85 protein-coding genes and 2 tRNA genes (1 of these 87 running past the window's edge) are annotated in these 111,301 nt (G+C 71.7%); 57 read left to right on the top strand and 30 right to left on the bottom strand.

Annotated features, from left to right (window positions below; genetic code table 11):
- Positions 1-381 precede the first annotated feature (381 nt).
- The 7 genes from WME79_RS14595 to WME79_RS14565 all read right to left on the bottom strand — a co-directional run bounded on the left by WME79_RS14595 (position 382) and on the right by WME79_RS14565 (position 6,698).
- Complete coding sequence (locus tag WME79_RS14595) at positions 382-1,035, bottom strand: roadblock/LC7 domain-containing protein (protein WP_437535462.1); 654 nt, start codon at positions 1,033-1,035, stop codon at positions 382-384.
- Complete coding sequence (locus WME79_RS14590; protein ID WP_437535460.1) at positions 1,032-1,907, bottom strand: peptidylprolyl isomerase; 876 nt, start codon at positions 1,905-1,907, stop codon at positions 1,032-1,034. Before WME79_RS14590 ends, WME79_RS14595 begins: the two co-directional genes overlap by 4 nt.
- 104 nt (positions 1,908-2,011) lie before the next feature.
- Complete coding sequence (locus tag WME79_RS14585) at positions 2,012-2,194, bottom strand: hypothetical protein (RefSeq protein ID WP_157906650.1); 183 nt, start codon at positions 2,192-2,194, stop codon at positions 2,012-2,014.
- 94 nt (positions 2,195-2,288) lie between these two features.
- Positions 2,289-2,909 carry a hypothetical protein gene (locus WME79_RS14580; protein ID WP_437535458.1) on the bottom strand — a complete coding sequence of 207 codons (621 nt, stop codon included), beginning with the start codon at positions 2,907-2,909 and terminating at the stop codon, positions 2,289-2,291.
- A gap of 231 nt (positions 2,910-3,140) precedes the next feature.
- Positions 3,141-3,992: a tRNA 2-thiocytidine(32) synthetase TtcA gene (gene ttcA / locus WME79_RS14575; RefSeq protein WP_437535456.1), complete on the bottom strand. Its 852-nt coding sequence runs from the start codon at positions 3,990-3,992 to the stop codon at positions 3,141-3,143.
- 3 nt (positions 3,993-3,995) lie between these two features.
- Positions 3,996-5,480, bottom strand: coding sequence for a leucyl aminopeptidase (locus tag WME79_RS14570; protein ID WP_437535454.1), 1,485 nt, complete (start codon positions 5,478-5,480; stop codon positions 3,996-3,998).
- A 291-nt stretch (positions 5,481-5,771) separates the two neighbouring features.
- Positions 5,772-6,698: a class I fructose-bisphosphate aldolase gene (locus WME79_RS14565; protein WP_437535453.1), complete on the bottom strand. Its 927-nt coding sequence runs from the start codon at positions 6,696-6,698 to the stop codon at positions 5,772-5,774.
- A gap of 303 nt (positions 6,699-7,001) precedes the next feature.
- Between WME79_RS14565 and fbp the strand changes: the two genes are divergently transcribed.
- Positions 7,002-8,045: a class 1 fructose-bisphosphatase gene (gene fbp, locus WME79_RS14560; RefSeq protein ID WP_437535451.1), complete on the top strand. Its 1,044-nt coding sequence runs from the start codon at positions 7,002-7,004 to the stop codon at positions 8,043-8,045.
- A 66-nt stretch (positions 8,046-8,111) separates the two neighbouring features.
- On the opposite strand, the gene WME79_RS14555 is transcribed toward fbp, so the two are convergent.
- From WME79_RS14555 to nadC, 3 genes are all read right to left on the bottom strand, one after another.
- Positions 8,112-8,765: a radical SAM protein gene (locus tag WME79_RS14555; RefSeq protein ID WP_437535449.1), complete on the bottom strand. Its 654-nt coding sequence runs from the start codon at positions 8,763-8,765 to the stop codon at positions 8,112-8,114.
- A 117-nt stretch (positions 8,766-8,882) separates the two neighbouring features.
- On the bottom strand, positions 8,883-9,704 hold the full coding sequence (locus WME79_RS14550; protein ID WP_437535447.1) for a biotin--[acetyl-CoA-carboxylase] ligase: 822 nt from the start codon (positions 9,702-9,704) through the stop codon (positions 8,883-8,885).
- Positions 9,701-10,552 (bottom strand): carboxylating nicotinate-nucleotide diphosphorylase, encoded by an 852-nt coding sequence (nadC, locus tag WME79_RS14545; protein WP_437539850.1) that lies wholly within the window; start codon positions 10,550-10,552, stop codon positions 9,701-9,703. The genes WME79_RS14550 and nadC overlap by 4 nt, the downstream gene beginning before the upstream one ends.
- Before the next feature lie 326 nt (positions 10,553-10,878).
- Here nadC and WME79_RS14540 point away from each other — a divergent pair, with 326 nt between their 5' ends.
- The 3 genes from WME79_RS14540 to WME79_RS14530 all read left to right on the top strand — a co-directional run bounded on the left by WME79_RS14540 (position 10,879) and on the right by WME79_RS14530 (position 14,268).
- A complete protein-coding gene (locus WME79_RS14540) occupies positions 10,879-12,960 on the top strand; it encodes a protein kinase domain-containing protein (protein ID WP_437535445.1) in 2,082 nt (693 codons plus the stop codon).
- Positions 12,961-12,997: 37 nt separating this feature from the next.
- Positions 12,998-13,957, top strand: coding sequence for a hypothetical protein (locus WME79_RS14535; RefSeq protein ID WP_437535444.1), 960 nt, complete (start codon positions 12,998-13,000; stop codon positions 13,955-13,957).
- A 107-nt stretch (positions 13,958-14,064) separates the two neighbouring features.
- On the top strand, positions 14,065-14,268 hold the full coding sequence (locus WME79_RS14530; RefSeq protein ID WP_012235204.1) for a hypothetical protein: 204 nt from the start codon (positions 14,065-14,067) through the stop codon (positions 14,266-14,268).
- Positions 14,269-14,313: 45 nt separating this feature from the next.
- On the opposite strand, the gene uvrA is transcribed toward WME79_RS14530, so the two are convergent.
- The 3 genes from uvrA to WME79_RS14515 all read right to left on the bottom strand — a co-directional run bounded on the left by uvrA (position 14,314) and on the right by WME79_RS14515 (position 22,071).
- A complete protein-coding gene (uvrA, locus tag WME79_RS14525; RefSeq protein WP_437535441.1) occupies positions 14,314-19,662 on the bottom strand; it encodes an excinuclease ABC subunit UvrA in 5,349 nt (1,782 codons plus the stop codon).
- Between the two features lie 248 nt (positions 19,663-19,910).
- The gene (locus WME79_RS14520) at positions 19,911-21,635 is read right to left on the bottom strand and encodes a collagen-like protein (RefSeq protein WP_437535440.1); all 1,725 of its coding nucleotides are present in this window, start codon (positions 21,633-21,635) and stop codon (positions 19,911-19,913) included.
- A gap of 40 nt (positions 21,636-21,675) precedes the next feature.
- Positions 21,676-22,071 (bottom strand): hypothetical protein, encoded by a 396-nt coding sequence (locus WME79_RS14515; protein ID WP_437535438.1) that lies wholly within the window; start codon positions 22,069-22,071, stop codon positions 21,676-21,678.
- A gap of 188 nt (positions 22,072-22,259) precedes the next feature.
- On the opposite strand from WME79_RS14515, the gene smpB reads away from it, so the two are divergent.
- From smpB to WME79_RS14500, 3 genes are all read left to right on the top strand, one after another.
- Positions 22,260-22,784, top strand: a complete 525-nt coding sequence (smpB, locus tag WME79_RS14510; RefSeq protein WP_437535436.1) for an SsrA-binding protein SmpB — start codon at positions 22,260-22,262, stop codon at positions 22,782-22,784.
- Entirely contained in the window at positions 22,781-23,083 is a 303-nt protein-coding gene (locus tag WME79_RS14505; RefSeq protein WP_437535434.1) for a hypothetical protein, read from the top strand. The genes smpB and WME79_RS14505 overlap by 4 nt, the downstream gene beginning before the upstream one ends.
- 170 nt (positions 23,084-23,253) lie before the next feature.
- Complete coding sequence (locus tag WME79_RS14500; RefSeq protein WP_437535432.1) at positions 23,254-24,729, top strand: DUF362 domain-containing protein; 1,476 nt, start codon at positions 23,254-23,256, stop codon at positions 24,727-24,729.
- Here the strand turns inward: WME79_RS14500 and WME79_RS14495 are convergent.
- The 7 genes from WME79_RS14495 to WME79_RS14465 form a co-directional block, all read right to left on the bottom strand.
- Positions 24,707-25,249, bottom strand: coding sequence for a hypothetical protein (locus tag WME79_RS14495; RefSeq protein ID WP_437535430.1), 543 nt, complete (start codon positions 25,247-25,249; stop codon positions 24,707-24,709). The genes WME79_RS14500 and WME79_RS14495 overlap by 23 nt on opposite strands.
- Before the next feature lie 41 nt (positions 25,250-25,290).
- Positions 25,291-25,710 carry a hypothetical protein gene (locus WME79_RS14490; RefSeq protein ID WP_157906649.1) on the bottom strand — a complete coding sequence of 140 codons (420 nt, stop codon included), beginning with the start codon at positions 25,708-25,710 and terminating at the stop codon, positions 25,291-25,293.
- 125 nt (positions 25,711-25,835) lie between these two features.
- Complete coding sequence (locus WME79_RS14485; RefSeq protein ID WP_437535428.1) at positions 25,836-26,600, bottom strand: hypothetical protein; 765 nt, start codon at positions 26,598-26,600, stop codon at positions 25,836-25,838.
- On the bottom strand, positions 26,590-27,879 hold the full coding sequence (locus WME79_RS14480; RefSeq protein ID WP_437535426.1) for an ABC transporter ATP-binding protein: 1,290 nt from the start codon (positions 27,877-27,879) through the stop codon (positions 26,590-26,592). Before WME79_RS14480 ends, WME79_RS14485 begins: the two co-directional genes overlap by 11 nt.
- Entirely contained in the window at positions 27,876-28,616 is a 741-nt protein-coding gene (locus WME79_RS14475) for a hypothetical protein (RefSeq protein ID WP_437535424.1), read from the bottom strand. Before WME79_RS14475 ends, WME79_RS14480 begins: the two co-directional genes overlap by 4 nt.
- A gap of 201 nt (positions 28,617-28,817) precedes the next feature.
- Positions 28,818-30,110, bottom strand: a complete 1,293-nt coding sequence (locus tag WME79_RS14470) for a formylglycine-generating enzyme family protein (RefSeq protein WP_437535422.1) — start codon at positions 30,108-30,110, stop codon at positions 28,818-28,820.
- A 4-nt stretch (positions 30,111-30,114) separates the two neighbouring features.
- Positions 30,115-31,560 carry a sigma-54-dependent transcriptional regulator gene (locus tag WME79_RS14465; RefSeq protein ID WP_437539848.1) on the bottom strand — a complete coding sequence of 482 codons (1,446 nt, stop codon included), beginning with the start codon at positions 31,558-31,560 and terminating at the stop codon, positions 30,115-30,117.
- A 393-nt stretch (positions 31,561-31,953) separates the two neighbouring features.
- Between WME79_RS14465 and WME79_RS14460 the strand changes: the two genes are divergently transcribed.
- The 12 genes from WME79_RS14460 to cyaY all read left to right on the top strand — a co-directional run bounded on the left by WME79_RS14460 (position 31,954) and on the right by cyaY (position 43,016).
- Positions 31,954-32,733: a tetratricopeptide repeat protein gene (locus tag WME79_RS14460; RefSeq protein ID WP_437535420.1), complete on the top strand. Its 780-nt coding sequence runs from the start codon at positions 31,954-31,956 to the stop codon at positions 32,731-32,733.
- Positions 32,734-32,887: 154 nt separating this feature from the next.
- Positions 32,888-34,111, top strand: a complete 1,224-nt coding sequence (locus WME79_RS14455; protein ID WP_437535418.1) for a hypothetical protein — start codon at positions 32,888-32,890, stop codon at positions 34,109-34,111.
- Positions 34,108-35,370: a hypothetical protein gene (locus tag WME79_RS14450; protein WP_437535416.1), complete on the top strand. Its 1,263-nt coding sequence runs from the start codon at positions 34,108-34,110 to the stop codon at positions 35,368-35,370. Before WME79_RS14455 ends, WME79_RS14450 begins: the two co-directional genes overlap by 4 nt.
- 11 nt (positions 35,371-35,381) lie before the next feature.
- Positions 35,382-35,966, top strand: a complete 585-nt coding sequence (locus WME79_RS14445) for a hypothetical protein (protein WP_437535414.1) — start codon at positions 35,382-35,384, stop codon at positions 35,964-35,966.
- 135 nt (positions 35,967-36,101) lie between these two features.
- The gene (locus WME79_RS14440; protein WP_437535412.1) at positions 36,102-36,803 is read left to right on the top strand and encodes a winged helix-turn-helix domain-containing protein; all 702 of its coding nucleotides are present in this window, start codon (positions 36,102-36,104) and stop codon (positions 36,801-36,803) included.
- Between the two features lie 3 nt (positions 36,804-36,806).
- Positions 36,807-38,183 (top strand): histidine kinase dimerization/phospho-acceptor domain-containing protein, encoded by a 1,377-nt coding sequence (locus WME79_RS14435; protein ID WP_437535410.1) that lies wholly within the window; start codon positions 36,807-36,809, stop codon positions 38,181-38,183.
- A gap of 292 nt (positions 38,184-38,475) precedes the next feature.
- The gene (uppS, locus tag WME79_RS14430) at positions 38,476-39,216 is read left to right on the top strand and encodes a polyprenyl diphosphate synthase (protein WP_437535408.1); all 741 of its coding nucleotides are present in this window, start codon (positions 38,476-38,478) and stop codon (positions 39,214-39,216) included.
- A gap of 112 nt (positions 39,217-39,328) precedes the next feature.
- Positions 39,329-39,402 (top strand) — tRNA-Arg (locus tag WME79_RS14425).
- A gap of 22 nt (positions 39,403-39,424) precedes the next feature.
- On the top strand, positions 39,425-39,748 hold the full coding sequence (locus tag WME79_RS14420; protein WP_437535406.1) for a hypothetical protein: 324 nt from the start codon (positions 39,425-39,427) through the stop codon (positions 39,746-39,748).
- A gap of 100 nt (positions 39,749-39,848) precedes the next feature.
- Positions 39,849-41,135 carry a phosphonoacetate hydrolase gene (phnA, locus tag WME79_RS14415; RefSeq protein ID WP_437535405.1) on the top strand — a complete coding sequence of 429 codons (1,287 nt, stop codon included), beginning with the start codon at positions 39,849-39,851 and terminating at the stop codon, positions 41,133-41,135.
- A 36-nt stretch (positions 41,136-41,171) separates the two neighbouring features.
- Positions 41,172-42,620 (top strand): phosphonoacetaldehyde dehydrogenase, encoded by a 1,449-nt coding sequence (phnY, locus tag WME79_RS14410; RefSeq protein ID WP_437535404.1) that lies wholly within the window; start codon positions 41,172-41,174, stop codon positions 42,618-42,620.
- Positions 42,621-42,677: 57 nt separating this feature from the next.
- Positions 42,678-43,016, top strand: a complete 339-nt coding sequence (cyaY, locus tag WME79_RS14405) for an iron donor protein CyaY (RefSeq protein WP_437535403.1) — start codon at positions 42,678-42,680, stop codon at positions 43,014-43,016.
- A gap of 24 nt (positions 43,017-43,040) precedes the next feature.
- On the opposite strand, the gene WME79_RS14400 is transcribed toward cyaY, so the two are convergent.
- A complete protein-coding gene (locus tag WME79_RS14400; protein WP_437535402.1) occupies positions 43,041-44,654 on the bottom strand; it encodes a hypothetical protein in 1,614 nt (537 codons plus the stop codon).
- A 430-nt stretch (positions 44,655-45,084) separates the two neighbouring features.
- Between WME79_RS14400 and WME79_RS14395 the strand changes: the two genes are divergently transcribed.
- The 8 genes from WME79_RS14395 (at position 45,085) to WME79_RS14360 (ending at position 59,082) form a co-directional block, all read left to right on the top strand.
- Positions 45,085-47,292 (top strand): pseudouridine synthase, encoded by a 2,208-nt coding sequence (locus WME79_RS14395; protein WP_437535401.1) that lies wholly within the window; start codon positions 45,085-45,087, stop codon positions 47,290-47,292.
- A 111-nt stretch (positions 47,293-47,403) separates the two neighbouring features.
- Entirely contained in the window at positions 47,404-48,891 is a 1,488-nt protein-coding gene (locus WME79_RS14390) for an HD domain-containing phosphohydrolase (RefSeq protein WP_437535400.1), read from the top strand.
- Positions 48,892-48,895: 4 nt separating this feature from the next.
- Complete coding sequence (gene lipB / locus WME79_RS14385; protein WP_437535399.1) at positions 48,896-49,744, top strand: lipoyl(octanoyl) transferase LipB; 849 nt, start codon at positions 48,896-48,898, stop codon at positions 49,742-49,744.
- A gap of 142 nt (positions 49,745-49,886) precedes the next feature.
- On the top strand, positions 49,887-52,148 hold the full coding sequence (locus WME79_RS14380) for a hypothetical protein (RefSeq protein ID WP_437535398.1): 2,262 nt from the start codon (positions 49,887-49,889) through the stop codon (positions 52,146-52,148).
- Positions 52,149-52,323: 175 nt separating this feature from the next.
- On the top strand, positions 52,324-53,022 hold the full coding sequence (locus tag WME79_RS14375) for a hypothetical protein (protein WP_437535397.1): 699 nt from the start codon (positions 52,324-52,326) through the stop codon (positions 53,020-53,022).
- 126 nt (positions 53,023-53,148) lie between these two features.
- Positions 53,149-53,700, top strand: a complete 552-nt coding sequence (locus tag WME79_RS14370) for a hypothetical protein (RefSeq protein WP_437535396.1) — start codon at positions 53,149-53,151, stop codon at positions 53,698-53,700.
- A gap of 161 nt (positions 53,701-53,861) precedes the next feature.
- Positions 53,862-56,897, top strand: a complete 3,036-nt coding sequence (locus WME79_RS14365) for a hypothetical protein (RefSeq protein ID WP_437535395.1) — start codon at positions 53,862-53,864, stop codon at positions 56,895-56,897.
- Positions 56,898-56,988: 91 nt separating this feature from the next.
- Entirely contained in the window at positions 56,989-59,082 is a 2,094-nt protein-coding gene (locus tag WME79_RS14360) for a S9 family peptidase (RefSeq protein ID WP_437535394.1), read from the top strand.
- Between the two features lie 313 nt (positions 59,083-59,395).
- On the opposite strand, the gene WME79_RS14355 is transcribed toward WME79_RS14360, so the two are convergent.
- Positions 59,396-60,121, bottom strand: coding sequence for a hypothetical protein (locus tag WME79_RS14355; RefSeq protein ID WP_437535393.1), 726 nt, complete (start codon positions 60,119-60,121; stop codon positions 59,396-59,398).
- Between the two features lie 119 nt (positions 60,122-60,240).
- On the opposite strand from WME79_RS14355, the gene WME79_RS14350 reads away from it, so the two are divergent.
- Positions 60,241-61,269: a hypothetical protein gene (locus WME79_RS14350; RefSeq protein WP_437535392.1), complete on the top strand. Its 1,029-nt coding sequence runs from the start codon at positions 60,241-60,243 to the stop codon at positions 61,267-61,269.
- 41 nt (positions 61,270-61,310) lie between these two features.
- Positions 61,311-63,554, top strand: coding sequence for a type VI secretion system Vgr family protein (locus WME79_RS14345; RefSeq protein WP_437535391.1), 2,244 nt, complete (start codon positions 61,311-61,313; stop codon positions 63,552-63,554).
- A 115-nt stretch (positions 63,555-63,669) separates the two neighbouring features.
- Here WME79_RS14345 and WME79_RS14340 read toward each other — a convergent pair whose 3' ends face one another.
- The 5 genes from WME79_RS14340 to WME79_RS14320 all read right to left on the bottom strand — a co-directional run bounded on the left by WME79_RS14340 (position 63,670) and on the right by WME79_RS14320 (position 70,356).
- Positions 63,670-64,770, bottom strand: a complete 1,101-nt coding sequence (locus WME79_RS14340) for a hypothetical protein (protein ID WP_437535390.1) — start codon at positions 64,768-64,770, stop codon at positions 63,670-63,672.
- 330 nt (positions 64,771-65,100) lie between these two features.
- The gene (locus WME79_RS14335) at positions 65,101-66,396 is read right to left on the bottom strand and encodes a hypothetical protein (protein ID WP_437535389.1); all 1,296 of its coding nucleotides are present in this window, start codon (positions 66,394-66,396) and stop codon (positions 65,101-65,103) included.
- Positions 66,393-67,058, bottom strand: a complete 666-nt coding sequence (locus WME79_RS14330; RefSeq protein WP_437535388.1) for an RNA polymerase sigma factor — start codon at positions 67,056-67,058, stop codon at positions 66,393-66,395. Before WME79_RS14330 ends, WME79_RS14335 begins: the two co-directional genes overlap by 4 nt.
- 807 nt (positions 67,059-67,865) lie before the next feature.
- Positions 67,866-68,894 (bottom strand): alpha/beta hydrolase family esterase, encoded by a 1,029-nt coding sequence (locus WME79_RS14325; RefSeq protein ID WP_437535387.1) that lies wholly within the window; start codon positions 68,892-68,894, stop codon positions 67,866-67,868.
- 145 nt (positions 68,895-69,039) lie between these two features.
- A complete protein-coding gene (locus WME79_RS14320) occupies positions 69,040-70,356 on the bottom strand; it encodes a hypothetical protein (RefSeq protein WP_437535386.1) in 1,317 nt (438 codons plus the stop codon).
- Positions 70,357-70,701: 345 nt separating this feature from the next.
- On the opposite strand from WME79_RS14320, the gene WME79_RS14315 reads away from it, so the two are divergent.
- From WME79_RS14315 to WME79_RS14290, 6 genes are all read left to right on the top strand, one after another.
- A tRNA-Arg gene (locus WME79_RS14315) sits at positions 70,702-70,839 on the top strand.
- A gap of 166 nt (positions 70,840-71,005) precedes the next feature.
- Positions 71,006-72,637 carry a TROVE domain-containing protein gene (locus WME79_RS14310; protein WP_437535385.1) on the top strand — a complete coding sequence of 544 codons (1,632 nt, stop codon included), beginning with the start codon at positions 71,006-71,008 and terminating at the stop codon, positions 72,635-72,637.
- Positions 72,638-72,957: 320 nt separating this feature from the next.
- A complete protein-coding gene (locus WME79_RS14305; RefSeq protein WP_437535384.1) occupies positions 72,958-75,624 on the top strand; it encodes a DUF2169 family type VI secretion system accessory protein in 2,667 nt (888 codons plus the stop codon).
- Complete coding sequence (locus tag WME79_RS14300; RefSeq protein WP_437535383.1) at positions 75,611-76,675, top strand: pentapeptide repeat-containing protein; 1,065 nt, start codon at positions 75,611-75,613, stop codon at positions 76,673-76,675. The genes WME79_RS14305 and WME79_RS14300 overlap by 14 nt, the downstream gene beginning before the upstream one ends.
- An 18-nt stretch (positions 76,676-76,693) precedes the next feature.
- Positions 76,694-77,353: a DUF3540 domain-containing protein gene (locus WME79_RS14295; RefSeq protein WP_437535382.1), complete on the top strand. Its 660-nt coding sequence runs from the start codon at positions 76,694-76,696 to the stop codon at positions 77,351-77,353.
- Between the two features lie 40 nt (positions 77,354-77,393).
- Positions 77,394-77,786 (top strand): DUF4150 domain-containing protein, encoded by a 393-nt coding sequence (locus WME79_RS14290; protein WP_437535381.1) that lies wholly within the window; start codon positions 77,394-77,396, stop codon positions 77,784-77,786.
- A 30-nt stretch (positions 77,787-77,816) separates the two neighbouring features.
- Here the strand turns inward: WME79_RS14290 and WME79_RS14285 are convergent, their stop codons facing one another.
- On the bottom strand, positions 77,817-78,983 hold the full coding sequence (locus WME79_RS14285) for a hypothetical protein (protein ID WP_437535380.1): 1,167 nt from the start codon (positions 78,981-78,983) through the stop codon (positions 77,817-77,819).
- Positions 78,984-79,125: 142 nt separating this feature from the next.
- Complete coding sequence (locus tag WME79_RS14280) at positions 79,126-80,373, bottom strand: aspartate kinase (protein WP_437535379.1); 1,248 nt, start codon at positions 80,371-80,373, stop codon at positions 79,126-79,128.
- A gap of 377 nt (positions 80,374-80,750) precedes the next feature.
- Between WME79_RS14280 and WME79_RS14275 the strand changes: the two genes are divergently transcribed.
- The 10 genes from WME79_RS14275 (at position 80,751) to WME79_RS14230 (ending at position 93,636) form a co-directional block, all read left to right on the top strand.
- Positions 80,751-81,944: an ATP-binding cassette domain-containing protein gene (locus tag WME79_RS14275; RefSeq protein WP_437535378.1), complete on the top strand. Its 1,194-nt coding sequence runs from the start codon at positions 80,751-80,753 to the stop codon at positions 81,942-81,944.
- A 5-nt stretch (positions 81,945-81,949) separates the two neighbouring features.
- Entirely contained in the window at positions 81,950-82,684 is a 735-nt protein-coding gene (locus WME79_RS14270) for an ABC transporter permease (RefSeq protein WP_437535377.1), read from the top strand.
- Between the two features lie 9 nt (positions 82,685-82,693).
- On the top strand, positions 82,694-84,535 hold the full coding sequence (locus tag WME79_RS14265; protein ID WP_437535376.1) for a GldG family protein: 1,842 nt from the start codon (positions 82,694-82,696) through the stop codon (positions 84,533-84,535).
- 27 nt (positions 84,536-84,562) lie between these two features.
- The gene (locus WME79_RS14260) at positions 84,563-85,639 is read left to right on the top strand and encodes a DUF4340 domain-containing protein (RefSeq protein ID WP_437535375.1); all 1,077 of its coding nucleotides are present in this window, start codon (positions 84,563-84,565) and stop codon (positions 85,637-85,639) included.
- A 648-nt stretch (positions 85,640-86,287) separates the two neighbouring features.
- A complete protein-coding gene (locus WME79_RS14255; RefSeq protein WP_437535374.1) occupies positions 86,288-88,075 on the top strand; it encodes a fatty acyl-AMP ligase in 1,788 nt (595 codons plus the stop codon).
- On the top strand, positions 88,062-88,946 hold the full coding sequence (locus WME79_RS14250) for a class I SAM-dependent methyltransferase (RefSeq protein ID WP_437535373.1): 885 nt from the start codon (positions 88,062-88,064) through the stop codon (positions 88,944-88,946). Before WME79_RS14255 ends, WME79_RS14250 begins: the two co-directional genes overlap by 14 nt.
- A 3-nt stretch (positions 88,947-88,949) precedes the next feature.
- Positions 88,950-89,201, top strand: a complete 252-nt coding sequence (locus WME79_RS14245; RefSeq protein ID WP_437535372.1) for an acyl carrier protein — start codon at positions 88,950-88,952, stop codon at positions 89,199-89,201.
- A complete protein-coding gene (locus WME79_RS14240; RefSeq protein WP_437535371.1) occupies positions 89,198-90,073 on the top strand; it encodes an acyl-ACP desaturase in 876 nt (291 codons plus the stop codon). Before WME79_RS14245 ends, WME79_RS14240 begins: the two co-directional genes overlap by 4 nt.
- A gap of 33 nt (positions 90,074-90,106) precedes the next feature.
- Positions 90,107-91,420, top strand: coding sequence for a beta-ketoacyl-[acyl-carrier-protein] synthase family protein (locus WME79_RS14235; protein ID WP_437535370.1), 1,314 nt, complete (start codon positions 90,107-90,109; stop codon positions 91,418-91,420).
- 59 nt (positions 91,421-91,479) lie between these two features.
- On the top strand, positions 91,480-93,636 hold the full coding sequence (locus WME79_RS14230; protein WP_437535369.1) for a thioredoxin domain-containing protein: 2,157 nt from the start codon (positions 91,480-91,482) through the stop codon (positions 93,634-93,636).
- A 278-nt stretch (positions 93,637-93,914) separates the two neighbouring features.
- Here WME79_RS14230 and WME79_RS14225 read toward each other — a convergent pair whose 3' ends face one another.
- Entirely contained in the window at positions 93,915-95,600 is a 1,686-nt protein-coding gene (locus WME79_RS14225; protein WP_437535368.1) for an OmpA family protein, read from the bottom strand.
- Positions 95,601-95,931: 331 nt separating this feature from the next.
- Here WME79_RS14225 and rpmH point away from each other — a divergent pair, with 331 nt between their 5' ends.
- From rpmH to WME79_RS14165, 12 genes are all read left to right on the top strand, one after another.
- On the top strand, positions 95,932-96,081 hold the full coding sequence (gene rpmH, locus WME79_RS14220) for a 50S ribosomal protein L34 (RefSeq protein ID WP_012235155.1): 150 nt from the start codon (positions 95,932-95,934) through the stop codon (positions 96,079-96,081).
- 10 nt (positions 96,082-96,091) lie between these two features.
- Positions 96,092-96,637 carry a ribonuclease P protein component gene (gene rnpA, locus WME79_RS14215; RefSeq protein ID WP_437535367.1) on the top strand — a complete coding sequence of 182 codons (546 nt, stop codon included), beginning with the start codon at positions 96,092-96,094 and terminating at the stop codon, positions 96,635-96,637.
- Positions 96,638-96,708: 71 nt separating this feature from the next.
- On the top strand, positions 96,709-97,092 hold the full coding sequence (yidD, locus tag WME79_RS14210) for a membrane protein insertion efficiency factor YidD (protein WP_437535366.1): 384 nt from the start codon (positions 96,709-96,711) through the stop codon (positions 97,090-97,092).
- Positions 97,093-97,250: 158 nt separating this feature from the next.
- Positions 97,251-99,035: a membrane protein insertase YidC gene (gene yidC / locus WME79_RS14205; protein ID WP_437535365.1), complete on the top strand. Its 1,785-nt coding sequence runs from the start codon at positions 97,251-97,253 to the stop codon at positions 99,033-99,035.
- Positions 99,028-99,591, top strand: coding sequence for a protein jag (locus tag WME79_RS14200; protein WP_231864816.1), 564 nt, complete (start codon positions 99,028-99,030; stop codon positions 99,589-99,591). Before yidC ends, WME79_RS14200 begins: the two co-directional genes overlap by 8 nt.
- A 303-nt stretch (positions 99,592-99,894) precedes the next feature.
- On the top strand, positions 99,895-100,248 hold the full coding sequence (gene rplS, locus WME79_RS14195; protein ID WP_012235149.1) for a 50S ribosomal protein L19: 354 nt from the start codon (positions 99,895-99,897) through the stop codon (positions 100,246-100,248).
- Between the two features lie 279 nt (positions 100,249-100,527).
- Positions 100,528-101,742, top strand: a complete 1,215-nt coding sequence (locus tag WME79_RS14190; RefSeq protein WP_437535364.1) for an FHA domain-containing protein — start codon at positions 100,528-100,530, stop codon at positions 101,740-101,742.
- A gap of 228 nt (positions 101,743-101,970) precedes the next feature.
- Positions 101,971-104,112 carry an FHA domain-containing protein gene (locus WME79_RS14185; protein ID WP_437535363.1) on the top strand — a complete coding sequence of 714 codons (2,142 nt, stop codon included), beginning with the start codon at positions 101,971-101,973 and terminating at the stop codon, positions 104,110-104,112.
- 42 nt (positions 104,113-104,154) lie between these two features.
- Positions 104,155-106,272 carry a protein phosphatase 2C domain-containing protein gene (locus tag WME79_RS14180; protein WP_437535362.1) on the top strand — a complete coding sequence of 706 codons (2,118 nt, stop codon included), beginning with the start codon at positions 104,155-104,157 and terminating at the stop codon, positions 106,270-106,272.
- Between the two features lie 192 nt (positions 106,273-106,464).
- A complete protein-coding gene (locus tag WME79_RS14175; RefSeq protein WP_437535361.1) occupies positions 106,465-106,599 on the top strand; it encodes a hypothetical protein in 135 nt (44 codons plus the stop codon).
- Positions 106,600-106,820: 221 nt separating this feature from the next.
- Positions 106,821-109,922, top strand: a complete 3,102-nt coding sequence (locus tag WME79_RS14170; protein ID WP_437535360.1) for an FHA domain-containing protein — start codon at positions 106,821-106,823, stop codon at positions 109,920-109,922.
- A 4-nt stretch (positions 109,923-109,926) separates the two neighbouring features.
- Positions 109,927-111,301 carry the beginning of a TonB-dependent receptor domain-containing protein gene (locus tag WME79_RS14165; RefSeq protein WP_437535359.1) on the top strand. It continues 1,451 nt past the right edge of the window, so the window shows 1,375 of its 2,826 coding nt (coding positions 1-1,375); its start codon is at positions 109,927-109,929; its stop codon lies off the right edge, out of view.

The raw sequence follows: 111,301 nt of genomic DNA, 5'->3' as shown, positions 1-111,301 counted from the left end.
CACCGTTTTCGCGGCGCGTTATCAGCTTACACTACCGGCATAGCCCACTTCGTTCTGAACGCTGCTACCCGAGCGAGTTCATCCGTGTTGGGACACGGAACTGCGCAGGTCGCGAACATTCAGATCGGCCGCTTGCCGCCAGCGACGGAGGCCCAGACATGCCGGGCACACGCTGTACGGCTTGCTGCGGTTGCCTGCCGCATCGGCATCGTGGCAACCAGGGAGCGCGGAGGATACTCAGGAGACCGGCCAGGTCAACAGTATTTTTCCGACCTGTTCTCTCCGGCGGAGTCTGCCTTGGTCCTCGGGACGCTCACTACCCGGGCGCGCTTCTCGGTCCGTCGCCAGCGCCCCTGCGCGTCGCCTCGCTCGTGCTGACGTTCAGGTCTCCGGGTGCTCGTCTGCGAACCAGCGGCCCATGCGCTCGCGGATGAGCAGCATCTCCGCGCCGCTCGGCAGCCGGATCCGGAAGCCTTTCTCGCGCGGCCCGAGGCCCACCATCGAGCCCATCACCTCGATGGGCTGCCAGCCACCTGCGCCGCGGAGGCGAGCGGGGCGCCCACGATCCGAGGCCTCGGTCTCGACGTCGACGCAGTACCACCGCGCGGTGCGCGACGTGCTCCAGCCGGCCTCGGCGCACAGCCGCGCCTCGGCCTCCTGCAACGCGCGGTGGGACGCGGCAAAGGCAGCCCGCGGGTGCAGCACCAGGACCAGGGCGTACTCCGGTTGCAGCTGGCGCACGATGTAGCTCTTGCGGTGCGCGCGCACCGTGATCTGGCGCGACACCCCCAGACGTGTGTCTGCGACCTCGGCCAGCACGATCTGCCAGTGGGCCGCGGTCACCTTCACATCGAAGGGGTCGAGCCCGCCGGCGTAGTCGATGGTCTCCCCCTCGGAATCCACGAGCGCGGCGGCGTGTGCGCCCGGGATCGCGCACAGGAGATCCTCGAGGATCGACGTGAAGGAGGACGGCGCCTGGTCACGTGGAAGCCGGCGTCGGGTCCGGTTGCGAGCTCCGTTGCGCGAGGTGGTCATGGCTCGATCCGCACGAGCTCGAGCAACGCGTCGACGGCCCCCGCGATCTTCGGCTCGCGCCGTGCCACCTCGAGGAACCTCGACTGGGCGGCGCGCGCGCGGTCCGCCACGACCTCATCGCGCACCAAGCCGCGTCGCTCCTCGACAGGCACCACCTGCGCCGGGATGCGTTCGAGGAGCATGATGACGTGCACGCCGAAGGCCGATGTGACCGGTGCGGTGAGATCTCCGCGCGCGACGAGGGACGCCGCCGCGCGGGAGAAAGCGGGGTCAAACTGCTGCGGCTCCGGCGTGAGAACGCGTCCCGCCTCCGTCACCGGCGCGAGCGCCTGCACCACGACCTCGAAGCCCTCGGCAGGGACGCCCTTCGCGGCGCTGATGAACGCCTCTGCAGCCGGATCGGGGGGCGGTTGCGGCGTCCCCGCGGCGCGGGGCGGCTCGGTGCGCTGAGCGACCTCGCGCGAAGACAACACGGCCGTCCGGATGGCGTCGGCGATCGCCTTCGCCTTGTCACGGTTAGCCTCGCTAGCGTCCTCCGAGAGCTTCACGATGGCGTGCACGGTGCGGTACCCCTCGGGACGATCGAGATCGAGCCAGTGGCGCTCGGTGGCGACGCGCAGCTCGTCGTCGGTCACCGGGCCGGCGTTCGCCGCCTCCTCTTTCAGTTGGTGGAGCATGCGACGGGCGAGCACCAGGCTGATCTCGCGCTGCACGTCAGGCTCCTGTTCGAGGCCGCGGGTCCGTGCCTCGGCGGCCCAGAGCGCGTCGCGGACCGCCGCGTCCCGGGCCTGCGCAGGCGGGATCTGCTGCACCGCCGCGATGCGCGCCACCGAGTCGACGGCGACGTCGCTCGCGCCCACGCGGGCCGTCACGTCGGACGGCAGCGGCGCAGCCCCCCTCGCGGACGTCGATAGAGCAGCCCAGGCCGCGCACGCGCACAGACACGCGACGGCCGCGATCGCTCGGCGCCCAGGGCTCACGCGCTACCCCCGCGGGGACGAAGGATCTCCGTGGACGCCTTGAGCGAGAGGCCGCCGATCACGAGGAGGTAGATCGCCTTGAAATCCTGGCGATCACCGAGCGCGTGAACCCCGAAGGCAAAGGAGAACGCTGCGGCGACGAGGAGCAGAACCGCGAACACATCGACTGCGCGGGACACGCCCGTGAGTGTAACGCGATTTGGTGAGGAACCGGCGGGGATGCGGGGACATCAAGGAGCGGCGGCAGCCGGGAGGCCACGGCTGCGCCGCCGCTCACCGCAGCGTCATCGCGACCGCCCCCAGGACCGCAAAGACGATCAGGACCACCAGGTGCCGAACGGCTCGGTGGGGGAGCCGCCGTGCGCCGGCCGTGTGCCGGCGGCCACGGGCCACCGCGACGCCGGACGCCGCCGTGATCAGCGCGACCGCGCAGGCCACTGCGACGGCCTGGGCCAAGAGGGCGCGCTCCGGGTCCCGGATGCGCCACGCGAGCACCAGGATCGCGAGGCTCACGAGCGCTCCGAACGCGACGATCGCCGTCGCGAGCGGAGGAAGGTGGGCTCGGGCCTGCAGGAGAGGGGCGTCTGGTTCCGGCTCCGGCTGGCGCCGAACATCCCAGCGATCGCGCCAGGAAAGCGCGAAGATGCCCCAGGCGATCGCGCCGATCGCCGCGCGGACCGGGTCGAGGCGGGATGGCTGAAGGGAAGGAGAAGCCAGCAGCCAGGTCAGCGTGACCAGCGCGAGGAAGACGGAGATGCCGAGGTGCCGCGCGACCCGACGGTGCGTGGCGGCGAGCAGCGGCGCAGCGACGCCGCACAGGAAGGCGAGCGAGGCGGCGATGCTGGCGAATACGGGCGCGCCACGGCCGAAACCCGCAGGCGCGACCGTGATCATCCAGGCGACGACCGCGGCGAGCAACGCCTGCGGGGCGCGCCCGCCGCCCAGACCCAGGTCGAAGCGCGCCGCCCCGGGGAGCGGCGCCTCCGGGCGGTCCGAGCCTGACGCCCCGTCGACCCCGCGCGTCAACGCACCGCCGCGACCGACGGAGGCCGACGCGGTGGACTCCTCTTCGCGCGGAGCGCCGATCGAGAGGGCGCCGGGGGCATCCGTGCTCATGAGCGAGCGCTAGGCCAGGTTTCTCAGGAGGTTGCCGACGGGCAGCACGTCCGGCGCTGGCGCACCCGCGCCTGCCTCGTCGCCTGCGCTCCCCTCTTCCCGGGCGACCTCGAGCCCGAGCCGCTTCCAAAGGCCCGTGTCAAAGAGGTGGCTCGGGCGCACATTGCCGAGGGCGGCGAGCATGTTCTGCCGCGTCCCGGGGTGGCGCGCGTCGAGGTCCGCGAGGAGCTGGCTCACCGCCTTGCGCTGGAGGTTGTCCTGGGACCCGCACAGGTCGCAGGGAATGATCGGGAACCGCTCCTCGGCAGCGAACGCGGCGAGCTCGGCCTCGGCGCAGTAGATCAGCGGACGGATCACGATGTTGTCGCCGTCGTCGGCGATGAGCTTCGGCGGCATCGATTTCAGCTGACCCGCGAAGATCAGGTTCAGGAGCAGCGTCGTCACGGCGTCGTCACGGTGGTGGCCGAGGGCGATCTTCGAGCAGCCGAGCTCGCGCGCGATGCGGTACAGGATGCCCCGGCGCAGGCGGGAGCAGAGAGAGCAGTACGTCTTGTTCTCGGGGATCTTCTCGGTGACGATCGAGTAGGTGTCCTCGGAGATCATCCGGAACTCGTGGCCGCCCGCCGCCATGTAGTCGGTGAGGAGGTGTCCCGGGTAGCCAGGGTGCCCCTGGTCGATGTTGACCGCGATCACGCTGAACCGGACCGGCGCACGCCGCGCAAGGTCGACGAGCAGCGCGTGCATCGCGTAGCTGTCCTTGCCCCCCGAGACAGCACAGAGGATCCGATCGCCGTCGGCGATCATGTCGAAGTCGGTGATGGCGCGCCCCATGGCGCGCGCGAGCTTGCGGCGGAGTTGCACGGTTTAGCCGGTGAAGCCTTCGATGAGGCGGAGGAAGGTAAGCACGCCGTGGCCCGTCCCGCCCTTGGAGAAGATGCCGTACGGCTTGTTCGCCATGGATGGGCCAGCGATATCCACGTGGATCCAGGGAACATCCCCCACGAACTCGCGCAGGAACAAGGCCGCGGTGATGGCCCCTCCCCAGCGGTCGGCCGTGTGCTTGATGTCGGCCCAGTCGCTCTTGAGGCCGTCGCGGAGCTCTTCGATGAGCGGGAGCTGCCACATCGACTCACCCGCGGCCTTCGCGGCGCTCCGCAGGCGCTCCGCGAGCTCCTCGCGGTTCGAGAAGAAGCCCGACACGGTCGGCCCGAGGGCCACGACGCACGCGCCCGTGAGGGTCGCGTTGTCGACGATGAGGTCCGGCTTCAGCGCGCGCGCATAGGCGAGGCAGTCGGCGAGGACCAGGCGCCCCTCTGCGTCGGTGTTGATGATCTCCACCGTCCTGCCATCCAGAGAGCCGAAGATGTCGCCGGGCCGGTAGGCCGCGCCGTCGGGCATGTTCTCTGCCGCGCCGATGATGCCGTGCACCTCGACGTTCGGCTTGGCGGCCGCGACGGCGGCCATCAGCGCGATCACGTTCGCGGCGCCGCCCATGTCGCCCTTCATTTCTTCCATGCCCTGAGCTGGCTTGATGCAGAGCCCGCCGCTGTCGAAGGTCAGCCCCTTGCCCACGAAGACCAGCTTCCCCTTCGGCTTCCCGGATGGAGCGTAGACCATGTGGACCAGCCGGGGCTCCCTCGCGCTCCCCTGCCCCACCGCCATGATGAGCTTCATGCCCCGCTTGATGAGCGTGGCCTTGTCGAGCACCGTCACCTTGAGCCCGTGTTGCTTGCCCACGTCCACCGCGACACGCGCGAGCGCCTCCGGATAAACCTCGTTCGGCGGCTCGTTGACGAGGTCGCGCGCGACGCAGATCGCCTCGCCGACCTGCTGGCCGAGCGCGACGGCATCTCGCGCCGCCTTGCCCACCTTGCCCTCGATGACCACGGTGCCGCGGGAGAGCTCGACCTTGGGCAGACGATCGCCCGTGAAGTAGCGGGTGAACCGGTAGGCCCCGAGCACGAGCCCCTCCGCGGCGGCCCGCTCCGCGCGCTCCACGCCGGGAGGCACCACGACCGCGACGCTCTCGGCACGCACGCCGTTCGCGAAGCGCGCCCCCTTCGCCGCGAGCAGCCTGCACTCGACGTCGGTGACCTTGCCCGACCCGAGCCCGAACAGCAGCACCCGGCCGGGCTTCAACGCGCCGTGCGTCGCGAAATCGATGCTCTGATCCCTCTTCCCCGTGAAGTCGTCACGCTTGACCTGGTGAGCCACCGACTCGCCCAGCGCCGCCACGAGCCTCGCCAGCACGCCCTCACCCGTCGAAGCGCCTTCAGGCACGCCGATGACGACGACGTCGACGGCGAGGCTCAGCGGGTCGGACGAGGCGAGGTTCACTTTGATCGGCATGCGGTCTCCTGAGCCCGGGATGTGGAGGGTGTCCAGCGCGGCATCTAATCACGAAGGGCTAACCCCGTCGACGTGGACGATGCCCGCAGGCGGTCGGCCCGAGGTGCGGGCGGGAGAGCGCTCCCGCTCCCAGGCGCGCAGTCCCGCACGGTTCCGCGCGGTTCCGCGCGGTCCCCCACGGTTCCGCGCGGGCTTCGCGCTCTGCGGCGCGCCGTCGGAGCGCCTTGTTCGATGCTGCCCACCGGACTGCGGGTCCGAGCGGGCCCGGCCCGAGCGCTGGATCGAGGGGCGTCAGCGCGCCGACCCGTAGATCCGGATCACGTCGGCGAGGAGCTGCAGCGCCTCCGCGCGTGGGCGCTGGAACGCGTTGCGCCCCATGATCGACCCGAAGGAGCCGCCTGCGGCCATCTCGCGCACCTCCTCCAGGACGGCGTCGGTCGCCTTGGACTCGCCTCCAGAGAAGATCACCACGCGCTTGCCGCCGAACGTCGCCTGCACGACGTGCCGGGTCCGGTCGGCGAGCGTCTGGATGGGAATGCTGTATTTCTCGTACATCTTTTTCGCCTCCTCCTGCTCGATATGAGCCGTCGGCGGCTTGACCTTGATGATGTGTGCGCCGAGCTGAGCCGCAATCGTCGCCGCATAGGCGCAGACATCGATGGCCGTCTCGCCCTGCTTCGACAGTCCGGCGCCGCGCGGATAGCTCCAGACGATGACGACCAGGCCCCTGTGCTTGGCCTCGAGGGCGATCTCGCGAAGGTCCTCGTACATCCGGTTTCTCGCGCCGGACCCGGGGTAGATCGTGTAGCCGACGCCGACGCAGCCGAGGCGGAGCGCGTCCTCGACCGAGCCCGTCACCGCCGACACGGGCTGCTCCACCTTCGCCAGCGTGTCGCTGTTGTTCAGCTTCAGGATCAGGGGCACCTGCCCCGCGAACCTGGCCGCGCCAGCCTCCAGCGATCCGAGCGGCGCCGCATAGGCGTTGCACCCGGCGTCGATCGCGAGTTGAAAGTGGTAATCGGGGTCGTAGGCCTCGGGGTTCGGAGCGAACGATCGCACCGGACCGTGCTCGAAGCCCTGGTCCACTGGCAGGATCACCATCTTTCCGGTGCCCGCGAGCGCGCCATGGTTGAGCAGCCGGACGAGGTTCGTCAGCGTGCCTGGGTTCTCGGAGGCGTACCAGGAGAGGATCTGCTCTACACGGGTGGTGAGCGCCATGAATCACTCCGTCGAAGGTGCTGCTGCGCCAGGAAGCGCGTGGCCTGCCCGGGGCGTGAACCCACTGCCCGCGGCGCCGTGTCAGGGCGCTCGGGCGAACGGGCTCGGGCCGCATCTTCAGGACTTGGACGAACGTATCGAGCCCAACGCGCTGGCGGTCCAGCGCCCCGAGGATGTTGTACGAAGCCATCGGATACGCAATTCTCGAAACTGCGCCGGTCCGCCCTGGGGGGCCACAGCGGCGGACGCGAGCGCGAGCACGCGGCGGGGCGGTGACGTCCTCGCCGACAACGCGGAGGGATCATGTCGGACCAACGGGATCTGAGCTGGAAGCCGCCGGAGGCGCCGTCACGCATCGGGATCACGCTCGAGACGTACATCCTCGAAGGAATGCTCGGGTTCCCCGCGGCGACAGGGGCGTTCACCTCCCTCCTGAACCAGTTCGGCCTGGTGGCGAAGCTCGTGACGTCCAAGGTCCGGCGGGCCGGCCTCGCCAACGTCCTCGGATACACGGGACAGACCAACGTCCAGGGCGAGGTCGTGCAGAAGCTCGACGAGGTCGCCAACGAGACGCTGCTCAGCGTGCTCGGAAGGCGCGGGCACTGCGCGGCCGTGGTGAGCGAGGAGCTCGGCGAAATGAGGCTCCTCTCCACGGACCCACGAGCGAAGTACATCGTCGTCGTGGATCCGCTCGACGGCTCGTCCAACATCGACGTGAACATCTCGATCGGCACGATCTTCGGTGTGCTCCGAAAGAGCGACGCCAAGATGGGCGCCGATCCGTCGGATTTCCTTCGCCCCGGCCGCGATCTGGTCGCGGCTGGCTACGTGCTCTACGGCTCGTCGACGCTGCTCGTCATCACGACCGGCCTCGGCGGCGTGCACGGCTTCACCTACGACCCGACCGTGGGAGAGTTCTTTCTCTCTCACGAGAACATCCGGATCCCCGAGCGCGGCTCGACGTACTCCATCAACGAAGGCCACAGCGCGCGATGGCCGGAGGACGTGCGCCGCTGGAACGCGTGGATCAAGGAGGACAGCAAGCACGAGGGACGGCCGTACGGCGCACGCTACGTGGGATCGCTGGTCGCGGACGCGCACCGGACGCTGCTCAAGGGCGGCATCTTCGCGTACCCCGCCGATCGAGGCGGCCAGGGAAAGCTGCGGCTGCTCTACGAGGCGAACCCGTTCGCGTTCATCTTCGAGGCCGCGGGCGGAAAGGCGAGCACGGGGGCCGAGCGCATCCTCGACAGGGTCCCGAGGTCGCTCCACGAGCGCGTGCCGCTCGTCCTCGGCTCGCCCCGCGACGTCGAAGATTTCGAGCGGTTTGTGCGCGGCGAGCGCTGAGGCTGCGAGAGAAGGGCGCCGCCCCCACCGGCACGGAGCCGCAGCGCGCGGGGGGCGACCCGCGGGTCAGACCCCCTGCGCGTCTGCTCCCCAGATCACCTTGTGGAGCTGGACCTGCACCCGGACGCGAAGGCCGTCGTCGAGCACCCACTGGACGAGCTCCTTCGGCGGCAGCTTGCCCCAGACACACGAGGCGAGCAGCGTCACGCTGCGCGCGTCGAGGCGCCGCTCGCGGATGGTGTCCCGCATCCACGCATAGTCCGCCCGATCGGCGAGCACGAACTTGATCTCGTCGCGCGGTGTGAGGTGATCCAGGTTCGACCAGCGGTTCCGGTGGGATTCCCCCGAGCCAGGCGCCTTCAGATCCATGATCTTGTGCACGCGCGGATCGACGCGCGACACGTCTGCCTCGCCGCTGGTCTCGACGAGGACCGTCCGGCCTGCGTCGCAGAGCTCCGCGAGGAGCGGGAACGACCCGGGCTGAAGGAGAGGCTCGCCCCCCGTGAGCTCGACGAGCGGCGTGCCGGGGGCCAGCGCGCGCTCGAGGACCTCGCCGCGGCGGATCCGCTGGCCGCCGTAGAAGGCCTGCGTCGTGTCGCACCAGGTGCAGCGCAGGTTGCACCCGGTGAGCCGGACGAAGGTGCACGGCAGCCCGGCGAACGTCGATTCGCCCTGCACGCTGGCGTAGATTTCGTGGACGACGAGGGTGTCTTCTTTCAAGGAAGCGACGCCTCCGAGGAGCCTCGGTCGGCCTCGGCGGCGCCACGCCGCCGGCGACCCGAGGTGGGGCGGGAGCTTTGGCCGCGCCGAGCGCGCAACGCAAGCGGCGCGAGGCGCTCAGCTGGAGATGACGCTGACCTCGCCCGCCGCAACCGCCCGGAGGATGCCGTCCACGCCGCGGACCAGCAGGTGCCCCTCCGGATCGATCCCCGCCGCGACGCCGACCACGCCGGCGACCTCGACGCGACGGCCGAGCAGCCAGTCCATCCGGGCGAGATCCTCCGCGAAGGGCGCGAGCTCGCCTGCCTCGAACCTCGCCGCCGCGTCGCCGATCGCCTGGAGCAGCTCCGCGGCGAGGCGCTCGCGCGGGACGTCGTCGATCCCGAGCATCGCGAGCGACGTGGCCCGCGCCGACAGCTCCGGCGGGAAGCTCGACGCATGGACGTTGAGCCCGACGCCGACGATCACGCTGCTCACCGACTCGCCGCGCAGCTGGGCCTCGACGAGGATCCCCGCCAGCTTGCGGCCCCCGGCGAGCACGTCGTTGGGCCACTTGAGCCGCACCTCGACGGCGGAGCCGTCGCCCGACGCGCCGCGGGACGGAAGCGGCGCGAGCCGTCGCTCGATGACGGACGCGACGGCGAGCCCCATGACCAGCGCGATGGGGGCCACGCGGCTCGCCGGCAGGCTCGGGCGCAACACCACCGACAGGTAGAGGTTCTCGCCGGGCGGAGAGTGCCAGGAGCGCCCGCCGCGCCCCCGACCCTGCGTCTGCGCGTCAGCCAGGAACGCAGCCCCGTGCGGCGCGCCGGCTGCAGCCGCGCTCCGCGCGTCGTCGTTCGTCGACGCGGTCTCGGCCGCCACGGCGAGCGGCCTCCCGAACGACGCGCCCAGCCGCGAGAGATCGCGCTCGATCGCCTCCCCGTCGAGCCGCCTCACAGCGAGAGATCCAGCGCGATGTCGGCCGCGCGCGCCGAATGCGTCAGCGCCCCGACGCTGATGACGTCGATGCCCGCCGCGACGAGCTCGGGGATGCGCTCCAGCGTGATGCCGCCGGAGACCTCGAGGAGAGGCCGGCCGTGCTGCGCCGACCGCACGCGCGCGGACGCGGCCTTGACGTCGGCCAGCGTGAAGTTGTCGAGCATGATGATGTCGGCGCCGGCGGCCAGCGCCTGATCGAGCTCCTGCAGCGAGGCGACCTCGACCTCGACCTTCGTCGTGTGCGGGGCGCGCGCCCGCGCGCGGGCGATGGCGGTCGCGATGCCGCCCGCCGCGACGATGTGGTTGTCCTTGATGAGCACGGCGCTCCCGAGGCTGTCGCGGTGGTTGTGCGCGCCGCCGACACGCACCGCGTAGCGCTCCAGCCCGCGGAGACCGGGCGTCGTCTTGCGGGTGTCGGTGATGCGCACGCTCGACCCGGCCGGGATCGCCTCGGCGTAGCGGCGCGCCTCGGAGGCGACGCCGCTCATCCGCTGCGCGAGGTTGAGCGCGGTGCGCTCCGCGCTGAGCAGCGAGCGCGCGCGGCCACGCACCGTCCACAGCACTGTGCCGACGCTGACGGCGGTGCCGTCCGCGACGAGCACCTCGCCCTCCACCTGCCGATCCAGGCGCTGAAAGACGCGCAGGAACACGTCGCCCCCGCACGCGACGAGCGGCTTGCGCGCGACCGCCTTCGCGGTCGCGCGCGCGGAGGCCTCGACACAAGCCTCGGTGGTGAGATCGCCTCCCGCGAGGTCTTCTTCCAGAGAGCGATCGATCAGGGCATCGAGCAACGGCGCAGCCAGCACGGGCATCTCCTCGGCGCCGCTCCCACGCGGCGCTCCCAGGTATACTCGGTCCCGCACGCGCGCATCAGCGCTGTCGCGCCCACACGGACCGCAACAACGCATCGCGTCATAACGAATCCTTGTGACGGCACGTGCACCCTGGAGCGTGCGACCTCAGCCGTGGGGGCGCCCAGGACGGGACGCGGGCGGACATGGATGGGGCTCGCTGCGCTGAAAAGCAGGGCGGATCGCGATCATCGCGACGCTGTGTCGCACAAATGGGGCTGACGTTCGTCTACCAGCCTGTGAGACTCTCCGAGCAACTCCAGCGCCCTCAACGGAGATCGATGCGTCCGCAGGCAGGCCAGGTCATCAACAACAAGTACCGACTCGTGCGCCTCATCGGCGATGGCGGCATGGGGAGCGTCTACGAAGCCCGCCACGAGGTGCTGGGGACGACGGTCGCCCTCAAGTTTCTCCACCCCGAGCTGTCCCGCCGCTCCGGCCTGGTGCAGCGCTTCCTTCAGGAAGCGCGCGTCTCCGCGCAGATCCAGAGCGCGCACGTGGTTCGCGTCAGCGACGTCGACCAGACGGCGTCCGGCCTGGCGTTCATCGTGATGGAGTACCTGGAGGGGAAGACGCTCCAGACCTTGTACGAGGAGCTCTACCGGGCAGGCGTCCGTCTCGGGTACCCCGATGCGCTCGAGTACACGATGCAGATGCTCGAGGGCGTCGAGGCCGCCCATCGCGCGGGCGTCGTCCACCGGGACCTCAAGCCGGACAACGTGATCATCACGAAGACGGCCAAGGGAGAGCCGCTCATCAAGCTCCTCGACTTCGGCATCGCCAAGCTGAAGGTCACGGGGGAGCTGGATCGCGGGTTGACGCGCCCCGGCGTGATCATGGGCACCCCCGAGTACATGGCCCCGGAGCAGGCCTACTCGGCGGACTCCGTCGACGCGCGCGCCGACATCTTCTCGCTGGGCGTCATCATCTTCGAGATGCTGGCCGGCCGCCGGCCGGTCGGCGGCGATGAGCCCCAGCAGATCGCGGGAGCCTACCTTTCGGGCCAGATCTCGAGGCTCTCCGACCTGGCGCCGGAGCTCGCGCCCGGCCTCTGCGCCGCCGTCCACCGCGCCATGGCGGCCTCGCCGCCGGATCGCTTCGCGACCACCGCCGAGTTCCGCAGCGCCCTGGAGCCGTTCGCCCGAGCCGCCCGCGCCCCGTCGGCGCTCACCCCCGCGCCGTCCGAGGTCAGCCTGGCGCGGTCTTCCGGGGCCGCCCTGGCGGCAGCCCTCGCGGCGCCCGGGATGCTCACGCCTTCCGCGGCGGCGCCCGCGACCAACGCGATGGGGGACGGTCGCACCAGCTCCGTTCCCAAGACGATTCCGCCGGAGGACGGCGGCGCGCAGCTCGCGTCGAGCGGCCTCCCGGGCGGCCTCGGACCCTCGACCCCCATGGGCGGCTTTTCCTCGGATGCCCGAGGTCCCTCGGCGTCAGCTCCGGGGTTCACGCCGAGGCCAGAGCCCTCCTCAGGCCCGTACTTCGCCCAAGGGGGCTATCCCCAGATCGCGCAGCCGGCGACCGTGAGCGCCGCCCCCTACGCTCTCCCGCAGGGGATGCCCGGGGTGCCCGCCACGAGCCACGAGCCGGGACCCTTCGATGTGTCGCCGCGCCCGGGAGGGACGGCCGTCGGAAGCGCGCCGTTCATGGACAGGGGCGCGGCCCAGGGCGGCGGATTCAACGGCGGGCCAGCGCCCGGATATGGCGGCGCATATGGCGGCGGCGCGCAGGGCTACATCCCTGGGACGGCGCCGATGGATCCGCTGCCGAGGATCTCGCAGAGCGCCTCGGCGCACGGCGCGCAGCGGCCCGCGCGAGGCGGGACTTCGCTGTTCGCCATCCTGCTGCTCGCCACGGGGATCACCGGGGCGGTCGTGGGCGGCCTGTACATCGCCAACGAGCTGGGCCGGAAGGAGCAGGCCGACGTGGCGCCGGCCTTGCCGACCCTCCAGCCGGCCAACACGGTGCCTTCGGATCCCAGCCCGCCCGCGACGACGCCCCCGGCCGTGACGCCACCTCCTGTTGAGCCGCCCGTGGTCGCCAAGCCTCAGCCCCGGCCTACGACGACGGCGAAGCCCCCGGCGACACCGAGCACGACAGGAACGCCGCCGACCACGACGGCGCCGACGACGCGCCCCAGCGGGACGACGATCATCCCCCAGCTTCCCTGGGTCATCCCGTCGACGCTGCCGCCGTTCCCGTTCCCTGCGCCGACCAGCGCACAGCCGCCGGCCAACCCCCAGCCGAACACGACGAGCCCGCCGACGACGAGCCCGCCGACGACGAGCCCGCCGACGACGAGCCCGACCACCACCACGCCGTCGGACAGGCCTCGACGGCGCGTGATCATCGTACCCAACAACTGACGCGCCCGGCGCGTACGGTAGGTAGGATGCGATCTCGATGAGCAACCAGAATAGCGGTCCGCCGCCGGGATGGCCTGCGCCCCCGAGCGGCATGTACGGCCCTGGCAAGACCGTGCCCGGCGAGCCTCCGCTCGCAGGGCCCAACTCGCCGCAGGGCGCCTTTCCCGTACCGCCCGGCGCCGCGCCGCACGATCCGAACGCGGCTGGCGCAGCCGTCCCGCGGACCCTCGTCGAAGGCGGGACCAACACCGCGCCCGGCACGCCCGGCCCTTACGGCGCTCCCGCAGGCCCGTACGGCGCGCCGCCACCTGGTGCACCCGGCCCGTACGGCCCCGGTGCGACAGCGAACTACGGCGGGCCACCTGGAGGAGGGGGCGCTTACGGGCAGCCGCCCCAGCCTCCGAGCCCGTACGGCGGCTCGCCGTTCGGGGCCCCAGGGGCCGCCGGAGCGCCGGGGTTTCACGCGGGCGGCGCTCCCCAGCCGCCGGGGAGCGGTGCGCTGTACCCGGCGCCGATCCCCGCGCGGCCTCGCGCCAAGAGCTCCGGCGCGACGCTCGCGCTGATCGGGATCGGCGCGTTCGTGGTCATCGGAGGCCTGACGACCGCCTTCTTCGTGATGCGCAGCCGAGGGGCGTCCGAAGATGCCGCAGCGGTGACGCCCATCGAGGCGCCCCCGGCGCCTGCGTCGGTCGCCGGCGATCCGGCGCCTCCCCCGCCGACGGCCGCCACACCCACGGCGACCGCGCCGGAGCCGCCCGCGCCGGCCCCCGTGGCAGCCCCGAAGCCGACGGCTCAAGCACAACCCAAGCCGACGGCGACGACCCCTGCGCCCACTGCCACGACGACCACTCCTGCGCCCACCGCCACGGCGACGACCCCTGCGCCCACCGCTACGGCGACCACGCCTGCGCCCACCGCCACGGCGACGACCCCTGCGCCTACGCCTTCTACGTCCTCGACGGGCCGTCGAAGGATCGTCCTACCGGGCAGCCACTGAGCTCTCCTGCGCCGCCCGCTGTGCCACTGGCAGCGGCGCGGCGGGTCCGTGCCGAGGTCGCCCGAGCCCGCTTGACAGGGCGGTCACGGTGATCAGGTTCCGATGCCATGAGCAAATCCGGGATCGCCGCAGTGCTTTCTTTCCTTATTCCGGGCGTTGGGCAGCTCTACAACGGCGCGTTCCTGCGCTGCATTTTCTGGCTGATCGTCACCCCCGGCCTGTGGATCGGCTCGGGCGGCTGGCTCGGCTGGATCTGCCACCTGATCTCCGCCTACACCGCGTACCAGTACGCGAAGCGCGCCGGCGGCTGAGCCGCGCTCCCCGGAACGGCGCGCCGGTTCGCGCGGCGCGCCCGCTCACGTAGCCTTCGCGAAGATCCGCTTCAGCACCTCGCCCGTCGCCGTCGGCTGACGCGCCACCTCGCGCGGGGTGCCCTCCGCCACGATGCGCCCGCCGCCGGCGCCGCCCTCCGGGCCGAGCTCCACCACGTGATCCGCGCACGCGATGACCGCCGGGTGGTGCTCGATGATCACCAGCGTGTCGCCGCGCTCGACGAGGCGATCGAGGACGCGGACCAGGCGCGTCACGTCCGCCAGATGCAAGCCGGTCGTGGGCTCATCGAGCACATACAGCGTGGGCTTGGGCCGCGCGCCGGCCGTCAGCTCCGCCGCGAGCTTGAGCCGCTGGGCTTCGCCGCCCGAGAGCGTGTGCGACCCCTGGCCGATGTGGAGATAGCCGACGCCGAGATCGCACATCGTCGAGAGCGGGGCGCGGATCTTCGGGTGGGCAGCGAAGACCTCGACAGCCTCCTCCGCGGTGAGGTCCAGGAGCTCGCCGACGGACAGGCCGAGGTAGCGCACGTCGAGCGTCGCCGGCTCGAAGCGCCCGCCGCCGCACGCCTCGCACGGCGTGGTCACGTCCGGCAAGAACGACATCTCGTGCGCGATGACGCCCTGCCCCTCGCACGCGGGGCACCGCCCGCCGGACGCCGTGTTGAAGGAGAACCGCGCAGGGCCGTAGCCGCGCACCTGCGCGTCGGGGCAGGCAGCGTAGAGCTTGCGGACCTCGTCCCAGACGCCCAGGAACGTCGCGGGGATCGAGCGCGGCGTCCGCCCGATGGGCGACTGATCCACAGCCACCGACCGCAGGATGCTCTTCGGAAGCCGGAGCGCCTTGTGCGGGCCCGGCTCGGGCGCCTCCAGCTTCAACGCGCGGCGCGCGGCGGGGTAGAGCACCTTCTGGATGAGCGTGCTCTTCCCCGAGCCGGATACGCCGGCGACCACCGTCATCCGGCCCGCGGGGATCCGGAGCGTGTCCCCCTGGAGGTTGTGCGCGCGGGCGCCGAGGAGCTCGATGTGCTCGCGCACAGGAGGGCGCGCCGGGCGCGCGCTGAGCAGCGCATCCTCGCCGGCGAGCGCCCGGGCGGTCGGCGAGTCGGGGTTCGCGAGCACCGCGCGCGACGGCCCCGCCGCGACGATCCGGCCGCCTTTGCGCCCGCCCGAGGGGCCGAGGTCGATCAGGTGATCCGCCGCGCGGATCGTGTCGGCGTCGTGCTCCACCATGAGCACGGTGCTCCCCATCCCGGCGAGTCGCCGGAGGTTGCCGAGCAGCCGGTCGGTGTCGCGCGGGTGCAGGCCGATGGTCGGCTCGTCGAGGACGTATAGCGCCCCGGTGAGGCCGCTGCCGAGCTGCGCCGCGAGCCGCAGGCGCTGCATCTCGCCGCCCGAGAGGGTGGCCGCGCGCCGATCGAGCGTGAGGTAGCCGAGGCCCACCTCGCAGACGAAGTCGAGCCGGCGGCAGAGCTCCTTGTGCGGTGCCACGGCGATCAGCGCGCGGTCGCCCGTGAACTGGAGCCCCCTCGCCCACGCGGCCGCGGCCGCTACCGACCGGCCCGACGCCTGGTGGTAACGCTCTCCCGCGAGCCGGACCGCCCGCGGGATCGGCGCGAGGCGCGAGCCGCCGCAGGCCTCGCACGGGTCGGGCGTCGCGAGCGCATCGTCGTCGAAGTCCGAGGCGCCCGTCCCCTCGCAGGACTCACACCGGCCCTGCTTCGTGTTGAAAGAGAACCAGCGGGGATCGAGCTCCGGGACACCGACGCCGCAGCGCGGGCAGGTGCGCGTCGTGGAGAGCAGCTGCTCACCGCCGCGGCCTCCGACGAGCTTGACCGCCCCACGCCCGAACGCGAGGGCGCGATCGAAGAGGGCGCGATCCAGGCCGTCCATGCGCCCCTCGTACATCACGAGATCGATCGAGTGCTCGCGGCGCTTGTCGAGGCGGGGAGGGCTGTCGGTCGCGCACGGCTCGCCGTCGGCGAGCGCGCGGGTGATGCCGGCACGGGCGGCGGCGGTGAAGACGTCGAGGTACGTCCCCTTGCGCGCCACGACGGCGGGGGCGAGGAGCGTCCGCGCGCCGCGCGTCGAGACGAGCGAGCGGTAGACCTCGTCCGGCGAGCGCGCCGCGATCGGCACGTCGCAGTCCGGGCAGTGCGCCTCGCCGACCTTGGCGTAGAGCAGCCGCAGGTAGTGCGCGATCTCGGTCACGGTCGCGACGGTCGAGTTGGCGCCAGAGCGCGTTGTGCGCTGCTCGAGCGCGATCGAGGGGGGGACGCCGGTGACGCGATCGACGTCCGGCCGCGGCAGCGTGGGGAGGAACTGGCGCGCGTAGGGGGTCAGCGTCTCGAGGAAGCGCCGCTGGCCCTCGGCGAAGACCACGTCGAACGCGAGCGTGCTCTTGCCAGAGCCGCTCGGGCCGGTGACGACGACGATCTCGCCGTGCGGGATCACGGTCGAGACGTCGGCGAGGTTGTGCTCGCGGGCGCCCTCGACCTCGATCCGCCCCCGGTCGAGCGACGCGCGCGCGGTACCGCCGCCGCCGCGCTTGCCGGGCTTCGGGGCGGCCGGGGCCGCTGCCGTACCGCGCCGCGAGCGCCGAGCGCCGCCGTCGCCCCGCTGCGCGAACCACTCGGCCAGCGAGACGCCGGTCCGCGTCGCCGTCCGGGCCACCTCCTCGGGCGTCCCCTCCGCGACGACGCTCCCGCCCTCGCTGCCCGCGCCTGGGCCGAGATCGACGACCCAATCCGCCGCAGCGATGACGTCGAGGTCGTGATCGACGACGATCACGGAAGCGCCCTCGGCCACGAGCACGGAGAGCGCGGCGTTGAGGTGCGTCACCTCCTCGGGGTGCAGGCCGGCGCTCGGCTCGTCGAGGAGGAAGAGCGCGCCCGCGCAGGGCTCGCCGAGCGCGCGCGCGATCTTCAGCCGCTGCGCCTCACCGCCGGACAGCGTCGAGAGCGGCTGGCCGAGCGTGAGGTAGCCGAGGCCGAGCTGCTTGAGCGGCGCGAGCGCCCGCCGGACCGCGGGCTGTCCCACGAAGACCTCGAACGCCTCGTCGATCGAGAGCTCGAGCACGTCGGCGACCGAGCGGCCGTCGAGCTTCACCTCGAGCACCTCGTCGCGGAACCGCTTGCCCTTGCAGGTCGGGCAGGTCAGCGACACGTCGGCGAGGAACTGCATCTCGATCGTCTCGCTCCCCTCGCCCGCGCACGCCTCGCAGCGCCCGAGCGCGACGTTGAACGAGAAGTGGCCGGGCCCGAGATCCCGAGCCGACGCCTCCGGCTGCTCGGCGAAGAGCGCGCGGATGCGGTTCCATGCGCCGGTGTAGGTCGCAGGGTTGCCCCGCGAGGTGCGCCCCAGCGGCGCCTGGTCAACGAGCGTGACGGTGCGGATGTCGGCCGTACCCTCGATGCGCTTGTACAGGCCGGGCGCCTCGACGTCCTTGTAGCCGCGCGCCCTCGCGATGTGCCGGTAGAGCACGTCGTTCACCAGCGTGCTCTTGCCCGAGCCGCTCGGCCCCGTGATCGCCACGACGACGCCGAGCGGCACGTCGACCGTGACGTCGCGGAGGTTGTTCTCGCGCGCGCCGTGGATCGTGATCTTCCCGCTCGGCGCCCGGCGCTCCGCGCGCGCCGACGCCAGCGGGCCGCGCGCGGCGAGCCCGTCGGGCGGGCCGTCGAAGGTGACGCGCCCGCCCTGCTTGCCCGCGCCGGGGCCCAGCTCGACGACACGATCGCTCGCCCGGACGACGAGGGGCTCGTGCTCGATGACGAGCACGGCGTTGCCGCGATCGGCGAGCTCGCGCATGGCCGCGATGAGCGGCGGGATATCCGTCGGGTGCAGGCCGACCGTCGGCTCGTCGAGCACGAAGAGCGCGCCCGTCAGCGACGTGCCGAGCGCCGCGGTGAGCGCGACGCGCTGCGCCTCGCCGCCCGAGAGCGTGCGCGCCTGGCGGGCGAGCGAGAGGTAGCCCAGCCCGACCCGCTCGAGGTACCCGAGCCGCGCGATGAGCTCGCGGCGCGCCATCTCTCCCTGGCCCGTCTGGGGGCGCTCGGCCTCGAGGCGCGCGCGGGCGTCGCGGAGCTCGAGCTCGTGCCACGCGGCGAGATCCAGGCCGCCGACGCGGTAGAGGAGCGACTCGGGGGCGAGGCGCTTGCCGTTGCACGCGCTGCACACGTCGTAGGTGCGGTAGCGCGCGAGCAGCACGCGGACGTGCATCTTGTAGGTGCGCGTCTCGAGCCAGCGGAACCAGGCCTTCACGCCGGGGTACTTCCCCTGGGTCCATGAGCCCTCCCCCTCGAGCACGAGCGCGCGCTGCGCGTCGGAGAGGTCGCGCCACGGCTTGTCGGTGCGGATGCCTTTCCGCTCGCAGAACGCGCGGAGCAGCTTCCGCTCCCACGTCGTCGAGCGGCCGTTCCAGGGCCGGATCGCGCCGCCTGCGATCGACTTCGAGGCGTCCGGGATCACCTTGTCGTAATCGATGCCGAGGGTGCGGCCGAAGCCCCGGCACGAGGGGCACGCGCCGGTCGGCGACTGGTACGAGAACAGCCCGGGGCGCGGCGGATCGAAGGCGCGCGAGCACGAGGGGCAGGCGAGCCCGCGCACGAGCCGGAGCCGCGTGGGCGCCGCCGCCTGGCCGCCCTGCTCGTCGGCCTTGCGCTGCAGGTGGAGCGAGGCGTCGCCCCCGCTGCCCTTCCACGCCTCCTCGATGGCGGCGCCGAGGCGCCGGCGCTCCCGGGGGGCGACCCGGACGCGATCGACGATGACCTCGAGCTTGTCCACGCCGCTCATCGCCTCGGACGGCGCCACGGCGTCGATGTCGCGCGCCTCGCCGCGGACGAGGAGGCGCCGGTAGCCGGCGGCGAGCAGCGACTCGCGCACGTCGAGGAACCGCTCAGTTCCAGCGACCGCGATCGGGTACGTGACGAGCGCGGTCGCCCCCTCGTGCGCGCTCGCGGCGAGGTCGGCCGCGCGCGCCGGGTCGGTCCGCGCGGCCGGCGCCTCGCAGGACGGGCAGACAGGCACCGCCTCGCGCGCGAAGAGCGCGCAGAAATACGGCTCGAGGTCGGCCATCGTGGCGACGGTCGACCGCGAGCTCTTGACCGGCGCGCGTCGATCGACGGCGACGCCGGCCGCCACCGGCTCGAGCGCGTCGATCGGCGGACGCTCGAGCCGCTCGAGGAACTGGCGAGCGTACGGGCTGAAGCTCTCGACGAACCGGCGCTGTCCCTCGGAATAGAGCGTGTCGAGCGCGAGCGACGATTTGCCAGCGCCCGAGACGCCGGCGATGGCCACGAGCTCGCCGGGCCGGAAATCGAGGTCGATGCCCTGAAGGTTGTGCGTGCGGGCGCCGCGGAGACAGATCGAGTGCATAGGAGGCGCGGTAGGGTGAACCCGCGGGGACGCCGTCCGGAGTGGACAGGCCCGCGTGAAAACCGCGAGTGTTTAGCCCCCTTTCAGCCCATCGTCGCGAACGATCGTACGTGGGCGGCGTGCCGACCCAGCGCGCGGGGGCATTGCGTTCTGCGCTGTCGAATTCTCACGGGCTGTGGCGAGGGGCGCGAGCGCGCACGACGCTCAGGCGCCCCGGCGAACCGGGCGCGCCCGGCAGGGCGCCGCAGCTAGCCGTTGACGAGGAGTATCGAGAGGTAGCCGTAGTCGTTGCTGGTCCAGTTCGGGCTGAAGGTCTGGCCGCACATCCCGATGTTGTAGGTGCCCGCGGTGAGATTGGTGATGACGGCGCTGAGCCCAAAGGGGACGCGGGTATCCGCGGGAACCCGGCCGCCGGCCATGCCGAGGCCGACCGCCTGGACCTCGTCGAGCACCGGGCCAGACGGCCCGGAACGAACCCGCTGGTAGCACATGTAGAGCTTGAGGCTGTCCGCAGGCGAGCCGTCTGTACCCAGGTACCGATGCGCGGTCGCATAGATCGACTGGCTCGTCGATGAGACCGCCACCGACGCTGTCGGCCCGAAAAAGTCGATAGGCCTCCCGGCCGGCAGGGTGGTGTACGGACCGACGCCCTGGACCGTCAATGTCAGCACGACCCCCTGGGGCCCGGTCGGACCAGCGGGGCCAGTAAACCCGCGTGGCCCCTGCGGACCGGTAGGGCCCACTGGCCCCTGCGGACCGGTAGGGCCCACCGGTCCCGTGGCACCGGTAGGGCCCACTGGCCCCTGCGGACCGGTAGAGCCCACTGGTCCCGTGACACCGGAAGGGCCCGCTGGTCCGATGGGCCCGATCGGACCCTCTGGCCCGAGCGGGCCCATCGGACCCTCTGGTCCGATCGCGCCCACCGGCCCTTCTGGTCCCCTCGGGCCCATCGGACCCTCTGGCCCGATCGGACCCTCCGGTCCGATCGCGCCCACCGGCCCTTCTGGTCCCCTCGGGCCCATCGGACCCTCTGGCCCGAGCGGGCCCTCCGGTCCGGTCGTGCCCATCGGACCTTCTGGTCCCATCGGGCCATCCGGTCCGGTAGCGCCCATCGGGCCCGCCGGTCCCATCGGACCTTCTGGTCCCATCGGGCCATCCGGTCCGGTCGCGCCCACCGGGCCTTCTGGGCCCACCGACCCTTCTGGCCCCATGGGCCCTGCCGCACCTGCGGGCCCTGCCGCGCCCTCCGGCCCTCTGGGTCCAGCCACGCCTTCCGGCCCCGTGGGCCCGGTGGGGCCTGCGGTGCCCGTCGGCCCAACCGCTCCGGGCGGCCCGGCCGGTCCTGTCGGACCAGCAGCGCCCGCAGGACCAGTCGCACCGATCCTCCCCTCCGGCCCCGTCGGTCCAGCCGGGCCCGCTTCACCGGCCGGACCGATCGGTCCAGGCAGCCCCTGCGGGCCCTGAAGCCCCGCCGGCGAGCCGACCCACTCGCCGTTCTCGTCGATCACGAGGACGCCGTTCACGATGATCCCGCGCTCGCCGACCACCAGCGTGTTGCCGCTCGTGGTGTTCACCGTGACCGAGGTCGGCGTGATGTCGCCGTTCACATTGCCGGCGAGCAGCGCGTACGGCACGCTCGCGACCGTCGCGCGCGGCTCCAGCTCGACATCGTCGCCGACGGTGATGCCGAGGTACCGCTCGGCGCCGTCGAAGATCGCTCCCTCGAACGGGACGATCGATCCCAGGCGCACCGAGAAGAAGCCGTCCTCGAACGTGATCGAGTGGACCTCGCTCCACAGGGGCGTCGAAGCGTCGCGCTCGTCGTAAAGGGCGAACACGACATCGAGCGTCGCGCTGATAGGCACGTCGCGCTCGTCGTAGAGCCGGCCTTGATGGGTGATGGTCGGCGGGACCGCCGCAGCCGCGGTCCCTGCGACCACGACCGCGCCCGCCGCCAGGGCGGATGCCGTCATGCATCGCGCGATCATCGATGTCCTCATCGCCAGCTCCTCGTCATGGCAAGCTCCCGTCGGCTCCGATGAGCCCTCCTCGCATCCGAACCTTGGGTGAAGTCGACGTCCCCTGGTTCTGCGTCGGCTGCCCGAGCGTGAACACCATGCGGTAGCGCGAGCTCCTCGCGACCTCGCCAGCCGTCACTGTCTCGGTCGCCCCGACGCGCCTGGGAATCTGCGTGCCCCCGCCCTGCCCGGCGCCGCCCTGACCGCCCTGCCCGCCGCCACCCTGCCCGCCCTGCCCGCCGCCACCCTGCCCGTCGCCGGCCCACCCCCCATCACCGTCCACGGTGCCGGAGTCCGTGGCGACGCCGCAGCTGCAGCTGCACCCGGGGAGCAGCGCAGAGCTCACCACGATCGCCCCGAGCCAGGCCGAAAAGCGCAGTCCGCGATTCACTGAGTCCTCCAGGCTGACGGCAGGTCGTGCGAAAGGACCATTGGACGAGCGGCGGCGATCGGCGTCAAGCGATGACGCCGCCACTGCGGCGGGACGCGCCGCGCGAGAGGCGCACATCGGCGGCGCCGCGCGGACGCGGCCCTGTGAAGCGGTGTGGACAGGCGGCGGCGCGCGCGCTATGCGGCCGCGTGAGCCGCGCTGGCAAAGAGAAGGAGCGAGAGGGGGAGAAGCTCATCGTGCGCAACAAGCGCGCGACGTTCGACTACACCCTCGACGATCGGTTCGAGGCAGGGTTGGTGCTGCTCGGCAGCGAGGTGAAGATGCTCCGCGACGGCGCGGCCGAGCTCACCGACAGCTGGTGCGCCATCGAGAACGGGGAGGTGTTCCTGAAAGGGGTCAACATCCCCGTGATGTCCGGCGCGGCCTTCGGGCACGAGGCGAAGCGCCCGCGCAAGCTGCTCCTGCACGAGAGCGAGATCGAGACGATCCGCAAGAGCGTGGAGCGGGAGGGCATGACCGTGATCGCGACCCGCCTCTACTTCAAGAACGGCCGCGTGAAGGCCGAGATCGCGCTCGCGAAGGGGAAGAAGACCGTCGACAAGCGCGAGAGCCTGAAAGAGAAGGACGCCGCCCGCGAAGCCCGCGCGGCGATCGAGCGGGCCCGCGGCGGCGCCGCCCGCGGGCGGAGCGCCGGCCTGCGGAGGCCGGAATGACGTCGCACCTCACCTGGTCCAAGGGCGGCGAGGCGGAGCTTGTCGAGATCGACGGCGATCGCGTGCGGCTCCACTCGACCGCCTCCTCGGCGCCCGGGGCGCGCGTCGAGGGCGCGCTGCAAGCGACAGGGACGGCGATCCGGGTGAAGGTCGCCCGGTGCCGCCTGCGCACACCCACCGAGCCCAACGACGCAGCGCCCGGTGAGCGTACCTACGAGCTCGAAGGCCGGCTCATCGATGCGACGCGCGAGGTCCGCGCCGAGCTGGCGCGGCTCGTCGGCGGCGAACGCACGGGCTGAGCCACAACGATCCGTCCAGCAGCGAACGCCCAGGCTGTTCTGTAGCGGCAGCGCGGCGCAACTCGTCTGGCGGCGAGTGTTGCGATGGCTCAGCGCGACCCATACGCTGGCTATCTATGAAAATTACGTCGCGCCCTCGTGTAATTCTGCGCCGCTGCTCGACGTATGACGTGACGAAGATCCGCAGCATCGTGCGCAGCGGTCTCGAAGAGCTCTCGCTGCGCCCGCACGGCCGGACGCTCATCAAGCCCAACGTCGTCGCGTCGGGCGCGCACTTTCCGCACGCGTACACGCGGCCCGAGTTCGTCGAGGGGGTGATCGGCGCGCTCAAGGATCGCGACGACGGGCGCGTGAGAGAGCTCGCCGTCGGCGAGCGGTGCGGCATCACGCTCCCGACCCGCATGACGTACGAGAGCGCCGGCTATTACCCGATGTTCCGCCGGACCGGGATCAAGCACTACCACTTCGAGGAAGAGCAGCAGGTCGAGATCCCGCTCACGCACGAGGGCCGGCTGCGCGACTACGTGTTCACGCCGGAGCCCGTCGCGAAGGCCGACTTCTTCGTGAACTGCCCCAAGTTCAAGTCGCACCCCTGGACCACCGTGACCTTCTCGATGAAGAACTACATCGGGATCCAGGACGATCGGCACAGGCTCATCGATCACGATCACCGGCTGAACGAGAAGGTCGCCGACCTCCAGTACATCGTGCAGCCGCAGTTCATCGCGATCGACGCCATCACCGCTGGCGAGGGCCGGATGCTCACGCCCTCGCCGTTCGACCTGGGCCTCATCATCATGGGGAACAACCAGGTCGCGTTCGACTCGGTCTGCTGCCAGATCATCGGCGTCGATCCGAGGAGCGTCGAGCACATCCGCCTGGCGTCGGAGCGCGGCTTCGGCCCGATGGACCTCGGCGAGATCGAGGTCACGGGGGACGTGACGCTCGAGGAGGCGAAGCACAAGGCCAAGGGGTTCAAGGTGGGCCTCGTCCGCGTCGAGAAGTACTTCGAGGGCACGAACATCACGGCTTACGCGGGCTCGCCGCCCGAGCCCGAGCGCACCGACTACTGCTGGGGTGGCTGTCCGGGGGCCATCGAGGAGGCGATCGAGATCCTGCGCGAGTACGACAAGGAGTGCGACGCGAAGATGCCGCGGATGCATGTCGTGTTCGGCGCCTACGAGGGCCCCATCGACGCGAAGCCGGGCGAGAAGGTGATCTTCATCGGCGACTGCGCGACGTACAAAGGGAAGATCGGCGATCAGCTGGTCAGCATCGAGAGCCTCTACCGGGAGCGGAGCGCGCGGGACCCCTACACCGCGAAGCACGATGACGTCCTCGCGAAGATGGTGAAGGTGACGACCAAGCTCGCGATGGCCCGGAACGAGACCACCCTCCGGCTCGAGGGCTGCCCCGTGAGCGTGGCGGAGCAGGTGCTCACGCTGGTCACGCTGGGCAAGACGAAGAACCCCTACTTCGCCCCCGACCAGCTGCTCGACTTCAACAAGGCGTACGTCGCCTGGCGCGGGGCTTCACTCGCGAAGCGGATCGCCGGCAAGCCCTACCAGGTCCACGGCGCCTGCTCGCGCGGCGACGCGGCGCCCGAGCTCCCGTCGGAGCCGCCTAGCCCGCCGGCCGGAGAGTGAGGTCGAAGAGGATGTCGAGCTCGTCCCGCACCTTGAAGGCGCCGAGCGGACCCTTGACCTCGCGCACGCCGAGCGCAGCCATCGACAGCTGACAGGTACCCGTCACCCCGATCGCTCCGTCGCCGCGATCGCGCGAGGAGAGCCGCGCCACCAGCGAGGCGCTCCCCGAGGCGACCTGGACGCGCACGTCGGCGCGGTCACGCGTGGCTCCCGAGGCGCGCACCGCCACGATCTCGGTCCCCGCGAGCACCTCGCCGCGCAGGCGCCGCTCGATGTCGCCGCGATCTCCCGCGGAGAGCGCGTCGGGATCGAGGCGCTCGCCGCGCAGGACCCCCGCGACGGAGAGCTTGGCCACGGGGACCTCGAGCTCGGCGGTCCATGACTCGCCGTCGAGTTGCGCCCGACCGCGCAGCTCGGACGCCGTGATCTCGAGGTCGTGCGCCAGGCGCGCAAGCATCCCTACGGCTCGGGTGTGGATCGTCAGACGGGACGCGTTCGGATCGAGGTGCAGCTCGCTCATCGGATGGAGCTCCTTTTCATCATCATGCAAGGGCGCGCCGGTCAGCGGCGCTTGGAGCGGCGCGGGCCGTCGGGCACGAGCACGTAACGGCTCGACGACGGCTCGGGCTGCCGGAGGAGCTCGGCTCGGAGCAGCGCCTCCGCGAGCCGCGCCTCGATGACCTCGTCCGTGACGCCTGGCTCGAGGGTCACCACCGCGGCCTGGATGTCGCGCGCCAGGGCGTCGAACTCCGCGCTGTCGAAGGCGTAGATGTCGTCGGGGAACAAGAGCGCGAGGGGCTTCCGCTCCACGGCCGTGTTCGTCAGCGCCGCCAGGTCGCTCTCGACGATCAGCATGACGCGAGCCCGCAGGCACATCCCCCGGCAGCGCGTCGCCAGCGCCTCGGACGAGCCGACGAGCAGGACCGATCGAGGCGCATTGACCGCCTTGGTGGCCTCGTCGTCCCCGTGCTCCTGAGTCATTCCCTGAAGAGTACGTGAACGAGCGGATGAAGCCATCCCTCTTGCGCCGCTCACGCCATCGCCGTGGACGTCAAGCAGCCGGTCGGGGCAAGGCGAGCCGAGCTATAGCGGCCCCGGCCCGCGCGCTATTCCCTGCAGCGAGCCGCCGCGGCGAGCGCAAGGACAAGGGCGCTCGACGCGAGCAGGGCGGCGCTCGCGGGCTGCCCGAGCCCGAGCGGCGACGGGCCGCCGAGGAGGTTGACGGCGTTGCCCCGGGGCAACAGTGCGCCGATCACCCCGGCCGAGCCACCGAGCAGGAGATCGGCCGCGAGCGGCACGAAGCGGCCGAGGCCGCGCCGGAAAAAGGTCGCACCGAGCGAGAACCAGCCAGCGTAGGCGGCCCCGGTGAGCGCGCCGATCCACCCACTGACGAGCATGTCTCGGACGAATGGCGCAGCGCCGGGACCATGGGCGACAGCGACAACAACGGCGGCGAGCAGCGCTCCCACGAGGGCGGAAGCGAGGGCCGTGGCCAGGGCGATGCCGAGCGCGACATGGTGGGACGAGGCGCCAAAGCGGGCCACCGGCCAGGCCGCGTCGCGCAACGTTGTGCGATCGGCGGCGTCAGCGGCGAGGGCGAAGATCGTGAGCGGCGTCGCGAGGCGGAACGTGGAGAGCAGCGCCCGGTCCACGGCCCCGGAAGACCCGAACGCGATCTCGATGACCGCGGCCGCGAGCGCGAGCGCAGCGCCGAGCCCGAACGCCAGCAGCGGACGCCGCGCGCGGAGGCGGCTCAGGGTCATCTCCATCCCGAGGCGGACGCCCGTCAGCGCGGGCCCGCCCTGCTCGGCTCGCCCTTCCGCGGGAGGAAGCGGCCGCGCTGCGGCGCTCGATGCGCTCTCACCCACCATCGTGGCGTCCTGTCTCCGTGGCGTGCGGCGAACCATCGGCCCCCGGCGAATCGGCCCCGATCCGTCCGCCGGCAGCGGCATCGCTGTGAGCCGACATCGGCGCACCAGCGGGCGCGGACGGACCGTCCGACGGCGGGCTGAGCGGCGCTGCCGGGCCGAGCGGCGCCTGTGCGTCGAACGCCGCCACGGCAAACGGCCCCTGAGGCGCGCTCGGCAGCGGGGCAGCGCCCTCGATCGCAGGTGCGCCGAAGGGCCGGCGCGAGCGAACGGCAGCGAGATGAAGCGCGGTCGCCGCCCGCACGTCGTGCATCGACGGGGGCGGCGAGGAGATCGCGATGAGCGTGACGTCCTCCCTCGCGGCCGCATCCAGGATCGCGAGCGCGGCCGCCTCCCTGTCCGCGGCCCGGATCCGCAGCGTCGACGATGTCTCCGCCGGCCCCTGCTCCCACGCGCCCGCGCGCACGGCGGGAGCGCTCGCGAGCGCCGCGGCGAGCGCGCGAGCGCCGGGCGCGTCGGGCGCCCGCTCGTGGACGAGCACGTGGATCTCGACCTCGGGCCGCCCCGCGCCCGGCGGGTCTGCGCCCGGGGCAGCGGCGAGGCGGTCGCCGGCGCCAGGCTCGGTTCGCGCGATGACGCCGCGATCGAGCACGTGGATGCGGTCGGCGAGGGCGCTCGCGTCGACGGTCGAGGACGTGACGAGCACGACGCAGGCGCCAGCTGCAGCGAGGGCCCGCAGGCGCTCTCGGACCGGCTCCGGAGAGGGCACGGCGACGTCGGCGAACGGCTCGACGAGGCAGAGCAGGAGCGGCCGTGGCACCCCGAGGGCAAGCGACAGCTCGACCGCCCGGGCCTCGGAGAAGCTCAGCGAGGCCGTGCGGCGGGCGAGGAGCGGCGCGACGCCGAGCGGCTCGAGCAGCGCCGCGGCGCCGCTCGCGGGCGCGCCGCGGGCCCGGAGCGCGAACGACATGGAGGACGCCACCGACGCGCCCTCGGGCAGCTCCGGGGTGGCGGCCAGGACGCCGATCTGCGCCCGCGTCGCCGCGCTCCGGAACGGGTCGCGCCCCCCCACGAGGACGCGGCCGGCGAGGGGCGCTGCGCGCCCTGCGAGCACCTCCGCGAGGGCGAGCGTCCCGTCCTCCGGGGCGCCGAGCACCGCATGCACGCCCGGGCCGAGCGCCAAGGACAGGCCCGAGAGGGCCCCGCGAGGGCGCCCCTCTTCGCCGGCGCCGTCGCGCGCGCGCACGCCCTCGAGCACCACGACGGGGGCGCCCGGGCTCATCCTGCAGGGCCTCCCGCCGAGCGGGCCGCAAAGGAGAGGAACGCGCCGAGCGCCCCCGGGATCGACCACCGCGAGTCGCCGGCGAGATCGGCGAGCCCCCAGGGGACGAGGGTCAGCACCAGGAACAGGGCGCGCCCTCGCGCCCCGGCGACGCGGCCGCTCGCCGCGGCGAGGCCGCCGAGCGTCACACCGGAGACCGCGCCGAACAGGGCGAGCGCGGCGCCGTACGCGAGGTGCTGGAGGCCGAGCAGCAGGGAGCCGGAGAGGAGCGCCGCGAGCACCGAGAGCGCGGCCAGCGGGAGCGCGACGACGCGCGCGACCTCGAGCATCGCGGCGAGGCTGCGCACGCCGTGGAGCGAGGCCCGCGAGATCCCCCGCGCGGCGGCGAGCGCCTCGATGCCGTCGCGGCGGTCAGCCCCGGGGCGATCGTGCGCCGCGGCGAGGGCGATGGGGCCAGCGGCCGCCCACGCGAGCCCGCACGCCGCGGACCCGAGCAGCCCCTCCAGCGAGGTCGTCCCGTCGTCCAGGCGGAGCACGAGCGCCATGACGCCGCACCCCAGCGAGATGAGCGCCGCCATGGCGAGGCCGAGCCGCCCGCCGCGCCCGCCGCGGAGCCGCGCGCAGCCGAGCGCGACGGCTGCGCGCAGCGAGCGCCGCGCCGCCGCGCGCCGCCGCGCAGGATCGTCCGGACGCTTGCTCGGCGCGTCGCGCGGTTCGGGGTCGTGCGGGCGGGTCATCGGAGGGAGCGTGTGGACGGCGCTGCGGCGACGCGCGCTGCTAGCGCTGCCCTTCCAGGCGCCCGGGCGCAAGGCGAATATGCCACGGGCCGGAGCGCGCCGCCGGAATGTGGTGCCGCCGCGCGCCAGCGCCACCCGTTGCGACGGCGTCGCGACAGCGAGCCCCGAGCCCCGGTGCGCTCCTCGCGACGCCGAGGGGCCTCAGTCGTACGAGAGCCCGCGGCGGCCCTTGTGCTTGCGCTTGCGCTCCTTGTCGGCGACGCCGATCTTGCCCCACTCGTAGGTGATTCGACGGCGGAATGCGCCCAGCGCGTCGCCGCCGTACAGGAAGAGCTCGCGCGGCGAGTCCGTCTCGCCGATCGTGGGCTCCCAGAGATCCGACGGGACGAACGCGAGCAGCGTCGGCGCGCTCATGCGCATGCGGCCGATGAGGAGCCCGCACGTCGTCCCGTCGCCCGGGCGCGCCCGCTTCGTGCGCTTGGCGCGGCTGCGCGGCGCCCCGTTCACCCCGGCCGGCCGCGCACAGCCGCCGCCGAGCACGAGCTCCTCGTTGCCCCGGGGGTGCCAGGTCCACATGCGCTCCACGTTGAACGTCCCCTCGGCCGACCCGGGCCGGGACGCGTTGCGCACCTCCTCCGGCGCGAGCGCCGCGAGCTGCGCCGCCGCGCGCGCGTCGACGAGCGGCTCCAGCCGGAGCGGGCGATCGCGCGTCACCTCGAGCACCACCTCGAAGCTGTTCACCTCGCCGGCACAGCAGCGGACGCCGACCTCGGGGCGGCGCGTGTCCGGCTTGGCGCCGCGCCCGTGGGCGCATCGCCCCACGAGCTCGCCCGTCGGCCCATTGCCTCCGCGCAGCGTGACGAGCCCCGGCTTGCCGCTGTCCCGCTGCCACTGGCTCGACGTCCAGGTCCATACGCCGCCATGGAGATCGTGCACCCCGAACGCGCTCACGCACCCGGCGTTCACCCCGTTGGGCGTCAGGACCCGGCTCTGCCCGGTCGCGCAGACCGGCGCCTTGTACGTGTCGCCGTACTCGTACGTGGTGTTGTCCGGCCCCTTGCAGGCCCGCTCGATCTCGAGCTCCGTGCAGAGGCGCTTGCCCTGCGCCTCGCACAGCGCGCGCGCCTCGTCCTGCGCGATGTTCGTCGTCGGGATCGCGCCGACCTCGTTGGGGTACGAGAAGATGTCGATGTAGAAGCCGTGCATCACGACCTGCGCGCCCGCCATCTCCTCGTCGGCGATGCGCGGCAGCCGGTCCGGCGGCGTGCCCGCGATGAGCACGCCCTTCGGGATCCACGCCATGCCGGGGCGCGGCTCCGGCTCGGTCTGGCTCACATCCCAGGGCGGGGCGGCGTCGAGATCGGCGTCCGTGCCCGGCGGGGCGCCGCCGCGATCGCAGCCGGGGGAGGCCGCGAGGAGGCCGGCGAGCGAGGCGGCGGCGGCGAGGGCCTTCCCCCCCGGCGCGCGGACGGAGCGCTGCTCGCCGAGGCCCACGGGCTCACTCGGCGTCGCGCTCGCGGAGGTTCAGCTCCTTCATCTTGAGCTGGAGCCCCTTGCGCGAGATCTTGAGGAGCCGGGCGGCGTGGGTGACGTTGCCGTGCGTCTGCTTGAGGGCGCGCTCGATGAGGTCGCGCTCGAGCTTGCTCATCGCCGCCTTCACCTGCTCCTTGAGGCCGTCGGGCGTCGACGGCGCGGCGGAGGTGTCCACGGCAGCGGCCGCGAGCGGCAGCGACACGCCGGGCGTCGACGTGGCGCCGCTGCGGATCTCCTCCGGCAGGTCGTCGAGGCGGATGCGCGCGCCGTCGGCGAAGAGCAGCGCCCGCTCGACGACGTTCTCGAGCTCGCGGATGTTCCCCGGCCAGGCGTGCGAGGCCAGGCGCTCGAGCGCCTCGGGCTCGATGCCCTCGATGCTCTTCTTGAGGCGCGCGTTGAACTTCGCGACGAAGTGGGCGCAGAGGTGGGGGATGTCGCTCCTGCGGTCGCGCAGCGCGGGGAGCGCGATCGGGACGACGTTGAGCCGGTAGAAGAGGTCTTCCCGGAACGTGCCCGCCGCGATCTCCCGCTTGAGGTCGCGGTTGGTGGCGGCGACGAGCCGGACGTCGACGTGGATGGTCTTGATGCCCCCGACCCGCTCGAACTCGCTCTCCTGCAGGACGCGCAGGAGCTTCACCTGCATCTCGTTCGGGATCTCGCCGATCTCGTCGAGGAAGAGCGTCCCGCCGGAGGCGAGCTCGAAGCGCCCCGGCTTGGAGGCGACCGCGCCTGTGAAGGCCCCGCGCTCGTAGCCGAAGAGCTCCGACTCCATGAGGTCCTTCGGGATGGCCGCGCAGTTGACCTTGATGAACGGCCGGTCGCGGCGGCCAGAGTTCTCGTGCAGCGCCCGCGCGACGAGCTCCTTCCCGGTGCCGCTCTCGCCGCTGATGAGCACCGTGGTCGGCGTGTCGGCGACCCGCTCGAGGATCGCGTAGAGCTCCTGGATGGGCGGGCTCTCGCCGATGATGCCGAACCGGTCGGAGCCCCCCCGGGGCTGCGCCGCGGAGACGTCCCGCGTCGCGTCCGCGCTCGCGAGATCGCGGGTGCGGAGCGCCTTCTTCACGACGACGCGCACCTCGTTCTGATCGAACGGCTTCGTGATGTAGTCGAACGCGCCCGTCTTGAGCGCCTCGACGGCGTTGTCGACGGTCCCGTGCGCCGTGAGCAACACAACAGGCCGCGACGGGTCGTCGCGGAGCGCGGCGCGGAGCAGGTCCATGCCGTCGACCTTGGGCATCCGGAGATCGGTGATGACCAGATCGATGTGGTGCTCCTTCAGGAACGCGAGCCCCTCCTCGCCGTCTTCAGCGGTGTGGACCTCGTAGCCATCCCGGCCGAGCTGGGCGCTGAGGACCCGCCGGAGGTTCGCCTCGTCATCCACGACGAGGATCTGCTTCTTTTCGGGGAGCATCACCGGGCGAGACTAGCAGAACCGGAAACCAAGCAAGCGCCGGGACCGTCCCTCGACGCTCCGGTCGGCCGCCCTGGCGCCGCGCGGGCGCGCCGGCGGCGTTCCCGTCCCGCTCCCCCCACCGCCGCTTCGCTCGGCGCTCCTGTGCCGTCCCCCGGCCGTCGCTTCGCTCGGCGCTCCTGCCCGGCTCCCCTGGCCGCCGCTTCGCTCGGCGCTCGCCACGCCGGTCGACAGGCCGAACGCATTGCCTCGAGGTCCGCAACACTTCCTTTTTCTCGCTGCCGGCGAGGCGGATCAGTATGCTGCGGCCACTTCTCGCGGAGGGCGGCTCGGATGCGTGTGCTTCGGACTTGGCTGGTCGGTCTCGGCGCGGGGATATTCCTCGCCGCGGGGTTGGCCTTAGCAGGAGATCCGGCCATCGAGTACCCCGAGTGCTACCGCACGGCGACCGCCGCCGACCTGGAAGGCGCCAAGGGGGCGCACAAGGCCGCCACACAGTTCTACGAGCGCGCTGACTACGATCGCGCCATCCAGTACTGGAAGGACGCTTACCAGCTCGACTGCTCGGCGCACGGCGTGCTGATCAACATCGCCAACGCCTACGAGAAGAAGGGCGAGCGGGCCGAGGCGGTCACCGCGCTGGAGACGTACCTGGCCCGCACGCCGGACGCGAGCGACGCGCAGACGATCCAGGACAAGATCCAGAACCTCAAGAACGCCCTCCGGCCGGCGCCGAGCGCCAGCGCGAGCGCTTCTGCGTCGGCGCCGGCGGTGCTCCCGACGGCCCCCACCGCCTCGGCGATCCCGGACCGCCCCAAGGAGGAGCCTCCGCCGCAGCCTCCTTACGGCTATTCGCCGTGGGTCGCGACGGGCGCCGGCGTCGTCACGCTGCTGGTCGGCGGGATCCTGACCTCGAGCGGCGTCGCGGACATCGACTCCGCCGAGGAAAGTTGCCCGTTGCGCAAGGGCTGTACGGAGGACGTGGCCGAGAAGGGCAATAAGGGGCGCACGCACGCGACGGTCGGAGGCGTCCTGCTCGGGTTGGGCGCCGCCGGCGTCGCCGGTGGGCTCATCTGGGAGTTCGGGTTCAATCAGCCCTGGCCCAGCAAGATCCAGCTGACGCCGGTCGCTGGACCTGGCGCGGCCGGGCTCGGCATGACCGGCCGCTTCTGAGGGCCGGCTTCCTGGCGACCCGCTGCCTGGCGCCAGACACGACGGCAACGTGGTCGGGCGCCCCGGCTGCACGCGACGACGGGGAGGCAGAGACTGGCACGCGAGCGCCGCCTCGCGAACGAGCGCTCACCGGCGCATCGTCTACTCTCCTGTCGTGCGTCTCAGCTCCTACGCCCGCTCGCCCCTGACACGGCGCCGTCTGAACAGGATCGCGCTCCCCTGCGCGCTGCTCGCCGCGCTCACGGGTACGATGATGGCGGTGCTCGCCGATGGCGACGCCCCTGCGCCCGCGATCTCGCGGGTCGGCCGTCTCCTCGTGCCCACAGCCGTCGCGGCGCCCGCCGCGCCCGCCGATCCCTCGGCGCCACCCAGCGTCGCGATCCTCGCGACGCCTCCGGGGGCGGCCCGGACCACGCTCCACATCGCCCCGGTCGGCGGCGCCAAGGCCGGACCCGCGCTCGCCACGCTCCGGCACCTCAGCGACGCCGTGGTCCGCGCCCGCGTCGTCCCGCGAACGCGGCTCGTGGTCGCGACCGCCGAGACGAGCCCGACCCGCGACCGCTCGTTCAACGCGAGCCTCTTCCGGATCCAGCCGGGCGCAGAGCCCGTCGCGCTCTGCGACGGCGTGGTCCACGCGAGCCGCCCGCTCGTCACCGCCGCGGGGCGCGTCTTCGTCTCGCGCGGCGCCGCCGGCCCGGAGCCGGAGCCCGACAACAACCCCGCGCAGCTCCGGGTCGACGCGCTCACCATCGACGAGGTCGACCTCGCCACCGGCGCGATCCGCACCGTGCACCGACACACGGGCCACCTCGCCTTCCTCGCCGGCGAGTGGAACAGCGAGCTCGTCCTCTACCGCGTCTCCCCGGCGTCGGCCGACATCGTCCTCGTGGACCCCGACTCCGGCGCGACGCGGGTGATCGCCCCGTCGATCCCGCCTTTCGCTCGCGATTTCTCGATCGACGCCGCGGCGGGCGCGCTCGTGTTCCAGGAGCGGCACGAGACCGACCCCGGCACGTGGGTCATCGATCGGCTCGATCTCGCCCGCGGCAAGCGCACCCGGCTCGAGGCGAGCGCGAGCCACGGCCTCGCCCCGTACGCGTGGCCGGGCGGCGGGCTCGCGTACACGCCCGAGCGCGCCACCGGCTTATTCGTCGTCGGCGCGCGCGCCACGATCCGCAGCCCGCTCGGCCCCGGCATCGACGCCATCCAGGCCGTCTCGCAGGACGCTGCGTGGGTGGCGGCGCTGCACACGAACCCGTCCGCGTTCGCCGTCCCCTTCGCGATCCGGGTGGAGAGCGGCGAGGTCGCCACGATCCCTGCGCCCCCCGGAGCGCGCATCGCCGTCGCCGGCTTCACCGCCGCGAAGGAGGAGCCGTGACGGGCCGCCTGCTCCTGATCCCGGCGGCGCTCTCCGCGGCCGCGCTGGTCGCGCCTGCCGCGCGCGCCGCGTACTGCCCCTGCTTCACGGCGTCGAGCGCGTACAACGATCGCGGCTGCGCGATCGAGGCCGTGCCCGGGATCAACCCCTCCGTCGCGGAGTGGAACGCCATCTTCGACCGCGTCTCGCGGGGCCCCGCGGCCTGGGGCGACGCCGGCCCGGAGGCCTTCGACCTCGGTCAGGGCTGCGATCTGCCTGAGGCGCGGCATGCCGTTCCCGCCACGTTCCCCTGCGAGCTGCTCAAGGCGATCGCCATGCAGGAGTCGGGGTGGCAGCAGTTCTGCGCGCCGGACCGGCCCATGGACCAGGCGGGGGGGAGCTCGCGGACGATCATCTCCTTCGACTGCGGCTACGGCGCCTCGCAGATCACGAGCGGCATGCGGAGCGGCGACAACCCGGATTTCGATCCGCGCCGCGTGGCCGCGGAGCCGACCTACAACGCGGCCACCGGCACGCAGATCCTGGCCTCGAAGTGGAAGGCCACGCGCTGCATCGGCGACCGGCAACCCGCGTTCATCGAGCACTGGTACAGCGCCGTGTGGGCCTACAACGGGCTCGCGTACGTCAACAACCCGAACAACCCCAACTACGACGCGGGCCGCGGCGTCTACGACCCGGCGATCGGCGGCGCCGTTCCGTACCAGGAGCGGGTGTTCGGCTGGATGGAGCACACAGGGGGGCGCTGGGAGAGGACCGAGGTCGCCTACCCTGACCTGGGCGAGATCGGCGGCACAGGCGCGCCGCCCGCGCTCTCCGATCCCCGCTGCGCGTCGCCGACGGACTGCACGCGGAAGCGTCCCCTCCATCTCACGCGCTGCGCGGACGACGGCGGCGAGACGGGCGGCGGCGGCGCAGGCGGCGATGGCGTCGCAGGCAGCGGCGGCGGAAACGGCGGGAGCGGCGGTGAAGGTGGCGGCACGGGAGGGCGCGGCGGCGCAGGCGGGAGCGGCGGCGACGCCGGTGACGCCGGCGGCGCGCCCATCACGACCGCAGGCCACGGGGGCGCTGGAGCCCCGGTGGGCAACGACGATGACGACGACGAGACGACCTCGACGACGGTCGGCATCTACGGCCGATGCTCCTGCGACGCGCCCGGGAGCGGCGCGGCCGCTGGCGCGGCCTCCTGGCTCTCGCTCGGCGCCGGAGCGCTCGCGGTCGCGTGGCGCCGGAGGCTTCCGAGGCGACGCCGCGCGGACTAATCTCGCGATCCATGCCGCCTTCGCTGGGATCCGAGCACATCGCAGCGTGGGCCGCCCGGCGCGGCCTCGCCTTCACCGCGCGCCCTGACGAGGCCTGGTTCCGCCGCTGGGAGCCTTACGACACGATCGCGCCCCCCTCCGCCTACCTCTCCGCGTGCACGTGGACGGTGAACCCCGGACACGCGGTGATCGCCGAGCCCTGGTACGCCGAGGGCGAAGCCGAGCCCCTCGAGCGGACGCTGCTCGGCTTCGCGGCGCACCCGGCGCTCCAGCGCCGCGCCTCGATGCGCGTCGGCGAGCATTTCCTGACGCGCGTCGCCTTCATCGAGAGCGCTCCCCCGCCCCGGGTCACCCTCGACGATGCGCTCTGGGACGCCCACGTGACGACCTTCGCCGCCTCCCAGCGCGAGGCCGCGGGCGCGTTCCATCCGCGGCTGCGCAAGCTCCTCGCCCGCCGCGGCTTCCAGGGCCACCTCGAGCTCCGCCCTGGCGGCCTCGTGGTTCACTGCGCCGGCCTGCGGCCCACCCCGGAGCACTACGAGCGGCTGCTCGGCGTCGTGCGCGACCTCGTCAACGCGGCGATCCCGCACGCCTGAGCGCGCACGAACGCGGCGATCGCGACGCCCGCGAGCCCCCGCAGGGGCGGGGCCGGCCAGGCCCCCTGACCAACGACCAACCCCGCCGACCAGCCCTGTCGACGCGTCCGCCGCGCCGTTCTAGGCTCCCCGATCATGGCCAAGGTCCTGGTCGTCGAGGATGAGCCGGCCATCGCCGAGTCGATCGCCTACTTCCTGCGCCGCGATGGGTTCGCGGCCACCGTCGCCACCACGCTCGCGGACGCGGAGCGGGAGATCGACAAGGCCGACCTCATCATCCTCGATCTCATGCTCCCCGACGGCAGCGGCTTCGACCTGATCGGCCAGGCGCGGCGGAGCGCGGCGCGGGCCGCGATCATCGTCCTGTCGAGCCGCGACAGCGAGGCCGACCGCGTCGCCGCGCTCGAGACCGGCGCCGACGACTACGTGACCAAGCCGTTCTCCCCCCGGGAGATCGTGGCGCGGGTGCGGGCTGTCCTGCGCCGCGCCGCGCCGCCCTCGCCGTCCGCCGCCGCGCCCGCGCCGCTGCCGCTCGTGGTCGACGAGGCCACGCGGCGCGCGCACGTCAACGGCCAGAAGGTCGACCTCACCCGCGTCGAGTTCGATCTGCTCGCCTGCATGCTCGCCGCGCCGGGCAGGGTCTTCACGCGCGCGCAGCTCATCGATCGCGTCTGGGGCGACGGGTTCGCGATCACCGACCGGACCATCGACTCGCACGTGAAGGGGCTCCGGAAGAAGGTCGTCGAGGCCGGCGGCGACGCCGACCTCATCGAGACGGTGCGCGGCGTCGGCTACCGCGTCGCGGACAAGCCGGGCCCCGCGGAAGGCGGCGGCTGACGCATGCTGCGCCTCGTCGTCACCGCGGCGGCGGCGGTCTCGCTCATCCTGCTCGTCGCGCTGTTCGCCTCCCGCCTCGTCCGCGCCCGGACGGCCGGGATGAGCATCCGGATGCAGATCTTCATCGCGCTCGGCGGCATCGTCGGCGCGTTCGCGTTCGGGCTCGGGCTGCTCGTCATCGATCGCATCGAGGCGCGCGCGACGCTGCTCGCCGAGGGCAGCGCGCGCGACGAGGCGGCCGCGTTCGCCGCCGTCGCCGCGATGGAGATGGAGGTGCGCGGCGTCGATCTCGCGTCGGTGCGCGCGCTCGACGGCGAGGCCGAGGGCCCGACCGCCCAGAGCATCGCGCTGCTCGATCCCGAGGGCCGCGTGCTCCGGGCGCGCGGCGCCTCGCCGGGCGAGCCCGGGACCGTCTTCGTGACCGCGCCCATCCAGGTCCGCGGCCAGCGCGTCGGCAGCGTGCAGGTCGTGAAGCCGACGATCGTGGTGCAGCGGATGGTCGCCGACTTCGCCCCGCCGATCCTCGTGCTCAGCACGGTGCTCGGCGCCGCGGCGGCGATCTCGTCGTTCCTGATCGGCCGCACCATCGCGACGCCGATCGAGGCGCTCACCGAGTTCGCGGTGCGCGTGAGCGAGGGCGAGGTGCGCGCGGCGACGCCGCCGGCGCAGGGCCGCGAGGTCCAGCGCCTGACGCGCGCCATCGACTCGATGCGGCGCCAGATCGAGGGCCGCCCCTTCGTCGAGACGTTCGCCGCGGATCTCTCGCACGAGCTCAAGAACCCCGTCGCCGCGATCCGCGCGAGCGCCGAGGTGCTCTCCGAGGGCGCGCTCGACGACGCGGAGGAGGCCGCCCGCTTCGTCGCGCGCATCCGCGAGGCGACCAAGCGCATCGAGGCGCTCCTCGGGGAGCTCCTGTCGCTCGCGCGCCTCGAGGCGCGCGGCGTGGAGCAGGCCGCGGTGGTCGATCTGGTCGCGATCGCAGAGGCCGCCGCGGCGCGGGCGCGAGAGCGCGGCAGCCGCGTCGAGCTCGACGCGCCGAGCTCGGCGGCGGTGCGCGGCGACGAGCAGTGGCTGTCGCGCGCCGTCGACAACCTGCTCGACAACGCGCGCACGCACGGCGACGCCGCGGCCACCGTCCAGATCGCCGTATCTCGCGTGGGCGGACAGGTCGCGATCTCGATCCGCAACCGCGGCGAGATCGGTCGGCACGTCGCGGGCCGCCTTTTCCGCCGTTTCGTGACGACCCGCGCCGACCGGGGCGGCACCGGCCTGGGCCTCGCGATCGTCAAGGCGATCGCCGAGGCCCACAGCGGCTCGGCCGAATGCACCCACCGCGGGCCGCCCGAGGTCGAGTTCAAGCTCTCGCTGCCGGGGGCCTGATCCTGTGAAAGGATGAGCTCTCTCGCCATGCCGCCCCTCGCCGGCGACCCTTTTGGTTTCCGGGAGGTTTCCTCGGTTTGACAGCGCGCCGGATCGGTGGTGCGAAGGCGCGGCGGTGGTCGTCGGGCGAGCGAGCGCGTGCCAAAGAGCTCACGCTATCGTCAGCGGGCGGAGCGCCTTGAGCTCTCCCGCGCCATCCTCCACAGAACCTCCACGATCGCATCACCGTCGGCCCCCCTACCGCGCCCATGCTCGGCGCAGAGTCTGTCGTCGTCCCCACCCAGGAAAGCCCATGACGTCCAGCAATCTCCCCAAGCACGTCGCGATCATCCTCGATGGCAATGGCCGCTGGGCGGCGGCGCGGGGGCTCCCCCGCATGCAGGGGCACCAGCACGGGGCGCAGGCCGTGCGCCTCTCGGTGCGCGCCTGCCGCGATCGCGGCATCCCGTACCTCACGCTCTACGCGTTCAGCGTGGCGAACTGGTCGAGGCCCAAGGACGAGATCGACGCGCTGATGCGCATCTGCCAGGAGTTCGCCGAGGGGGAGCACGACGAGCTGATCCGCCGAGGGATCGCGGTCCAGGTGGTCGGCGATCTCGAGGACATCCCGACGCCGACGCGGCGCGCGATGGAGAAGCTCGTGGAGGACACCGCTGGGGGCACCGAGATGACCCTGGCGCTCGCGCTGAGCTACGGCGGTCGCCGCGACATGGCGAACGCCATGCGCGCGCTCGCGGTCCGCGCGCGGGCCGGGCTGGTCATCCCGGAGGAGATCAACGAGAAATCGCTCCGGAACTTCCTGACGACCAGCTCGATGCCGGATCCCGATCTCATCATCCGCACCGGCGGAGAGAAGCGCCTCAGCGACTTCCTGCTCTTCGAGGCCGCGTACGCGGAGCTGTTCTTCACCGACACGCTCTGGCCTGATTTCACCGAGGCGACCTTCGATGAGGCGGTCGCGACCTACAGCCGGCGACAGCGGCGTTACGGCCGGACCGGCGAGCAGGTCCGGCGCCTGACCGCGTCGACCTGATCGGAGTTCGCCGGGGCGCTCCCCGCGCCCACGGCGCTGGAGACGCTCGTGACGCTCGTAGCGCTCGATTCCGCGTCCGCGATGAAGTACGAGAGAAGCGCTTGTCGTCCAAGCGCCCGTAGCTCAGCTGGATAGAGCAGCGGCCTTCTAAGCCGCGGGTCGCAGGTTCGAATCCTGCCGGGCGTGCCGAACGTCCTCGGTGCGTCGCTTGACGCTGCTGCCCGCCGCGGATCACCATGTCCCTGACGCCATGGACAAGAGGGTCGTGCTCGTGCTGGGCGGTCTGGTGCTGGGCGCGGCCGTCGCGCTCGCGGCGGGGCGAGTGCGCGCCCAGGGGCTCACGCCGAGCGTCCCCGCGCCGCGGTGGGAGCAGGACTGCGAGCAGGCGCACGGCGTGGACGAAGCCCGCGCCATCGCGAAGGCGCGGGGCGAGGGCGGCTGGGAGCTCGTGGCGCTCGACGACGGCGTGATGTGCTTCAAGCGGCCGGTCCCGGCGCCTCCAAAGCCGGCCGATCCCTGGCCGGGCTACTGACGCATCGCCGCTCCCCTGCCCGCCGTTCGAGGCGGAGGAGCGCCTGTGGCGGCGCAGCGACGGCCCTTCTCGGCCCGCGCGCTGCGTGTCAGCGTTCGGCATGATCGAACTCGGCGATCGGCGCTATGCGCTGCCCGCGCGCAAGACGGTGGTGTTCTGCGTCGACGGCTGCGGGCCGGAGTACCTCGACCAGGCGCTCGCGGACGGGCTGATGCCGCGGCTCGCGGGCACGCTCGCCGCTGGCGGCCTGTACGTGCGCGGCCGAGGCCAGGTCCCCAGCTTCACGAACCCGAACAACGTATCGATCGTGACCGGCCAGCCGGCGCACGTGCACGGCATCTCGGGCAACACCTACCTCGACACCGCCACGGGGGAGGAGGTGCCGATGAACGATCCTCGGTTCCTGCGCATCCCGACGCTCTTCGAGAAGCTGGAGCAGGCGGGCGTCAGGACCCTCTGTGTCACGGCCAAGGACAAGCTCCGCGCGCTCCTCGGCGCCTGCCGCGAGGGGGGCCCTCGCCCGATCTCGCTGTCGGCGGAGAAGGCGCACGAGCAGGCCATCCCGGAGCACGGGATCGGCTCGATCACCGCCGCGGTCGGCCGCAAGAACCCATCGATCTACGACTGGGACATCTCCCACTACGCCATGGAGATGGGCCTCGCGCTGCACGAGCGGCTCTCGGCCACGCTGCTCTACGTGTCGCTGACCGACTACGTGCAGCACAAGGAGCCGCCGCGCGGGCCGATGTCCGATCGGTTCTACGCCCGCTTTGACGCCCTCTTCGGCGAGTACCTCGACGCCGGCTTCGTCTGCGGCATCACGGCGGATCACGGCATGAACGACAAGACCGCGCAGGACGGCTCACCGAACGTGCGCTACCTGGACGACGCCCTTCGCGAGGCCGGCCTCTCGGGCTTCCGCGTGCTCCTGCCGATCACCGACCCGTACGTCGTGCACCACGGCGCGCTCGGGTCCTACGCGACCGTGTACCTCGGCGCGCCGGACGATGCGCGCGCCGCGCAGGTCCTCGAGCGGCTCCCGGGCGTGGAGCTCGTCCTGACCCGGGAGGAGGCCGCGCGGCGCTTCGCGCTGCCGCCGGATCGGATCGGCGACCTCGTGGTCCTCGGCGATCGGAGCACGGTGCTCGGCAAGAGCGCGGCCTACCACGACCTCTCCGCCGTGCAGCGCGGGCTCAGGTCCCACGGCGGCCTGCACGAGGCGGAGGTGCCGATCCTCGCGAGCCACCCGCTCCGGCCCGGGGAGCGCGCCTGGCTCTTCGGCGCGGAGGCAGCCGACGCGGACGCCGCGCGCGGCCGGCCGAGCGCGCTGTCGAACGCGGACGTCTTCGATCTGGTGCTCAACCGACTCTCGACCGCCATGGCCTAGCGCCAACGATCGAGCGCCTGAAGTGGGGGGACAGGGATGGGCTCGATGCTCTCAATCGATCGACCAGCGTTCCATTTTCCGTGCCTGATCGGGGGAAGACCGGTGAGCCGGGACGAGGTCATCCTCGTGCGCTACCCGTTCACGGGCGAGGTGATCGGCAGCGTGCCGAGGCTCGACGAGGACGCGGTGCTGGAGGCGCTCGCGAGCGCGTCCTCCGGCCCGCCGCGGCTCTCTCGCCACGAGCGCAGCGAGATCCTGCTCCGCGCCGCGGCGCACATCGAGGCGCAGGCGGGGGCGGTGGCGCGGCTCATCACGTGGGAGAGCGGGCTCTGCCTCAAGGACACGGCCTACGAGGTGCGGCGCGCGCTCGACGTGCTCCGCTTCTCCGCGTACGAGGCGCTCCGCGACGACGGCCAGTGCCTCGCGTTCGACATCTCGGCGAACGGCAAGCCCCGGCGGGGCTACACGCTGCGCGAGCCGCTCCGCCTGGTGACGGCGATCACCCCGTTCAACCACCCGCTCAACCAGGTCGCCCACAAGGTCGCGCCGAGCATCGCGAGCGGCAGCTCCATGGTGCTCAAGCCGTCCGAGAAGACGCCCCTCTCCGCGATCTACCTCGCGTCCGTGCTGCACGAGTCGGGGCTGCCGCCCGGCATGCTCAGCGTCGTGACCGGCGATCCGGCGGAGATCGGGCGCGCGCTCGTGACCCACCCGGCGGTGGAGCTCGTGAGCTTCACCGGCGGCGTCGAGATCGGCAAGCGCATCGCCGGCCTGCTCGGCTACCGGCGCGCGGTGCTCGAGCTCGGCGGCAACGACCCGCTCATCGTGCTCGAGGACGCGGATCTCGACGAGGCCGTGCGGCTCGCGGCGTACGGCTGTTACAAGAACTCGGGGCAGCGCTGCACGGCGGTGAAGCGGCTCATCGTGAGCGAGCGCGTCGCCGACGAGTTCGCCGGCCGCCTCGCCGCCGCGTCGGCGCAGATCAAGGTGGGCGATCCGCTCGATCCGGCGACGGACATGGGGACGGTGATCTCCGAGGCCGCGGCGCGGCAGCTCGAGGCGGCGGCCGAGGACACGCTCGCGCGCGGCGCCCGGCTGCTGTTCGGGAACGAGCGCCGCGGGGCGCTGTACGGCCCCACCGTGATGGATCACGTCCCGCGGGACGCCCCCTCCGTGCAACACGAGACCTTCGGCCCGCACGCGCCCATCCTGCGGGTGAGGGACATCGACGAGGCGATCGCTGTGGCGAACGGGACGAGCTACGGCCTCTCCGCCGGCGTCTGCACGAACGACCTGGGGCGCGTCCACCGGCTCGTGCGGGAGCTCCGCTGCGGCACGGTGAACGTGCGCGAGGTGCCGGGGTACCGGTCCGAGCTGTCGCCGTTCGGAGGGATCAAGGACAGCGGCATCGGGATCAAGGAGGGCGTCGTCGAGGCGATGAAGGCGATGACCAACGTGAAGCTCTACACGGTCCCCTGGGAGTGAGGGGGCGCCGGCGCTTCCCCGTACCGCCTCGGCGCGCGCCGTTGTAAGCGGATAGGCATGAGCGGAGAGCCCCTATCGGAGCGAGAGTTCGACGACGTGGCCGATCGGTCGCTGCGCGCGCTGGATCGAGCGATCAACGAGATCCCCGACGGCGTCGAGGCCGACCTGCAGAGCGGCATCCTCACCCTGGAGTTCGAAGACGGCATCAAGTACGTCGTCAACAGCCACCGCGCGGCGCGGCAGATCTGGATGGCCGCCGAGCGGGCCGCGTGGCACTTCGACTACCGGCCGTCCGAGGACCGCTGGGTGGCCCAGAAGTCGGGTGAAGAGCTCTGGAGCACGCTCGAGACCGTGTTGTCCCGGAAGCTCAGCCGCGCCGTGAAGCTCGCTCGCTGAGCCGCGGTCCGCGGGCGCGGTGCATCACAGGGCGAAGCGTATGCCGAGCCCTCCGAGCACGCCCGTCACGGAGGCGCCGACCCGGAGGTCGAACGCGACGCGGTCCCACGGGCGAAGCGCGAGCCCGATCTCGGGCAGGACGAGCCATGGATAGACGAGCGGACGCAGGCCTTGAGGCCGCCCCTTGGGACGGGTGAACCAGCTCGGCTCGACATAGCCGGGGTAGTGATCCGCGTCGTAATCGAGCTGGTTGCAGTACCGGAAGCTCCCGATCGGGTTGTTGGGTCCGCGGCATTTCACATAGCGGTACGGGTCCCCCGGCACGAAGGAGCCCGGGTCGCCGGGCACCGCGTCGCCGGGATAGGCCTGGGTCCGGTAGAGGTCGCCCATGAACGTCCAGCCCACGCCAAGGCCGGCCCCGACGCGGAAGGCGAACAGCTCGTCCCGATCGAGCGGGATGTTCCAGACCAGTCGGACCCCCGCCTGGAGCGCCTGGAGATCGCTCTCGACGATCTCGTAGTCGGTGTCCGGGTGTCCCTTCGGCTTGAACGGCGTCTCCTGCATCCGGAAGCGCGCGTAGGCGACCGAGAAAACCAGATCGAACCGCCGCCCGAGCCGCGTCGACAGCGAGATATCTCCGCCGGGGACGAGGACGTCCCGCCCCCCTTCTCCGAGGAGCTCGAACATGAGCTGAGGGATGAAGAAGCCCTGGAAGCCTGCGCCGAGCCACACGTCGCGCTGTCTGCGCGGGCTGGGCGGCGTGGGCTCGGGCATCTCGACGGCGGGTTTCGGCCTCTCGTCGGCGCCCGTCGCGACGCGCGGCGTGTCCTCGGCCGGCTTCTCGGCGGCGCGAGGCGGCTTCTTCTCCGGTGGCTTCTTCGCGACCGGTTTCTCCGGCGGCTTCTTCCCCGGCGGCTTCTTCGCGACCGGCTTCTCCGGCGGCTTCTTCCCCGGTGGCTTCTTCGCGACCGGCTTCTCCGGTGGCTTCTTCGCGACCGGCTTCTCCGGTGGCTTCTCCGCGACCGGCTTCTCCGGCGGCTTCTTCGCGACCGGCTTCTCCGGCGGCTTCTTCGCGCCGGGCTTCGGCTTGAGGCGCAGCTTGATCTCGCGCCGCTGCTTCTCCTTCAGCGTGATCTTCTGCGTCGCCTCCTCGTGGCCCTCGGCCCTGGCGACGATCACAAGCACCTTGCCCGGATCGAACCGGTGCGGCGCCGACGGTTCGCTGATCACCTCCCCGTCGATCTCGACCACCAGCCCCTCGTACGGCTCCGCCGACGTAACGACGAGCGTCGGGATGCGCGCATCGAGCTGAGCTGCCTTCTTCTTGGCCGATGTGATGGCCGCGACATCCCGCCCGTTGTAGCCGGGCGCCTTCTTCTCGCTCGCGACCTTGTGATAGATCTCGCTGGCCTTCAGCAGCTCGCCCTGCTTGACGTAGCAGTCGGCGAGCGGAACCGCCGAGCTCGGGCGATGCCGCTGGCTCTCGGCGGACTCGAGCAGCGGGATCGCCCGCTTGCAGAAGCCGCCTCTGGCTGCGTTCATGCCCTGGTTCGCCTCCTTGTCGCCGGGTCCGGCGAACACCGGAGGGGCGAGCAGCGCAGCCAGGAGGCCGAAGAGAGAAGCGATCGGAAGGCGCAAGAGGCGCTCAGTCTACCATCGCCCCCGCGACGCGCGCGGGACGGACCGGGCGCTGCGACGCTACGACCGCGGATGTCGCGAACGGCGCGGATCGAGGTAAGGCGCAGCGCCAGGGATCGCCCACATTGGCCCCTGCGTTGCCTGGCAGCTGGCTCGACGGAGCGAGCGGGGCCTGGACCGCCCACCGTCCGGGCAGATACCGCAGACCCCGGCGAAAGCGCGGGATCTCGTCAGGATCCGAGAGCGCTCCGCGGCGCGCCGAGCGCCGCAGACGAAAAGCTCGACGGATTCCTCTTTACACCTTCGACGCTGGCCGAGAGCCCCTGTAAGCTCCCCCGGAATGGCTTCCGGCGCAGGTATCGAAGGACCGCACGGGCTGGGCGAGAGCACCAGCGCAGAGGGATCGGGCGGCGGTGTTTTGTCCGGCCCCGTGCGACGCACATTGAAGGCAGGCGAGATCCCGAACACGCTGATCGAGTGCACGCACTCGGTCGAGTGCGCGGGCTGTCCGCTCATCGCGGGTGATTACGCGGAGCAGCTCGGCACCAAGCGTGCGCGGGTCGTGTCCGCAGCCGCACACTACCCATCGCTCGGGCTGCTCCAGACGAGCCCGGTCATCCCGGCCGATCCGATCACCGGCTATCGCGGTCGAGCCAAGCTCATCGTCGCCCCCTCCGGCGCGATCGGGCTGTACGGCCGCACGGGACATCACGAGGTCGTCGACATCCCGGGCTGCCGGGTCCTCACCCCGGCCCTCGCCGCGGTCACCTCGCGGCTGCGCGAGCTGATCGCGTCGCCGCCGCCGGAGGTCCGGCCGCTGCTCCTCCCGTACGATCCAGCGAGGGGCGGCGTGCTCCGCGCCCTCGATCTCCGCGAGGTCCACCTCGCGCCCGGGACGCCGCTCTTCGCGGAGGTGGGGGCGACGGAAGACAACCCGGCGTTCGTGCTTGTCACGTTCGTCCTGCAGCGCGAGCGCGCGTGCACGCGCGACGAGCTGCGGGAGGCCGGCCGCGCCATCCGCCCGATGCTCCCGCGCGTCATCGGCGTCGCGGCGAACTTCCACGACGCGGAGGCGCCGCAGATCCTCGGGCCCGAGACGACCGTGCTCGACGGCACCGCGCACGCGGAGGACCGGATCGGGCAGACCTACCACATCGCCGCGTTCGGCTCGTTCGTGCAGGCGCACCGCGCGCAGGCCGCGCGCGTCCACGCCCTCCTGCTCCGCGAGATCGCGTCGCTCGAGAACGACGGGCCCGTCATCGAGGGAGAGGCCGCGCTCGGCCCCGCCTCCCGGCGCAAGGAGCCGCCGCGCATCCTCGATCTTTACGGGGGCTCGGGCGCGATCTCGCTCGCCCTGGCGCAGGGCGGGAACCGGGTCCTGATGGTCGAGTCCTTCGCGCCCGCGGCGGCGAACGCCCGCGCCGCGGCCGAGGCCCAGGGCCTGAGCCAGCGCGTGGAGGTCCGCACCGGCGACGTCGCGGAGATCGTCAGCTCCCTCGTCAACAGCTCGGAGAAGTTCGACGGCATCGTGGTGAACCCGCCGCGCCGCGGCGTCTCCCCGACGGCGCGCGAGGCGATCGCGCGCCTCGGCGCGCCGCTGCTCGTCTACGTCTCGTGCGATCCCGACACGCTCGCGCGCGACCTCGATCACTTCTGCCGCCTCGGGTACTCGTCGACGGAGCTCACGCCGCTCGACATGATCCCGCTCACGGAGGAGATCGAGACGATCGCCGCCCTCCGCCGGACGGCCCCGCCCGCGCCGAAGGTCATCTACGACGACGACGGCGTGCTGGTCGTCGAGAAGGGCCCCCACGAGCCGGTGGCGACGCAGCCGGAGTACCTCGGCTCGCTGCTCGCCCGATGCGCCCGCATCCCGGGCAGCACGACGACGCCCATCATCGTGCACCCGCTGGATCCGGGCACGAGCGGGCTGGTCATGCTCGCGCGGAGCGAGGAGGCGGCCGCGCGCTGGGGCGAGGCGCTCACGAAGACGGGGCGCCTCATCTACCTCGCCGCGGCCAAGGGCGTCACCCCGGGCAAGGGCGCGATCACCCGCGATCTCCGCGAGGGGACGCGCACGTACACGGCGCGCACGCGGTACCGCCGCCTCGCGGTCGCCTCGGGCCACTCGATCCTCCGCGTCATCCCGGACGGCGGGCGCACGCACCAGATCCGGCGGCACCTCGCCGCGATCGGGCACCCGATCCTCGGCGACGAGCGCTACGGCCACGTGCCCACGAACCGGTACTTCGAGGAGAAGCACGGGCTCGATCGCTCGTTCGTGCACCTCGTGCGCATCGAGATCGAGCACCCCCGCACCGGGGTGAAGATGATCATCGAGTCGACGCTGCCCGGCGATCTCCGCTCCGCGCTGGAGCGCTCGACTGGCCCCTCGGTCCTCCGCTTCCTCGAGCAGAAGCACGCCCTCGGCGAGCAGCGCGCCGTGCCCGTCCTGACGACCACGAGCGACGAGCCCGCGCCGAGCAGCAGGATGATCCCGCTGCGCCCCGAGGACGCGGAGTCCGCGCCTCCCCCCTCCATCCGCAGCCCCGGGCCGATCTCGATCCGCGTCCCGGATCTGGACGAGTCGCCCCGGACCATCCGGCACCCCATCATCTCGACCGGCGACGAGGACTGAGCGGTCTGCGCCGCCGCTCGGCCACCCCGGCGAGGCGGGTCCGCTCCTGTGCCCGACCCGCCCACCTTGGTGCGATGCGCTGCGAGCGGATCTGGTAGGCTTGCCGGCCGCATGTCCACGTTTCCAGAAGACCGCCCTCGCATCCTCGTCGTGGACGACGAGAAGGTCATCCGCGACATGCTGGCCGACTTCCTCGGCATGGAGGGCTACTACGTCCGCACGGCGGAGGACGGCACCAGCGCGCTGAGCGAGCTCACGAAGGGTCACTACGACCTCGTGATCAGCGACCTCAAGATGCCTCGGATGGGCGGCATCGCGCTGCTGGACGAGATCGGCAAGACGGCGCCGAACGCGCTCACGGTGATCATGACGGGCTTCGGCACCGTCGAGACCGCGATCGACGCGATGAAGCGCGGCGCCTACGACTACGTGCTCAAGCCGTTCAAGCTGGACGAGGTGGTGCACGTCGTCCAGCGCGGGATCGAGAAGCAACGGATGGCCGCCGAGAACATCCGGCTGCGCGAGGCGGTGTCGCTCTACAAGGTGAGCGAGGCGATCGCGGCGAGCCTCTCGCTCGACCAGGTGCTGGAGACCGTCGCCGACAGCTGCCTCCACGAGGTGTGCGGCGATCTCATCTCGACCTGGCTCGACGACGGCGAGGGGGGCTTCTTCGAGCGCCAGCACCTCCGCGGCCCGTCCATCCCGACGGGCACCGACCTCGGGCGGCTCGACCCGACGCTCGTGCTCGACCACTTCCGTCCCGACGCGCAGCTCCTCGAGCAGGGCTTGAAGGGGCTCAGGTTCTTCGCGGCAGAGCCGGCGCTCCCGCTCCAGTCGCTCGTCGCCGTGCCGCTCCGCATCCAGAAGCGGCTGATGGGCTTCCTCGCCGTCGCGTCGTTCACGCGGACGAGGCGCTTCGACGAGGGGCAGCGCAAGCTGCTCAGCATCATCGGATCGCGCGCCGCCGCGGCGATCGAGAACGCGCGCCTCTACCAGGACCTCCAGGCGACGTTCCAGCAGACGATCGAGGGCCTCGCCAAGGCGATCGACAAGATGGACCGCTACACCGCGGGCCACTCGGATCGGGTCGCCATCTACGCCGTGATGCTGGCGCAGCGGCTCGGCCTCGGCCCGCACGAGATCGAGATCGTCCGGCAGAGCGCGCTCATGCACGACATCGGCAAGATCGGGTGCGTGCTCAACCTGAACAAGCCGGGCAAGCTCACGAACGACGAGTACGAGGTGTTCAAGCGGCACCCCGCCTACGGGCGCGATATCCTCGACCCGATCAAGTTCCTGCACCCGCTCATCCCCGGCGTGCACCTGCACCACGAGCGCTGGGACGGGCGCGGCTACCCGCTCCGGATGCGGGGCAACGAGATCCCGATCATCGCGCGCATCATCTCCGTCGCCGACACGTACGACGCCATGACGAGCGACCGCTCGTACCGCAGAGCGCTCCCCCACGAGGTCGCGGTGACCGAGATCGAGCGGTGCTCGGGCTCGCAGTTCGACCCCGAGGTCGCGGCCACCTTCACGACGCACATCGAGGCCTACCGCGAGGAACGGCGGACGCGGGGCGAGAAGGTCCCGGAGTAGCCCCATGCCGACAACCTCCCTCCGCGACCTCCTCCAGCCCGCGAACGGCCAGGTGACGACCGTCGAGGCGCCCCGGTCGAGGCGCGCGCGCGCCGTGTGGATCGGCCGGCGCCGCTATGCGCCGATCCACGATCTGCAGAAGCAGCTCGTCGAGGCGCGCGCGCAGGGGCGGATCGGCGACACGATCCTGCTCCTGGAGCACGATCCCGTGATCACGCTCGGCCCGCGAGCGAACCCCGAGAACGTGCTCCTCGACGCCCGCGCGCTGGACGAGCGCGACATCGACCTCGTCGCGACGGGGCGCGGGGGCGACGTCACCTACCACGGCCCCGGCCAGCTCGTGTGCTACCCGCTGCTCGATCTCAGGCCGGACCGCTGCGACGTGCGCAGGTACGTGCGCTCGCTGGCGGAGGTGATGATCCTGCTCGCGCGCGAGCACCACGTCGAGGCCGGCGTTGTCGACGGCATGATCGGCGTCTGGGTCGATCGCGCCGCCCCGGAGGCGTGGGGCGGCTCCGAGTGGGCGCGCGAGATCGCGAAGCTCGGCGCGATCGGCGTGCGCCTGTCGCGATGGCTCACGATGCACGGCTTCGCTTTCAACATCGCGGTGGACCTCAAGGCGTTCGAGCTGATCGTGCCCTGCGGCATCCGAGACCACGGCGTGACGTCGCTCCACCAGCTCACCGGGCGGAAGCTCACCGTCGCCGAGGTCGCCCTCGCCAGCGCGCCGCAGCTCGCCCGCGGGCTCGAGCTCGACGTCGCCTGCGTCGAGGATCTGTCGGCGGTCACGGATCTCGCGGGCGCGCTCCTCCCCCCGGAGGCCGGCGCCGCCGAGGGCCGGAGCGCGCCCTAGCCGCGCGCGCCGGCTCGGCGCTCGTCGACATCACACGTCGCACGGCGCGCCCTCCGCGGGCGATGCCGGCTTCCGGGACGTGGAACACGCTGCGTCGCGGAGGCAGTGTCGCTCGGCCGTGCCGTGGGCTAAAAGCCGTCCCGTGTGCGCGCAGCCCACCCCACGGCCCCGTGAGCGCGACGGGAGCTCCCCGCTCCACCGCGACGCCTCGCCCGCGCGGCCGCTCTGGCGGCGGCCCCTCGCCCTGGCGCTCGCGGCGGCGGTCGTGGCCGTACCCACGCTCGCGCTCCTTGGCCCCGTCGCGGCGGTCCTCGTGGGCACGCGCACCGCCGCCGCGTGCCTCGCCTCGATCGAGGCGCCGCGCGGCCCGGCGCTGCCCGACTGCAGGGCCGAGATCCGCTGGTTCGCGCTGCCCTCGCGGCTGCGCTGGACCTACAGGACGGCGAGCGCGCTGGCCGAGGAGCTGGGCGTGCGCGCGGCGGTCGCCGACTACACCGACGCCGCGGTCGGCCGGCCGGATCCCGCGGCGCTCGCCGGCGCGACCGAGGCGGTGGCGACGGCCCACGCCATGGTCGCCGCCGGGACCGGGCGCATCACGTTCGATGAGCTCGGGCCCGCCTGCGGCGCGCCGAGCCTCGGCCGCGAGGCGGCGAGGCTCGGCGATCGCCGCACGCTCCTCTCGCAGCCGGACCGCTGGACCGACTGGCACGTGCGCGTGCACACCCTCCGCGCGGCGCTCACCGAGGGCGACCTGCAGCGCGCGCTCGCGATCGCCAAGGGGTACGCGGCGATGGAGCCCCGCGACGAGGATCTGCGCACGACCACCGGCGCGATCCTCTGCCTCGGCGCGAGCGCCGAGGCGAAGCGCGGCATCGAGCTCCTGACGCTCAACCAGGACGACCGGGCAGCGAGGCGCTACGCCGGCATGGCGCGCAACTGGGGCGAGGTCCGCGCCGTCCTCGTCGCCTGCGCCGCCCGGGCCGGCGTGGAGCCTCCGCCGATGCCAGAAGCCCCCGAGGCCGGCGTGGCCGACGCCGTGGAGGTGCGGCTCGCGCAGCGCGCCCGCCTCGCCGCCGCCCGGAAGGACGCCGCCGAGGCGAAGCAGCGCGCGACCCGCGCGATCCGCGACCTGCTCGGCACCTCGGCCGCGCTCGAGCCCGAGGCCCGCGGCGATCTGCTCGCCGTCGTTCTAGCGGAGGACGAGGCGCTCGACGCGGCCGAAGCCGCCGCGCTCGCGCGGCCGGAAGACGATGGGGACGAGCCCGCGGCCGGAGAGGCAGGCCTCGACGGCGCCCCGGCGCGCGCGGAGCCCCGCGCGCCGACGGCGCTGCCTGCGGGCTCGCTGCGCGCGCTCGACTGGCTCCCGGAGCGCGGGCTCGCGAGGCCCGTCATCGCCGGGTCGTTGCGCGCGCGCGCCGCCGCGCGCGCCGCCGAGCTGGCCGCCGCCCCCGAGCTGTCGCCGTCCCAGGCCGACGCGCTGCGCGCCGCCGCGGGAGCGCTCGCGCTGCGCGCCGCCCGCGAGCTCGCGCTCGAAGGCGACGCGCCCCGGGCGGTCGACGCGCTGGATCGCCTTGGCCCGCTCGCGCCGGAGCTCGCGCCGGAGGCGGCCCGCGCGCTCGCGCGATCGAGCGTGTGGGCCCTCGTCGGCGAGCGCGATCGCGCGCTCGATCTCGTCGAGCGCGTCGACCTCTCCGCCGCGCCGCCGGCGCTCCGCGCGGCCGTGCTCCTGCAGCGCGCCGAGCACCTCGCCTCGCGCGGGCGCCGGCGCGACGCCGCGCGCGCGGCCGTACTCGCCGACGAGGAGGCCGCCGCGGCGCGCGCGGCCGTGCCCGCCGGCGAGGCGCCGCCTGCCCGCGCGGAGCTCGCCCTTCTCGACGCGCGATCGCGGTGGACCCGCCTCGCCCTCGCCCTCCCTCCGGGCGACTCGCCGCTCCGCCAGGGCAGCCCGCCCGCCCAGCTGCCGGCGGATCACGGCGCTGCCTGGCCGTGGGTCGGCTTCGCGAGCCTCGACGCGCCCTGGGCGCGCGACGGCCAGCCGGCGCTCTCGCGCGCGCTCGCCACCTGGAGCGCCGCGCGCGACGCGCCGCCGCCCGCGCGCCGCGCGCTCCGCTACGCCGCCCTCCGCGGGCGCGGCGACGCGCCGCCCGCGCTCATCCCGTACGCCGCGCTATCGGCCCAGCTGCTCGGCGACGGCGAGGGCGACCCCGAGGTGTGGCTCGACGCCTTCCTCGCGATCGACGCCTCGCGCTTCTCGCTCCGGCGCTACGCCTTCGCCCGCGCCGAGGCGGCGCGATGGCGCGGAGATGAAGGCAGCGCGGCCGCATGGCAACGCCGGTACGACGCCCTGCGCGCCGTGGCCTCCGACCCGGCGAGCGCCGAGATCGCGCGCTACCTCGGAATCTGACGCCGACCGACGCCGACCGACGCCGACCGACGCCGACCGACGCTGATCGACGCCGACCCGCACGGCGTGCCCGCGAAAAACCTGGAGATCCCGCGGCCGCACACCTGGCGGCGGAGGGGCTTCATTCCTACGCTACAGCCTGGCTCGCGAAGATCTGCTCGCGGGGGAGTCCTCAATGTGTCCTCATTGCGGAAAGAACGCGCCCGTCATCCACCGCGGGCTCGCCGCGTACTGCACCGCGTGCGGTAGGGAGCGCCTGCCGTTCGCGGGGAAATCGGTCAGCCTGGCGGGGCAGCCGTCCAGGGTCGGCGGGGCGGTCGCCGGCGTGCTCGGCTGGCTGGTCCTCATCGGCGGGACCGCGCTGGCGCTCCTCCTCGGCCTGGGCGCGGCCGCGCTGTTCCCGGGGTCGATCGCCGGCCTCGCGATCGGCCTGCCGATCGGGTTCGTCGCCCTCGCCCTCGGCCTGCTCCTCCTGCTGGGCGGACGGAAGCTCTCTCGCTCCGGGGCGAAGGCCTCGCGCGACGCCCAGGTTCAGGCGATCTTCTCGCTCGCCTCGCACCGCCGCCGCCCGCTCACGGCGCAGGAGGTCGGCGTCGCGCTCGACCTGCCGGCCCCGGAGGCGGACGCCCTGCTCACCGAGCTCGCCAAGGAGCGCCCCGGCGACGTGGGCGTCGAGATCGGCGAGCGCGGCGAGATCCTCTACACCTTCCCCGGGATCTCGGGGGCGGCCGCCGTCCGCTTTCCCCGGCCGTCGCTCCGCATCGATCCGGGCGAGGGCGCGGCCGACCCCGCGGCGCGCATCTACGCCGACGAATTCGACGACGAGGACGCGGGGGCGTCGCGGGCCCCCCGTCGCCGCGAGCAGCTCCGCTGAACATGTCCTGCGGCGCGCGTGCTAGCCTCGGCCGCGCGCGCCCATCGAGCGCCCGGCGCGCGCCGTCGTCGCCCTCGATCCATGGTTCGTCACGGGGGCGCTCCGGGCTGCTCGCCGCAACCGACCATGAGATGCTCCCCTGTCGCCCTGCTGACCTCCGCCGCGCTCGCGCTCCTCGCGCTCCTGGCCCCCTCTCGGGCCGACGCCTTTGAACGGCAATGGCACGCCGGCGCCGGCGTCGGGTACGCGCTCCTCGCGGACGGCGGGACGTACCCGGGGATCGGCGGCAGCCTGCACCTCGCCTACGGGCTCACGGACGCCTTCAACGCGGTCGTCGAGGTCAACACCGCGTCCCACCCGGGGGGCGACCTCATGCTCCTCGGCGCATCGGCCGGCGCCACGTACGTCATCGATATTCTGCAGTGGGTCCCCTACGTCGGCCTCATGACCGGCGCATACGACAGTGTGCGCCTCGCGCCCTGCGGCTCGTCGGGCCAGCCGGGCTGCCACCGGGGGCAGTTCGGGGTCTCCATCCCGTTCGGCATCGACTACGCGTTCAACCGCGAGTTCGCCGCCGGCTTCGCCGGCAAGTACACGCTGCTCCTCCCTGGCGCGGGCGACGGTCCGGGGAGCTATTTCACGGCGTTCGCCCGCGCGGAGTTCCTCTGGGGATACTAGAGCGGGTGCAGGTATCGTGGGATACGGGCTCGACCGCCAGGCAGGCGAGCGAGGCGTGCGAAAGTATGCCGCAGCGAGCCGAACGCGGCGGATGAGCCCGTAGCGCACGATACCTGCACCCGCTCTGGGCCGTGTGCGCCTGGAGAGAGGAGGAGCGGACCGTGGAACAGCTCTGGCAGCGCATTTCCGAGGGCCGGCACACGGCCTTGCTGAACATCGTCCCCGGGGATCCGCCGGCGCGGCTCGGGCTGCGGATCGTGCGCGTGCGCTGCGACGTCCCCGAGATGACGCTCGGGCCGCTGCGCGACGCGCGGACCCAGATCGAGCGCCTCGCCGGCGGGGCGCAGCCGGCGCTCGATCAGGCGCGCAGCCGCAGCGCCGCGGGGCTCCGGCGCCGCCTCCTCGGCGACGTGCACGAGCTGATGGTGGACGCCGAGTTCATCGAGACCGCCAACCGCCTCGCGCAGCAGGCGGATCGCGCGTGGGCCATCGTGTTCGACGCGGTCGAGCACGCCGACCCTGCCACGCTCGACGTGCTGCGCCGGGTGGTGTCCCGCCCCGACGCGCTCCGCGTCGCGCTCGTCCTCTCCTTTCGCCTGCACGCGCCGACCGGCCCCGCCGGCGGCCTGGTCGACGCGGTGCGCGCCGCCTGCGGGGCCGACGCGCTCCTCCGGCCGGCCGACGGCGCGACCACGCTGACGAGCGCGACCTCGCCCCCCCCGCCGCCGCCGCAGGTCGCCGTGCGCGAGCTGCCCGGCGAGGTGCTCCGGGTGCTCCGGGCCGGCGCGATCGTCGGCTCGGGGTTCGAGAGCGAGCTCGTCGCCGCGCTCCTCCGCGTCGACGCGCTCGACGTGCTCGAGGCGCTGCAGCGCGCCGCGGACGCAGGGGTTCCGGTCGAGGACCGCGGCGACGGGCGCTTCCATCTCCCGCAGGAGACCGTCGAGGCGCTCCGCGGCTCGATCCTCCCGTCGCTCGCGCGCGTGTGGCACCGGCGGCTCGCGACGCTGCTCAGCGAGGAGCGAACCGAGCTGGATGCGCAGGCCGCGCGCGAGCCGCGCGCGGCGTCGGGCGTCGTCGCGGCCGAGCACCAGGCGACCCACGCCGCGGCGGCGCCCGCCCATGCCGCGGTGGCGACGGCCCATGCCGCCGCGCCGCCGACGCAGAGCGCGGCCATCCTCACGTCGACCGTCGAGCGGCACGTCATCGGCGGAGCGAGCCTTGGCGTGCCTCGCGGCGACGACCCGACCGCGAGGGCCGCCGCCGGGCTGACGAAGGCCGGAGCGCCGCCGCTCTCGACCGCGCCGCCGTCCGCGTCGTTGCCCGCCATGGCGACGCCGCGCACGATGGCCGCTGCGCCCCCGCCGGCGGGCCCGCCGCCGGCGATGGCATCACCAGCGGCCGCTTCGCCCGGCGCGCCCGTGGCTGGCGGGCCGACCGCCGAAGCCGGCGGCGCGTCGACCACGGACGAGTGGGAGAAGACCGCCGACCCCACGCTCTCGGTGCCGCGCGGCGGTGTGCCGCGGGCGGCCGAGACGCTGAGGCCGCCGCCAGCCATGGCCCATACGGGCGGTGCGTCCATGAGCAACACGCGCCGCGCACCGCCGCGCGTCACACAGGACAGGCCCGCGCCGATGGCCCCCGGGGGGCCCGGCAATCCCGCGTGGCCCTACGCCGATCTGTTCCACCGCGGCCCCGAGAGCCGCCGCGTCTCGGAGCCGCCCGAGTCCATCATGTTCGACGCCCCGCCCGACTCGCTCGACGCGCCCATCCCGGGGCCGATGCGGGTGCCCCGCGACCTCGCGTCCCTCGGCGGCGCCTTCCCGGACGAGCCGAGCCGGTCGGCCCGTGGAGCCTCGCTGCGCGTCCCTGCCGCGCTGTCGGAGCGATCCTCTTCTGGATCCCGCCACGCCTTCTCCTGGCCGGCGGCGGCCGACTCCGTCGCCGGGCGCGCCGCGGCCGAGTCCCTGCGCGCCGCAGCGCCGCTCGGCGTGTCCATGTACCCGGCGCCCGCGGCGCCCGATCGCGCCGAGGCAGCGGGCGCCGCGAGCGCGGCGGCGCACGGCGCTGGGCGCCACCTCCACGACGTGCGCGCGGCGGCGCACCTGACCGAGGCGGGCGAGCACGAGGAAGCGGCGCAGCGCTACTGCGCGGCCGCGGTCGAGGCGGCGGCCATGGGCGCGTACGCCCAGGCCCTGAGCTACGGGCGGAAGGCGCTCTCGCTGCTCGACGGCATGCCGGCCACGCCTGCGCGCCGCCGGCTCCGCATCGGCGCGCTCGCGGGCATCGCCCGGGTGCAATGGCAGGCCGCCGGCCCGGACCCCGCCAGCACGCTCGCGGGCGCGCTCGAGGTGCTCGACGCCGCGCGCGCGCTCCTCGCGCAGGGCGACCCGCCGGAGCTGCACGCCGAGGTCGCCGCGCTCATCGCGGGTGTCTGTTACGACATGGGCGACGCGCGCTCGCTGGAGCGCGCGCTGGAGGAGCTCGCGACCGCGAGCCGCCTGCTGCTCGACGCCGGGGACGCGCTCGGCGCGGCCCGGCTGCTCAACGATCAGGCGGCGGTCCACGTGCGCATGGGCGATCCCGTCCGCGCGACGCACCTCCTGATCGAGTCGCGCCGGACCTTCGAGGAGCGGGCCCGGGTCGATCCGTCGGCGCGCGTCGAGCTCGCCGAGACCGACCACCTCTTCGCGCGGATCCCGCTCCACGTCCCCGCCCGCCCCGGGCGCGAGTCCGACGCGCTGTCGATGGGCCTCGACCACGCGCTCGCCGCGGAGCGCGCCTACAAGCAGCTCGGCGACACCCGGGAGCTCGCCCGGGTGTGGGAGACGATCGGCCGGCTGGAGCTCCGCAACGGCCGCCTCGACCGCGCGACGCAGCGCCTGACCGCGGCGATCGAGGCCGAGGAGGCGCTCGGCGATCTCCTCGGCCTGGCCCGCTCGACGGCCGCGCTCGCCGAGGTGCTCTCGGCGAAGGGGTTGCACCGGGAGGCGCTGGCGGTGCTGGCCGAGTCGATGGTGATGAACCTCGAGAAGGGCTCGCCGCTCGGGCTCGCGTACAACCGCCGCGCCCTGAACGCGCTCGTCCCGAACATCTCGCTCCAGGGCGAGGAAGCCGAGGAGCTGCGGAAGCTCGCGGCGCAGCTGGCGGCGGCGGAAGCGGCCCTCGGCCGCGCGAAGCTCCCCGGCGAGCCTGACTGAGGCGGGCCCACGCGGGGCGGCCTCTGACCTTGCCGGCGCCGCGCGGCCTTTGACCTTGCCGGCGTGCGCCTGCTCCGGCGAAATGCGCCGCATGTCGTCCTCCTCGACGCGGCGCGGGCGCCATGAGGCCGCGCGGCGCTCCTTGCTCGGCTTGCTCGGCTCCCTCGCCCTCTCGGCGGCGTGCGCGACGGCCCCGCCGGTCTCTCCGGCGGCTGCGCCTCGCCCTGCCGCGTCCGCGCCTCCGGCGCCGCCTTCGCCCGCCGGACCGCCGCGGGCTGCACCCGCGCCGGAGCGGCCCGGGTACGCGGGGCACGGCGCGGCGAGCATCTCTCCGGAGATCCTGGCTCGCTACGCGCCGCCTCCGCTCCCGGACGACGTCTCGCGCCGGATCCAGGCCATGCTCGACGTGCGCGCTCCTTCCGGAGGCGTCCTCGGGCCGGATGGCAAGGCGCTCTACTTCACCTGGACGATCACGGGGACGAGGCAGGTCTTCCGGCTCGACGGGCCGCAGCGCTTCCCGCTGCAGCTGACAGGCGGCGAGGATCCGACCGTCGTGGCGGACGTCACGCCGGACGGCGCGCGCCTCGTCCTCTCGCGCGACCGGAAGGGCGAGGAGAACCCCGGGCTCTATCTACAGGACGCGAAAGGCGGCCCGCTCGTCGCCATCCAGCACATGCCCGGCGTGCAGACGCAGCTCCAGTTCGTCTCCGACGACGGGCGGCACGTTTACTATCGAGCCAACGACGTCAAGAAGGACGCGTACGTCATCTACCGGTACGACATCGCGTCGAGGCAGCGAGAGGTCGTGTTCGATCGCGAGGGCATCTGGCGCGCCGTGGACGCCACGGGCGACGGCCGCCTGCTGCTCGCGAAGGACGTGGGCTCCAACATGAGCGAGTTCTTCGAGTGGGCGCCTGGCGCGAAGGCCGCTCCGGGCGCCGACGCGCTGATTCCCCTCTTCGGGCAGGGCGAGCGCGAGGACTACGAGGCCCTGTACGGCGCGGCGCCCGGCGAGGTCCTCGTGCTCACGCCGCGCCTCGGGGAGCACCGCCGGCTCTACAGCTGGAAGGCGGGGAAGCTCACGCCGATCTCGCCGGAGATCCCGTTCGACGTCAGCGCGTTCTCCATCGATCGGTCGAAGAAGAGGATCCTCTACACGGTGAACGAGCGGGGCTACACGCGGCTCCGCGCGCTCGACGCGAGGTCGCACCGCGAGATCAAGCTGCCCGCGCTCCCGGCGGCCGATCACGTGATCCCGGGCTCGACGACGCGGGACGGCCGGTTCACGACGCTGCTCGTGGAGACCTCGACGTCGCCGGCGACGGCCCATGTCCTCGACTGGACGACTGGCAAGCTGGCGCAGTGGCACGCTCCGAGCGTGCCCGAGATGGCGCCGGGCGCGTTCTCGGCGACCACGCTGGAGTCCTATCCGGCGCGCGACGGCGCGCAGATCCCGATGTTCGTGCGCCGCCCTGCGCGGTGCGAGCGGCCGTGTCCTGTGGTCGTCCATTTCCACGGCGGCCCGGAGGCCCAGACCAGGGCTGGGTTCAGCGCGCGGGCGCAGATCTTCGTGGACGCCGGGTTCGTGTTCGTCGAGCCGAACGTCCGCGGGAGCGACGGTTACGGCAAGACATGGCTGCACGCCGACGACGGCGCGAAGCGGCTCGACGTCATCACGGACATCGAGGACGCCGCGAAGTTCGTCAAGGCGAGCTTCGGCCACGAGGGCCGGCCGCCGAAGGTCGGCATCTTCGGCGGCAGCTACGGCGGCTATTCTTCGCTGATCGGCATGACCATGTTCGCTGGCGCCTATGACGCGGGCGCCGCCGTCGTCGGCATGAGCAACCTCGTGACGTTCCTCCAGAACACGGCGCCTTACCGGCGCATCCTCCGGATCTCCGAGTACGGCGATCCCGAGAAGGATCGGGACGCGTTGCTCAAGCTCTCGCCGATCACGTACCTCGATCGGGTGAAGGCGCCTCTGTTGATCGTGCAGGGCGTGTCGGATCCGCGGGTCCCTGCGGGCGAGTCGGTGCAGATCCAGCAGGCGCTGGAGGCAAGGAAGATCCCGTCGGAGCTCATCCTGTTCGCCGACGAGGGGCACGGCGCGCAGAAGCGGGACAACCAGGTGCTCCAGTACGGGCACCTCGTTAGGTTTTTCCGGGCGCACCTCGGGGGCGGGTAGGAACGAGGGGATCCCGGGCTGCCCGGCCCGAGGAGAGGGTGTTCTCGGGGCGGGGTGGGGGCCCCGCCGAACTCGCCTGAGGCATGCCTCCTCCGGCTCTGCCGGAGGAGGCATGCCTCAGGCTCAGACATCGGCCCATCCCCCACCCCGCCCCGAGAACACCCTCTCCTCGGGCCTACCGTTTTCTTATTTCCTCATCAGCTCAGGCATCGACACTCGCCGCGCCGTGCGACGACCCCTGGGGCCTACGGAACTGAAGGGCACGAGGCCACGTGTCGGCGCGGGTCAAGCTCCGGAGTGAGCAGTGGAATCGTCACGCGTGCGCGGACGCGCTGGCGGGTGGGCGGCGCGCGGCGGTAGCCCCCGCGGCGGCGCGAGGGGCGCGCGGGAGATCGCCGAAGATCTCTGGCATCAACGACGTCTTGCCGTGGAGCCGGAGCACACACTCGACGAGGAGCTTCGCCGCGCGGTAGGTGTTGAGCCACTCGTCGCGCGCGGCCTTCATCTCTGGGGTCACGGTGCGGCGCGCGAGCCGGGTCTTTCGCACGCTCCTGATGAGCGGCTCGAGGGCGTCCCGGGAGCGCTCGAGGTCGGCCGTCCACGCCTCGCGCTCGGGCAGCTGCACCTCGTGCTGATCGAGCACCTCGATCGCGTGCGTCAGCGCCGCGGCGAGCGCCGCGGGGCGGCGGCGCAGCACGGTGGCGAGCGTCTGGCCCTGGAGGAGCTCGCGGGCCAGCGCGGCCCCGTTGGGCCGCGAGGCGGCGTGCTCCACGAGGCGGCGCAGGAGGCCACGGCCCGCCACGACCGGATTGGCCCGGCCGCCCCTCGAGCCGCGGGACGCGCTCGGAAGCACAGGAGCGGCCGTCGCGTCCAGCTTCGCTTTGCGCAGGGCCTCGGTCGCGGCGTCGAGGCGCGCCGTGACGGTGCGCAGCGCCGTCACGAACCCCGCATCGACCGGCAGGACGAGCTTCTGGATCTGCGACGCGGTGAAGCGGCCGTACGTCTCGATGTCACGCTGGTAGATGTAGGGATCGGGCATGGGAGCGACTCCACCGCGCGCGGGCGCGTTCAGGGCGGGCGCCATCATACCTGGCGCCGGCGTTGACGAAAGGAGTCGACCTCGCGAGAGTGGGAACGGCGGGGCAGACGACGACGGCGATGATCACGAAACAGCTCAAGAGCCTGCTGATGATCCCGTCGCCGAACGCGCCGCGACCCCGGCCTGGGGCGCCGACCTCGGCGGCAGCGGCGCGCGCCCCATCGGAAGCAGCCGGCGCTGCTCGCGCGGAGGCGCCTGCGCCGCCCGAGCCGAGCGAGGCGCACGCGCCGCGGCCGACCGGCGAGCCGGCCGCGAGCCGCGCGCCGGCGGTGCCGAGCTACCTGCGCGCGGCGACGGACGCGCCCTCGCCCGCCGCCGCGTCGATTTCGCCCGGTGCCGCGGCGCTCTCGCTCGTGCCAGGGGGGATGCGGCACTTCAAGCTCCACGGGACGGAGCGCTCCTCGGACGCTCCCACAGGTCCGGCGCTGCCCTTCAAGGCGGGCGACGCCTCGACGTCCACGGCGCATCCCGAACCGCACCGCTCGCCGCCGGCGCCGGTCGACGCAGCATCGCTGGTGCCGCCTGGCATGCGGGGGTTCACCGAGCTCCGTGGCACGCAGCCCGCCTCCGCGGCCGCTTCCGGTGCGCCCGTGCTGCCGTTCGGCCCCCCTGCCCCGCCGGAGCCCGCGCGCCCCGCCCCGCCGACCGCGGTCTTGCCCGCCCTCCCTGCCCCGCCGGAGCCCGTGGAGCCCGCCGCGGCGATGGCCCTGGTGCCGAAGGGCATGCGCGGCTTCACCAGCCTCTCGGGGACGCACCCGACGTCCGGAGCGCCCTCCGGCGCGCCGTTGCCGTTCGCGTCCGGCCCCCGCGCCGCGCCGGCCGCTCCCTCGAGCCCGCCGCCGGCGCCGGCGCTCTCGCTGGAGCAGTACGCGTCGCTCTGCGCCGATCTCGCCGCCTCTCCTGGCGACGCCGAGGCCCTCTTCGCGCGGTACGGGCTCGGCCGGCCCGAGGAGCGCGCCGCGGTGGACGCCTTCTGGCGCGATCGCCTCGCGCGCGACCCGGCCGCGCACCGGCGCTGGCAGGAGCTTTACTCGCAGCACCGTTCCCGCTCCGCTCCCGCCGGGGAGAGCCGCAACGAGCCGAGATGAGCGCCGCGTCCCCGCGGCGCGCCACCCGAGGAGACCCGACCATGGCCATCGACGTGAGCCTGACGTTCCCCCGTTCCGGAGTCACCGGGTTCGAGGTCCACCAGATCGAGTACCGGGACGCGCTCAACGAGCTCTTCGAGCTGACGCTCGACGTGGTGAGCACCGATCCGGAGATCGACCTCTCCAGCGTGGTGGGCGAGGAGATCGTCGTCGAGCTGAGCACGGAGCCGCTCCTCAAGAAGGTTCACGGCATCGTGCGCCGGGTGCGGCAGGTCTCCGCGGAGCCCAGCGGCGTGTCGCGGTACGAGCTCGCCGTGGTCCCGCCCCTCTGGCTCGCCACGCGGAGCGCGGATCACCGCATCTTTCAGGGCCTCACGGCGGACGGCGTCTGCAAGGTCGTGGCGAGCGCGTACGGCGGCCGCATCCCGGCGCCGAGCTCGCTCGTCGCGTCGCCGGACCGGCCAGCGCGCGAGTACCGCGTCCAGTACGGGGAGACCGACTTCGATTTCATGTTCCGCGCGCTCGCGGAGGAGGGCCTCGTCTCGTACTTCGATCACGGGCCTGGCGGCAGCGACTGGGTCCTCTCCGAGGACACGGCGTTCACGGACGACGGCGCGCCCCGGGTGCCGTTCGTGCCGCCGGTGGACGCGGGCATGAACGCGGCGGGCCCGGCGGTCTCGTTCATCGCGATCACCTCGTCGATCGAGACGTCGATGGTCACGGTGCGGGACTACGACTTCAAGAAGCCGGAGTACGTCCTCGATCAGCGCGCCGAGACCTCGCAGCGGGCGTTCGTCCGCGAGGCGACGCTCGAGCGGTACGAGTTCTCGACGAACCGGTTCACGGCGGCCTCCGAGAAGCGGGGCGAGGCGCTGGCCAAGCAGTACCTGGAGGAGGCCCGGTCGGAGCGGCGCACCTTCGAGTGCCACACGAGCTTCGCGCTCGGCGCTGGCGCTCGCTTCACCGTCGAGGGGCACCCACGGGCCGACGTGAACGGCCAGCTGCTCGTCATCCGCTCCCGCTGCGCCGTGACCGAGGGCTCAGGCGGCCGCCCCGTGCGCCGGAACGTCCTCGTCTGCGTCCCTGCCGGCGATCCGTGGCGCCCCGCGCGCCGGCCCAAGCCGCGCATCTTCGGCACACAGACCGCCTTCGTCGTCGGCAACAAGGCTGGCGTCGACGAGATCGACGTCGACGAGCACGGCCGCGTCAAGGTCGAGTTCCGCTGGGATCGCCGCGAGCTGCACGAGGGCAACCCCACCCGCTTCGTCCGCGTCTCTCAGGGCTGGGCGGGCCTCGACTACGGCTTTGTCATGCTCCCGCGCGTGAACGAGGAGGTCATCATCGCCTACCTCGACGGCGACCCCGACGAGCCCGTCGTCGTCGGCCGCCTCCACAACGCCTGGAGCGTCGCCCCCCTCAAGCTCCCGGCCGAGAAGACCCGCTCCATCTGGAAGAGCAAGACCTCGCCCGGCGGCGAGGGCTTCAACCAGATCATGATGGAGGACAAGAAGGGCGAGGAGCTGCTCGAGCTCCACGCCCACCGCGACAACCTCGTCACCGCCGGCGCCAACCAGACCGTCGATGTGGGCGGCGACCAGAAGGTTCACGTCGCAGGCAAGCGCGAGGACCATGTCGAGGGCGCGGTCAACGAGACCTACGACACCTCCCTGACGACGTTCATCGACGGGCAGCAGAAGACGACCGCCAACGACGTGATCGAGCGCTACGCCAGCCAGGACACCGACATCGTCGGAAAGAAGCACACGAAGGCGCGCGACGTCGACGAGGACTTCGCGAGCCTCAAGACGACCGTGAAGGGGCTGCACGAAGAGAAGTTCGAGACGATGAAGCTCGAGGGCGGCAAAGTCGGCTGGAAGGTCGGCGCGCTCGGCTGGGAGACCGGGGAGCTCCAGTGGACGCTCAGCGGCAGCGGCTACATCAAAGCGCCGAGCTTTGTCATCGATTCGCCGGAGTTCAAGGTCACCAACGCGGGGAGCCACAAGGAAACCAAGGGCTTCTGGGAGACGCTGTCCGCGTCATACCACGAAACCACGGCGCACAAGGCGGCATTCCTGACGTCGGACACCAAAAGCGTATACCACGAATTCAAGGTCTTCGGCACGAGCGCCAACGCCGGCTCTATAAAGGTGGACCTCACCGCGATGAAGATCGACCTAACCGGCCTCAGAATCCAGAACAGTCCGATTGATCTAGCTAAAACGGTAACCAAGCTCGCCACCAACGCCATCCATAACGTGCGAGCAGATATCGTCTCGTTCTTCTGAGAGCACTTGCACCACCGCACCATGCAGAGCCTGCATACGACGACGAGGCAGCCAGACCATTGACGGAGACGTGGGGCTACCATTCGCGACGAGCTCGTGTTCCAGAGGCAGACCATCACTCCAGAACAGAGGGAGTCGACTGCGCGTGAGCCGTGGCTGGCTTCCCTGGAATCATCCACGCCCGCACCTTGCCCCCTTCGCCGCCAAGCTCCGCGAACCGCTGTTGGCTGATTTGCCGGAGCACAGCACACCCGAGCACGTTGGCCGCGTGGCGCGGCGGAGTGAGTAGCACCTCCGCAGTGCCGGAGCCCCGCGCGCCCCATGGACCATGTAATCGACCGATCACCTCATGCTCGCGACGGCAGATGCGCGCGTAGCGCCAGCTACCCCAAACAACGTAGCCGAACCAAATACAGACGAGTGCGCAAAGGCTGCCAACACCCGCCACCCAGGGATCCCGCTGGGTCTCCATCGCAGCCAATCCAGCGGCGAAGAATACAGGCATCGCGACGCTCACGATGACGATGCCGATTGCCCCGGCGAGTCTGGTGAAGCTGTTGATCTCTGCCGGCTCCCGCCGCGGGTCGTCCACCACGTGCACCGCCAGCCACCACCGCTTCTTGATCCGCGGCGGGTGCAGCGCAGCCCACACCGCATCCGGCAATGCCACCCGCGCCGAGCAATAGCCGCACGGCACGATCCGGCTCGACCCGTCCGCCACGAGCGGCCCTCCGCACTGGGTGCAGGCGACGTGCACCGGCTCGCGCGGCCGCTCTTCGGCCACCGCCGGCTCGTCGCTCACGAAGCCCAGGACAGGGCTGTTCTCCGGAAGCCATGGCGGCTTCGGCAAGATCGCCCGCCCCGCCCCGCACGCGGGGCAGACGCATCCCCCCTGCGGCGCGAGGCGCATCGGCTGTTGGCAGCGTAGACACGGCGGGGCGTCGTGGCCGCGCTGCCACTCGACGTGCGGCCCCGGCGGCGGGCCGCCCTCGCCCCACACTGGGCCGTGGCGCAGGTACCCGTTCGCGAACTGCACAACGTCCTTCTCGACGCCGCTCAGCGCTTCGTCCCACACCGACGGCGGCAGCGCCGACTCCATGAGACAGCTCGAGCAGCGGGACCGGTCGGTCAACGTGTTGACCGCCATCGGCGCGCTGCAGTGAGGGCACGGGCTCAGGAGCTCGATGCCAGCAAACTCGACGGTCGCGGTGCTCATCCTATGCTGGGTCGACGGCGCCTCCGAGCGCGTTGCGTGCATCGTACACGAAGCGCTGCCCCGGAGCCCAACGCGCTGCCCCGGAGCCCAACGCGCTGCCCCTGACGCGCTTCGCGGCTTCCGTGGCTCCAGCCGTCAGCGCGATCGCAGCAGCCGCCGGCGCCTCGAGTTGGCCGAGCCACCCTCTCGCACCCGCCCAGCGACCACGCCCTGCCCGAGCCCCCTCTCGCAGCCCTGCCATGCCGACCCACGCAGTCGGGCGCTCTCCGAGTTCGCTGTCGCGCTGGCCAGCCAGCCGGTCCCTCCGCCAGGCAGACCCGCGACCGCTGCTCACGGGCAGCAGGTGAAGAGCGCGCTCGTGTCGTGCGCCTCGGGGCAGATCGCGGTGCCGGAGTTGTACCAGATGCGGAAGATCCGCTGCCCGGCGTCTGCGCACAGGGCGCTGGCCTCGTCACCGAGCGTCGACTGCGCCTGGCACACGTCCCCGTGGTCGATCTTGGTCGTCCAGCACAGGCGCGACGGCAGCGGATCCGCCGCCGGGCAGCACGCATAGACGGCACCGGTCGTCTCGCTGAGCCCGCACCCGGCGGCGCCCCGCTCGTAAGTGAATTCGGTGAGATCCGCGCCCTGGTTGCTGCACGTGATGTAGGCCTGATCCTTCAGATCGCCGCTGTCATGACAGGTGAGGCCGTCGCCGAGCCGGCCGCTCCAGCACTCGGTCGGCTCACCGTCGACGCACGTGGGCTCGACGCTGCGGTAACCGCCGTCTCTGCACGGATCGAGCAGCTTGACGTCGCCGAGGACGAGGCCCTGCGCATCGCACATCGCCTCGGCCTTGCTCGTCAAATCCTCCGCCGTCGGGCAGCCCGCCTCTTCCTGCAGACCCGTCGGCTTCTCGTGGGGCTCCGCCGTCGCCGCGCCATCCGCCCCCTCGGCGCTGCTCTCGGCGCTTCGCTCGCCCTTTTGCCCAGCTGCCTCCGCCGGAGCGCTGGCGCCGCCGGTGCCTCGGCTCCACGAGGGGAGCTGGCCGCGCGACGTGTGGAGCGGCGGACGTTCCAGGGCGTCGACCCACCCCGGGCTCGACGGGGGCGCGACGGCCGGCGGCTGGGCACGCGCGTGCGACGGCGGGGCTGGGGTGCGGCCTTCGGGGAGCTCGCTGCTTCGCTGGCCTTCAGGCGCGTCGCGCGCGTCCGGCGGCGCTGCCGAGCTGTGCGGCGCAGGGGGGGAGGTCTTCGGCGGCGGAGCGAGCCGGCGGGGCGGCTCCCGGAGGAGCGGGGCGAGGATCCGGGGCGGCGCCGGCGGGTGGCCCTCGGCCGGCGTGCGCTCCGGGATCCCGCCGTCCGCGCGGGAGCGATCGCCGACGATCCCGATCGCGGGATCGTCGGCCGGGCTGCGCGCGGAGACCTCGGGGGTCGCCGGGCGCTGGAGGGCGGCGCCGAGGACGACCGCGGCCGTTCCGGCGGCGAGGGCCAGCGCGAGCGGGCGTCCCACGCGCCGGGCGAGGGACGGGCGTTCCCCGCGCAGCTGCGCGCCAAGGCGCGCCGCGAGCCGGGGCGATGGAGTCGCCGCCGCGAGCCGCGCGTCGACCTCGTGCAGCAGCGCGAGCAGGTCGCGGTCTCGCGTCATTGCCCCACCTCCCACCCGGCGTCGCGCAGCCGCGCGACGGCCCTTCGAATCAGCTTGCACACGTACCCTTTGGAGTGGCCAAGGACGCTCCCGATCTCCTCCTGCTCCTTGCCGTCGAGATAGAACATCGAGAACGCGACCTGCTCCTTGGGAGGCAGCGTGCCCAGCGCCTTGAACGCCCGACGCAGATCGTCGCGCGCGATGGCCACCTCTTCCAGCATCGGACGCGGATCGGCCTCGTCCTGCCCGAGCAGCCAGCGGATGGGCGCGAGGTCGAGGAACCGGTCCCGCCGCAGGCGGTTCAGGCAGCGATTCGAGGTCGCCCGGTACAGCCATCCTTCGAGGTTGTCTCGATCGGTCAGCGTCGCGAGCGCCTTCATGAGATCGAGAAACACGTCCTGCGTCACGTCCTCGGCCCAGGCCACGTTGCCGCGGCCGTAACGGAGGGCGAGGCGGTACACCAGGAGATGGTGGCGGCGGTACAGCGCCTCGGCGTCCAGCGCCGCTGCGCCCGAGGCCCGCACCCTGGACGCCGAGAGGTCCTGGGACGACATGGGAGCGATGTGCTCGGGCGGGTCGTACCGCTCGCCGTCTGCGGGACGGGGGAGCAGCTCCTCCGCCCCGGCCTGCGGGCCGAGCCGGGATCGCGCGGCGAGGTTCACGGGAGCCTCGGCGCAAGGGACCCGTCCGCCGCGATGCACCATGAGCCGACCACCAGCGCCGTCATCTCGCACTCTACACAACCGAGATCGCCGCCGGTTTCCTCTCCGCGCGCCGGCGGTGACGATCGCGCGGCTGAACCCGGGGACGCTCGCGGCGCGCGCCCCGTCGCGGAGCGCGCCTCCGGCTCGCAGCGGCTGGCGCCACCCATGGCTCAACCGTCGACCCGATCGCCGCGTCGCCGCGGCCGCCCAGGTCTCGACCTGGCCGAGCCCTCGTCTCTCCCCTGCGCCAGAGGCCTCGACCTGACCAGCCCCTCGTGTCCAGCCTGCCGCTGAGGTCGCGCTCTGGCCGAGCCCTCCTCTGCCGGCTGCCGCCAAGATCTCGACCTGGCCGAGCCCTCCTCTGCCGGCCACCGCCAAGATCTCGACCTCGCGGATTCCTCCTCTACACACCTGCCGCCAAGATCTCGACCTCGCGGATTCCTCCTCCCGGACCCGCCCCAGAGGTCTCGACCTCCCCAGGACACGCGCCACGACGCAACCCCAAGGTCTGGATCTGGGCGTTCCTTCAAAATTCTACCGAGCCCCGGATCGCGACCCTCTCGTGCCCACGGTGATGAGCGCGCGCCACGGTCGCGACGTTCCGGATCCCCGCTCTGCACTTGGGCGACGCGGCGCTGGTCCTGGAGCTCCGGCCCGACGCAGCCAAGGCCCCCTCCGCACGCGCTCCGATCCTATGTCGTCATGCTGTGTGCGCCCCCTGCATCACGACCCCGCGAACTCGCCCCATCCATCGACGCAGTGGAGCTACGGCGCGGCGAGCAGAAACTCCCAGATCGTTCTCTGTGAGTCCTCAGGAAGCGTGTGACCGAGCTCGTGCTGCCACCACCACGTCGGCTTGGTGCAGCCTTCGTAGGCGACGCACAAGCCCGAGCCCGCGGGCGACGTGCCGGACCCGCATTGGTTCAACGCCACGAACCTGTCCCGGCTCTGGATGCCGGAGTCGAGCGGCTCGGCGTCGTCCGCCGCGCCGTGGACGATGAGAGCGCTCACCGGTCCGGCGCAGTTCCCTGCGGGAGGCCCGCCCGCGGCGGAGACAAGCGCGCGCACCTGATCGCCCAACGCGCAGCCCGCCTGGGCCGACATCCAGCCACCCCAGCTGAAGCCCACCAGGAAGACGCGCGAACGATCGATACAGTGCGACGCCGCGGCCTCGTCGATGAGCGCCTTGGTGAACGCAACGTCGGGGGACGTCGTGCTGCGATTGTCCCATCCCACGGCATCGCCGTACCAATCCTGCGGCACGCCATCGGGGAACATCAGGACGGCTTGTCCCTCCGTGGTGTCGCGGAGGGCGAAGGTGGACACGTCACCCTGGCCCGTGCCGCTGTGCCCGTGAAAGCTGATGACGAGCGGCGCGGGCGACGTCGTCGTCGCGGGAACGAGATAGTAGCGGCGGGTCGTGCCGCCCACCTCGATCGACCTGTAACCTTCGGTTGCCTGGTCCGGCGTCGCGCAGCCGTCGCTCGGGTCACCGCCGCCAGCGCCCGTCGCCGGGCCGCTGCCACCGCTGCCGCCGCTGCCACCCGAGCTCGTCGAGCCGCCGGTCGACGCTCCTTGGCCGCCCGAGCTGCCGTTGCTGCCGCCGCTGCTCTGGCTGCCAGAGCCGCCCTCCGCCCCCGAAGTCCCTCCGGAGGTCGAGCCCCCGCCGCCAGCCTCGCCGTCGCCGGAGCTCGCGCCGCCGCTTCCGCTTCCGCTGCACGCGGCCACGCAACCGCCGATGAGGGCAGCCAGCGCGATCGACGAAACCACGCCATCACCAAGCTGGTACTTCAAGAGCCACCTCGCCCCTTCCACACGCTGGACATGCCCCGCATCACCCGCAGGCTGTGGAGTGTATCACTGTCCATTCGATGGGGACCCTGAGGTGCGGGGCGGTCCGAGCTCGGCACCCTGGGTCAGCTCCGTTGAGCCGAGGCGCTCAATCGCAGGCCAGGTTCGCGCAAGGGTCACAAACAGCGGGCATGCAGTGGCCGTCGACCACGATATTCCTCGCGCAGAGCGCGTCCAGCACGCTGCCGAACGAGCTGTCACCGGGGTTCCCCGAGAGCGAGACCCGCGCGCAGCGGTCGAACACGACGTCGTTCAGCGGAGACGCGTCCTCGATCAGGTTGTCCGACAGATCCAGGATGCCGATGCGCTGAACGCCCAGGAGGGGCGTGAGGTCGGTGATGGAATCGGAGCGCGCCTCGATCCAGCTGAGGCCCGCGAGCCCCGTGACCCAGCTCAGATCCGCGCCGCTCGCGCCGATCTCGCTGATCGTCACCCCCCTCAGCTGCGGGTAAGTGGAGAGCAGGGACGTGTCCGTCAGCGGATTGCGAGCGAGCCCCAGGTGCTGCAGGGCGGGCACGCTCGCGGGGTCGAGCCCGGCGATCGACGCGATGTGATTGCCGCTCAGGTGCAGGTTCGCGAGGGCCGGAAGAACCGCTCCGAGGCGCACGTCCTCGACCTCCGCGTCCTCCAGGAGCAGCGTCGTCAGGGAGTGGAGGCCCGGCAGCGTCGCGAGGCTCGTCACCTTGGTCTCGGTGAAGTTCGCGTTGTCCAGCGCCGGAAACCTGGAGAGGCTCGAGAGCTCAGCGACGTCGGTGTGGTCGACCGAGAGATGGAACAGGGCATGTGTACCGTCCAGCCCTTCGAGGGCCTCGAGCGGATTGCCCGACAAGTTCAGGTTCTGAAGCTCCGGAAGGTCGTTGAGGTCCCTCGTCGACGAGACCAGGTTGTCCATCGCGGACAGCGTCATGAGCCGCTGGTGCCCGGAGAGCGCGCCCAGCGAGACGATCCGATTCGAGTCCAGGTGCAGGTTGTAGAGCCGCGGCAGGCGCGCGAGGGCCGAGATGTCCTCGATCTGATTGCCGTGGAGGAACAGCTGCTCGACCGACGTGGCGCACTCGAGGCCGCTCAGGTCCTCGATGCCGAGGTCGGCGAGGAAGAGGATGTCAGGCGCGGCGACCGCGGCCCCCGGAATCGGTTCGCCGGCGCCGAGGCCGAGTTCCTCTCGCAAGCCCGCGGCGAGCGCTGGATCCGGCACGTCCAGGATACCGTTGCAGCCCTCCGGAGCCGGCCTCGGGTCGATGCTCGGGTCGCCCGGAGCGCCGCTCGGCTCGCTCGACGCGTCCCCCGTGCCCTCGGCGCCCCCCGGAGGACCGTTCGACGCGCTCCGGTCGTCGACGATGGTGGCGCAGCCGAAGAGGGAAAGGCACGTGGCCAAGACAAAGAAGCTGCGCGTTCTGGTGAGCATGAGGCGGCTCCAGCAAACCCGGTGCCGCCACGGAACACAGCCAACCTTAGAGGATCTCGTTCATCGCCCTGCCCGATGAGCCAGCCTGCGCCAACGCCCCTGTGCCACGTCGCAGCCTGCTCGCTCTACGCGCGCGGTCCTCGGCGGCGCGCCCCCTTCTGGTGCGGCGACCACGGCGATCGCCCCGATTTATCGGTTCATCTAGTATTTTATCTCATGGGATAGACAACAGGCCGGCGGGAGACGCCGGCTGCCCGCGCTCTCGCCCGTTCCCCCGGGGTTTCTGCGGTCGGCACCCGCGGAGACCGCCTTGGCATCCGACCTGCAATACCCCCCAGCGTCCACGCCAGAGTAGCTCAGCGGTTAGAGCGCGAAAACAACTCCGGACGGTGTTCTCCGGCGCGATGAGCGCCGGCAGTGAGTTCCGGGGTTACTTCCCTTCTCAGGACGAGGTCGCGGGTTCGAGTCCCGCCTCTGGCACCAGGGCACAGCGCGGCAGTGAGCGTCACGGTTCCTTCGTTTTGACACGACCAACCCCGTGACCACCATCCTCCGCGCTGCGCCCGTTTTCTACGAGCGGGGCGCACCTTGAAGGTGCGCCCCGCTCTCGACCCCTCGCCGCGCGTGCGTCGAGGATGGAGGTGTCATCATGGCGTTCTTTCAGCATCTCAAGCGTCAGGACAAGCGCAGCGCCGACTCGCACCTGAACTGGATGGGCGGCCGCTCCTTCGATATCGCCGATCCGCTGAAGCGCCTCCGCCTCGCGGCCTCGTCGTGCTTCTTCGGCGAGCCCATGTACTACCACCGCGAGCCTGCGGATCCGCGCCCGGCGAAGGCCGTGAACGCGGCGAAGGCGAAGGTGTCGGCGAAGGCGGCGAAGAAGGCGGCCGCCCGCGCGCGCCTCTCGGACGCCGAGGTGCGGCGCCTGCGCGAGACGCTGGGCGCCGTGGACCCGGCCGAGTGGCGCAAGCTCTCGCCGGCGGCGCTGATCGAGAAGGCCATCGACGAGGCGCTCGCGGCCGATCCGGAGGCGACGCTCGCCGAGGCGGTGCGGCTGCGCGAGGAGGAGCATATGCGCACGACGCCCCAGGTCATCCTGGTGCGCGCGGCGAACACCGCCTCCGTGCGCGGGACGGGCCTCGTGCGCAGCTACGCGCCGCGCATCCTGAAGCGCGCGGACGAGCCGGCGGTCGCCCTCGCGTACCAGCTCTACCGATTCGGCAAGCCGGTGCCGAACGCGCTGAAGCGCGCGCTGCGCGACGCGCTCGAGCGCTTCGATGATCACGCCCTCGCGAAGTACCGGCTCGAGGGCAAGGGGAGCAAGACCGTGGACGTCATGAACCTCGTGCACCCGAAGAGCCCCAGCGTGGACCGCCTCGCGAAGGGCGCCCTCCGCGCGACCGGCCGCACCTGGGAGGCGATCGTCTCGGCGCGCGGCTCGAACCGGTGCGCGTGGCGCAAGGCGCTGCCGGTCATGGGCCACATGGCCTTGCTGCGCAACCTGCGCAACCTGATCGAGGCGGGCGTGCCGTTCGACCAGTTCCTGCCGAAGCTCGTCGAGACGGCCGCGGAGGGCAAGCAGCTGCCGTTCCGGTATTACAGCGCCTATCGCGCCGTGAAGGGCTGCGCGCCGGGCGCCGTGCTCGACGCGGTGGAGAAGTGCCTGCACCGCTCGCTCGGCCTGGTGCCGTACTTCCCCGGCCGCGTGATGGTGCTCTGCGACAACAGCGGGTCCGCGCAGGGCACGACCACGAGCAGCCTCGGGACGATGCAGATCTCCACGATCGCGAACCTCACGGGGGTCGTGGCCGGGATGCGCTCGAGCGACGGGCACCTCGGTGTGTTCGGTGACCGGCTGGAGACGTTCGCGGTGCGCAAGCAGGAGAGCGTGTTCTCGCAGCTCGAGAAGGCGGAGCACATGGCCCGCACGATCGGGACGGCGACCGAGAACGGCGTGTGGCTCTTCTGGGATCGCGCGATCCGCGAGCGGCAGCGCTGGGACTCGGTGTTCGTGATGAGCGACATGCAGGCCGGCCACGGCGGCCTGTACGGTACGCGGCCGAAGGACTACGCGGACTTCGCCTGGAACGGGCACTACATCGACGTGGCGAAGCTCGTGGCGACGTACCGCGCGCGGGTGAACCGCGACGTGCGCGTGTTCCTGGTCCAGGTGGCCGGGTACCAGGACACGCTCGTGCCCGAGTTCTACGACCGCACGTACATCCTCGGCGGCTGGGGCGAGGGGCTGCTGCGCTTCGCCGCGGCGATGGCGAACGATTAGCTCCACGCAGAGGACTCCGGCGAGAGATCCGGGGAGAGATTTCAACGCAAAGGCGCAAAGACGCAAAGGCGCAATAGAGAATAAATGCCTTGCCTTGCCTTGTTGCGTCTTTGCGCTCTTGGCGTCTTTGCGTCAAATCTCGCTCGGCTCGCGAGGCAGAGCCCTGGCAGGATCTCTGACCCGCGGTACCAGGCGCGCGATGGTCGACGGAGGCGAGCGTTGACTGACGTGAGCCGCTCGGAGACAGTGCGCCGCGGCCCCGGGCGACGTCGTCCCCGGGGCCGTGGACCCGCGCGCTGGCGGCGCGAACCCCTTCTCCGATGAAGACGATCAAGCCCCAGAAGCTCGGCCTCCTCCACAGGGTCTTCGAGGACGGCAGCGACTGCTATCTGTCCGTCACGGTCCTCGCGTTCTTCTCGTTCGGCCCGCCGGCAGCCCTGCTCTCCGAGATCGATCTCTGGAAGTTCACCGCGGCCGAGCTCGGCAAGGACGCGGTGCTCGACATGGGGATGCCCAAGCCGCGAGGAGAGCTCCTGATCTCGGGGCGAGCGTACCCGCCCGGGGGCCGCGCGCCGGCCTGCGCGGTGCGAGCGCGGCTCGGCGCCGTGGACAAGACGCTCTACGCCATCGGCGACCGGATCTGGCGGCGCGGGGTGCCCACCGAGCCGGAGCCGTTCACCGAGATGCCCATCGCCTGGGAGCGCGCCTTCGGCGGCCCGGAGTTCGCCCAGAACCCCGTGGGCAAGGGGGCCCAGCCGGTCGAGACCGAGCGGGGCGAGGTCCACCCGCTCCCGAACATCGAGCTGCCCAGGCCGCTGATCACATCGCCGAGCGACCAGCCCGCGCCCGCGGGCTTCGGCCCGCTCGACCTCATGTGGCCTCAACGCTTCGGCAAGATCGGCACGTACGACCAGAAGTGGCTCAAGGAGCGGTTCCCGGGCTTCGCCGAGGACACCGATCTCGGCATGTTCAACGCGGCGCCGGAAGACCAGCAGATCCAGGGGTTCTTCCGGGGCGACGAGCCGCTCTTGCTGGAGAACATGCACCCGGAGAGGCCCGTCATCGAGGCGGGGCTGCCGGGCGTCGCGGCGCGCGCGTTCATCAACCGGAAGAGCGGAGGCGAGGAGACGTTCGGGGACGTGGCGATGCGCCTCGAGACAGTGCACCTCTTCCCCCACGCCGAGCGCGGGGTCCTCCTGTTCCGGGGGATCGCGCTCGTCGACGAGGACGACGCGGCCGACGTGCTGCAGATCGTGATCGGCGCGGAGGCGCTCGGCGAGCCGAGGCCCGCGGAGCACTACCGCGAGGTGCTGAGGCAGCGGCTCGACCCCAAGGCAGGGCACCTCGCCTCGCTGCGCGAGAGCGATCTCCTGCCGGCGCTCCCGCCCGGAGCGCGGCCGCCGCGCGACAAGTCCGACGTGGAGCGGCTGCTCGAGAGCGACGATCTGCTCCGGAAGAACCTCCAGGGAGGGGCGCAGCGCAGGGCGGAGGAGAACCGCCAGAAGGCGCGCGCGACCGTCGTGGAGCTCGGGCTCGACCCGGCGCAGCTCGGCCTCGAAGGAGAGGAGGAGCCCGTCGTGGAGCCGGCCATCCCCGACATCGAGGAGCTGGGGCCCTTCGTCGAGGAGCTCGAGGCGCGCGCGGAGCGGGAGCAGGCCGAGGCGGAGGGACGCCGGGCGAAGGCCGAGGCCGAGGCGCGCGCGGCCTATGCGGCGGCCGGGATGGACTACGACGCGCTCCAGGCAGAGGCGATGAAGCAGGCCGCCGGCCCGCCGCGGTTCTCGGCGAAGGCCGAGCGCGAGCGGCTGGAGGATCTCGCGACCCTGCTCGCGAACGCGGGGTACCCGAACGCCGAGCTCGAGGCGACGCTCGCGGATCCTGCCCTCGATCGGAAGCTCGCCCAGATGGAGGCGCAGGTGATCGAGGGATACCGGCAGACCGCGCACTTCGGCCCCGAGGCCGGCCGGCTCGCCGGCGAGGCCACGCGGCGCCTCCGCGAGGAGGTGATCGAGGCGCACCGCGCGGGGCGCTCGCTCGCCGGGCGCGACCTGACCGGCGCGGATCTCTCGGGCCTCGATCTCCGGGGCGCGACGCTGACCGGCGCGCTGCTCGAGGGCGCGAGCCTCGCGGGCGCCGACCTCACGGGCGCCGACCTGGAGAAGGCGGTCCTCGCGCACGCCGACCTCTCGCGCGCCACGCTCCGGGGCGCGAAGCTCGAGGAGGCGAACCTGGGGCGCGCGAAGCTCGTGGGCGCCGATCTCTCCGGCGCGGACCTGTCAGGCGCGGTGCTCTACCAGGCAGATCTGACGGGCGCGTCGTTCCGCGGCGCGGAGCTCACGCTGGCCGACCTGTCCGAGGCCACGCTGCGCGACAACGACCTCTCGGACGCGCTGGCGCAGCTGCTCACGCTGCTCCGGGTCGATCTCTCGGGCTCGAAGCTCGCCGGCGCGGATCTCTCGCGGTCCACCTTCATCGAGTGCAAGCTCGGCAGCGTAGATCTCACGGGCGCCCGGCTGATCTCGACGGCGTTCTTCTCGTCGGAGGGCCGAGGCGCCGTGCTCCGGGGCGCCTTCGCGGAGAACCTGCGCATGGTCAAGGAGTGCGACTTCGACGGCGCGGACTTCCACGGCGCCACGCTCACGGGCGCGAACCTCCGCGGGGCGAGCCTCGCCGGCGCCGATTTCACCGAGGCGCGGATGAACGGGAGCGATCTCAGCGAGTGCGACCTGCGCGGCGCCAGGATGGCGTGGATCGCGGCGCGCGAGGCGCGGTTCGTCCGCGCCGACCTCGGGGACGCCGATCTGACGTGCGCCGATCTGATGCAGGGCGTCCTGCAGAAGGCGAAGCTCATGGGCGCAGACTTCAGCCGGGCCAACCTCTTCCGCGCCGATCTCGCGAAGGTGCTCGGCGACGATCGGACGCGCTTCGAGGAGGCGAACCTCCGGGAGGTGCGCTTCGTGCCGCGGAGGCCGCGTGGACAGGGCTGAGCTCATCGCGAAGATCAAGGGCGGCGAGACGATCGAGGGCGCCTGCCTCGACGGCGAGGACCTCGGCGGCGCCGACCTCTCGGGCGGGCTCTTCGAGCAGGTGAGCTTCAAGGGGGCGTGCCTCGCCGGGGCCACGTTCAAGGAGTCGATCCTCACCGCGTGCGACCTCACGGGGGCGGATCTGACCGGCGCCGACCTGCACCACGTGGCGATGCACCGGTGCGCGCTCGCGCAGGCGAAGCTCGCACGGACGACCTGGGCGGCGGCGCAGGTCGCCGAGTCCGACCTTTCGCTCGCCGATCTCTCCGAGGCGGACCTGGTCATCGCGGCGTTCGCGAGCTCGCGCTTCGCGGGCGCGAGGCTCGCGCGCGCGAACCTGGATCGCACGGTGCTCGTCGACGCGAACGTGGAAGAGCTCGATCTCTCGGGCGCGCGGCTCGAGTTCACGCACCTGATCCGGGCGGACATGACGTCGGTGGCGCTGGCAGGGGCGCGCTGCCGGAGCGTCGTCTTCATCGGCGCCCGGTTCGCGGGCATGGACCTCTCGGGGCTCGATTTCACCTTGAGCCAGTTCACCGAGGCGGATCTCTCCGGGGCGAACCTGACCGGCGCGGACCTCACGCAGTGCGGCTTCAAGGGCGCGAAGCTCACCGGCGCTCGGCTCGACGACGCCAGGGCGGCGAACGCGATCTTCGTCGAGGCCGATCTGACGGGCGCGAGCCTCCGCGGGGCGCAGCTGACGCAGGCGATCTTCGTGGACGCCGCGCTCGGGGGCGCCGAGCTCGCGAGGGCCAGCCTCGAGCAGAGCATCTGGCACCGCGCGCGCTGCGAGCGCGCCCGCTTCCCTGGCGCGGAGCTCACGTACGCTGACTTCTCCCACGCCGACGTGCGAGGGGCGGATTTCACGGGGGCGGCGCTCTTCCGGGCGCGCTTCCACCGGACGCGGGACGAGGGGGCGATCTTCACGAGCCGCGCGCTCGCGCTGGGCAACGACGAGCCGCTCGCCGAGGCGGAGGCGTGGCAGGACAGGCTTCGAGGCAAGGCCGGCTGAGCCGGCGCGGGAGGCGCGGTGCGAAACAACGTTGCGAGGAAGATCGAGACGATCGAGCCCGAGGCCACGACCCAGGAGGCGGGGCGCGTGGTGCGCGCCGCGGGCGGCGCGTTCGTGGTGTCCACCGGCTCCGCCGAGGTCGAGGCGCGCCGCGCGGTGAGCTGCATGGTCGAGCCGGCGGCGGGCGACGTGGTGCTCGTCTCGGTGCTGCCGGAGCACGGCGCCTACATCCTGGCGGTGCTGGAGCGGCAGGGGAGCGACCTCTGCGTGGTGCTGGACGGGGACCTGCACATCAAGCTGCCGAGAGGGCGGTTCGTGCTCGGCGCCGCCGAGGGCGTGACGCTCGCGTCGGGCAAGGAGGTCGGGGTGGTGGCCGGCGAGCTGAAGGTCAACGCGCGCCGCGGCAGCCTCCTCGTGGAGAGCCTGTCGTACATCGGGACGGCGGTGCAGGCCGAGATCGAGAAGGCGAAGGTGAAGGCTGCGGCGTTCGACGCGTCGTTCGAGCGGGTGACGCAGCGGCTGAAGCGGGTGTACCGCTTCGTCGAGGAGCTCGAGCAGCTCCGGGCGGAGCGCGTCGACTACGTGGCGAAGAAGAACATGAGCCTGCGCGGCGAGAACACGCTCGTGACGGCCGAGGAGCTGGTCAAGCTCGACGGCGCGCAGATCCACCTCGGCTGAGCCTCACGAGGCGAACGGGACGAACGGGAGGAGAACAGCGATGTTTGCCAATTCGCAGATGATGGGCATCGACATGGGGCTCCCGGACGTGTGCTTGACGCCGTCGCCCGCGCCGGTGCCCGTGCCCTACCCCAACATCGCCGCCGGGCCGATGGGCGTGCCGGCCGTGTACAACGTGCTCTTCATGGCCGCGCCGGCGCACAACCTGGCGACGACGATCCCGCTGACCAACGGGGACAACGCCGGCGTGGCGATGGGGGTCGCGTCGGGCACGGTGATGGGGCCGAGCCGCCACCTGACCGGCGCGTTCTCGGTGCTGATCCGCGGGATGCCGGCGAGCAGGCTGACGAGCATGTCGCTCCAGAACAGCACGAACTGCCCCGGGGTGCGCGTCGTGCCGAGCCAGGTGAAGGTGCTGATGCTGGCGCCCTGAGGGACCGGCGCGGCGACCGCAAGGGCCGTATCAGGGGCACATCGGGTTGGCCGCGGCGCAGTCCTCGCTCGGCGGAGCGATGTCCGTGCACTTGCTCGCCGGCTGCAGGCTCCAGATGCAGAAGTTGTTGTAGACGAAGCCGTCGACCCGCGTGAACACGACATCGACGCTCGAGTAGATGGGCCCCTTGTGACAGGCGCTCTGCGCTCCGCCGATGGTATAGAGCTTGTCCCCCACCTGCACAGGGCCGCCTTGAAGGTGGATGTTCCCGTAGGCGCCGACGACGGCGCCCTCGCCCGCCGCGTCGGTCCGCAGCACGGGTTCGAAGGCCCCCTCCAGCCGGACCTTCACGCCTCCCCACGCATGATAGAAGGCCGTCTCGGCGGGTGAGCCGAGCTTCACCGCCTCTTCGGCCGTGACGACATGCGGCGCTGGGACGTCCGTACGCCCCCTCCGGGTGGCGCTCTTGATCCACTCGATCTGGTACTGCCCCACGGCGCTCTGTCCGATGAGCTCAGGGCTCGCGCCGCAGTCCTGCCTGCAGCTCTGCGCCGTCTCCGGCGGGTCACCGGCAGGATCGCAGAGAAGATCGCCGCATGTGTCGCGACAGGAGGAAGAGCTGAAGTAGGTCGTCTCGCCGATGACATCGAGCAGATCTCCAGGCGCGACGTCGTCTGGGAAGGGATCGCCCGCCGACGCGCTCTCCAGGTTCGGACAGGCGGGCTCGCCGTTCTCGTCGGTCAAGGCGTCGCTGCGGGAGACAGCCAGGATGCCCGAATGGGCCGCGGTCTCGGCGAGATCGGGGCTGGACAGGAAGACACCCCAGAGACAGGCGCCTGATCGGATGCTGTCGATGAAGAACTTGGGGCTCATCGCCACGACGCCCTTCAGCTCGACGACCGTATCCCCCGCGATCGCCCCCGTGGTGATCTCCTCGATCGTCACCACCCGTGCAGCAGAAGGCTGCTCTCCCCGTCCCCCGCCCTCGTCTCCGCTCCCGGTCGTCTCCGCCCCCGCCTCTCCCGCCCTCGCGCCCTCTCCTGAGCTCACCTCGACGCCGCCGCCCTCCCCGGTGGTCCCTCCGGGCCCCGCCGGAGCGAAGGTGTCCCCCTCGGGCTGGCACCCGCCGCCGCTGATGGAAAGCGCAACGGCGCAGAGCGCGCCGAGCACCAGCAGCCCAACCTCCCTGCGACGCATGCGAACCTCCCCGCCATGAGCGGCGCCGTGGGCTCCCGACAGAGCGATCACGACACCACAATGCAACACGCCGCGAGCAGCCTCACCGACCGGGTCGGGGGCCGCTCACGGCGAGCGCATCACGACGGTAGCACGGGTTCGGTCAGGCTTTGCCGCCGAGCCCGAAGCCATCGTGCAGCGCACGGACGGCGAGCTCGGCATACTTCGTCGAGACAAGGCACGAGATCTTGATCTCGCTCGTGGAGATCGCCTGGATGTTGATCCCATCCGCCGCGAGCAGCTGGAACATCCGCGCCGCCACGCCCGCGTGCGTCCGCATCCCGAGGCCGACGATCGACACCTTCACGATGTCCTCCTCGTAACGGATGCTCATGGCGCGCACGGCGCTGGCGACCTTCTCCATCACGAGCTTCGCCCGCGGGAGATCCGCCTTGCCGACGGTGAACGTGACGTCGGCCTTCACCTCGCCCGAGGCGCCGCGCGTCTCCAGGCCGTAGCTCGGCGCGTTCTGGATGATCATGTCGACGCTGATGTTCTCCTCGGCCAGCGCGCCGAAGATCTGCGCCACCACGCCCGGCTTGTCGTCGACGCCGACGAGCATCACCCGCGCCTCGTTCCGGTCGAGCGCCACGCCCGTCACCGTCACGCTCTCGAGGGACTGCTCCTCGCTGACGACCCACGTGCCCGGCACGTCCGAGAACGACGACCGCACATGCACCGGGACACCATACTTCATCGCAACCTCCACGCTCCGTATCTGAAGGACCTTCGCTCCCAGCGAGGCGAGCTCCAGCATCTCTTCGTAGCTGATCCGCTCGATCTTCCGCGCCGTCTTGCAGATGTTCGGGTCCGTTGTGTAAACGCCGTCGACGTCCGTGTAGATCTCGCACTCGGCGCCCACCGCCGCCGCGATCGCCACGGCGCTCGTGTCGCTGCCGCCTCGGCCGAGCGTCGTGATGTTGCCCGCGTCGTCCACGCCCTGGAACCCGGCGACCACCGCGATCTTCCCCCCGGCGAGCGCCTCGTGCAGCCGCTGGGCGTCGATCGCCTTGATCCGCGCCTTCGTATAGGCGCTGTCCGTCAGGATCTTCAGCTGGTGGCCCAGGAAGCTCCGCGCCTTGCCCCCCTGCGCCTGGATCGCGATCGCCATCAGCGCGGCCGAGACCTGCTCGCCGGTCGCCGCCAGCGCGTCCATCTCCCGCGCGTCGGGCACGGGCGCGATGTCCGAAGCCAGCTTGAGCAGGCGGTTCGTCTCGCCGGACATCGCGCTGACGATGACCACGACGTCATGACCAGCCTGCTGTGTGGCGAGCGCCCGCGCGGCCGCCCGCTGGATGCGCTCGATGGACCCGACGGACGTGCCGCCGAACTTCTGGACGATGAGGCTCACGCGAGGTGTGGCCAACTAGTCCAACGCAGACGCCCCGGTCAAGGAGAAATTCGACAGCCGCGCGCGCCGGGCGAGCCCGTCCCACGCACAACACGTCGCGGAGGAGCCGCCGCCATCCCGCCAATCCGGGGATAGCCCGGACAACCGAGCCCGATGCAGCGCCGATCGCCGGGAATAAAGCCCTGGCTCAGCGGCTTCGGGTCGGCGCTGTTGACAGAGATCCACCCGTCGCTACGATGGCGCCGCCTTTCGCCTGGGTAAAGGGTGATCCAGGGTGTCCCGACGGCGTGCCCGCCGGTCAGGGCGGGGGGAATCGCCAGGGGCGAACGACGGAGCAGGGCGCTCCGCTTTTCAAGGAACCATCTAAGGAGGTCATTTTGGCTAGCGATGTGATGATCGAGGCGAGCTCGCTGACCAAGCGCTATGGGTCGCTGCGCGCGCTCGACAAGGTGAGCTTCGAGGTCCATCGCGGCGAGGTCGTCGGCTTCCTGGGACCGAACGGGGCCGGCAAGTCGACGACGATGCGCATCCTCACCTGCTTCCTCTCGGCGTCGGCCGGGACGGCGCGGGTCCACGGGTACGACGTCTTCGACGACCCGCTCGATGTCCGGCGCAAGCTCGGGTACCTGCCCCAGCGCGCCCCGCTCTACGGCGAGATGAACGTGTGGGAATACCTCTCGTTCGTCGCCGACATGCGCGGCCTCGATCATTCGCTCTTCAAGAAGCGGATGAAGGGGATCGTCGAGGTGTGCGGCCTCGCCCAGGTGCTCGGCAAGGACATCGGCACGCTCTCCCACGGCTATCGCCAGCGCGTCGGCCTCGGCCAGGCGCTCGTCCACGACCCCCCGATCCTCATCCTCGACGAGCCGACGAGCGATCTCGACCCGAACGAGAAGGCGGAGGTCATCCGCTACATCAAGGAGATCGGCAAGGAGCGGACGATCCTCCTCTCCACCCACAACCTCTCCGAGGTCGAGGCCGCCTGTGCCCGCGCCATCGTCGTCTCCAAGGGGCGCGTCGTCGCCGACGGCCCGCTCGACGACATCCGCGCCAAGAGCGGCAAGGTCCGGTACGTCGTCACCGTCCACGAGAAGAAGGTCTTCGAGGGCGGCGATGGGTACCGGTCGGGCGCGCGCAAGCCCCCGACGGCCCAGGAGGTCCAGGAGGCGCTCTCCGGTCTGCCCGGGGTCACCAGCGTCACCGAGCTGCCGACCGGCGACAGCGCCCACAGCTTCCAGCTCCTCGGCGCGCTCGGCGGCGACATCCGGCCCGAGCTCTTCCAGCTCGTCGTGCAGAAGGGCTGGCTCCTCCTCGAGATGCGGCGCGACTCGCAGAGCCTCGAGGACGTGTTCAAGGCGCTCACGCGCGGCGACGAGCGCAAGGACCGCGGCCGCAAGCTGATCACCGACGACCTCGACGACGAGGACGAGGCGAGCGCGCCGGCCGACGACGAGGACGACGAGGAAGAGGACGAGGACAGCGCGCCGGCCGACGACGAGGCCAAGGACGGCGGCGACGGCGACGAGGACGAAGGCGCAGAGGAAGAAGCGCCCGCCAAGAAGAAGGGCTGAACGGTATGAGCACCACCCTGACCATCGCGAAGCGGGAGTTCCGCTCCAACTTCGATTCCCCACTGGCCTATGTCGTGATCTGCTTCGGGCTGATCGCGCTCGGCGTCATCTTCTTCTTGATGAACGGCGGCTTCTGGCAGGCGGACCGCGCCTCGCTCGTGCAGCTGTTCAGCTGGGCGCCGATAGGGCTCTCCTTCCTCATCATCCCCGTCATCACGATGCGGCTCCTCGCCGAGGAGAAGCGGAGCGGCACGCTGGAGATGCTGATCACGCTGCCCGTGCAGGATCACGAGGTCGTCCTCGGCAAGTTCCTCGGCGCGTGGGGGCTCGTCCTCGTGCTCGTCTTCTCGACGATCCTCTACCCGTTGATGATGTTCGTGTGGCCCTGGCACCTCGGCGCGCTCGACAGCGGGCCGGTGCTCTCGGGATACATCGGCCTCGTGCTCTACAGCGCGGCGGCGGTCTCGATCGGCCTCCTCATCTCGTCGCTGACCGACAGCCAGGTGATCGCGTTCTTCATCACCTTCCTGGTGCTCGGCTTCCTGCACGGCGTGGACAACCTCGCCGACTACGCCCCGTCGCTCATCCGCGACGTCCTCTCCTTCATCAGCTTCGACACCCGCCTCACGCCGTTCGCGCGCGGCATGGTGTCCACCCGAGACATCGTCTTCTTCCTCTCGATCACAGCGGGCTGCCTCATGGCCTCGTTCAGGGCGCTCGAGCGCAGGAAGTGGGCGTAAGGACCAACCATGGAACGGAAAGCCAAAGCCGCGACGCAGACAGGCGTCTACCTGGCCATCGTGGCCGCCATCCTCGTGGTGGCCAACGTCATCTCGTACGGCGCCTACAAGCGCTTCGACATGACGAAGACCGAGAGGTTCACCCTCTCGAAGGGCTCGGCCCACCTCGTCCGCGAGGGGCTCAAGCAGGATCTCCAGATCGACGTCTACGTCACCCGGGGGCTCCCGAAGCACGAGGCGTTCATCCAGGACCTCACCGACCTCATGAACGAGTACGAGCAGGCCTCGAACGGCAAGCTCCACTACGCGATCATCGAGGCGAAGACGGACGAGCAGCGCGCCGCCGCCAAGGAGGCGGGCCTGCAGGAGGCCGCGTTCGGCGAGGGGAGCGAGACCGGCCAGGATCAGGCCACGATCACCCGCGGGTTCATGGGCATCGCCTTCAAGTACGGCAGCGAGAAGGAGGCGATCCCGATGCTCTCGCCGGACCAGGCGCAGGGCCTCGAGTTCTGGATCACGAACACCATCCGCGAGATCCGCGACAAGGCGGACGCCATCGACACCAAGATCGGCGTCGTGACCGGCAAGGATGAGATCAAGCTGGCGGACCCGAACCTCGTCGCGTCGCAGGGCGGCCGGGGCGGCCCGTCGATGCGCGCGCTGCTCGAGCACCACTTCCCGTTCTACAAGTTCGAGGACGTCGACCTGAAGGGCGGCGACGGCGAGATCAACAAGGAGCTCGCCGGCCTCGTCATCACGCAGCCGGGCAAGGAGTTCACCGAGAAGGAGCTGCGCCGCATCGACCAGTTCATGATGCTGGGCAACAAGGCGCTCGCCGTGTTCGCCGGCGCGGTGAACCTCAAGGCGTCCGATCCGGCGATGAAGGCGTCGCTCAACACCTGGGGCCTCGAGAAGCTGCTCGACGGCTACGGCGTCGAGATGAAGAAGGAGGCGATCCTCGACTGGAGCCGCTCGATGGCGATCCCGGTGCAGACGCAATCGGGCCAGATGATGTGGTTCCGCGCGCCGGGCATCCTCCAGCTCCAGGAGGACAGCCGCTTCGACGAGAAGGAGCAGATCCTCGACTCGTCGTTCCCCGGCTTCTTCCGCCTCCCCGAGCTCTCCTTCCCCTTCCCGTCGACCCTCGTGCCGCACCCGGAGAAGCAGCCCGAGGCGACGATGAAGGTCGTCGCGCGCTCGACGCCGAAGACGACGGTCGACGTGTCCGAGGCCATCGACATGAAGTTCTCGGCCGACTGGAAGCCGAAGGGCGAGTACGCGCAGCGCGCGATCGCGGTGACGGTCGAGGGCAAGCTGAAGAGCGCCTTTGGCGGCCAGGAGGGGCTCGGGATCAGCGCCCCCGCGGAGAGCGCGGACAAGGGCCGGATCCTCGTGCTCTCGGCGTCGCAGTTCCTCGCGAACCCGTTCGCGCGCTCCGGCAACCCGCCCCCCATGCCGCCGCAGATGGCGATGATGGGCGGGATGGGCGGCGACGAGGATCTCCTGATGCTCTCGCAGCCGTACGCGCAGAAGTACCTGACCGCCACCATCCTGGCGTTCAAGAACACCCTCGACTGGATGGCGGGGGACAGCACGCTGCTCGCCGCGACCGCGAAGATGTTCGGCGAGACGAACCTGACCTACGCGGGCATCGAGAAGCCGAAGCAGGAGGCCACGGACGACGAGGCCACGCTGGCCAAGAAGGCCGAGGAGTACCGGGCGGAGCGCAAGACCGTGCAGCAGCGCGTGCAGTGGACGCTGACGCTCCTGCCGGCGGCCCTCTTCGCCGTGTTCGGCCTCATCCGGTGGCGGCGTCGCGAGAGCGCCCGCGAGAACATCACGCTCGACTGAGCCAGAGCCCCAACGGGTGAAAGAGCCATGAAGACCGAGCACAGAATCTACATCGCCCTCGCCGTCCTCGCGCTCCTCGGCCTCGGCGTGTACTTCACGCAGAAGAAGCAGAAGGACGAGCTCGCCGCGCACTCGGCGACCGCCGCCACGGCGGATCTGCCGACGGTGGGGGTCTCGAAGGAAGACGTCGAGAAGGTCACGAAGATCGCGATCAAGAACGCCGACAAGTCCGACGTGACGCTCGAGAAGAAGGGCGACACGTGGGAGGTCACGAAGCCCGTCAACGCCAAGGCGAACGCGGCGAACGTGCGAACCCTCCTCGACAACCTGAAGGAGCTCAAGCTGAAGGAGGTCATCGACCGGACGAACGGCACGTACCCTCAGTACGAGCTCACCGACGAGAAGGCGGTCCACGTCGTCGCCTACAAGGGCGAGGAGAAGGCGCTCGACCTGTACTTCGGCAAGAGCGGCTCGCGCGGGCAGATGGCGCGCGTCGACGGGAAGGACGGCGTCTTCGTCGCGGGCGGCTACTCGAGCTACCTCTACACGCGGGAGCCGAAGAACTGGCGCGAGACGTCGATCCTCAAGTTCGAGGACGAGAACGCTATCCAGGTCTCGGTCGAGAACAAGAACGGCCTGTTCAGCTTCTCGAAGAACGGCGACAAGTGGGCCGGCACGTTCGCTCAGCGCGACAAGGGCGGCAAGCTGGGCGCCGCCTCGGCGAAGTGGGAGAAGTTCGACGAGGCCAAGGTGAAGGACCTGCTGCGCGCCTACAAGAACCTCAACGCAGAGGACTTCGGCGACGAGAAGTCGGACACCGGGATCGACGCGGCGGCCTCGAACGGCGGCATCATCACGATCAAGCTCAAGGACAACGCGGGCGACTTCGCCGTCAAGGTGGGCAAGACCGCGAAGGGGTCGAGCCGCTACGCCACGAAGGAAGGCGGCGACGGCACGGTCTATGTCCTCTCGTCGTGGTCGGCCGACTGGGCTGTCGCAGAGCCGAAGAAGTTCGAGAAGGCCGAGAAGAAGGACGACAAGAAGGGCGAAGACGCCCATGAAGATGAAGCGGCAGGCCACATGGGCCTGGACGACGCCGAGTAGCCGGCGACGTCGCGCGTGAGAGCGGGAGGCGCTGGGAGACCGGCGCCTCCTTGCATTTTGTGCGCCCGCCGCCCGAAGCCACGTCGCCGTCTCGCCGACGCAACCAGGCAATCTCAACCTGGGTCGGCGCCGGCAACCTCAAACTGGGTCGGCGCCGGCAACCTCAACCTGGGTCGGCGCCGGCAACCTCAACCTGGGTCGGCGCCGGCAACCTCAACCTGGGTCAGTGCCGACAGCCTCAACCTGGGTCGGCAACCTCAACCTGGGTCGGCATCGGCAGACCTGGCACACCTCAACCTGGGTCGGCAAACCTCAACCTGGGTCGGTGCAATCTGCCCGGTGTGGCTCCCGCGCCACGCGAATCTCAATTCGCACTCAGGGACCGATGTGACGAATATTCGACGCACTCTGCGCACGATTTTTCGTCACCTATGACGGTCGCGCCCGGTCGAATCCGAGACGTACAAGGCGGAATCAAGCTCAAACCCTGGATTCCCGTGTTTTCTGTTTGCCCTGGCTCGATTTTCGCTTATGGCTGCGCTCACTCAGGCCCCCCGCTGTCCTTATCGGACGGATCACGACGTCCGGCCGGCCTGAGCCGCCAGAGAGCCTATGCGCACGTTCGTCGAAGTCCTTCAGCAGAATTCGGTGCACGCCGACCGCGCAGTCACGTTCGTTCGCAGCTCCGGGGAGGAGCGAGCGATCACCTACGCCGAGCTCTGGCTCGAGGCGAGGCGCCGGGCCTACGCGCTTCGCAAGCTCGGGCTCCGCAAGGGCGACCGCGTCGCGCTGATCCTGACGGAGGCCGACGAGTTCGTCCTGACCTTCGTGGGCGCGCTGACGGCAGGCATCGTCGCCGTCCCGATGTACCCGCCGCAGTCGCTGGCCAAGCTCGAGGCGTACGGCGAGACGGTGCGGCACATCCTCGAGGCGTCAGGCGCCAGCGTGCTCGTCACGAACGAGCAGCTCAAGGAGATGATCGACGCCTACCTCGCGGCGAACGGCGAGAGCCGTGAGGCCCTGCCAGGGCTGCGCGTCGTCCTCGAGCGCGACCTGCGCGCGCGCGATGGGTTCGAGGCGTTCGACGCATCGGACGCAGCGGAGCCCTGGCGCGTGTCCCTCGACGACCTCGCGTTCCTGCAGTTCACGTCGGGGAGCACCTCGCGGCCGAAGGGCGTGATGGTGACCCACCGCAACCTGACGGTGAACAGCCACGCCATCATGTTCGACGGGCTGCGCTCCACCCCGGAAGATCGCGGCGTCAGCTGGCTGCCCCTCTACCACGACATGGGGCTCATCGGCTTCGTCATCGCGCCGCTCTACGCGCTCGTGCCGGTGATGTTCCTGCCGACGACGGCGTTCATCCGCCGCCCGTCGCTCTGGCTCGACGCGATCCACAGGTTCCGCGGCACGATCACCTTTGCCCCGAACTTCGCCTTCGCCCTCGCCACGCGCGCCGTCACCGACGCGCAGGCGGGCAGCTGGGACCTCTCCTGCCTGCGCGCGCTCGGGTGCGGCGCCGAGCCGATCCAGGCCGACGTGCTCCGCGCGTTCCTCCGCCGCTTCAGCGAGCGGGGGCTCCGCCCGGAGAGCATCCTTCCCTCGTACGGCATGGCCGAGGCCACGCTGGCGATCACGTTCAGCGACCTCAAGGCCCCGCTCACCACCGATCGCGTGGACGCGAAGGCGATGCAGGCCGGCAAGGCGCGGCCCGCGAACGGCGGCGCGACGCTGGAGCTCGTCTCCTGCGGCCGCCCCCTCCCCTGCCACGAGCTCATCATCGCGGGCCCCGACGGATTGCCGCTCGGCCCGCGCGAGGTCGGGGAGATCTGGGTGCGTGGCCCAAGCGTCGCCGCCGGCTACTTCAACGAGCCCGAGGCGACCGATGCGGCGTTCGGAGGGGGCTGGCTGCGGACAGGCGATCTCGGCTATACCGTCGCCGGCGAGGTGTACCTCTGCGGTCGCTCCAAGGATCTCATCATCCTGGGCGGCAAGAACTACTTCCCCCAGGACATCGAGCGCATCGCGTCCTCCGTCGAGGGGGTGCGCGATGGCCACTGCGTCGCGTTCTCGTGCCTCACCGCCGAGGGGGCCGAGCGCGCGATCGTCGTCGCCGAGGCCAAGCGGAGCGTCGCCGGCGTCGCGCAGGCGATCACCCAGGCCGTGCGCGCCCAGCTCGGCGTGCAGCTGTCCGAGGTCGCGCTGATCAAGCGGGGGACGCTGGCGAAGACGTCGAGCGGCAAGGTGCGGCGCCGCGAGATGAAGCGGCGCTTCGAGGACGGCGAGCTCGAGGTCGCCTCGGACGTTGACGAGGGCGCGACGCCCTCTCCCCATGGCGACGTGGGCCGCGCGGGCGGCCCTGTGTCGCGAACCGAAGGGGGCCGCGCGGGCGGCGCCCCGGCACGTGTCGAAGGAGTCATCGATGGGATCCAGTAAGGCCGAGGTCGAGGTCAGCTACGACGTCTCGAACGAGTTCTTCAGGCTCTGGCTCGACGAGCGCATGAACTACACATGCGCCGTCTACGAGTCCCCCGAGCAGTCGCTCGAGGCCGCGCAGCTGAACAAGCTCCGGATCCTGTCGGACTTCGCCAAGGCGGGGCCCGGGAAGAAGGTGCTCGACATCGGCTGCGGCTGGGGCGCGGCGCTCGAGTACGTGGCCACGACGCGCGGCGTGACGCGCGCGGTCGGCGTCACCCTGTCCACCGCGCAGGCCGCCGAGGTGAACGCCCGGAAGATCCCCGGCGTCGAGGTGGTCGGCGGCGACTTCCGGACCTTCGCGACGGCCGAGCGGTTCGACAGCCTCATCTCGATCTGCATGATCGATCACCTGTGCTCGCCGGAAGAGGCGCGCCAGGGCAAGGCGATCGACATCTATCGGGCTTACTTCAAGAAGGCCTGGGAGCTCACGAACAAGGGCGCCTGGTTCGGCCTCCAGACCATCCTCCGCAACCGGACGCCGCGGATGACGCCCTGGGGCGGGCTCCCCGGCGGCACGAGGAAAGAGCTGGAGGACATCTACTTCGTCACGCGGGAGATCTTCCCCGGCGGCCTGAACCCTCGGCTCGAGGACATCATCCAGGCGGCGAACCCCTACTGGGAGGTGATGCAGGTGAACACGCGGCGCGAGCACTACCAGCGCACCACCGCGGAGTGGCTCCGCCGGCTCAAGCTGAACGAGAAGACCATCCGGTCGACGTGGGGGGACAAGGTCTTCGACGACTACGATCGTTACCTGTCGACGTGCGTGAACGCGTTCGACAAGCACTACAGCTCCCTCGCTCAATACGAGCTTCGCAGGATCGACTGAACCATGACGGACAAGACCAATCTGCTCGAGATGTTCAAGACGGTTGCCGCCCGGGTGGACAAGCGCGAGTTCCCCAACGTCACCGCGACCTCCGTGATCACGGAGCTCGGCATCGACTCGCTCTCGATGATGCAGATCGTCGGAGAGATGGAGACCGAGCTCGGGGTCATGATTCCGGACGAGGATCTGGTCGAGCTCATCACCGTGGGCGACCTCTGCAAGAAGGTCGGAGAGCGGCTGGAGGCGATCGTATGAGCCAGCTGGAGGAGAAGATCTTCCAGGAGTACATGACGTTCTTCGAGAAGGCGGAGCGCGAGCGCCGCTGGAACGTCTTCCAGGACATCCCGTGGGAGCGCGTGAACAAGGACGCGAGCGAGGAGCTCGCCCTTTGCGCGGAGACCTTCTGCTCGGTCGAGATGTACCTGCCCGACTACGTGTCGAACGGCATCAACCTCGTGCGGAAGTACTTCGGCCAGGCGTGGTTCCAGGCCAACTGGGCCTATGAAGAGTCGAAGCACTCGCTCACGCTGATGCAGTACCTCCTGCGCTCCGGCAAGCGCACGGAGGAGCAGCTCAGCGATCTGCAGCACCAGATCTTCGCGAAGAAGTGGGACCTCCCGTTCCACACGCCGCGGCAGATGACGTTCTACGGCTGCGTGCAGGAGATGGCGACGTTCGTCATCTACGTGAAGCACCGGGAGCGGGCCGCGACGGAGGGCGACGAGTGCCTGCGGACGATCTACGACTACATCGCCCGCGACGAGATCGCCCATTGCCGCTTCTACCAGAGCGTCGTCAAGGTGCTGCTCGAGGAGGACCGGCCGGGGACGCTCGCGGACATGGCGCACGTGTTCGCGAACTTCGAGATGCCGGGCGTCGGGATCGTCCCCGACTACGACTCGCGCATCCTGAAGATGCGCGAGGCCGGCGTCGACCGGAACGTGTTCATCCAGAAGGTCTACATGCCGATCCTCAAGTACCTCGGCGTGGGCCGGCACGAGATGCTCGCCGCCCAGCGCGCCGCGCTCGATCTGCGCCGCGGCGGTGAGCGCCGTGACACCTCGATCGAGGGCCTCGCAGGCGCTACCAACCTGGGCAACACTGCGCCCCAGGCGCTGTCCGCCTGAACCTTCCACCTCCCTCCCCCAACGAGCAGTCCGATGCGAAGGCGCGTCGTCGTGACCGGGATCGGCGCCGTTTGCCCGCTGGGCAACGACGTCGCCACCACCTGGCAGAACCTCCTCGCCGGCCGATCCGGCGTGGATTACATCCGCGATTTCCCCGTCGACAGGCTCCGCAGCGACATCGCAGCCAGCGTGAAGGGGTTCGACGTCGGGAGGTACCTGTCGCCCAAGGAGGCGGAGATCTATGGCCGCGTGACCCACTTCAGCCTCGCGGCCGCTGTGGAGGCGCTGCGCGAGGCCGGCATCGTGCCGATCGAGCGCGCCCCTGCCGCGGACGACGAGGCTGCGGAGCGCGCAGGCGCGCCGCCGCTCGGCGCCGCGGCGTCGGCGAGCGGCCTCGACCGGACCCGCGTCGGGTGTCTGATGTCCACGGGCATGGGCTCGGTCGAGATCTTCGAAGAGCAGGTCGGCAGGAGCGCGGCGCGCGGCCCGCGGGCCGTGTCGCCCTACTTCATCCCGGGGGTCATGCCGAACGGCGCCGCGGCGCTCATCGCCATGCGATACGGGCTCATGGGGCCGTCGTACAACCTCGCGAGCGCGTGCGCGACGGGCACGCACTCGATCGCGACCTCGGCCCTCATGATCGAGGCGGGCGAGGCCGACGTGATGGTCGCGGGGGGCGCCGAGGCCGCGACGCGGCTCAACACCGTCGCCGGGTTCGGCAATGCGAAGGCGCTCGCCAGGGCCGTCGACGGCGACCCGGCGCGCGCGAGCCGCCCGTTCGACCGGCGCCGCCAGGGCTTCGTGATGGGCGAGGGAGCAGGCGCGCTCGTGCTCGAGGAGGAGCAGCACGCGCTCGCGCGCGGCGCGAAGCCGCTCGCCGTCGTGGCCGGTTTCGGGATGACCACGGACGCGGAGCACCTCACGCGGCCGCACTCGGGGGGGCTCGGGCTCGCGCTCGCGCTGCAGCGCGCCCTCGCCAGGGCGGGCACGGCGCCGGAGGCGATCGGCTACATCAACCCGCACGCGACCTCGACGCCGCAGGGCGACGCCGCCGAGGTGCTCGCGCTGCGGCGCGTCTTCGGCGAGCGCCTCGCGCGCATCCCGATCTCGGCGACGAAGTCGATGATCGGGCACCTGCTCGGCGGCGCCGGCGCCGTCGAGACGATCGCGGTCGTGTGCTCGCTGCGCGACCAGCTGCTGCACCCGTCGATCAACGTGGATGAGCTCGATCCGGAGTGCACCCTGGACGTCGTGCGGGAGCGGCGGGCGGTCGATCTGCGTCACGCGGTGAAGTGCTCGGCGGGCTTCGGCGGGCACAACTGCGCGCTGGTGCTGGAGCGGGCGTAGCGCCGGCGACCACCTCGGGACGGCTGGCGGCCCCCCGCGCCCGGCTCTACGTGAGGCCCATGGCAGCCCACAAGAACAGGCTCGCGAGCGAGTCGTCGCCGTACCTCCTGCAGCACGCGCACAACCCGGTCGCGTGGTACCCGTGGGGCGCCGAGGCGCTCGATCTCGCTCGCCGAGAGGACAAGCCGATCCTCCTGTCCATCGGCTACGCCGCCTGCCACTGGTGCCACGTGATGGAGCGCGAGTCGTTCGAGGACGAGGCGATCGCCCGGCACATGAACGACCTCTTCGTGAACATCAAGGTCGACCGGGAAGAGCGGCCCGACCTCGATCACATCTACCAGCTCGTCGTGCAGCTCATGGGCCGGAGCGGCGGCTGGCCGCTGACGGTGTTCCTCACCCCGGACCAGCGCCCCTTCTTCGCGGGCACGTACTTTCCGCCGAAGGACGCGCTCGGCATGCCCGGCTTCCCGAAGGTGCTCGACAAGATCGCCGACGCCTTCAGGAACCGGCGCGACGACGTCGAGCAGCAGGCGCAGGAGATCACCCAGGCCATCGCGCACGCGCAGCGCGCGCCGGCGCGCGCTGCAGGCGTCATCGCGCCCGCGTCGTCCGATCTGCTCCGGCGCGCGTCGCGGCAGCTGCTCGCGCGCCTCGATCCCCGCCACGGCGGCATCGGATCGCGGCCGAAGTTCCCGAACACGATGGCGCTCGACGTGCTGCTCCGCCGCGGCGTGCTGGAGGGCGATCGCGTCGCGGCGGAGGGCGTCGAGCTCACGCTGGACAGGATGCGGGACGGCGGCATCTGGGATCACCTGCGCGGCGGCTTCCACCGCTACTCCACGGACGAGCGCTGGCTCGTGCCCCACTTCGAGAAGATGCTCTACGACAACGCGCTCCTCCTGCGCCTCTACGCCGACGGGTTCCGCGCGTTCAAGAAGCCGATCTACGCCGAGACGGCGCGCGAGATCGTCGGCTACCTGTTCGCCGAGATGCGCGACCCGGAGGGCGGCTTCTACGCCTCGCAGGACGCCGACTCGGAGGGGAGCGAGGGCAAGTTCTTCGTGTGGACGCTCGAGCAGCTCCGCGCCGCCGTCGGCGAGGATCAGCTCGCATACGACGTGGCCCGCCTCGTCTTCGGCATCACCGAGGAGGGCAACTTCGAGGACAGCGGCGCGACGGTGCTCTCGCAGCACCGCACGCTCGAGCAGGCCGCGGCGGTCATCGACGACGGCGCGGGAGGGGGCTCCTCGACCCACCTCGATCGGTGCCGCGAGGCGCTCGCGCGTGCCAGGGTCGCGATGCTCGCGGCGCGCGACGCGAGGCCTCGGCCGGCGCGCGACGACAAGGTCCTCGCGAGCTGGAACGGGCTGCTCATCGGGGCGCTCGCCGACGCCGGCCGCGCGCTGGACGAGCCCGCCTGGGTCGACGCCGCGGCGCGCGCCTTCGCGCTGCTCGAGCGGAAGCTCATCCGCGGCGGCCGCGTCGGCCGTTATCTCAAGGACGGCGCGCCCGCAGGCGCGAAGAGCGAGAGCGAGCGGGGCGGCTCCGGCGCGGCCCTGGGCGACGTCCGGCCGGGGTTCCTCGATGACCAGGCGTACCTCGGGAACGCGGCGCTCGACCTGTACGAGGCCACCTCCGACCCGCGCTACGTCGGCGTCGCGCGCGCGATCGCCGACTCGATGATCGCGCACCACTGGGACGAGGCCGCGCCCGGGTTCTTCTTCACGCCGGACGACGGCGACGCGCTGATCGCGCGCACGCAGGACATCTACGATCAGGCCGCGCCCTCGGCCGCCTCGATGGCGGCGCTCCTCTGCCTGCGCCTCTCCGAGATCGCCGACGAGCGTTACCTCTCACCGGCAGAGCGGCAGCTGGACGTCCTCGCGCCGACGGCGCTCGAGAACGCCTTCGGTCTCGGCCAGACCGTGTGCGTGCTCGACCGCCTGACGCGCGGTGGGGTGACGGTCGTGGTGGTCGGCGAGGCGGGCTCGGGGGCGGCAGCCGAGCTCGCGCGCGAGGCGTTCAAGGCGTACCTGCCGAACCGGGCGATCGCGCTCGTGGATCCGGCTCGGCCGGAGAGCGCGGCGGCGGTGAAGGTCGTCGCCGAGGGCAAGCCCGCGCGCCCTGGCGGGGCGGTCGCCTACGCGTGTCGCGGGCGGACGTGCTCGGCGCCCGTCACGACGCCGGCCGACCTCAAGGCGCTGCTGGGGTAACGCGGCACGCGCTGAGCTCGCACGGGCCGCGATCCGGGGCGCTTCCGCAGGTGCATCCGGACACCGGGCCCGGCGCGTGGGTCTGCGCGCATCCACGTCCGACGCCTTCGGCGCGGGCGTCGCTCGGAGCGCAGACCTCCACGTCGAGCCTCGAGTCGTCGTCGAAGTCCGTGACGAAGGTGCAGCTGCAGCGGTAGGGCGTGCCCTGCTCAGGGCGGCACGCCGACGAGAGCACCACGCACAGCAGGGCTCCCGCGCGCGCCGCCCGGACGGCCCAACTACGGCGTGACGGTGCCGCCACCCTTATCGCCGCCGGCCTTGTTCCCACCCGTGTTGCTCTCGCGGATGTGGAACTCGACGCGCCGGTTCTTCTGGCGCCCGGCCTCGGTGTTGTTGTCCTCGATCGGCCGCTTCGGGCCAAAGCCCGCCGCCGTGAGCCGCGCCGGATCGATGCCGCCCCGCTCGATCAAGTAGGTCCTGACCGAGTGAGCGCGATCGTTCGAGAGCTTCTCGTTGAGCTGGTCCGAGCCCCGGTTGTCGGTGTGGCCCTCGATCGCGACGAGCGTGATCTCGGGGTTCACCTTGAGGAGCCGGACGACCTCGTCGAGGATGCTGTAGCTGTTCGCCAGGATCCTCGCGCTGCCGGTCGCGAACTGGACCTGCTTCAGGATCTGGATCTCGCTCGACCCCGTGATGCGACGGATGAACTGCGGGCAGCCGTTCTTCGTCGGCTCGGGGCTCGGCTGGCCCGGCTCCTTGGGGCAGGCGTCCTTCGCGTCCGGGATGCTGTCCTCGTCGGCGTCGTCCTCCGGGCAGCCGTCGGCGTCGTTGATCTTGTCGAAGTCCTCGGGCTGATCCGGGCACTTGTCGCTTGTGTCGGGGATGCCGTCGCCGTCGCGATCGGGCAGCGCCGGGCAGCCATCGTCGGGGTTCGGCGGCTTGCCGTCCTCGGGATCGGTCGGGCAGAGATCGATGTCATCCGGGAGCCCGTCCTTGTCCGTATCCGCGGCGCGCGGCGGGACCGCCTGGAAGCGCCTGCCAGGAGACACGGGCTCGACATCCTTGATGCCGAACGAGTAGCCGACGACCGCGACCATCCGGAAATCCGGCGCGTAGCCGCCCGACAGCCGCGTTCCGGCGCCGACCCCGAGCCACCCCTTCTTCCGCTGATCGAGCGCGAGCCGCCCCTCGGCCATCCACTCCAGCGGCGTGTTGTCGCCGGTGAACGTCGTGCCCCGGCCGAGGCCGGTCGATCCGAAGATCTGCGCGCCGAGCCGCAGCGTCCCATTGCGCAGCGGGAGGAAGCCGCCGATCCCCCACCGCCACTCGTTCGTCACGGCGAAGTCGTTGAGCGATGAGTACGGACGGAAGTGCACCCCGGTGTTCAGGACGAAGAACATCGACTTGAGATCGATCTCGCCCGAGAGCCCGATCATCGCGCTCGCGGCGTTGTCGCCCGAGAACGAGAGCTTGCTGCCGGTCGGCACCCACGCCGTCGCGTTGGCGCCCAGCTTGAAGAAGCGATCCTCGGTGCGGTACAGGATCGCCCGCCCGTCGAGCCGGATGTCCATGAGCGCGGTGGTCGACGGGCTCGCCGCGTCCTCTGCGCCGGCGACGCTCGGGTCGTTCGTCGGGTTGCTCGTCTGGAGGGCGATGATCGGCAGCCCCACCTGGAACGAGAAGCGGTCGAGGAGCTCGACGCCCCCGTTGAAGTAGCCGATGAGCTGCGAGGACACCGGCGCGCCGTGTTCTCTGCTGAACCGCCCCGCGGCCTGCTCGTCGTTCAGCATGTTCTCGACCCGGAAGGGATTGAGGCCGAGGCCGAGCCCGAACTGCCCGAAGAAGCGCGTCTCCGGCGCCACCTGCGGTCGCCAGAGCGCGATCGAGTCGTCGGGAGCGCCGGCCATGTAGAGCCGGTCCAGGTAGAACGTTCTCGTCTGCGCGCTCACAGGGAGCGCGCTCAAGAACAAGGCTCCCGCCGCAGCAGCCGCCAGCGCGCGTCGCTTGACGCCCCGTGCGGGCGCGTGCTGCTTTTCCCCCTCATGTCCTCCGGTGCGCGTCAAATTCCCTCCTGTGACCCGCTTTTGAACGGCCGTCGCGGTCGATCGGAGGCTACACGCTAACCCAGGCCTCTAGAAAGGTGAGAGAGAACGGCGAACCCGGGCAACGCGCGTAACGGCGCGTCACCGCGTCGTCTGGTGTTGACCTGGACCAAACGTCGTGCTTTCTTGCGCGCCCGCTTGACGTGCGGCCAGGATGCCGCCGTTTGCGGTCCAGACCGAGGGACCACCAGCCATGAAGCGCACCTACCAACCCCATAACACCCGCCGCGCCCGGACCCACGGCTTCCGTGCGCGTATGGCGACCGCCGGCGGTCGCAAGGTCATCAACAACCGCCGCCGCAAGGGCCGCGCCCGGCTCGCACCCACCATCTACAAGAAGTAACGCGGCGGTGATGGCGCCAGCGCACCCGCGCTCGTCGGCGTCCTCCTCCTCGTTCCCGCGCGAGCGCCGCATTCGCAAGCGGGCAGAATTCGTCCGCATTCAGAACGGTGGTCATCGCGTCAGCACCCGCCACCTGCTGATCCTCGTCGCGGCCCCCACCGAGGGCGCTGCTCGCGGCGGCGCCCACCGCGGCACGAAGAGCGCTGCCGCGCCTGTCCCATCGAGGGCACCTCGCCTGGGCCTCGTCGCCTCGCGCAAGGTGGGCGGCGCTGTGGCGCGCAACCGCGCGAAGCGCCTCCTCAGGGAGGCGTTCCGGAGATTCCCGGAGCTCTTCCCGGAGCGCGTCGACATCGTGGTGATCCTCCGCACTGGTGCCGGCTCGCTCGGCCTCGATGACGTCCTCGCGGAGCTGCGGGGCGTGGTGCCGGTGCTCCGCCGCCGGGCGAGGGAGGCGCTCACCGCCGCGCCGCGCGCGCGACCGGAGGTCATGGCCGAGCGCAGCGCAGGCGATCCGGCAGCGCCCGTGTCAGGCCAGACCGACCCGACCGACAGCTAGAAGATGGCGCGGCATACCTTGCGCCGTGGTGCGCTGGGCCCCAAGCTCCTCGCTCTCTCACGGCTCACCGCATGCTGGCGAAGCTCCTCCTCGCGCTGATCCGCGCCTACCAGATGACGCTCTCCAGGCTCATCGTGGCGTTGATGGGCCCGGTCTGTCGGTTCGAGCCCTCCTGCTCGCGCTACGCCGCCGCCTGCATCGTGGACCACGGGGCGCTCCGGGGGAGCTTGCTTTCGCTCAAGCGACTGTGTAGGTGTCACCCGTTTCATCCAGGCGGGTTCGACCCTCCGCCACCACCTCGTCTGCGCCGTGCCGCGGCTGCTCGGATGCCGCGGCAACGGGACGCTGACCCGCGGGATACGACACGCTGTTCGTCTACTGGCGCGGAGCTCGCCTCGCACGCCTCATCCCCTTGTCGAGCGGGCTTCAGCGGCCGGGTCACCCTCATGGACTAATCCCGCTCGGCCATCGACAAGGCCCCCTCTGCGGCACGGCGCCCGACACGCCGCGGAGCGAAGCTCGCACGGAGCGACCCTGGGCAGCCTCGTGAGGCGTCACGAGACGCCCGCAGCGAAGGGCGCGGCTCGAGATCCTGGGATCGACGAAGGACTTCATGGAACGCAGCAATATCGCCAAATGGCTGTTCCTCGGCCTCGCCATCATCCTGTTCTTCCAGTTCGGCAAGCCGCTCCTCTTCGGCCATAGCGCGCCGCAGCTGCAGCCGCTCGACGTCATCGACAGCACGGCCCCCGCCGAGCGCGCGCCAGCGGAGACGTGCGTCATCGACGGAGATCGCTTCAAGGCTGAGCTGTCGACGCACGGCGGGTCGCTCCGGCACCTCTGGATGACGGACCCGAAATACACGACGGGGAACGGCGAGCGCAGGCCGATGGACCTGGTCACGACCTCGCTCGAGTCGCGGATGCCTCTCAGGACGGATCTGCGCCTGCCTGGCGGCAGCGCGCCGCAGGTGCCGTTCGACGATCTCGACTGGAAGCTCTCGGCGCAGGACGGCAAGAGCTGCACGTTCACCTACGCCGACGACGCGACGAGGCTCACCAAGGTCGTCGCAGCCACGGGACGTCCCTTCGAGCTCTCGGTGCAGATGACGGTCGAGAACCTCTCGCAGGAGCCGCGCAAGCACCGGCTCGCCGTCGAGCAGACGTCGTGGCGAACCCAGAAGGAGACGGAGGGCCATCTCGGCCTGATCTCGGAGTGGATCACCGAGACGGTCGCCGCGACCGACCAGAAGACCGAGCGTCAGCACCCCGACGCCTTCGAGCCCGGCGACTTCAAGGACCCGGAGTTCACCGCCGAGCGCTGGCGGCGCACCCCGGGCAACGGGCGGTTCGCCGCTGTCTCGAGCAGCTACTTCAGCAAGATCGCGATCCCACTGGAAGGGCCAGGGCAGCCTACAGCCGAGACGCAGATCGAAGACATCTGGGATTCATCGAAGTTTCAGGACAAAGGCAAGGACCCGAACTACGGGCATGTCTATCGCGCGCGGCTCGCCTATCCGGAGCACGAGCTCGCGCCCGGCGGCGCGGTGACCTACAAGCTCCTGTCCTTCACCGGGCCGAAGGAGCGCGATCTGCTCGCCGCCGTCGATCACGGGGCGAGCGAGGTCATCAACCTCGGCTGGTTCTCGCCGATCGCGAAGCTCCTCGTCTCGTACCTCTATGTCCTCCACCGCGCCGTCGGCAGCTGGGGGTGGGCGATCGTCCTGCTCACCATCACGGTCCGGCTCCTGCTCTTCCCGCTGAGCATCCAGCAGATCAAGAGCGCCGCGGCGATGCGCAAGCTCAAGCCGGAGATGGATGAGATCAACGCGAGGTACAAGGACGACGCCGCCCAGCGCGGCATCGCGATGCAGGAGCTCTGGCGCAAGAACAAGGTCGCGAACCCGGTCATCGGCTGCTTCCCGATGCTGCTCCAGATGCCGGTATGGTTCGCCCTCTACACCGCGCTCCAGACCGCGGTGGAGCTCTACCACACCCCGTTCGGCCCCGTGATTCCGGACCTGTCGGCCCCGGGAAAGTACTTCATCATTCCCATCGTCCTCGGCGGCTCGAGCTTCATCCAGCAAAGGCTCATGCCCCCGCAGGGCGACCCGGCGCAGCAGAAGATGATGATGTACCTGATGCCCGGCATCTTCACCGCGATGATGCTCTTCCTCCCGGCCGGCCTCGGCGTTTACATGTTGACGAACACCTGGCTCGGCATCGGGCAGCAGCTGCTCGTCGAGCGCTACCTGAAGGCGAAGAACGAACGAGCCGGCGGCATCCAGGTGCGAGAGATCGCGAGCGCGGAGCCCCAATCCGCGATGAAGAAGACTCCGGGCGACGACGACAAGTCGACCCCTGCTCTCGGAAAGGGAAAAGCACGTGTCCGTGGATAGTGAAGTTGCCGAAAGGGGAATCGACGCGGCGGACGTCGATGTCGATGCGGAGGCGCAGGGCGCTGGCGACGCGGCCGAGTTCGAGGAGGACGGGCGCGCCGACGTCGCGCTCGACTTCGTCATCGATGTGCTCGCGGCGATGGGCATGGACTGCACCGTCGACCTCCTCGAGAACGAGGAGGAGGATCCGCCCGAGGAGATCCGGCTCGAGATCGAGGGGAAGGACGCGGGCCGCGTGATCGGCAAGAAGGGGCAGACGCTCTCGGCGCTGCAGTTCCTCGCCAACCGCGTGATCAACCGGCCGGGCAAGAAGCGGCGTCACGTGATCATCGACGCCGAGGGCTACCGGCAGCGGCGCGAGGACACGCTCTCTTCCATGGCGCGCAGGCTGGGCAAGCAGGCGGTCGAGGAGGGCAAGATCATCACCTTCGAGCCCATGAACCCGCAGGACCGCCGCGTCGTCCACCTCGCGCTGGCGAAGTTCCCCGGCGTCGTCACCAAGAGCGACGGCGAGGGAGAGGCCCGCCGCGTGCAGATCATCCCCGTCCGCCGCTGAGGCAGAAGGCCCGGCACGGAGCGCGCCTCAAGAGCGACTGCGCCGCTGCCGGCGTTGACACCGGATCGCCCGCATGCATAATGCCGCACCTCTCCGGTACCCCCCGGGGAGGTGCGCGGGCACGCGCTCATGTTCTCCCGGAACCGCAACCGGGTTCCGTCTGCGTTCATCGCGTGAAGCACGAGGGCCGCGCGGCCCCCGCTCCGCCGGACGCAGTCCACGAACGGCGGCGGCCCAGCCCCCTTGAGCACGGGCACGGGACCGTGAAGACGGATCCCCGACCCTTTGAAGGATTGACCGACCATGCAGACCTCGAACATCCTCGCGAAGATCGAAGCTCCCCTGTTCCGCGAGGGGATCCCGGATTTCCGGGTCGGCGACACGGTGCGCGTCCACTACCGGATCGTCGAGGGCGAGAAGGAGCGCATCCAGGTGTTCCAGGGTGTCGTGCTGAAGCGCCACCGTGCCGGGGTCCGGAGCACCTTCACCGTGCGCAAGGTGAGCTTCACGGTCGGCGTCGAGCGCATGTTCCTCCTCCACAGCCCCCGCATCGACAAGGTCGAGATCGTCTCGCGTGGCGTGGTCCGCCGCTCGCGGCTCTTCTACCTGCGCAACCTGGCAGGCAAGGCCGCCCGCGTCCGCGACGCAAAGGATTGATCCCGCCGGCCGGCACCCCGGCCGCTCGGAGAGCGCTCCCGCAGAGCAGATTGTCAGGGGGACAGCCGGCTCCCTGCTTCGATCGCGCGCGCGCGCAACCATGGCGCAGCGCGGAAGCAGCTGCGCACTGGACGCCGGCGTGTGCATGCGCGCGCACGCACCGCGTTGCCGGCGTATAGCAAGGGTTCCCGCATACTTCTTCCTTGATCCTCGGCCGAGCGGCCACGGTATGCTCGCGGCGGCGGTGCCCCAGCGCCGCGAAACCCGAGAAGGATCACCATGCTCTGTCCGCGTTGCGGTGCGCCCGCGACCCCCGCCGATAAATTCTGCGCTGTGTGCGCCTCGCCGCTCACCCCGTCCGGGCCTGGAGCGTTCGGGGCTCCGCCTCCGCCGCCGCCTCCTCCTCCGCCGTTTCCTGCTCCGGGCTTCGGGGCGCCCCCCGAGCCCCCCCCGAACTATGGCTCGCCGAGCGGCGGTTTTGGTCCGCCCCCGCCGGCGCCCTTCGGGGCTCCTCCGGGCGCGCCTCCCGGGTTCCCGCCGCCGCCCGAGGGCGGCCCGGCCGGCTTCGGTCCGCCTCCGCCCTTCGGGTCGCAACCTGCCTTCGGGTCGCAACCTGGCGGTTACGGAGCGCCCCAGCCGCCTCCTCCGGTACCGCTGAAACCGCCGCCGTTCCCGCCGGAGCCGCCGGTCTTTGGCGCACCGGGCGGCGGCTACGGCTCGGCTCCGAGCTTCCCGGAGCAGCAGGGCAGCTATCCCGGCCCTCCGCTCCCGCGGCCCGGCTTCGGCCCGCCCCCGCAGCCCGGCTTCGGCCCGCCCCCGCAGCCCGGCTTCGGCCCGCCCCCGCAGCCGCAGGGCGCGCGCTGCGTGCAGGGGCACGCGATCCCGGCGGGCGGCTCGTTCTGCATGGAGGGAGGCCACCCGATCGCCCTCGACGGCATCCAGATGAGCGGCGATCCCTTCAACCAGACGGCCTATGCGCCCAACCAGCAAGGCGCGTCCGCGCCGCCGCCGATGCCGCAAGTGAGCGGCAGCGGAGCCTACGGCGAGCCGCCGCAGCCTCAGCAGAACCTCGCCCCGCCGGGCCCGCCGCCCGCGTACATCCCGCCTCCTCCCGCGGTGCGCCCGCCGACGCCGGCGCCGCCGAGGGCCGTGGGGCAGGAGGGCCGCCGCGCCCTCGCCGGCTTCCTCGTCAGCTTCCAGGACGACGCGCTCGGCAGGTTCTGGCCGCTCTGGCAGGGCAAAAACGTCGTCGGCCGCGCCGAGACAGGGCAGAAGGTCGACATCGAGATAGCGCACGGGACGACCTCGACGCATCACGCGACGGTCGAGGTCGACGGCGGTCGGCTCGTCCTCGCCGACCTCGGATCCACCAACGGGACGTTCCACAACGAGGAGGCGATAGGCTTCCAGGGCCGACGCGAGCTGCGCGATGGCGACAAGATCCGCTTCGGCGGGTTCAGCGTCATCCTGCTCAGCGTGGCCGCGCGGGCCTGACGGGCCCATCGCACGAGGAGAGGCGTTGCCGAGCCTGGCCCCCTTCCCCCGCGACGTTCGACCGGCACCTGGCGCCCCGGCCAGGCTGCGTGAAAACCAACCGGATAGCCGCCGCCAGCGCGCGGCGGCCGCCCCGCTCGCGCGGAGAGCGCTCCTCTGCTCCCTCGCGCCCGCTGGAGATCCCCACGCATGACTCCCTCTCATGACGCGACTCGCCCGATCCACTCCATGAGCGCCTCCGCCCGTCGCGGCAGGCGCGGGGGCAAGGCCCTGCGCTGCGCACCGCTCCTCGCTCTCGCGGCCGCGATCCTCGCGCTCCTCGCCGGGCAGCGCCGCGCCGAGGCCGCTCCCGAATCGCACATACTCCGCATCGACCCGCGCGCGAGCACCGCGGACGGCTCGCCCGTGCTCACGACCGTGCTCGAGGTCGTGCAGAACAAGCGGCTCAGCGACATCACCCGCAACTGCGCCGCGCTGACGGGCGACGCGAACCTCGACTGCGTCGCCGACGCGCTCGAGCAGCCGTCGGCGCTCTACTCGTCGTTCGACTTCCCGGACAAGAACGCGATCCTCTCGGTCACCGTCGACGGCACCGATCTGCCGGCGAAGTTCGAGTCGAAGGCGCGGTGGGGTGACAGCGCCGGTCAGCCGGGCGTCGGGACGGCGTGGCTCATCCTGATCGACGCCGCGTCGAGCATGGGCAACCGCTTCGACGAGGCGAAGGCGGTCGCGAGCGCGTTCGTCAACGCGATGCAGCCGAACGACATCGTCGACGTGATGTTCTTCAACGATCGCGGCATCGTCGAGGACTCGAAGTGGGTGAGCAACAAGCAGGCGGCGGCGCAATCGATCGCCGGCGTCGCGCGCACCTACCCGACGCAGGGCCGCACGCGGCCGCTCTTCACGATCATCAAGAACGCCGCGACCGACGCGTTCAAGGAGCTCGGCAACGCAGGTCAGGGCGTCACGGTGCCGATGCACCAGGCGATGGTCGTCCTCTCGAACGGCTCCGCAGGCGCGGACCCGACGTCGAACGCCGCCGCGTCGAACGAGCTCCGGAAGTTCCTGACGGCGGGGCGGTTCGAGAACAACGACGTCCTGCCCAAGACGCCGGTGCCCATCATCTCGATCTGGTTCCCGAGCCGGCTCGTCGAGGAGTTCTCCGCGAACTCGCGCGAGTTCATGGAGGCGATGGCGAACACCGAGATCGGCGGCTTCTTCAGCGTGGTGCGCGACGGTCAGCAGCGGCGCGCGGCCAACCTCGTCAACGCGATCCGCACCCGCTTCAACAAGATGCACATCGTGAAGTGGCGGGTCTCGTGCGTCGCGCCGAGCATGACCCAGACGTTCAAGCTCGCCTTCATCAACACGGATCCGCCCATCGCGGGCGACGCCACGTTCCAGAACGTACCCCTCGGGGTTGATCCGACCGCGTGGCCGCTCGACATCGACCGGGAGGCGACCGACCGCGCGGCGAAGAAGACGCCGCTCTACCCCGGCGGCACGGTGAAGATCTTCGGCAACTTCTGCTGGGGCGGCAACGCGCAGCGGGCCGAGATCTACATGCTCCCGAAGAACCAGGCCGCGCCGCAGTCGCTCCAAGGCGGGAACCTCGAGGACGCCAAGAAGGCCCAGCGGACGCTGATCGAGGCCGGGATGCGCGGCAAGGCGATCACGGCGGGCGACAGCGTCGTCGAGTTCGAGCTCCCCGGGGACACCGACAAGTTCCTCGTCGGCAAGGGCGATCAGATGACAGCGCGCCTCGTCATCTATGACAACCAGGCGCGGCGGACGAGCGCGGTCACGGCCGACAAGATCCTCACGCTGAAGGCGAAGGAGGCGCCGCTGCCGTACCTGCTCATCGGCGGCGTGACCTTCGGCGGCGTCGTCATCGTGCTGCTGCTCGTCTCCATCTTCCGCGGCGGCGGGAAGCGACGCGGCGGCACCGTGGCGGCCGCGCCCCCGAGGCCCATCGTGGCGGGGAGCGGGCCGCCTCCGCCCTACGCCCCCGCGCCGCCGCCGCCGGGCGACTTCGGCTATGGCGGCGGGCCGATGATGGGGCCTCCGATGGGCGGGGCCAGCCGGGCGACGCTCTCGGGCCCGGCGGGCATCTTCACCGTGCACCCCGGCGCCGAGGTGCGCGCCGGGCGCGACGGCGCCTCGTGCCTGATCGCCCTGTCGGAGCCGCGCGTGTCCGGCACCCACGCGAGCGTGAAGCTCGAGGCCGGCCAGCTGTTCGTGCGGGACGAGAACTCCAACAACGGGACCTACGTGAACGGCCAGCGCATCGCCGCGGCCGTGTGGACGCTCGTGCCGCCCGGCGCGTCGTTGCGGTTCGGCCCCGTCGAGTTCAGCGTCCGTTTGGAGTAGCGTGTCCGGGGCCCGTTCTCGCGCCCCGAGCGACGCCCACCCATGATGCCCCCGACCGAGTCCTCCCCGCACCTCAAGATCGAGTTCGCCCAGGCCAGCGATGCTGGTCGGGACCCGAACAAGCAGGTCAACGAGGATTCCTGCGGCTACGCCGAGACCCAGTTCGGTTACCTATGCGTCCTGTGCGACGGCATGGGCGGACACTATGGCGGCAGCGAGGCGAGCCGCACCGCCATCACGACCATCTTCGAGATGATCGAGCGCACGCCCGCCAGCGTGGGTCCGAGCGGGGCGCTCAAGGCCGCGATCGAGGAAGCGGGGCGCCGCGTCTACCAGCTGGGCGGGCCGCCGGAGAACCGCGTCCGGCCCGGCTCGACCGTCGTCGCGATGGTCCTCCACGAGCGCGGCGTCGATGTCGCGCACGTCGGCGACAGCCGCGCGTACGTGATCCGGAGCCACCAGATCTATCCCCTGACGCGCGACCACTCGATGGTGCAGGGGATGATCGACGCGGGCATGATCACGGAGGCGCAGGCGATCGGTCACCCCGACGCGAACAAGATCACGCGCGCGCTCGGCATGAGGCCGGAGGTGGAGGTCGAGGTTCGACCCGAGCCGATGGAGCTCTACCCGGGAGACGTGCTGATCCAGTCGAGCGACGGGCTCACCGACCTCGTGCTCCCCGGCGACATCCTCGGGTGTACGCGGCAGGCGCTCGCATCGGGCTCGGTCGATCACGCGTGCAGGATGCTCGTGCAGCTCGCGAACCACCGCGGCGGTCACGACAACATCACCGTGCAGATGGTCCGGGTGATCGAGACAGGCAGCCGCTCGCTGACCATCGCGCACGGGCCCCCAGGGGCGGCCAGCCCCGGCGACGGCGTCAATCCTGCGCGCGCTTCGCGCCCTCAGGAGACCGTCGCGATGACCCGGCCCGAGGCGGCGATCGGCCAGCAGCACGCCACGAGCACGCCGCTCCCCCACGGCCATGGCGCCCCTGCAGTCGCGGGCGGCGCGGCGGCGGGCATGGCCGCCGCGGGGAAGGCGCCGGCGCCGTACCCGGCGTCCATCAACAACGCGATCACCGTGGTCCCGACGGGCTCCCCCGACACGCCGCGCCCTGCGTCCACCAGCGACGCGCTCACCGTGATCCCGGCAGGATCCACCGGCGCGCCGGGACTGCGTCCAGCGTCACCCCGCACCCCGGCGACCGCGGCTTCGACGGGGTCCGACAACGTGCCGGCCGTCGCGCAGACAGCCACCGACAACGTGCCGGCCGTCGCGCCGACGGCCACCGACAACGTGCCGGCCGTCGCACCTGGCGCTGCCCATGGCGCGCCGGGGCTTCGCCCCATCACCGTCGACAGCGCGCCGGCCGTGAGCCCCACGGCCACCGACGAGCTGCCTCCGGTGGCTCCGGCCGCTGCCCTCAGCGCGAAGGCCGTGAGCCCCACGGCCGCCGACATCGGGTCGGCCATGACGCCCACGCCGATGGACTCCGCGCTGGCGCTGCCTCCAACCGTGCCAGGGGCCCATCCCCCGGTGGCTTACCCGAACGCGCCCGACGCGCCCGCCGTGCTGTCTCCCCTTCCCCTGAGCGCTCCCGCGCCGCCTCCGATGGGCCGCGCCGCGCCAGCTCAGCCTGGTTCGTTCGGGGCGCCGCCTCACCCAGGCGCCACTTACGGCGCTGCGCCCCACCCTGCCGTCCCCTACGGTGCGCCGCACCATCCTGGCGCCGCGTACGGCGCTCCGCCCCCTCCTGCCGTCCCCTACGGTGCGCCGCACCATCCTGGCGCCGCGTACGGTGCGCCACCGCACGCCGGCGGCGCCTATGGTGCGCCTCTTCAGGCGACTGAGCAGGATGTTCCGCCGCCTTCGGTGGCCTTCCCGGGGCACAACCCAGCAGCGCCAGGTGGTCCCCCCGTCGCCGCCGCCCCGCCCCCTCACCTCGCGCCGCTGCATGCTCACGCGTACGCCGCGGCCGGCCCGCGCCCCGCGCCGGCACCGAGCTTCTCCGGACCCATGTCGTCGGCTGGCGCATCAAGCGTGCCGAGCACCGTGCGCGCCCCGCGCGGCGTCTACATCGCCCTCATCGCCTCGGCCTCGGCCGTGATCCTCGTGCTGTTCGTCTTCCTGCTCTGGAAGCTCCTCGGCAGCTGAGCGCGGAACGGAGCGGAACGGAAAGGCCAGCCCTACGCGCTGCCACGCACAGCAGAGCGGAAACCGCGACGGCGACGAAAACGAGGACCGGGCTCGGCCCATCAGACGAGCGCCGCGCAACGGCCCCGCTCGCGGAATGCGATTGAAGAGAGATCGGATTCCGGATTAGCCTAACTTTCTGGAGGTCACTCCATGCCTGGCGACCAAGAGCTCGAGCACGGCGACGACCTGGATGGCGCGCCTGCGGATCTGGAAGACGTGCCGGAGCCGACCCCTACACCCTCTCTCGAGGAGGCCCGCGCCGGCTTCATGCTGCTCGATCTGTGACCCGCTGAACCACCTGGTTCCCGGAAGTCAGGGCGCTCCGCGCTGACACTCCGTTCGTTCAACGGGCGAGAGTCTCCCGCCGAACGGCACCCACCGCAGCGCGCGCGCAGACAAGCGCTCCTCTCCCGCGAGCGGCACCGCGCCAGCGTGGCGAGAGGCGACGCACGGCACGCGCCTCTTCCCTTGCCCTCCCCGACGGCCTGTGGTGAAACGCGGCCCGCATGATCCCGGGGCTAGGTAAACAAAGCGTCACGATCGGCAGCGCCCCCACCTGCGATGTGGTGCTCGTCGCTCCCGGCGTCCTGCCCGAGCACGCGCGCATCGTCAATCATGGGGGTGGCAAGCTGCTCTTCTCCTGCGGGCAAGGGCCGGCGGCGGCGAACGGGCGGCCCCTCTCGCCGGGGGAGCAGGTCCCGTTCGACTTCCGCACCCAGTTCGTGGTCGCGCAGACGCCGGTCCCGCTGAACCATCCGGCCATCACGCTGATGCTGGCGTCGCCCGGGAGCCTCGCGCCCGCGCCCGGCCAGGTCGTGATCGGACGAGACCCCGGGCGCGCCTCCCTGGTGCTCCAGCACCCGAGCGTCTCGAGCCAGCACGCGACCGTCACGCTCGATCGCATGATGGTCATCGACCACAACTCGACGAGCGGCACGTACGTGGGCGCGCAGCGCATCGCCGCTGGCGCGCCGACGCCCATCGATCCGCAAGGCGCCATCGCCTTCGGGCCGGTCCCGGTCCAGGTCAGCCTGCTCGTCCAGCTCGCGCAGGCCGCCCGGCAATCCGCGCTGCCGGCCACCTCGGGCGCCCCGCCCGCGGCGAGCGTCCTGCCGCCGCAGCCTGCCGCTGGAGGCTACGCGCCGCCGCAGCAGCCCGGCGCCGGGGGTTACGCGCCGCCACAGCAGCCCGGCGCCGGGGGTTACGCGCCGCCGCCCGGCGCCGGGGGTTACGCGCCGCAGCAGCCCGCGCACGCGGCGTCCGCGGTGCCCGCCGCCGGCGCGCCCGGGAGGAAGAACAAGACGGTCCTCGGCCAGCTCGACTTCTCCGGCGGTGGATCGAACGTCAAGAAGATCGGCCGCACGCCCGACAACGACATCGTGCTCGCCCACCCCCAGGTGTCGAGCCACCACGCGCTCCTGCACTCGATCAACGGGCAGCTCTACGTCGAGGATCGCGGCAGCGCGAACGGGACCTACGTCCGCGGCAACCGCATCGCGCCCGGCCAGAAGATCGCCGTGCAGAGCGGCGAGAAGATCTACATCGGGCCGATGCCCCTCCAGATCGAGATGGGGGGCGCGGGCGCCGTCGAGGTCGTCCAGGAGGAGTACTCCGCCGATCGGTGGGCAGGGCGCCCGCTCTACGAGATCGAGGCCTGGAGCCTCGCCCTCCAGGTCCCCGATCGGGACAACCCGAACGAGCAGAAGACCCTCCTCGACAACGTGTCGTTCAAGGCGCTGCCGGGCGACATGATCGCGCTCATGGGGCCGTCGGGCGCCGGCAAGACGACGCTCCTGCTCACCCTCAACGGCTACCTGCCGCCGACGAGCGGCGTCGTCCGCATCAACGGCGAGGACCTCTACAACATCTACGACACGCTCCGCGGATCCATCGGCTACGTGCCGCAGGACGATCTCGTCCACCCGGAGCTCACCGTCTTCGAGGCCGTCCGCTACAGCGCGAAGTTCCGCCTCCCGCCCGACTACACCGAGGCCGAGATCGACGCGCGCGTCGAGCAGACGATCAAGGATCTCGGCCTCGAAGGCGTCAAGAACCTCCAGATCGGCAAGCCCGAGAACAAGATCCTCTCCGGCGGGCAGCGCAAGCGCGTCAACATCGCGCTCGAGCTCGTCACCGATCCCGTCATCCTCTTCCTCGACGAGCCGACCTCGGGCCTCGCCGCCGACGACACGACCGCGCTGATCAGCCTGCTGCATGACCTCACGAAGGCCACCGGCAAGACGATCATCATGACGATCCATCAGCCGGCGAAGGACGAGTTCGAGAAGTTCAGCCACGCGCTCATCCTGGGCTACGGCGGCATCCCGATGTTCTTCGGGCCGACCCGGCCCGACGCGTACCGCTTCTTCGGCAGCTGGAAGGAGCGGCACGGCCAGCAGAACGACGTCGACAACCCGCGCGACATGTTCGAGATGCTCGCGCTCCGGGAGCGGCCCATCTTCGATCAGCTCCGCGCGCGGAACCCGAACGCGTCGCGCGTCGAGGCGAGGAAGCTCGCCGCCATCGAGTGGCGCAAGGAGTTCTTCAGCGACGGCAACCCGACGTACCGCCGGATGTACTCCGGCCGGCGCGAGATCGGCACCGGCCAGGGGCAGCGCGGCATCCCCGCCGGGCGCGCCACGACCAAGGGGCAGCTCGGCCTGCTCCTGTCGCGCTACTTCAAGGTGAAGAAGCGCGACATCGGCGGCACCCTGATCATGCTCCTCCAGGCCCCGATCATCGGCATCCTGCTCGCGGGCGTCTTCGGCGGGCAGGAGAAGGCGATCCCGGCGTGGTGCCTCGGTGCGCTCCAGGAGCTCGGCCGCCGCGCCGGCGGCGCGGACAAGAGCAGCGACGTCATCAAGGGTATGGAGGTCACCACCGATCACACCGCGGCGATCTTCTTCCTGGTCGTCGCCGCGGTCTGGTTCGGGACCTCGAACGCGGCGCGCGAGATCGTCAGCGAGCGGGCCATCTACCTCCGCGAGCGCATGGTCAACCTGGGGCTCGTCAACTACGTGCTCTCCAAGTACCTGCTGCTCGCCGGCTTCTGCCTCATCCAGTGCACGGTCCTGCTCGCGATCGTGTTCTTCGCGCTCGGCTTCCACGGCGGCATGCAGGCGTTCGGCATGCAGCTCGCCGCGCTGACCGCCACCTCGCTCAGCGCCGTCGCGATGGGGCTCCTCCTCTCGACGGTGGTCGCCTCGTCCGAGGCGGCCATGGCGCTCACGCCGATCGCGCTCATCCCCCAGGTCGTCCTCGGCGGGCTGATGGTGCCGATGACGACCGTGCCGCACCTCCGGTGGCTCATGTACATCATCCCGGCGCGCTGGGGCTTCGAGGGCGCGATCGCGCCGGAGCGGCTCGCGACCGCGGACGATCCGGCGTGGGTCATCGATCTGCACCGCACGGACACGAGCGCTGCAGACTTCATCGAAGGCGGCAAGTTCAAGTGCGCCATCGCGCAGATGGCTGCCGACAACTACGCAGGCGCGTGGGGCTTCACCACGTACGATCAGACCTGGATGCCCTATGCGGTGCTCGCCGGAATGACGTTCCTCATCCTCGTCACGCTCTGCGCGGTGCTGAAGCGGCGCGACCCGGTGTGACGCCGTGACCGCGCAGGAGCCCGCCGCCTCCATTCGCATCGATGACCGGCGCCCGCGCGCGCGAGGCGACCGCAGGCCGACCGCCGCGGCGCTCCTCTCGCTGCTCGCCGCCCTCTCGCCCTCCCCGGCGCGGGCGCAGCAGCAAGGCCAGGAGGGGCAGGCGACGCCGCAAGCGCCGGAGAGCGGGGCGGCCGTGCCCCGAGGCCCCGGCGGCGCGATCGTCACGCCGCCTGCCTCCACGGCCGCGCCGGCGGGGAAGGCGACGCCGCCGCGGGCGCTCAACTACACGCCCCCGGAGTACCCGCCGGAGGCCGAGAAGCAGGGGCGCGAAGCGTCGGTGACCCTGCAGCTCGACATCGACCGCGACGGGCGCGTGAAGCACGCCGTCGTCGTCGAGAGCGCGGGGCACGGGTTCGATGAGTCGGCGCTGGCCGCGGCCCAGAAGCTCGAGTTCGAGCCCGCCCGCCGCGCCGACGGGACCCCCGCCCCGGCGCGCATCCTGTACCGCTACTCGTTCACCCTGAAGACGGCCTCGCCGCCGCCGGCCGCCGGCGAGCCCGCGAAGCCCGCCGAGAGCCTCCGCGGCACCGTGCTCGCCAGCGGGGGCGACGTCCCGCTCGCCGGCGCGACCGTCTCGGTCGCGCGCGTCGCCAGCGCGGGCGCGGGCGCGGCGACTGCCGCCGCGCCGCCGGAGCTCACGACCGACGAGGGCGGCGCCTTCGCCTTCGCCGCGCTGCCGCCGGGGCGCTACCAGGTCACCATCGCGGCGCCCGGCTTCGAGCCGCTCGCCGTCGAGGAGGCGCTCGCCCCCGGAGAGCAGCTCGAGGTGAAGTACCGGCTCCTGCCGCAAGGCGACGGCCTCGAGGTCACGGTCCGCGGCAAGCGGCCGCCGCGCGAGGTCACGAAGCGCACGATCGAGCAGCGCGAGATCAACCGCATCCCCGGCACGAACGGCGACGCCCTGCGCTCGCTCCAGAACCTGCCGGGCGTCGCGCGCCCGCCCAGCATCGCAGGGCTGCTCATCGTCCGCGGCTCCGGCCCGCAGGACACGCAGACCTTCGTCGACGGCACGCAGGTGCCGCTCATCTACCACTTCGGCGGCCTCTCCTCGGTCGTGCCGACCGAGATGCTGGATCGGATCGACTTCTACCCCGGCAACTTCAGCGCCAAGTACGGCCGGGTGCAGGGCGGCATCGTCGACGTCGCCCTCCGCTCGCCCAAGGAAGACGGCAAGCTCCACGGCCTCGCGCAGATGGACCTCATCGATGCGCGCGTCCTGCTCGAGGGCCCCGTGCCGTTCCTCGACAACACGCGCTTCATGGTGGCAGGACGGCGGAGCTACATCGGCGAGTCGTTCGGCCCCGTGCTCGAGGCCGCGG

Origin of the sequence: Sorangium sp. So ce726 (assembly GCF_051521405.1) — a bacterium.
In the GTDB taxonomy this organism is placed as follows: Bacteria; Myxococcota_A; Polyangia; order Polyangiales; family Polyangiaceae; genus Sorangium.
This window is presented reverse-complemented; position numbering and strand designations above follow the sequence as displayed.

Coding starts and splice junctions, on each gene's coding strand:
- WME79_RS14335 (WP_437535389.1), bottom strand. CDS start 66,396: ATGACGCGAGACCGCGACCTGCTCGCGCTGCTGCACGAGGTCGACGCG.
- WME79_RS14580 (WP_437535458.1), bottom strand. CDS start 2,909: ATGATCACGGTCGCGCCTGCGGGTTTCGGCCGTGGCGCGCCCGTATTC.
- WME79_RS14390 (WP_437535400.1), top strand. CDS start 47,404: ATGTCCACGTTTCCAGAAGACCGCCCTCGCATCCTCGTCGTGGACGAC.
- WME79_RS14465 (WP_437539848.1), bottom strand. CDS start 31,560: ATGCTCCCCGAAAAGAAGCAGATCCTCGTCGTGGATGACGAGGCGAAC.
- phnA (WP_437535405.1), top strand. CDS start 39,849: ATGATCGAACTCGGCGATCGGCGCTATGCGCTGCCCGCGCGCAAGACG.
- WME79_RS14305 (WP_437535384.1), top strand. CDS start 72,958: ATGAAGACGATCAAGCCCCAGAAGCTCGGCCTCCTCCACAGGGTCTTC.
- WME79_RS14340 (WP_437535390.1), bottom strand. CDS start 64,770: ATGAGCACCGCGACCGTCGAGTTTGCTGGCATCGAGCTCCTGAGCCCG.
- WME79_RS14355 (WP_437535393.1), bottom strand. CDS start 60,121: ATGCCCGATCCCTACATCTACCAGCGTGACATCGAGACGTACGGCCGC.
- WME79_RS14570 (WP_437535454.1), bottom strand. CDS start 5,480: ATGCCGATCAAAGTGAACCTCGCCTCGTCCGACCCGCTGAGCCTCGCC.
- WME79_RS14260 (WP_437535375.1), top strand. CDS start 84,563: ATGAAGACCGAGCACAGAATCTACATCGCCCTCGCCGTCCTCGCGCTC.
- WME79_RS14320 (WP_437535386.1), bottom strand. CDS start 70,356: ATGCTCACCAGAACGCGCAGCTTCTTTGTCTTGGCCACGTGCCTTTCC.
- WME79_RS14345 (WP_437535391.1), top strand. CDS start 61,311: ATGGCCATCGACGTGAGCCTGACGTTCCCCCGTTCCGGAGTCACCGGG.
- WME79_RS14505 (WP_437535434.1), top strand. CDS start 22,781: ATGACGTCGCACCTCACCTGGTCCAAGGGCGGCGAGGCGGAGCTTGTC.
- WME79_RS14250 (WP_437535373.1), top strand. CDS start 88,062: ATGGGATCCAGTAAGGCCGAGGTCGAGGTCAGCTACGACGTCTCGAAC.
- uppS (WP_437535408.1), top strand. CDS start 38,476: ATGACGTCCAGCAATCTCCCCAAGCACGTCGCGATCATCCTCGATGGC.
- rplS (WP_012235149.1), top strand. CDS start 99,895: ATGCAGACCTCGAACATCCTCGCGAAGATCGAAGCTCCCCTGTTCCGC.
- WME79_RS14170 (WP_437535360.1), top strand. CDS start 106,821: ATGATCCCGGGGCTAGGTAAACAAAGCGTCACGATCGGCAGCGCCCCC.
- uvrA (WP_437535441.1), bottom strand. CDS start 19,662: ATGCACTCGATCTGTCTCCGCGGCGCCCGCACGCACAACCTTCAGGGC.
- WME79_RS14245 (WP_437535372.1), top strand. CDS start 88,950: ATGACGGACAAGACCAATCTGCTCGAGATGTTCAAGACGGTTGCCGCC.
- WME79_RS14240 (WP_437535371.1), top strand. CDS start 89,198: ATGAGCCAGCTGGAGGAGAAGATCTTCCAGGAGTACATGACGTTCTTC.
- WME79_RS14595 (WP_437535462.1), bottom strand. CDS start 1,035: ATGACCACCTCGCGCAACGGAGCTCGCAACCGGACCCGACGCCGGCTT.
- WME79_RS14175 (WP_437535361.1), top strand. CDS start 106,465: ATGCCTGGCGACCAAGAGCTCGAGCACGGCGACGACCTGGATGGCGCG.
- WME79_RS14270 (WP_437535377.1), top strand. CDS start 81,950: ATGAGCACCACCCTGACCATCGCGAAGCGGGAGTTCCGCTCCAACTTC.
- WME79_RS14435 (WP_437535410.1), top strand. CDS start 36,807: ATGCTGCGCCTCGTCGTCACCGCGGCGGCGGCGGTCTCGCTCATCCTG.
- WME79_RS14230 (WP_437535369.1), top strand. CDS start 91,480: ATGGCAGCCCACAAGAACAGGCTCGCGAGCGAGTCGTCGCCGTACCTC.
- WME79_RS14290 (WP_437535381.1), top strand. CDS start 77,394: ATGTTTGCCAATTCGCAGATGATGGGCATCGACATGGGGCTCCCGGAC.
- WME79_RS14180 (WP_437535362.1), top strand. CDS start 104,155: ATGATGCCCCCGACCGAGTCCTCCCCGCACCTCAAGATCGAGTTCGCC.
- WME79_RS14540 (WP_437535445.1), top strand. CDS start 10,879: ATGCGTCCGCAGGCAGGCCAGGTCATCAACAACAAGTACCGACTCGTG.
- WME79_RS14440 (WP_437535412.1), top strand. CDS start 36,102: ATGGCCAAGGTCCTGGTCGTCGAGGATGAGCCGGCCATCGCCGAGTCG.
- WME79_RS14310 (WP_437535385.1), top strand. CDS start 71,006: ATGGCGTTCTTTCAGCATCTCAAGCGTCAGGACAAGCGCAGCGCCGAC.
- WME79_RS14520 (WP_437535440.1), bottom strand. CDS start 21,635: ATGACGGCATCCGCCCTGGCGGCGGGCGCGGTCGTGGTCGCAGGGACC.
- WME79_RS14485 (WP_437535428.1), bottom strand. CDS start 26,600: ATGGTGGGTGAGAGCGCATCGAGCGCCGCAGCGCGGCCGCTTCCTCCC.
- WME79_RS14360 (WP_437535394.1), top strand. CDS start 56,989: ATGTCGTCCTCCTCGACGCGGCGCGGGCGCCATGAGGCCGCGCGGCGC.
- phnY (WP_437535404.1), top strand. CDS start 41,172: ATGGGCTCGATGCTCTCAATCGATCGACCAGCGTTCCATTTTCCGTGC.
- WME79_RS14285 (WP_437535380.1), bottom strand. CDS start 78,983: ATGCGTCGCAGGGAGGTTGGGCTGCTGGTGCTCGGCGCGCTCTGCGCC.
- rpmH (WP_012235155.1), top strand. CDS start 95,932: ATGAAGCGCACCTACCAACCCCATAACACCCGCCGCGCCCGGACCCAC.
- WME79_RS14375 (WP_437535397.1), top strand. CDS start 52,324: ATGTGTCCTCATTGCGGAAAGAACGCGCCCGTCATCCACCGCGGGCTC.
- WME79_RS14495 (WP_437535430.1), bottom strand. CDS start 25,249: ATGAGCGAGCTGCACCTCGATCCGAACGCGTCCCGTCTGACGATCCAC.
- WME79_RS14565 (WP_437535453.1), bottom strand. CDS start 6,698: ATGGCGCTCACCACCCGTGTAGAGCAGATCCTCTCCTGGTACGCCTCC.
- WME79_RS14350 (WP_437535392.1), top strand. CDS start 60,241: ATGATCACGAAACAGCTCAAGAGCCTGCTGATGATCCCGTCGCCGAAC.
- yidD (WP_437535366.1), top strand. CDS start 96,709: ATGCTGGCGAAGCTCCTCCTCGCGCTGATCCGCGCCTACCAGATGACG.
- WME79_RS14475 (WP_437535424.1), bottom strand. CDS start 28,616: ATGACCCGCCCGCACGACCCCGAACCGCGCGACGCGCCGAGCAAGCGT.
- WME79_RS14445 (WP_437535414.1), top strand. CDS start 35,382: ATGCCGCCTTCGCTGGGATCCGAGCACATCGCAGCGTGGGCCGCCCGG.
- rnpA (WP_437535367.1), top strand. CDS start 96,092: ATGGCGCCAGCGCACCCGCGCTCGTCGGCGTCCTCCTCCTCGTTCCCG.
- WME79_RS14190 (WP_437535364.1), top strand. CDS start 100,528: ATGCTCTGTCCGCGTTGCGGTGCGCCCGCGACCCCCGCCGATAAATTC.
- WME79_RS14235 (WP_437535370.1), top strand. CDS start 90,107: ATGCGAAGGCGCGTCGTCGTGACCGGGATCGGCGCCGTTTGCCCGCTG.
- WME79_RS14490 (WP_157906649.1), bottom strand. CDS start 25,710: ATGACTCAGGAGCACGGGGACGACGAGGCCACCAAGGCGGTCAATGCG.
- WME79_RS14535 (WP_437535444.1), top strand. CDS start 12,998: ATGAGCAACCAGAATAGCGGTCCGCCGCCGGGATGGCCTGCGCCCCCG.
- WME79_RS14185 (WP_437535363.1), top strand. CDS start 101,971: ATGAGCGCCTCCGCCCGTCGCGGCAGGCGCGGGGGCAAGGCCCTGCGC.
- fbp (WP_437535451.1), top strand. CDS start 7,002: ATGTCGGACCAACGGGATCTGAGCTGGAAGCCGCCGGAGGCGCCGTCA.
- WME79_RS14265 (WP_437535376.1), top strand. CDS start 82,694: ATGGAACGGAAAGCCAAAGCCGCGACGCAGACAGGCGTCTACCTGGCC.
- yidC (WP_437535365.1), top strand. CDS start 97,251: ATGGAACGCAGCAATATCGCCAAATGGCTGTTCCTCGGCCTCGCCATC.
- cyaY (WP_437535403.1), top strand. CDS start 42,678: ATGAGCGGAGAGCCCCTATCGGAGCGAGAGTTCGACGACGTGGCCGAT.
- lipB (WP_437535399.1), top strand. CDS start 48,896: ATGCCGACAACCTCCCTCCGCGACCTCCTCCAGCCCGCGAACGGCCAG.
- WME79_RS14530 (WP_012235204.1), top strand. CDS start 14,065: ATGAGCAAATCCGGGATCGCCGCAGTGCTTTCTTTCCTTATTCCGGGC.
- WME79_RS14370 (WP_437535396.1), top strand. CDS start 53,149: ATGAGATGCTCCCCTGTCGCCCTGCTGACCTCCGCCGCGCTCGCGCTC.
- WME79_RS14480 (WP_437535426.1), bottom strand. CDS start 27,879: ATGAGCCCGGGCGCCCCCGTCGTGGTGCTCGAGGGCGTGCGCGCGCGC.